This window comes from Ktedonospora formicarum, assembly GCF_016587355.1.
In the GTDB taxonomy this organism is placed as follows: Bacteria; Chloroflexota; Ktedonobacteria; order Ktedonobacterales; family Ktedonobacteraceae; genus Ktedonobacter; species Ktedonobacter formicarum.
Genome location: NZ_BNJF01000002.1, coordinates 461,370 through 576,712, shown reverse-complemented (window position 1 = coordinate 576,712; position 115,343 = coordinate 461,370). Strand labels below are relative to the sequence as shown.

Here is a 115,343-nt window from a genome sequence, read left to right as displayed (position 1 = left end):
TATGCTCTACGCCGACCGGCGTGTCTCATATCAACTGACTGATGCTGGTCCAGCCTGGACGCCTGCTGAACTGCTGGCGCGCTACAATCTTGAACTAGCACGTGGTGTCCTCTATTGGGCCTCACGTATCACTCTAGAGGCGTATAGCAACTTCAAAGACCTGTGGAAATATATAAAATTTTTTAAGCTCATGTTCGTTGCGGAGCCACAACCCGAGGGTGGTTACCGCGTCGAGTTGGACGGCCCAATCTCGCCTTTTGTCTCTTCAACGCAGCGCTATGGGCGGCAGATGGCAGCATTTTTACCTGCTCTCCTGCTTTGTGAGCACTGGCAAATGCGCGCGCATGTTCAGCCACCGCAAGCACGGGAAGCCCTGACTTATAGCCTTGACTATACTTCCGCCTTGCGTTCTCACTTCAAAGCTTCGGGGCCTTTTGATAGTACCCTGGAAGCGGATTTTGCTCAGGAGTTTGAGCGCAAGATCGGCGACAAACGCGGGCACTGGCGACTCAAGCGCGAGAGTGAGGTGTTACTGCTGGGCGATACGGTAATGATTCCGGACTTCACGTTCTTCGATGAGCATGATGAGCAGCGTTACGTTCTCGTCGAGCTTGTAGGTTTCTGGCATCCCCAATATCTTCGGCGCAAGCTTGAGAAGGTACGAGCCGCCCAATGTCGTCATATGCTCCTACTCGTCTACAAGGGTTTGAATGTCACTGAAGAAGACTTTCGAGAGGTTGCCAGCGAAGTACTCTTCTTCCAGCAGAAACCCGTCCTGAAGGATGTCATGGTGGCGGTTGACGCTATAGCGGAGCGTGTCTATGGTCCACGTCCACCTAAAGAGAAGAGCCCTCCGAAACCCAGGCGTTCAAAGGCCAAGTCCCCCAAGTCTTCTAACTCCTCTAAAAATATCCCTCCAATACCATAGCTGCTTGCATTCCTCTACACCATAAGGCGTGAGGGTCGCGGGGTGGCGATCCTCACGCGGAACAGCGAAAGACCAGGAACGTGTGGTTTCTACTGGACCTGGACTGTGATAGTTGCCTCTTTGTTGGTCTTAATGGTAAATGTTCCCGCTGTGTTAAAGGTTGTGGTTGCCTTCTCGTTTATGGGAATCTTGACATTTACACCCGCCTTACTGGCGTCCCCTCCAGTAATTTCCTGTACCTCATCGGTCTGGTTCTCGATAGTAACCTTATCACCCTTCTTCACAGTGAGCGTCGTTGGGTCAAAGGTGTATACATCGCCTGATGGTCCCCTGGATTCTTTGATTGTGATGGCGGTTGTCGAGTTATTAGAGGTGTTGGAAGTAGTGGATGTCGTCGAACCATTATCGCCACCGCATGCCGAGAGGATCAAGATAAGCAGTGTCAGGCAACAGCCAGCTATGAAGAACATGAAGCGGTTACCATGTCGTGTGGATGTGCGTTTCATATGTCTACATCTCCTTTGGACGAATGGCGTGGGAACAGCGGGCGTTCCCGCGTTAATGTATTAATTTGTGTCAATGGTACAATGCGAAATTCTTCGTAATGCGTGGAATGCTATAAATTGGCAGGAAAGTACTAGAAACTGGTTATGCTACCTTTACCGGGAAATAGTACTTTCACTCTAGAAAAATGCAGTTTATGCGAATATGCCAAAATCGCTCAGGTATCATCTCTCATAACATTTATTGTGTTCAATGTGCTCCATGGCACACCATTTGGTTTCCGTAATCCACCCATGAACACGATGAAGTAGAGCCTTTCTCATGTAGACATGATGAGCATTCATATCGAGATGAGAAGAGGATGTTGTATTGCAAAGGAGAATACCCATGACTCCAGCGAAGCTCCAAGTACGTAAGCGCTATTTATCCGCTTTCTCCCTCCTGGCATTGTTGGCGTTATTACTAACGCTGCTGGCTGCCTGTGGGCAGGAGAAGAAGGCAGAGGTTTCCAAGCCTGCCAGCGTGATGATTACTGTACGAGACAACTACTTTGATCCCGCCAGTGTCAGCGTTACACCTAATCAAAAAGTTACGGTCACCTTTGTCAATAAGGGGGCAAATATTCATATCGTAGAGATCCAGGGGCTCTCGCCTGAATCCACTCTTCAGCCTGGACAGAGCAAAACGGTCGTTCTGAATCCACGTGAGCGTTCATACAAGATGTATGATGAACTTTATGTGGACAAGGGGATGGTTGGCGCTTTTGTCGGTGGCAAGGATACGACAAGCAGTACAACCGCAGGCAACTCCGACATTACCGTTCGTCAGGCTATCACGACCTATCGCGGGTATGTTGCCGATCAGAGTGATATCCTGGTGCAACAAACAAAGCTCTTTACCGATGCGGTCATCAAGGGCGACATGGAGCAAGCGAAGTCGCTCTATGCCACAACGCGCCAGTACTACGAGCGTATCGAGCCTATCGCGGAACAGTTTGGTCAGCTCGACGCCTCGATAGACGCGCGCGAGAACGATGTCCCGCTCAACGAGTGGCGCGGTTTCCACCGCATTGAGAAGGCTTTGTGGCAGGAGAAGACCACGAAGGGTCAGGAACAGAATGCTCGCCAATTGATGACAGATGTCCTGGCGTTGCGCGAGAAAATCAAGGATGTTCCATTGACGGCGACTGATATCATAGATGGCGCTGTGGGCTTGCTGGATGAAGCTTCAAAGACCAAGATGACAGGTGAAGAGGATCGCTACTCACATACCGATATCACGGATCTCGCCGCGAATGTTGAAGGCTCTCAGGCTGCCTTTGAGGTTTTCAAGCCTTTCCTCACCAAAAAGAATCCAGCTCTGCTCACGGAGATTTCAAATCACTTCCAGCAAACCTCTGATATGTTAAATGGCTACCGTAAGGGTAACACATTTGTCTCCTTTAATACGTTGAAGACCAGCGATACTCATAAGCTCAGCCAGTCTATTGATGCCACTGCCGAGCCTCTTTCTAAGGTTGCCGTAGAGTTGCCAAAGGAGTGAACGCTATGAAGCGCTTTCATCTGAACCGCCGCGACTTGTTGCGCGGTGCGGGTGTTGCCGGAACTGGAGCTGTGCTAGCAACTGGTGGTTATACATTGCTTCAGCAGCGGGACGCGGCGTTATCAAGCTCAGTGCGTGACCATTCGCAGGAGACGGTGCCCTTTTATGGACCGCACCAGGCGGGTATCACTACCCCCGCGCAGGACCATTTGCATTTCGCCACCTTCGACCTGCTATCGCCTACTTTGAGCGAGATTCGCGGTCTCATGCGCATCTGGACCTCTGCGGCTGCTAGCATGTGCGCGGGTAAGTCGATTGGTGAGGGGGAATTTAATTTGCAGAGCCCGCCCCCCGATACAGGCGAAGCTATGGAGCATGGGCCATCGCGCCTGACGATCACTGTGGGGTTTGGCCCGACGTTCTTTGTCAAAGAGGGCCGCGACCGCTTCGGATTGGCTAAGAATCGCCCGCCTGCGTTGATAGATATTCCAGCTTTACCCGGCGATGCTCTCAAGCCGGAACAGTCTGGAGGAGACCTCTGTGTACAGGCATGCGCTGATAATCCCCAGGTTGCTTTCCATGCGGTTAGGAACTTGACGCGGCTGGCGCGTGGATTGGCAGTGCTACGCTGGTCACAGCTAGGCTTTAGCCGCACGGCGACGACCAGCAAAGGGCAGGCGACCCCACGCAATCTCATGGGCTTCAAAGATGGGACGGCGAACATCAAGGCGGAGGATGCGAACGTTGTTCGTCAGTTTGTGTGGGCTTCTGATGCGGATGGGCCTCATTGGATGGCTGGGGGAAGTTATCTGGTTGCGCGCCGGATTCGCATCCATATCGAGTCCTGGGACCGAGACTCGCTGCTTGACCAGGAGCAAACTATCGGACGGCATAAGCTGAATGGCGCGCCGATAGGTGGTCATGATGAGTTTGCTCCATTAGACCTGAATGCCAAAGACAAAGACGGTAATCCGCTTATTCCCCTACAGTCGCATGTGCGACTGGCGCGTGGTGATGACACTATCAAATTACTGCGGCGTGGATACTCCTTTACTGATGGCATGGATCGCGTGACGGGTGAACTTGACGCGGGTCTCTTTTTCATCAGCTACCAGCGCGATCCACGTACGCAGTTTGTTCCCTTACAGACGCGCCTGGGGCGCGAGGATGCACTCAACGAATACATCACACATACGGGAAGCGCTCTCTTCGCCTGTCCGCCAGGTATGAATGAGGGCGAATACTTCGGTCAGAGTCTCTTACAATGACGCCTGAGCAAGGGAATGTCCATTCCCTTGCTCAACACCAAGTCCTGTATCGCTATAGCAACAAAACCGTAATCGCTCACATTCGTGTGCGATAATGAGGGTAAAACACGCGGGAAGGAACAGCTTGTTATGGCAGAGCGAGAGCGGGACGAAGAGCGCCTCAAAGAGAATGAGGGCGAATTGAGTCAAAACCCTGCCGATGCAGGGAAGCATGTAGAGCAGGGGCGTATCCTGTACTGGCTGGGGCATTATGACGACGCTCTAGCACAGTACACGAAGGCGCTGGAACTTGACCCGGAACAGGATGTAGCCTTGCGAGAGCGGGGAGCACTCTATCGAGAGCGCGGAACCTGGGCACTGGCGCTCAAGGATTGGGAACGCCTGAAACAACTTCAGAAGGCCGATGAGGATGTCTACCTAGGCTTTATCGAGTTTCAGGCTATGCGCAAAAGTGGTAATCATCAGGCTCTTTTGCGCTGTCAGGAAGCAATTGAGCTTTACCCACGCCGCCCAGCGTGCTATATTCAACTGGCCCATCACTATACGCGCTCGTTTCCATATAGCGTCAATGGCCCTAAACGCTTTCTGGCATGCGAGCAGGCGTTATACCTCTCCGCTGACATCGAGAGCCACCCTTCAAGCTCTGGATATTGTGCTAGAGCCTGGGCTTTGACCTATCTCAATCGGTTCGAAGAGGCGGCACATGTCTGGGATCAGGCTATTGCCCTGGACTTAACCAATCCTGATGTCTATCGTGGGAAAGCACGGATGTGTCAGTTGGCAGGTCGTGAAACGGAGGCACTGGCCTTCTATGAACAAGCTCTTGCCATCTTTGAGCAGAAGCGGCGGGGTTATCCTTGCCAACTTATTGACCTTGTACATGAGGGTGATTTATTCTTATCCCTCGGACGCTATATCGAGGCGTTAGAGGCATACGAGCGGGCCTGTCGCATGGATAGCGCTTCTGCACGGGCCAGTTTTGGACGGGGTGAAGCTCTTTTCCACCTTCAGCGTTATGAAGAGGCTTATTCGGACTATAAACGTGCCATCGAGCTTGAGCCATTATATGAAGAAGCTCGCTGTGCCTTTGAAACTCCTCTTAAGACCTTCCTCCGCTATGAGGGCGATCTTGCGCGAACCGTGCTGGCGCTTCAGGAGAGCCCCGACGAAGCATCTTTGCTGGTAACTCGCTCCAATTGCTTATCAAAGCTCAAGCGCTATGACGAGGCATTACGGGCGGCAGAACATCTACTACGCCATGTCCCTGATTCGTCAGAAGGACATATGGCGCGTGGTGAAGCTCTGATCGGCCTCTCGCATTATGCGGAAGCGCATGCGGCGTTTGAGCGCGCTCACCATGCTCACTCCTTGACGGTGCGCTCTTTTAGTGAGCAGGAGAAACTACGATCCAGGCTTACTTTTGCTAGCGAGATTATGGAATATGATGAGCGTTTGCGCCAGCAGCCCACAGATTGGGAGTGTGCGCTCAAGAAGATTAGCAGTCTATGGGGGGCCTCGTGCTATGACGACGCGCGTGTGGCGTATCACATTGCCTGTTATGCTATTCAAGATGATGCCAAAGCGTACCTCGAACTCGCTAAGAATTCGCATTATGGCAAAATGGATGCGCTGTATTGCTGTGAGCAGATGATACATCTCGACAGCTTGAACGCTGAAGCTTACGCCAGGCGGGGGAGCGTTTTCTTCGATCTTCAGCGCTATGATGAGGCACTTTCAGACTGTGAGCAAGCACTGGAACTTGGCGCGCCATCCTGGCTGGTCGCCTTTACGAAGGATAAGCTGGATGCGCTTTTTAATGAGAGAAAGCGTGTCATCGGAAATCTAGCGAATGCCAGCATTGCGTTCCTGCGACGTGGTGGCGCAGCCTGGAATGCCTGGCGTGCTACTCAGGACGCCTCTACCTACGACCTTAGCTATCTGGCATTGAGCGAGCAGAATCTTTCGCAAGCCAACCTTTCAGGCGTCAATCTCGACCATAGCGATTTGAGCCGTTGTGACTTGAGTGGGGCAGTGGTGAGCAAGGCCAATCTTACAGCAGTGAATTTGCAAAGCGCAAGCTTAAATGCCGTCAACGCACGCGAAATAGTTGCACCTAACATCAACCTTTCATATGTGAATATGAGCGGGATCGACCTGCGGAAGGCTAACCTCTCACAAGCCAAATTGAACAAAGGCTTCTCTTTTCTTCCTGATTTGGAGCGCCATCGACGTGTCCTCTCTGAGGAGGAATACGCCTCGCCCGCAGTGTCTGATCTGCGCGAAGCCAGCCTGCATAAGGCTGATCTCGCGGAAGCTTCGCTCGATTACGCTTTGTTAGCGCGTGCCGACCTGCGAGAGGCCAATCTTGCTCGTACATTGCTCCGTTATGCCAATTTACGCGAAGCCAACCTCTCGCAAGCTAGTCTGATTGGAGCTGAACTTGCTGGCGCAGATCTCTCAGGTGCCTTGCTGCAGGAGGCTGATTTAGGTCATGCTGACCTGAGGGGCGCGAATCTGGTAGGAGCCAACCTGAGCGGAGCGAACCTCTATCAAACATTGCTCGACGATACTATCCGTCGTGGTGTGGATCTCTCGCAAACTATCTCACGCGATACCCATCCCCCTCGGCGCAAGGTTGCCCCTCCATCCGCAACGGACCCTATGAACCCGGCTAACGTCTCAACTGTCGAAATGCGGCCCGGCGTCCTCACTACCCTTATGCACTGTCAGGCGCCAGGATGTGCCGAAGTAATGAAGCTTGAACTGGTCGTCGCTGGCAGGCCGCACGAAGATGACCAGTACCAGATCACGCGTATGGGAAGCGAAAAACCTGCCAGCCTTATCTGTGACTATCTGCCCACCTATGCACAATCCTGGCATCCTTCGGGCCTTGCCTTCGAACGAGTGGCGCTCGCGCTACGGCATGGCGATATCGCCATGCTTCGCACCCTGGACGATGATTATGTACCCTTCTATTGCTGGTGTTGCCACGGTGTCTACTGCTTTGAGCATATGCGCTTCGAAGAGGTATGGGACGACTTTTATCCTCACCCTGATTACTGGCGAGGAACCTGTCCCTATGGGCATCCCACCTTTGTTGATCACTAACCTCACTGAATGCTCTGCTTGATATAAGAATGATCAATGTAAAGGATAAGGATACCAAAAAGGGGGAATGAAATGGCACACTTTATTGACAATGCTTGACTCAAGTGTTATAGTGCCAATATTAGTTAAGCAATAAACATGCTCAACAGAACTGAAGGAATCCAATTTTTTATGGCTAACGAACAAAGAAAGCCACCTACTCAAAATATACAAGAGCTTACGCTCCCTGGACTTACCCTCCTCCTTATGCGGGTCGTCCGGGGTCGTGCAATGTATCAGTTCTGAGTGATTCCTTCGCCAGCAACAAGCATACAAAGACCGTGGATGACCAGAAGTGCAAGTGTCCACGGCCTTTTTCTTTTTACCCAAGCAACGTATACATGCATATCTGAGGAAAGCAGCCGTGACCTTGCGTCGCGGCTGCTTTCTATTGCGGCCCTCCGACCTGACCACACACGGTTCTCAGCGCCAGAGGCGCGAGTGTAACGTACATCAGCGAGTGCCTTGCCCGGGCTAACTGGGGCAACGTCGGACATGACAACGGAGGTTTTACATGACGTCGCAGAATATTGATAACGCGCAAGTAGAGCAGGTAACCGTTAGGAGTCAGGGACAGACACGACTGGTTCCAGGGAACAAGTATCGCCCTTTTCCGTCCATCGAACTGCCCGAGAGGCAGTGGCCCTCACGCTCCATTACGACCGCTCCGACATGGTGTAGCGTTGATCTGCGCGATGGCAACCAGGCCCTTCCTACGCCTATGAGCGTCGAGGAGAAGCTCAGGATGTTTGACCTGTTGGTCAAAGTAGGCTTTAAAGAGATAGAGATTGGTTTTCCCTCCGCTTCACAGATTGAATACGATTTCATTCGTCGTCTCGTCGACGAGAACCGCGTTCCCGATGATGTTACTGTGCAGGTTATCACTCAGTCGCGCGAAGACCTGATCCGACGTACTTTTGAGTCGATTCGAGGGTTAAAGAAAGTTATTGTGCATCTGTATAACTCGACGTCGCCAGCCCAGCGCCGCCTGGTCTTTGGCCTGGACAAAGCGGGCATCGTTGATATCGCTACACGTGGTACAAAGCTGATCAAAGAGTTGGTGGCAACTGTTCCTGAGACTGAAATTACCTTGCAATATTCTCCTGAAAGCTTCGCGCTCACTGAAATTGATTTCTCTCTGGAAATCTGTGAAGCTGTCGTGGATATCTGGCAGCCTACACCTACGAACAAGATTATCCTCAATCTACCTGAGACCGTTCAGATTGCTACTCCCAACGTCTATGCAGATCAGATCGAATGGTTCTGCCGCCACATGCGCGACCGCAATTCCGCGATCATTAGCCTGCACACACATAATGACCGTGGTACGGGTGTTGCCACAACTGAATTGGGTCTGATGGCAGGAGCTACTCGCGTCGAAGGCACTCTCTTTGGCAACGGCGAGCGCACCGGTAACGTGGACATTGTTGTTGTCGCGCTCAATATGCATATGCAGGGACTCGATTCTCACCTCGATTTCAGCGACCTGGATAGCATTCGTGTTGTCTATGAAGAATGCACCCGTATGCAGGTTCCTATGCGCCAACCTTACGCAGGTGAGTTGGTCTTCACGGCCTTCTCGGGTTCGCACCAGGACGCGATTCAGAAGGGCATGGCGGCCTGGGAGGAGAGCGAAGGTGGAATCTGGGATGTACCCTATCTGCCAATTGATCCCAAGGATATCGGACGCTCCTATGAAGCTATCATCCGCATCAATTCGCAATCGGGCAAGGGTGGCGTTGCCTACATCATGGAGACCGAATATGGTTTCCATCTTCCAAAGCCTATGCGCGTGGAGTTCGGCAAGGTAATCAACGTCCTGGCTGATGCCAGTGGCGAGGAATTGCCACCCCAAAAGATCTATGAAGCCTTCATGCATGAGTACATTGATCGTAACGGCCCCTTTGTTTTGGAAGAGTTCCACACCGAGAAGGTAAGTGGCGAGGTGGAATGTAGAGCCCATGTCAGCGTGAATGGTGCCATGCATGAACTCCAGGCTCGTGGCAATGGACCAATTGACGCCTTTGTCCGCGCTTTAAATGAAGCCCAGCTAGCGAACTTCTCGCTGCTCTCCTATACTGAGCATTCGCTGAAGCATGGCTCAGACGCCCAGGCCATTGCGTATATCCAAATTGAGGCGACATCTAACGAAACCAATACGACCAGCGCCTTCTTTGGTGCTGCCATCGAGACCAACATCGAAATGGCCTCGATCAAGTCCGTCATTAGCGCACTTAACCGCTCTCAAGTAGCGGGCGCTTAAGCACCTATGGGAGAATGGTGGTAAACGCGCCGCCACTCTCCCATGTGCTCACCTGTGAGCTTGCGGGTAGCGTTACTTCTCTCCTCTCCGCAACCGAAGCCATTGAAGCGCGATCAGCGTTTTAGCATCCATGATCTCCCCGCGCTCTATAGTTTGCCATAGCTCGGGGAGACTGAGCTCTACCTGTTCAATATCTTCGTGCTCGGAGGCTAGCCCTCCACCGTTATTGATTCGATCAGCAACGCTGACCTCTGCATAGTAGAGCCAGATACGCTCTGAGCATCCCCCCGGTGATGTATAGAAGGTCGCAACGGAGGTCAGATTCTGTGCTTCGTAGCCCACTTCCTCACGGATTTCACGCTTGATGCTCTCCTCTGGTTGCTCCCCCTCTGAGATACTGCCCGCAACAACTTCACATAGCCATCCCGGTTGCTTCTGATAGGTAGGATAGCGAAACTGCTTGATAAGAATCACTTTTTGCGTGTCGCGGTTCAACAGGAGCGCGGCAGCAGAGTCACCACGCTCGAAGACAAGTCTTTGTACGGTATCACTCATCTCGCCATTGAATTTCTCGAAGCGTAATGCTGACTCTTCTATCTTAAAGTTATGTTTATTGAATACAGTATGAGTGCTCTGTAGCTCTACTTTATGCATAGGCGTTGTCCCTTTCTCTGTGTGTCTAAAAAGGTATGTTGTTATCATACACGAAATGCTGCCAGCTATAGATAATGTGCCGCTCCCAAATAGAAAGAGGGTGAGGGCATGGTTTTCAGGCTTCACCCAAAACCATGCCCTCACCCTCTTGTTCGAGATGCTGACCTTACCCAATTTTGACGAACTGAGTAACAGGCTCGCTTGTCTGGTAATAAGCGTCAGTAACGGTAAGCTTGACTGTGTATGTGCCGCTATGAGCATAGGTATGTGAATTGGATCTACAGTAATATGATTGGTCTTCGGTTTCTGTTTTACCGTCACCGAAGTCCCAGGTACAGCTAATGATATCAGTGCCGGAATACAGTTGCGATGTATCGACATCAAAGTAGGCCGTATTTGAGAAGGAGTAGGTATCGGCTGTGAAACTTACGACCGGTATGGGAGGGTAAACCGTCACATTTGTTGTGTCTTCAACTTTTTTTCCCGTAGAGTCGGTAGCAGTTACCATTACAAGATGCGAGCCTGGGGTGGAGAAGGTAAAGCTCACACTCTGCCCATTGCGATTGGCTGAGCCATCAGTGCCGGACTCGCTGTCACCGAATGCCCAGCTAAATTTTAGGTCGCGCCCTGTGCCCTTCGCAGTGAATTTGACCTCTTCATTCATATGTGGTTTTTTTGTCGCGAGCTCTTCGATGTGGACGGAGGGTTTAGGATAGCCCAATTCCAGCCCGCGTTGACCCGACCAGCCGAGCCAGGCAAAGCTGCCTACGACCAGGCCCAGAGTCAATACAACCGTAGCGATTAGGGCGATGCGATGACGCGGGCTAAGACCTGGTGGCAGCGTATGCGCGCTCGTAGCGTTCGGCGTTGAGTTGAACATAGGGGCATTGGGTTGTGATTGAATACCTGATTGCATTTTATGCTCCTCCTCCCTGGATAGTTGGCTCGTTTGAAGCGGGCATGGTTGGTGGTTGGGGTGCTGGTGTTTGTACTTCAGCAGGCATGAAAGGTTGTATTGGTTGTATGGGCTGCTGCGGCTGGTTGGCGGTAATGATTGCTAACACTGGATCGTGAGCCAGCGCGGAGGCCGCCGCGCTAAGAAGCAAGATACCCGGTAGACCAATCAACAAGAGTGCCATCAGGTCTCTGAACTGCTCACTCTGGTCGAGTGTTATAGTCTGATTCTGACCGATAAGCATCAAGCCAACGCCGACTGAGAGCACTGCCAGGACAAGAGCTGCGATAAAGGCTGTGTAGAGAAGGACACTACCTGTACTTCGCTTCTGCGTGCGAGGGCGGCCTAGCAAGATATCAAAAACAACATAGAGCGGGGTGAATATTAGCAAGATTGGTTTGACTATTGAGCCTAGAATTTTACTGACGCTGAGACGAAGCATACTATTCTGGTACGCGCCACCCAAGGCTCCCGTGATTGCGCCACTGACCAGCCCCCAGAGCAAGACATCGCCGAAGTTAGCGCCTCGCGAGATCGTGATTATGGCATTGGTGGTCTCGCTTGAGTAAGAGGAGCCATAACCTGACAGTGTCATGCTATTGGTATTGATGAGCGTGAACGCGATGAGTAGGACTGTAAAGGGAAGCGCGATAAGCGCACCCTGAATCGCGCCAGGACCGGAACCACGCACACGTGAGATTGAAGCACTGATTCTCCCACCAACGAAGAGGGCGATAATGGGAATTAGGAGCAGTACGAAGGCCCAGGGGTGAGTTATGAGCCCCCCGCCCAATTGCTGCCAGATTTGATTTGAATCGTTCTTGAGACTATAGAAGTTGTTCCGGTCGGCATGCGTGATAATGGGGGCACCGCAGGAATAGGCTAGCAGAGCGACAGCGCGCATTAAGCCGTTCACGAAATTGGTGAAGCCCTGAAATATGCCTTCATGGACTGGCGTCAGGTTTACATCAGGGATGTAGTTAAGGTTGCTGGCGTTGTGCATCTGGGAATGCAGGCCCAATGCGGCGATGAGAGCCATGAAGAGTCCAAGCAGCGTTGAGGCAATACCACCAGTAATGATGCCTGCGATCTGTGGATGGCGATGTGTGTAGAGATAGCGGTGAATCTTGTGGCGCAACTGTCCCTGACCAAGTTTGATTCCTGCTCCTATGAGGCCAAAGAGGGCGCCCCAGAGTAGGCCGAAGAGCAGCAACGTATTCGGATCCACAGTTAAGGTGCTTGTGCTGGAAGAGGTGTCGCTCAGATCAGTAAAAATGGGAGGGATGGTGCCATTGACCTGCGTGGAGAGCAGGAAGAGCAGGGCTGTATAGGGAATAGCAATGGATGCACCTCGTAACAGGCTATTCAAGCTTGTATTACGGAAGTCTGTGCTAGCGGCGAGATACCCTCCCAGGATCAGGAATAAACCCTGAAGTAGAAGCAGGATATGGAATGGAGAGGTAAAGGTATCAGATGCTGTGGAAGTAGAAGATGAGCCACTAGAAATTGTTTGATAGGTTGCGTGTGTGTTTTGAGCAGTTAGAAAGAGTTCGGAGGTGTCACGGAAAGAATTGCTCAGCGGGATATAGCCGAGCAATTCGCCCGTGACATATTCCCGCCCCTGCTGTGTTTTTTGATCTTTGAATCCCTGACTCTGGATAAAATCTGTAGGGATAGTGTAAGCCACTATCGTAATGATGAGGAAGAAGCTAAGCATGCCCAACAGAGTTGCGACTATCGCACCCCAGATTGAGCCAAAGATGGCATTGCTCGCGATCAAAGGTTGGAAAAGACGAATATTGAGGCGTTGCGCCCAATTGGGTTTTTCGGGTAGGACGATCACTACTGGCTGGCGTGGCTGCTGACCAGGAGGAGGTGGTAATGGCTGCTGCGGATAGGGCTGATAGCTAGCCCCTGAAGCGGGTTGTTGTGGATAGGGTTGATAGCCTGGATAACTCGCTCCCGAGACAGGTTGTATGGGTTGCAACGGATAACCTGGATAGTTAGCTCCCGGATACTGCGTTGGAGGAAGAGGGGGCTGTATACCAGATTGTGCATAATTTGGGTAAACGGGTTGTGGTGTTGCTGGTGGTGTAGGAGGGTAGACGCCAGAAATTCCAGGTTGTGGTGTTATGGGTGGATAGGTTGGATAAGCCCCACTGATGGCAGCAGGTGCCTGCTGTGGTATTGGATCAGCAGGGGAAGTGCTCCTGAAAGTTGTACCATCGGAGGGTGTCGGTATATTGGAGCTGCTGGCTGTTTTCTGCTCCTCAATAGGGGGCGAAGAGGCAGTTGATGGCTCTTCGCCTGATGTGGCGCTTTCTGAACCTATTGGCTCGACGCTCACGGTCTTCTCTTCCTCTAGTTGAGAAGGGGCATTGGTGGACGTGGGGAGTCTGGTGCCGCAATAACTACAGAATAAGCCATTCACGGGCACTGGTTTGCCACAATTAGGACAGTTCATAAAGCAGTTCCACCTTGTGTTTAGAGTATTATTCCACTTATAAATAAGCTCAATTCAGTGCTATGTATTCAAACGCTTCAATTATAACAGAGGTCTTTGGGATGGGCAAGCATGAGAAGTGAACGCTATATATTGAGCGATATGGCATCTTGATAGGGTCTGAGCGTTGAAGCAATCTAAAAAGTATTTATGAACAAAACTAGCTCATGATATTCTCAATATTTCGTCCCTATTTACATCTTAATTATAAAAGTACTTTTAGGTAAAATAATGCTAAGTTAGCATGTTTTTTCTAACCGTTCATAACCTGGATCGCACCTGGGAGGGGCCGCAGAACCGATTGTGATCACAAAGAGAAGATTTCCATGCACATTTGAGTCAGCTTTCCAAAGGCTTGTGTTCTCCATATGTAGGCGTAGCGCTTCAGATTGCACCGGGTTCACAGCTCAAACGATCTATCCTCCCTATAATGCTATAATGAAGCAGCCTATAGACTTAATTGGAAAAGGGAGACACGTAAGTTATGTTGCGTAAAGTAGAGCATGGAACCATCTTCCCGCGTGAGGATGGAAAGGTGATCGATGAGCATTTTGGGGTGTTACACACCCAGCATGATGCGTTCAGCCTCGCGCATATGTTCGCTCCTCCTGCCTGGCGGGAAGCGGCTCAGGTGGCGGAATTCGATGAGGTAGTGATTGTTGTGCGAGGATGGCTGGCGATAGAAGCGGACGGCGAGCAGCAGGAAGTGAGTCCAGGTGAGACATGTTTGGTTGAGCGTGGGACGCGCGTAACATATAGTAATGCCCGGCAGGACGAGGAGTGTGAGTACTGGTCACTTTGTATGCCAGCCTTCCGTCCAGAGCGCACGAGGGGGTAAGAATAAAGAGAGATATGGCTCTGTCCATCACGGATTAGAGTCATATCTCTTTTGCTTTGGTATATCTTAGGCTGGGATTTGTTTCTCGAAGTTCTTGAAGAACTGGTCGAGCATACCTTTGACGGCTGGCTTGATGGCAAATTCTGGGACGGCTGCGAGTTTCCCTGAGAGAGCGGCGTTAACGTTATAGCTCAGAAGGGTTCCAGCGGCATCGTCAGCCAGGTCAATGACACAACGCGTGGCGACTTTCCCCAGGGAGTTTTGTGGCTCGGCCTCTATAGCAAGGTGGGATGGCTCCTGAATTTCCGTGGCATGCAGGTAAATATCGTAGGTGCCATTGAGAATAGCGACGTTGACGTTGACGGTGATTTTGAGGAAACGACCCTCAGGCAGTTCGACATATTCCGCGCCCTGGCAGCTAGGGATGCTCTTTTTGAGTACCTCAGGATTGAGAAGCGCGTTAAAGACATTAGCGCGTTGGGCCTGTAGCTTTTGTTCACCCGCAAATTCCATGCTATGTTGTTCCTTCTAAAATATTGTATTCCCTATGAGAAGACCTGAACGCGCTGTCGCTCCCATGAAGAAACACGCTACCTGAAATATGGCAAGCGTTGGGGTTTTCTCATAGGAAGTTTGCGTTAGCGGCGTCAACGGCTCTGGCTTTCGCATAAGAATCTAGTAATGATTCAGAGAATCGGGTCTCATTATACGCCTGATGTATATTGATATCAATCTAATTGCCTCTATAGTACCAGACGAAAGGAGCGTCACCCGTAAGCAGGTGACGCTCCTTTTTGCTAGACGCTACTTGTACTGTGAGGTGTCGGCGCAGGGGTTGGCATTGGAGATGTAGATCTTTCCCCAGTCGTCGGGCGGGGTGAAGTTCTGAGCATTCTCCACGACACCAATGACGCAGGGCTTACGCACAATAGTGCGAGCATACTGGTAAATGGGTATCCAGACCACGTCGTTGAGGAGTTTCTGTTCCGCTTCATTATATTGTTGCAGGCGTTCCTGCGGATTAGTGTTAACGTCAGCCTCCTCCATGAGTTGTTGGACTGCCTGTTGATCCTTTGCCATAAGCGTCTGGTTCTGACCATAATTCATGGCGTTCTTGGGCGAACCTTTGTCGAACAGCAAGGTCAGCCAGTTCTGTGGGTCAGGATAGTCCGCTGTCCAGTCGAGAGCATACATCTGCATGCCTTTGGGGTTGTTGACTGAGTTGGTGCGGTCCGAGAGGAGCTTATTATAGTCCTCGTCTTCCAGCCTGACCGTCACGCCAAGCGTTCCTTGCCACATCTGCTGAAGGGCTGAGAACATATTACGTGAATCGCTGGTACCTCGGGAGGCGAAGGTAAGTGTGAGTTGTGGAAGCGTCGAGGCGGTAAAGCCCTCTTCCTTCATACCCTGCTCAAAGAGTTGTTTTGCCAGTGTGGGATCACCCTTTGTGCTGGTTACGCCCTGGGGCGCGGTGGCTTTCTCGTTATAGCCAGGCATGCCTTTGGGGATAATATGATTGGTGGGGACTACGCCATCTTTATAGACGCTATGCGCGATGGCGTCCTTATCGACCGCCAGAGCAAATGCCTGGCGAATCTTCAGATTATTGAAGGGTTTTGCCAGGTAGTTCATAGTAACGTATTCTACGTCAAGTTGTGGAACTGTCTGAAATTGATTGCTGGGTAATTGTTTGGCGGACTCAATCTGGATTGAGGGAACGTCAGCGGTACTGACCTGTCCAGCCTGATAGGCTCGATACGAGGTGTCGGCCTTTTGATAGAAAGGCATGACAATCTTCTTGATCTGGGGCTTCTCTCCATAGTAGTTGGGATTGGGAACGAACTCGATTTCTTTGTTAGGAAGGTACTTCGAGACTTTGAAAGGTCCACTCCCGCCGATGCCTTCGGAGAGATGACTGGCGAAGTCGTTTCCATACTTGTCGATCATGCTCTTTTCGACCACATACGAGGTCTGATAGGTCAGAATTTGGAGGAAATAGGCGGCCTTATTCTTTGCAATGAGCACGACGGTCTGATCGTCGGGGGTCAAAATACTGTCATTGATCAGGGATTTCACTTCACCAGTGAAGCGTTTATCTGAGTCTTTGATCAGGCCAAGATAGATTGGTGAGACGGCAGATTTGAGGGCGGGATCGAGCGCACGGTCTAAACTGTAGGCTACGTCAGCGGAGGTCAGGGGCTTGCCGTCACTGAATTTGAGGCCGGGCTTGAGCTTGAAGGTCCAGGTGACACCATCAGAGCCTAGAGAATGAGATTGCGCGAGTTGATCTCGCACCTGAAGATTGTCGTCAAGCTGTACCAGACCCGTGAAGACGAGATTGACTGCGCTGATGGATGCGCCTTCAGTTACCAGGGCTGGATCGAAGCTCTGTAGCTCCGAACGCCCCTCAATGGGCTTGATGAAGACCTGCTGGTCGTCGGAGGCTTTGCCCGTATTGGCGGTATTACTACTTCCGCCGCAGGCAGCGACAAAGAGTGCTAGGAGTGCCAGGAGAAAGGGCCAGAATCGGCGGCTCGCCGTAGTCAGCGAGTTATCTTGTCTGGCGCTGTCAACATGTAGTGTGTGTACGTGCATTGTGTCTCCTTGCTACCAGATAATGGGGATCTTATAGCCATTGCATAGCAATGGCACTTGTTCTGGGATCAGTGAGGAGGCTACGGCGTCCTCCGGGCGTACCTGCTACAGCGATGAAGAGGCACGTCACCCGGTGTAACTCCACAAAAGGATTCGTCATTGCGATACATTTACTACGTAAATTGCTAAAGAAAACTCACGTATAGAGAGAGGTGTATAAATCTCGAATTCAATTTATGCAGCAATTATCGCTTGTTAAATGCTGGTTCTATCCAGGTGAGATGATGATTGTAAATGAAGTATTTACTTTCTTTGCCTTATTAATGGAGGCTTTTGTGGGCGGTGACGGTAAAGAGCTTGGGAATGCCTCTATCATCGAGTTTGGGGTTGGGCTCCTCGGTGAGGGACGCGATAATTAGGCCAGAGGTGGCGATGGCTGTGATGATTTCACCAAGGGTCCACTGGCGCTGGTAGACAACAGGTGTGTGCTCCTGATAAGCAGGGTTGAGGTGCTTGCTGGTGGCGACAGTTTGAGTAATGATGGATTTGTCGAAGTAGTTACCACTCACCTTGTGGCGTGCTCCACGCGAGGTAATCAGCTTAGTCGAAATGGGATGGAAGTCCTGAAGTAGCAGGAGCCCTCCGGGTCGTAGCAGGCGTGTGATGGTGCTCATGAGCGGTTCCAGGTCCACAAAGTAATGCAGTACTCCAAGCTCTAAGAGAACGAGATCGTAGCTAGCATCCAGTTCGGACTCTGGAAGACTCAGGACGTCAGAGACAATATAGCGCAAGTCCACGCCAGCAGCACGGGCTACGTCGAGGGCGTAGGCCGCGTTCTCAGAGGAGATATCGACGACAGTGGCATTTGCCCCAAGCAGGGCTAGCGCGATAGCCTTTGCTCCATGTGAGCCGAGGAGATTGATGATCTTTCTGCCCTGAAGCTCTGGCAAATGTGGGACATGCGACCCCAGTCGAGCTCGTGGGTTCTTGTGTAGACGGCTCGCGGCCTCCTCTGGAGTGCCGAAGCGAGCCAGCCAGGCGTTATAGGTTTCCTGGTTCCAGGCCTGAGCATTGAGGTGGTTGTTCTGCTCCTGAAGTGTGTGCCAGTAGGCTTTGATGGCTTGAACATTTTTATTGCTGGCTGGGAGTGTGCGCACGTAAAAATCGAGAGCTTTGGCCCATAGATTCTGCCCATCGTGCTCAACGCGTAGGCGCTCAGGATCAGTCGCGACGACCGTATTATATTGGCAGGTGAACGCGATGGATAGGCCCTCACGTAAGAATGAAGCGCGCCCCACCTCCTCTGTTCGCTCCTCTGGCATGGTGGCAAAGAGTTCACATGCGCGCTGGAAGAGGTCCCATTGAACGGCGAGAGCGAGTTGCGTGGGGGGAGTGTTAAGCGCCCCCTGGACATAGAGTGAGGCGTTTTCAAGCAGGGTGTAATCGATATGAGCCTGCTCAAGTGCGGTAACAATTCCAATAAGTGTGCTCCACCAGCGTGTGGACATGTGCTTTTCCTACCTCATTTCATGTTGACGGTTGACCATCACTATAGCAGGCGTAGGGCGCGATGGCAATGGGATTATCATCAACTCATCCTATGATATAATTGGTCCAGTCGCTTGTATAACAACACCCATTATCTAATTTTGCCTTTCTCAAGCTCCAGTTATACTTGCGGTTTGAGTGTGAGTGGTTACGTCTCCGTGATTGGTACAAGCGTGAGCTATCCTGCCCCGGAAATTGCAAAAGCCTGGATGATTGCGTCTATGGAAGTAGGGGTTGTATTTCCAATGCGTTGTTGTAGGCTGTGCTTTTGCTAGCAAGCATCGGGAAGGAAACCAATGCGGCGTATGTTACCAGGCCCTTTCTTGTTGATTCTCCCTCATAAGCAAGTAGAGGTTGTCTATGATTCATATGGCAATCCCATTCATGCCTCTCAGAACTACAATATTCCTTGCGGTTGTAGCTCAGTTTTTATAGCGCTCCCTCTGGTTTTGCTGGTCAAGTGGCTTTGCCCCACTGTGATACCCTTCGATCTATTCGCCTTTTGGAACCTGCATGGTAACCCTTCGCAGCTAGTGGGTGACATCTGGCCTTTCCTCGTTGGTACGGTCCTGACGGCGCTGTACTGGATGTTTAGTCCGACATTAGAAGAGAATCGTTGGGATTTCAGTTACTATTGGTCGCAGACAGGTGATTTCTTCAAACGCACGCTCTGGTATTATTCGTTCTATGCACTTTATGAAGAGTTGGCCTTTCGCTGGCTGATTTTTTATAGCTATATTGTAGGTGTGACGGTTCTTAATTACCTCCTGCTGGGTTTCGCGGGCCATAATCTGGTGCAGTGGCTTTTTACACAAGCACTGATCCCGGCGGCGGACTTTGTAACATTCTACAAGCTACACGATATTCTTATCAGTAATCAGTATAGTTGGGTTGTTGGGGCCGCGATCCTGAGCGCGAATGGTAAGTTTCGCGATGGGCACTCATATCAAGGGTGGATGGGTTGGATCTGGTCCTGGTACAGTGGAATGTTCTTTTTTCTGATCATGTTCAGATATGGTCTGCTTGTAGCAGTCCTCGTCCACATTGCGCACAATCTTTTCAAGAGTTGGACCGCATACCTGCGCGTGCAGTTTGATTGACCTGGAATAGTGTTTAGACGGAACGAATTCTCGAATATAGAGACATAGAGCTGTAGCCAATGCTGATAAAAAAGGTGAAGAAGAAGCACTGCTCCTCTCCACCCTTTTTGTTTCTGCTTTTAGATCATGGGTTGATGGACGAAGAGTAGCACAACACTAAGCACGAATAGGATCGTGGGAGCTATGATGTTCGGGAGTGTATCCTTTATCCGAATGTGAGTAGCGATTGCGCCAATCATGGTACATATTACCAGGAGCACCCCAAGTGTTGCTAGCACAGGCGCCCAGATGCCTGCGATCAAAGCTAGCGCGGCAATAACCTCAATCACACCAGTGATTGTCATGAACCAGAGTGGGTAGTGATAGCGGTTCTCAAAATTGTCTACCATCTGCTTCTGTCGAGTCAACTTGGTAGCGCCGGACCCTAGAAAAGCGAGAGCCAACAAAATCTGTAGAACGACGGCAATCCAGAACATAGTAGTTCAAACCTCCCCTGTAAACGCATTTAAAATAAGGTTGAATGTAGCTCAACTTAAATGTCAACGCTTGTTGACTTAATATGAGTTATAAACCATAATGTAGGTATTTGTCAACAAGCGTTGACAACTGTGATGGGGCCTGTAGAGCGAGTCAGGTCTTGCGCGTAAAGTCGCTTCTAGAGCGGACATGCCTTGTTTGTGAGGTCAAGTAAATTGTGTTATGATTGGGAGGAAGAGGTAACGAGCATATATTCCTTATCTGAGAGCCTGAGCATATTAGGGCAGCCGCGCCAATGATATAGCTTTTTCGGATGAACTCTAAGATGACGGAGTGTGTGAGCCAGAGGCAAGCGAAGGCATAATGCTTTATGGGAGGTTTGCCAGGAGATTGTTGTGAGCATACGAGATAAGCTAAAGAATGCGCAGAGTTGTCCGCGACAGCGTCGTGAACGCGATGCAGCCGCGACCCGGAAGGCCATCCTACACGCGGCACGGACACTCTTTGCTCAGGATAGCTATGAACGAGTGACTGTACGGGATATCGCTTCCCAGGCACATATAGACCCTGCGCTGGTCATTCGCTATTTTGGCTCAAAAGAGGATCTTTTTCAGGCAAGCATCTCTATCGAAGGAAGCGATTGTGGCCCATCGCCATTTGAAGGTGATTTGTCCGAATTGGGGCAACGCCTCATTCATAGCTTTATCTCACATGCACAATTGAATACTCCTGATCCGCTGATGATTATGATACGCTCAGCCCATTGCGACGAGGTTTCTCATCTGTTGCGTCAGGCATTGGAAGAGCACTTCCTCGGACCCATGGCAACTTACATTGGTGGATCCGATGCCCATTTGCGTGCTGAACTAATCCTCTCGCAACTTATTGGGCTGAGTGTTATGCAATCGTTTATCCACAGCGAGTCGCTTGCTCAGTTTCCTGACGAACAGTTAACGAGGATTATCGGTGCCGCCCTTCAGCGCTCTATTGAAGATGATCTACCATGAATGCCCCAAAGGGATGCATGAGTAGCCCGCCCGATGTAAATGTCAAACCCTGCATCTTAAAGAGGGAATTATGTGTTCAGTGAATCAGCGATTGGACCAACAGGAGCCATGTGCTTCACTTCCCATGCAAGAGAGGATAATCCTTGTTACTGGCATTCAAGCTGCTGGGAAATCGACAGTATCACACTTGCTCGCTGAGCGATTTGAGCGAGGGGTACATGTTGAGGCGGATACCCTTCAGCATATGATCGTGTCTGGAAGTGAAGGTGCAAAAGAGCCCGGTGAACTCTCAGGAGAGACCGCGCGCCAGTATGAGTTACGTCAGCGGCATATGTGCCTTTTAGGTCGCTCCTTTCTGGAGGCTGGCTTTACTGTTGTGCTCGACGATATTATCACAGGCGAAGAATGGCCTACTGTGCAAGCTCATTTGTATAGTCTGCCTTACACATTGATTGTGCTAGCTCCCCGTGTTGAGGTTGTCGCCCAACAGCGTGACAGGAATCGAAGTAAACGCCCCCTTGGAGAAGACTGGGCTGTGTATCTCGATGATGTTTTGCGCACGACCATGAACGGAATTGGATATTGGATCGACTCCTCTGAACAAACGCCAGAGGAAACAGTTGATGAGATTCTTCGTTATCTTTTCCCCAGCAAGGAATGCTAGCCTGGACAAGCCTCTCATTAACCTGGAAATTATCTGCCTGGGATACTTAGATGTTGCGCAACACTAAAGTAGTTTGAAGAAGAAGCATATGGATGCCTTGGCGAACGCTTTATGAAGCAGGAGGTCGCGTAATAGGAACTTTATATATTAGAGCATAGTGACGAGTTTTCTAAGGGCTTGGAAAACTCGTCACTATGCTCTTGACTTAGAGTGCGCTCTAGATTATACACTGCTTCCATGGAGGTAGAGAACATGACACAACAGGTTGAAGAAGAACTGACCATTCAACAGGTTACTGAAGCGACAGGGGTGAATGCCTACACATTGCGCTACTATGAGCGTATTGGGCTGCTTGATGGTGTAGAGCGTGCAAGCAGTGGTCATCGTCGCTACACCAACCAGGATATGGCCTGGATATCAATGTTGAGGCGACTGCGCTCAACTGGTATGTCGATTCGCAAGATGCAAGAGTTCGCGAACCTGCGCCGCCAGGGAGAAAAGAGCCTGGAGCAGCGCCTGGCCTTTCTGGAACAGCATCAGCAAGAGGTGCTGGAGCGTCTGCATGAGACTGAAGCGCATCTTGCAGTCATCGATGCCAAGATCAAACTTCACCGGGCTCAAATCGCACGTAAGAAAGAGGTTGAGCTTGAATGTTTCAATATTGGTGAACTCACAGCAGCGGAACACCTCGCGATGCTTGAAGACAAGATCGCAAGGGTAGAAAGCCAGTAGTGAACATGCCTGGAAGCCTCTAGCTGAAAGAAAATAGCCATCTTGCATCCATAAAATGCTATGGTCATCTCTATTGTGTACCTTTTGTTGCCTGTCTCTACCATCACCCACGCGATAATAACATCAGCATTTATTAATACTATGACATCATGATGTCATAGTGAGGAGTTGTTTGTGGCAAAAACATCATCAATGTTACTTCCTGATTCTCAAGTAGCCCCACGCGCGGAAAGGTCCGGGCGCTGGAGGAAGTCCATTATATTAGCGGCTATCTCGCTAGGCTACTTTATGGTTCTTATGGATGGAACCATTGTGAATGTGTCGCTTCCGGCTATTAGTCATGATCTGGGTGGGGGTCTTGTGGGCTTGCAATGGGTGGTGAATGCTTATACCCTGGTCTTTGCCAGCCTGTTGCTGAGTGCGGGAGCCCTCGCCGATCAATTCGGGGCCAAACGCATCTTTATCAGTGGTCTGGTGCTTTTCATGCTGGCTTCTGGTATCTCCTCGTTCTCCCCTTCGCTTGAAGTGCTAATCATCATGCGTGCATTGCTTGGTGTAGGGGCAGCGGCTATCACATCAACCACACTGGTGATTATCACGCATGAGTTTAGTGATCCGGCTGAGCGGGCACGTGCAGTTGGACTTTACGCGGCTATCACAGGGATTGCCTTTGCCTCTGGCCCGGTCTTTGGCGGTATACTGGTCGATACCCTGGGATGGCACAGTATCTTCCTCGTCAATGTGCCTGTGGCTCTCATTTGTATCGCTCTCACTATGTTCCTGGTACGCGAAACGCGGCGCAATGAGCAGAAGCGACTCGACCCAGCAGGCCAGTTCTTTGCCATTCTTATGATTGCCACCCTGACGTATGTCTTAATTGAAAGCCAGAATCTTGGTTGGAGCTCGCCCCTCATTCTGATTGCGCTAGGATTAGCCATTGTTTCCACTGTGGCGTTCCTTATCATAGAGTCTCGTATTGATAGTCCTATGCTTCCGCTAAAGCTCTTCGCAAATCCCATCATTAGCGCTGGCATGGCTGCGGGTCTGCTCATCAATTTCGGTATGGCTGGTATCCTATTTGTCATGTCGCTTTTCTTTCAGCAGGGACTTGGGTATTCAGCTTTGATTGCTGGCCTGGCCTTTCTCCCACTCACATTGCCAATAACCTTTAATCCGATTCTGACCAGTCGCCTCGTCAATCGCTTTGGAGCTCGGCTTCCAATGATAACTGGTTTTGTTCTGGTGATGGGTGGTATGCTACTTCAGTCTGTGACTGATACCAATACCAGCTATATTGTTATTGCGATAGCCCTAATCCTGATTGGGTTTGGCATTTCTCAAGTGCTGCCCTCGTTGATTACTACTATCATGACCACTGCATCGAAGGAGCAAGCTGGTATTGCTTCTGGCGCGCTCAACGCTAGCCGTCAACTTGGGGCTGTACTCGGTGTCGCCATACTGGGTCTGATTCTGAATGCTAACAGTTCTTTTATCTCTGGCCTGCATCAATCCCTCCTGTTTACCGCTGGTGTGCAATTGCTTGGCCTGCTGGTCATTCTGTTCTTTGTCAGAATGAAGAGAAGTTGAGATTAACTCTGCGAATTAAGCTAAAGCCATAAAATACTGTATAAGAGTTTCCATCGGAATTCAGGTAGCTTGCAATTGGAAATTGGATCATGTATCCTTGCCACGGAAGAGATAGCATCCCTGGAAATTCTCAGGTTTATCGGGGGAATGGCCCAAATTCACCGTTCTATAAGCACAAAAGAAAGGTAAAATATTACGTGCCTCACCAACTTCCAACAAAGCCTGTTCTTACGCTTGCAGTAGCTAAATTGATCGCAGCGGCGGCAGAGGAAGTAGCAGTTGAAAATCAGTGGTCTGTCGTCATTGCGATTGTGGATGACAGTGGTAGCCTTTTGTATTTCCAGCGCATGGATCAGAACGCGAACTCTAGTGTCGATGTGGCGATTGCGAAGGCTACCCATGCTGTGCAGTATCGTCGACCAACAAAGTTCCATGAAGAGTTGCTAGACAAGGGAAATATGGTTGTGCTTGGTATGCCTGGCATGATTCCTCTGGAAGGTGGTATACCCTTGTACGTGGGTGAGCATGTCGTTGGAGCCATTGGTGTGAGCGGAGTGAGATCTCCTCAGGATACTATTATTGCCGAAGCCGGAGAAGCCGCTCTAAAGGTCTACCTTGCCGATTAACAGAAAATCGCTCACATCTTTCTGCTAGATGGAAGTGTGAGCGATTCATGTCATCGTTTTACCCAATAAATTCGCGAGCAAAGAGGCGGAGTAAGTCCAGTTGTAGGGGATCAATGAACCCGAGTATGATTTCCTCGACGCCTATCGCCTCCAACTCAGCGAAGCGCTGGCGCAAGGTATCCGGGCTACCAATCAGCGCTCCCGCCGAGACGGGGCGGTTCATGAGCGCGGGCGGAAATTTTGCTCTTGCCTCATCGTCGGTCTCACCAAGGGAGCAGGCTAGGGTTACTGTGCGACGGATGCTGTTATAGTCACGCCCGATAGCTTCACAATGCCCCTTGAGGATTGCGAACTTATGCTTGATTGTTTCCAGGTTACCATAGATGTTACAGGCATCACCATATTGCGCGACTAACTTGAGCGTCACCTGTTCGCCGCTGCCGCCGATGAGCATGGGAATGTGTGGTTTCTGTACCCCTTTCGGTTGGTTGATGGCTCCGTGTACGTGATAATATTTCCCCTCAAAGACCGCCTCTTCTTGCTCCCACATCGCGCGAATGACCTGTACTGCTTCGCGCAGGCGGCGTAGACGGTCGGGCGCGTCGGGGTAATCGTAACCGTAGGCCCGGTATTCATGCTCGAACCAGCCAGCCCCGATGCCAAAGTTAAGTCGCCCATGACTTAGTACATCGACGGTGCTTGCCATCTTCGCCAGGAGCGCGGGATTTCGGTAGCCGTTGCAGGTAACCATCTGACCAATCCGAATACGTTTGGTGTCGCGCGCGAGGGCGGCTGTGGTGGTCCAGCACTCAAAAGTGATCTCCTGAGCAGGCCTGGGAATGGTATGAAAGTGGTCGACGAGCCATGCCGACTCAAATCCCAACTCGTCGGCGAACTGCGCGACCCTGGTCATCGACTCGTAGGCTTCGATTGGATCTTTGATAGCCGCCAGTTCCATTGTCCAGCCTTGCGGCAAAGATAAACCAAATTTCAGAGACATGAGTAAGTCCTTCGTTTCTAAATGCAAACAAGATATCCGCTTTATTGGTGTGGATATGCGCCAACTTGACGCAAGCATCTGGCTTGACTATACTCTGTACCTGATATGCGAACCAGGGTTTTATGATCATAGGTCTCTGACCACCACGATATCGAGGAGCATTAAGGATGCAGCAGCGTGAGCGCCGTCAAACACTTGCCAATTTCTTGCGTGAGCGACGTGCCCGCATCTCTCCTGCCGATGTAGGCTTGCCAACCGGCATGCGTCGGAGGACGCCCGGACTACGGCGCGAGGAGGTTGCGCAACTCGCCAACATTGGCACCTCCTGGTATGTCTGGCTGGAGCAGGGGCGGGACGTACATCCTTCGGCGCAAGTCCTGGAGAGCCTCGCGCAAGCGCTCAAGCTAACCCCAAATGAGCGCCGCCACCTCTTTTTACTTGCCGAGCAGCCACTACCCTCCGCTTTTCCCGTTACGGATGAGATAGTCAGCCCCGCGCTCCAACAAATGCTCTCTGACCTTGATCCCTCGCCTGCATATGTTATGGGGCGGCGCTATGATTATCTGGCCTGGAACCGGGTCGCAGATGCCCTCTTCAGCCTTTCGGAAGCCACAACCCCCAATGAGCGTAACCTGGTATGGCGTTTCTTCACTAATCCAACCGCAAGGACGCGTCCCAATTGGGAGACAATCGCACGCGCGACTCTGGCTGAATTTCGGGCAGCGAGCACCCGTTATCCCGGTGATCATTGGTTCGAGACGCTGATCGAGGATTTGAAGCAAGTAAGCCCCGAGTTTCGCCAATGGTGGCCCCACCATTATGTGCGTAGCGCGCTCGATGGTCACAAACGTATCGAGCACCCTGAACTGGGTATGCTTGAGTTTGAGCAAATGACCTTGCAAGTTATGAATAACCCTGATCTCACTATTAACGTCTATTCCCCTGATGACGCATCCCGCAAGAAACTACGAGCCTTGCTGGAAACAACAATTAGCCGCTCCTCCACATGAATTAGCACCCGCCAGCCTCCGAGATCTGAAGACTGGCGGGTGCTAATAGATTGCAAACATAGCTAAAACTCAAAAGCATACGCCCATCTTTAAGACCAGAGGCGGGTGTATGCTATCTACTTTCCGAAAATGGTGCTAGAAGTGTGATCGATTCGCGCCACAAAGTTAGTACACGACTATCTCGCTCCCCTTTTGTGAGTGCTCAAAGAGCCATTGCGCATCATTTTGGGGCACCTCGATGCCAGCAGTGATGCTGCCATCAGCCGGTTTGCCATTCTCGGCGTGAGGCAGTTGCGAGTCCGGACCAAAGACGGTGCGCTGAGGGTTGCAGTAGATAAACCCCCTATAGGTGGCGAAGAAAGGCAAGGCCTGCTTGATCGTACCGTAATCTAGCTCATAGGAAGATTGAATCTGACCCTGTCCCGATGGCAAGGCGTCGGACGAGAGACCCCTTTGATCAAATTTCATGTCTACCTGGAAGTTGCCTGGTATGGTTGGCAATTTTGTAAAGCTTGAGGCAATTGGGAACGAACGCACAACCACTCCATTTGTGTATACGCGAGCGGTCTGATTCGCGAGTGAGAAGACGATCACTGTCTTGCCGTTCAGTTTGAGCGTGGATAACAACTTCAATTCGGTCACATGAGGTGCGTTGTTGCCCTGCGCGGCCTGCTCGAAGGAGTTATGAAATTCAAGCCCCTGTTGAGCTTTGTCCGCAATATAGGTATAGTCCTTGTCCGTTTTGGCGATCTGCTCAAGGGCTTGGAGCCGCTTGACTAGTTGCTGATAGCTATAATCGAGCTGATAGGTCTTCTGATCGTAGGGGTTCTTATATGGGTGTACCGTCCCCCATGTAGTTACTTCTTTATCAAGCTGTTGTACCAGCGCCTGAGCACGCTCCTTGGGTGGTAGCGCCTGAGTTGCTGTTGCTTGTGGAGTCACCTGATCGTGTCCGGCTGTTTGTTTTTTTTCCGCCAGGAACATGTTGCTCACCACGAGGCTACTGGCGATGAGTAAAACAATAACCGCCGCTATGGCTATGTAGCGCGCGATGCTGGTTCTCCGGCGGGCTCGCGGTGCGAAACCTGACGTTGTGTTCGATATTAGTCGTAAGCTCGATTTGGGTTGGTCAGCCTGTTTAAGACTTGCTTGAAAGCGATTGCGGATGTTCGCGATAGATTGCTCAATCTCGGCTTGCGAAAGTTCTTGTGTTTGTTGCTGTCGTCGGGCCGTCACAGCGTGAAGGGCGTGAATGACAGATTCATTACGTGGATCTTGTTCTGCCTTAGTCTGGTCTGGCTGCGGACGAATATCTTCTAACATGCTTCCCTGTTTCTCCTTGCTGCATTACTGACCATAATAAGTGCGTAAGCGCTTCAATGCTCGACTGAGGGTGGCTCGTACAAATGAATCTGACTTATTGATAATTTGAGCGATCTGTGTGCAGCGCATACCCTCGATATAGCGTAAATGAATGATGTCTTGTTGTGCTTGCGGTAGGCGGGCTATCGCCTGGTCGAGGCGCTGATAGTTTTCATTGCGCTCACTATACTGCTCAGGAGTCAGGTCATTGTCCGCAATCTCAACATCTGGCTCTAGCGGAAGAAACAAGGAGCGTGTCTGGCGTCGATAGCGGTCAACGATTTTGTTGTGCGCGACCCGCTGAAGCCAAGCCAGTTGTTGTTGCTCGGATTTATGTTGTAGCTTGTCCTGGTTATCCGTTGCCGCGAGAAAGACATCCAACGTCAGATCTTCAGCATCCTGTCTATGTCTAATCTGCTGATAGACGTAGCGAAAAATATGCGTGGCATACTGGTCAAATAGTGTGAGTGGAGCATCGTCCAGTCCTACTCCGGTGTTTGACCTTACATGTGATAATTGCATGAATCTCATCCTTGACAATAGAAGTGTGAGAGTGCTTCTCACTATTATCATCGTTGGGAGTGAGAAAGCGCAGCAACTTTTTTGATAATCTTGACAAAACTTCTCAATACTGGCTAGTATTGGCATAAATCGATGGTATGGCTGTTTCCTGATAGGAGCATCTTGCACATGAGTAGCTTGCGTCGGGGTGGCGCGCGTGAGCAGGCGACGTTCTGGCGCGATCCCAACCTCAACAACCTGGAACTGTTACACGCGACCTATGTGACACATAGCTTCGCCCCACATACGCATGAAGGCTATGCCATCGGCGTGATCGAGGATGGGGCGGAGCGCTTTAAGTATCGCGGTAGCACGCATGTAGCCCCTCAGGGGAGTATTGTGGTCATTAATCCCGGGGAGATGCATACAGGCGCGGCGGCGATTGAGGCTGGTTGGCGTTATCGGATGCTCTATCCTGATGTCTCACTTCTGCAGCGTGCGGCCTCCAAAGAGGCAGGACATGAAGCATCTATCCCCTTTTTTCCCTCGCCTGTCATCCATGACCCTCCGCTGGCGGCGATGCTCACCACACTTCATGCTACTTTGACTGCCTCGCCCTTTACGTTGGAGCGCGATTCTAAACTGACCTGGGCCTTTACTCACCTGATCCTGCGTCACGCGGACGCGCGCTTTATGCTGCCACCAACCACGAATGAGCGTGCTCATGTTCAACGTGTGCGCGCCTATCTTGAAGGACATTTCGCCGAAAATGTGTCACTAGAACAGCTAGCCACACTGGTGAACTGGAGTCCCTTCCATCTCTTGCGTGTCTTCCGCGATGCCATCGGTTTGCCGCCTCATAGTTACCTGACTCAATTGCGTGTGATGCAGGCCAAGCGCCTGCTTGCTCTAACAGTATCTCCTGCGGAAGTTGCCAGCATGGTTGGCTTTAGCGATCAGAGCCATCTCACCCGCCACTTTAAGGCGTTGGTTGGAGTCCCTCCGGGCGAGTATGCTCGGAGTTGTCGCCGATAGCAAGAACGTACAAGACATCTCGGTAAATGCTCCCTAAAATAAGGGCATGAAAACACCACGCTCTGAATTTCTCGCGGGTGCCAGGGGTACCCTACCGATCCTGATGGGCGCCGCGCCATTTGGGCTGATCTATGGCGTGTCGGCTCGTAGTGCTGGCCTGACCATTAGCCTGGGCCAGGCTATGTCCTCTATCGTCTTTGCTGGCTCGGCCCAATTTGTCACTGTGCAATTGTTGGGTGCTGGCATATCGGCAGGCGTCATTTTCGTAACCGCCTGTATTATTAATCTACGCCACGCGCTCTATAGCGCTTCGCTCGCGCCCTATATGCAGCGTTTGAGCGTGGGCTGGAAACTGCTGCTGTGTTACTTGCTTACGGATGAAGCCTATGCCGTTGCTATTACGCGCTACCAGCAGTCGGACGAGAGCCCTCATAAGCACTGGTTCTTTCTGGGCACAGGGCTGGCACTGTGGAGCGCCTGGCAGGCATGCACCGCTGTTGGTCTGATCCTTGGTGCTAATATACCTGCTAGCTGGTCCCTTGACTTCACTCTGCCGCTGACATTTATTGCCCTGGTGGTTCCAGTGCTCAAGCGCAGAGTTGATCTTGCTGTAGCTATAATAGCGGGTCTGGTGGCGGTGTTGGCGGCTCACCTGCCGCTCAACTCAGGCCTACTCGTCGCTACCTGTGCCAGCATTCTCGCAGGTTCCTTGATGGAGGTTATGTATGGCAAGCGTACCGAGTCCAATGTCGTTGGGGAGGAAATGGTGGTAGAAGGAAGGAAGGAGGCAGAGTCATGATGATCTGGCTTTTGATCGCGTGTATTGGTCTGGCGACCTTTGCTGTCCGTATCTCTTTTGTCCTGGGTCTAGGGAAGGTAGAGGTCTCCCCACTTGTGCTCAGGATATTGCGCCTGGTCCCTATCGCGGTACTTACCGCCATTATCCTGCCCCAATTGGTGCTGCCAACTGGTAGTATTGATTTCTCAACAGGTAATCCACGCTGGATCGCGGGCATTCTTGCCGCACTGATTGCCTGGTGGACGCGCAATGTCTTTCTGACAATAGCGGCAGGTATGGTTGCGCTCTGGCTGCTCCAATGGCTCCTATAAACCGTATTCATTAATTTTGAGCGCCTATATCTTAGGGAAGACTCTTGAGGTCTGGCAAGTGTTGTCAGTTTTGTGAGCTACGGGGCGTGATTTGAAGAAGTGCAGGCTGTTCCTCCTCACCCTGGTTGCGAAGGGCTTCGATGCACTCCTGAATCTCGTTGAGGGGATATCCCAGGCGTTCTAGCATGACTTCTACGATAGTCACGCAGCCCTCAAGCTCAGGATAGATGACTCTGGTGGCTCCAAGCTCTTTTAAGTGGTGGATGCTTGCGCTTGTCGTAGCTCGTACTACTAGCCTGACATCGCTGGTCAGACGCCGCACCGTCGCGGTAATGACGCTGGATTTGGTTTCATCTGGGACAGTAACGATAACTGTGCGGGCTCGTGAGACTCTGGCATGTGTGAGCACAGCCACGCTAGTCGCGTCACCGTAAAGTGCTTGCACTCCTTCTTCCTTAAGCTGTGTGACGAGCGCAAGATTGAAATCGACGACAACGTAAGGGATTGAGAGCGATTGAAAGACTGAGACGAGTTGTCTACCTATACGCCCGCAGCCTATCAGTACAATGTGATCCCCCAACGCTTGGGGCTGGCTATCCGATGTAGGGGCTGTCTCGCGTTCAAGTAACGACCAGAGAAATGGGATGCGTTGGAGATGTTTTTCCATCCATGGTAGGAGACGAAATAGAAAGGGATTCAGTGTAATGGAAATGAGTGCCCCTGCTAGAAGTAGCGCGTACTGGTCACGTGTGAGAAGTTTCAGATAGACGCCGGTCTGCCCAAGGATAAAGGAGAACTCGCCTATCTGGCACAATCCTATCGCGATTACCAGTGTTGTGCGTGCAGAACGCGAGAAGAGCGCTCCCAACACCAGTGTCAGTACAAACTTGCCGACGATAATGAGTAGTGCTAGAGAGAGTTCAGCCGCCCATTGTTGGAACAGATATATAGGATTGACCAGCATCCCAATCGAAATAAAGAACAGTACCGCGAAGGTCTCGCGAAAGGGCAGTATCTCAGCTTCTACCTGATGGCTCAATGTAGATTCATTGATGACCACGCCTGCCAGGAACGCACCCAGCGCCAGCGATACCCCGAAGAGCGAAGCAGCACCCAGCGCGATTCCAATGGTTATCCCGACAATCGCGACCGTGAAGAGTTCACGCGATTGTAGAAGAGCCAATCGCTTCAAGAGCCAGGGGAGAAATTTCGTCCCTACAAGAAGCATCAGGGCCGCGAAGATTGCGGTCTTTGCCAGCGCAATCAACCCTGTTTGCCAGATATTCGCGCCATTGTGACCAGCGAAAGCAGGCAATAATACCAGAATCAGCACTGTCGCAATGTCTTCCAGTACCAGCCAGCCAAGCGCGACTTTTCCCGATGGGGCGTGTAGTAAGCGTTGATCTATCAGGTTGCGTATCAGGACTACCGTGCTGGCAATGGAGATCGCCAGGCCCATAATCAGACCAGCCGTTAGCGACCAGCCCCAGAAGGTCGTCAGGAGTAGACCCGCAAGCGTTGTCAGCGCCATCTGGAGCAGTGCTCCAGGAATCGCGATAGAACGCACTGCCCAGAGATCGTTCAACGAGAAGTGCAGCCCAACACCAAAGAGCAGGAAGATAACACCGAGTTCAGCGAACTGTTGAATCGTATGTAGGTCACCAATGTAGCCAGGTGTAAAAGGGCCGATGACGACCCCTGCAAGTAGGTATCCCACAATGGTTGGTAGGCGTAAGCGACGCGCGAGTAGCCCACCTATCAGTGCAGCACCGATAGCCACCGCGAAATCAACTAAGATGGGCAATTCATGCATAGCACGCTCCTGTATGGTTGGCTCTCTCTCTTTAGTTTAAGTATAGGTGGGCACTGAAGCTTGATATGATTCTTGCCGCTTGCGATTCAGAAGCAAAACCAAGGGAGGCAGGTTGAATAGTCGCCAACTATTCAACCTGCCTCCCTTGGTTTTGCTTATTTACTGAGCATTTGGATTGGCGCTATGCTTGTTGCTTCGTAGAGCTAGCGCGGCGAAAAGGGCCATGCCAAACCCTAGAATGCTACCGATGGCGAAAGTGATCTGTGGTGTAATCACCAGGGATGCGGCGGCCTGGGCCAGAGGAGCGGTCAGAATGGCAAGCGAGATGGCTGAGCCACGCACACCCATGACCTGCGAGCGATTGTCCTCTGTGGTCTCCCGCAGATAGAGTGCGCCCAGCGCGGGTAGCATGAGCGCGCTGCCCGCGCCCGTGACGAATGCCGCCGCGATCAGCAATGGATACTGGTTTATAAAGAGCATTGCCACGTTCAAAAGGGGTAGGAGCAGGCTTCCAACGACGATGAGTACGCGCTTGGGTAGTAAGTCGCTCAGGCGTCCCAAGATCAAGGGGCAGACCGCGAGTGAGAGCCCATACACGCTGACAATCAGTCCATATTGTGCTGCGCTATAGTGGAGCACCTTCTCAAAGAAGAAGGGGTATTGTGGCAGTGTAAAAGGATAGATAAAAGTCGACCCCAGGTCCATAAGAATGAGAGGGGCGAAGAGCAGAGCCAGTTGGAGAGCATTCGTGGTGTTTCCACGTGTGGCACCCTCTTTGCGCTCTTTCTTTCCCAGACGTGCTCGTTTCCGTGCCTCCTCTGATAAAGTCTCCGGTAGCAAGAGAAGTGCTAACAGCGCGGCGATGAAAGCCAGACCTGCCGAGAGCAGGAATGGGCTCTGAAAGCCCCATGATTGATAGATAAAGCCGCCAATACCTGGCCCCAACGCGATACCCGCTGCCTGAGCCGTAGTCATAATGCCAATCCAGCGTCCCTGGCGTTCAATTGGAAGGCTATCGCCGACGATTGCCATAGATGCTGGCATCAGTCCGGCTGCGAGCGCGCCCTCTACGAAGCGTACGACAATAAACATAAATGGGATATTGACCAGAGCTAATATGACGTTCGTGAGGATGAAACCACCTAGCGCGAGCAGGATGATTGGCTTACGTCCGAAGCGTCCTGCCAGCGTGCCCATAGGTGTACTAAAGAGGAACATACCCAGCCCAAAGCCACCCTCCATTAGTGCCAGAGTCTCAGCCCCCAGCCCCAGCGATTCCAGGCGTTGGGGAAAGACCGGGATAATGATGCCAAAACCCGTCATGATAATACTGATGCAGGCTGATAGGAAAATCAGCGCCGAAGCCACGTTTTTTGGTGCTCGCGTAGACTGCCCATGCCCTTCCTGGGGTATCTCTGGTGGCTGGGATAATATTGCTTCAGTTGATATGTCGTGCATATAATCTTTCCCGCCACATGAGTGTGGCTATGGCTATGGGCATAAAGTACGCTGTGGGCGTCATGCTTTATGCTGGTTGTAATGTAGTATTCTCTTCCACCCCGCTTATTAGCCCCGATTCTTCATCATTGAGGAGATAAGGGTACGTACAAAAGACCAACATCATGAATGTATTGAGCGCTGTCGCGCTTGGTTTTTTGCTTCATGAGGAATAGGAAAAGATGTGTTTGTGAGAGCGCATTATCGCGCGGTTATTCTGTTGGTCCGCACGAGGCGCCGTCAACGTTTTACGATTTCACTTCAAAGAGCCAGAGTGGCGATTCCCATATGTAGAGGCACAGCATTTCAGTCTGCACCGTGTTCCTGAGTCAAAAATCAGGACTGCCCAATCCCTCTCCATGTAACCGCTACTAATGCGATGTAGCTACCTTAGTATAAAACAAGACAGATGAGTTATGCAATTGGAATAATGGAGCTATTATAACACGGGTAATTGGCTCTTGTTGCTGGACCAATAACGGGTTATAGTAGAGCATACGGGCGCGGATATGTAAAGCGTCCTGTTCTCAGACTTGTATATAAAGGAGCAGATAACCGCTTATGAATATATTGCCACAGAAGGAGCGCGCCGAGCTATTGCGCCGCTTTCACTATGATTCGTCTATGCTTGTTCTGCCTAATGTCTGGGATGCTGCCAGTGCACGTATTGTTGAGCAGGCTGGGGGACGCGCAGTCGCGACATCCAGTTCGGGGGTTGCAGCCGCGTTAGGGTATAACGATGGTCAGAAAATTAGCCGAGAGATGCTTATTGAGACTATTGAGCGTATTACGCGCGTAGTTGCGTGTCCCGTGACCGCGGATATTGAGGCGGGTTATGGTCGCTCATTGGAGGAGGTACTTGATACAGTACGGGCGGTGATAGCGGCGGGGGCGGTAGGTATCAACATCGAAGATTCATCACAGTGGGAGCAGGGAACACTTGTCGATGTTGCCTATCAGACGAAACTACTGCAATCTCTGCGTACCCTGGGGAATGAGCTAGATATGCCACTTGTCATCAATGCTCGTATTGATGTGTTCTTAAAACGAATTGGTGAGCCTGAAGAGCGCTTGGAGCATGCTGTGCGCCGGGCGAATGCCTATTTGCAAGCAGGTGCGGACTGCGTCTACCCTATAGGCTGGCTCGATCTCGATACCATTAGCAAGTTGGTAAAGGCTATCGAGGGACCAGTAAATATCCTGGCTGGCTTCCCAGATTTGGCTCTGGCAGACCTTGAGCGCACAAGCGTGGCGCGTGTCAGTTTTGGAGGTTTTCTAACAAGCTCGACATTGGGACATATGCGCGCGGTCGCGCGTGAGATCTTTGAGTTGGGCACTTTAACGAAGATGCATGCCGATTCCCTCTCAAATGCCGAGTTCAACGCGTTGTACAGTCGCGACTAGAGTGACCGTAGCGCTCGCGTTAACATGTGCACGCCAGTACGCAGGTCTTCGGGAGTTGCCGTCGCGAAGCCCAACATCAAGCCCTCTCGTCCTTGTGGCTGTATGTTGTACTGTGAGGTGAGTCGGATAGTGAGGCCGTGTGCTTCCAGGCAAGCTCCCACCTGCGCGCTTAATCTCTCTGGAAGCCACGCGACGAGATGGATACCCGCCTCCGGGGTGACGATATCTAATAGGTCACTCAGTTCCCGCGTGAGGGCGTCGATGAGGGCGTTGCGCCGCTCAAGATAGAGTTGGCGCATCCTACGTAAATGGCGTGCGAAGTTGCCTTCGGTAATGAAATCAGTAAGGGCCATCTGTTCGAGCATGGGTGGGTGTACATCCACGAAATAGCGAGCTACTAACAAGTTTTCGAGCAGCTCAGGTGGAGCGATAAGATATCCCAAACGTAGCGCGGGTAAGAGAACCTTACTGAACGTGCCAATATAGATTACGCGACTGCTATCGAGGTTCTGTAAGGCTTCCAGAGGTCGACCACTGAAGCGGTATTCGCTATCATAGTCATCTTCCGCGATCCAGGCCTCTGCCTCTCGTGCCCATCTCAGCAGCTCCAGTCGTCGATTCAGGCTCATCGGCACGCCGGTAGGGAATTGATGCGAGGGGGTCACCAGCGCCATTCGCGCGTCGGGGCGGAGTTGACGACCGGCGTCCACTACTAAGCCTTCTCGGTCAACCGGCACAGGGACAATTTGGGTCGAGGCTGCCAGCAGCGCGCCTCGCGATCCATTATAGCCGGGGTCCTCAACCCAGACCGGATCACCGGGCTTGAGCAAGACGCGTGCCAGTAGATCAAAAGCCCCCTGGGCTCCTGATGTCATGATAATTTGTTCAGGTGAGCACTGTACTCCACGTGTGATGCCGATATGGCTGGCGATAGCTTCGCGCAAAGGGGCATAGCCCTGAGCGTCATGGTAGAGTGCGATTTTCGGTAACGAATATCGGGCATGCTTCGCGATCAACTTGCCCCACGTTTTGTAGGGGAAGAGTGTCACATCGGGCTGACCAACACTGAAGATGCTCACATTCTCCGGGTTTGAGCGTGGACTGCTCAAATGTGCTAGCTCGCTATATAGCTGCCCTCGCCCTGTAAAGGGTGCCGAGGGGGCCTTGCCCTCTTTCCGCCTATGTTTATTCTGCGGGTGAACTGGTTCTTGCGGTCGCTGTGGTTGCAGGCAGGCAACACGCGTACCATCACCTACCCTGCTCTCAATATATCCTTCTAATAGCAGGAGTTCATATGCTAGGGCTGTTGTGTTGCGTGAAACCCCTAACTCACTGGCGAGCATGCGTGTTGAGGGTAAGCGTGTGCCAGCCTCCAATTGCCCCGTCAATATTCTGTTTTTCAGGCGCTCATAGAGCTGCCTATACAGTGGCGCGGACTCGTTCTGATTGAGAACGATCTTTGATTCGCCAATAGGTGTTGCATGTTTCGACATAGATAACTTTATTTTGCGTAATACATTTTGATACAACTGCCTTCAGCTTCGTTACCTTTACTGAACGCGTCAAGCCTCCCCCATAATACCATATGAGTATCCCGGCCTCTTACTGTGGCAAACAAAAAGTTTGAGCCCAGCATATGTAGGCACTCAGCTTTGGTGAGTGCCGGGGCTCACCGTATTAGCTGGGCGGAGGCAGTGTGACCAGGGTTGCGGCGAGCGAGAGGATGCCGAGAAGAGCAAGCAGTTCCAGCCACCACCAGCGCTTGTGCGCATGCTGATTCTTGCGGCTGATGGCGACGAAGAGCAAGGGAATGAACAGAGATGCCGCCTTTGCTGTGAGCACCAGTCCATAGACACTGCTGAAGATGTTCGTGGGCCGTACCTCATAGAGCCAGGCCATAACAATGCCAGTCAGGACCAGTTCGATCACTGCGATTGCTGCCAGCCCTCCAAAGCTGAGAATGACTGCCCGGCGTTGGATCTGGATTTCTTTCTCGCGCCAGAGCGTCAGCAGACTTAGAAGGCCACCCAACCAGACTCCCATGGCTGTCACATGTAGCATGTTCGCGAGCAAAGCTAGCCAGGCCAGCAGGGAGTTTATGGCATGACTGGCAGTCCCATCGAGCAGTCCCAGCGCTCCACCAAGGATGAGCATGGCGATTCCGCTTTTGAAATAATCCTGACGGGCGATGCCTAATAGTATCCAGAGCAAGAGAGCTGCCGCCAAACGGAGCGCCCAGACTCGCCCAAAGCTAGAGAGTAGTAGCCCTTCGGCGATGCTACTGTCGAATGCCCCGCCTGGATGCAAGCTGACAACCTGAGCTATTAGCGAAACCCCCTCGGCCATGATCAGCAGAAGTAGCCCATAGTTGCTGAGTTTTAGAATTCTGTCGCGAATTGTTTCACTTACCAGTGTGAGTGGGCGCAGGACGAGCAGAAGGAAAGCCAGAGAGCCAAAGCCCAACGCGAAGCCCAGATAGTGAAGCAGGTGAGCCAGTAATTGGAGCCAGAAGCCAGTCTGTGAGGTGTTACCGCTGGTTGTGCTTGCCCAGACTCCCGCCACGTAGCTAACATGGAAGACGAAGCTTCCACTCGCCGGATGAGTGTCGTCTGATACAACCTGCCATGTGATGAGGTAGGTCCCCTTCTGTTGTGCGAGAAGGGGAATACTCACTTCGAGTCCGTGAACGCTCGCGGCCCCGATTGCTAGCTCTGCTCCAGAAGGAGCATAGACTCTGATAGGCTTTCCTACAAGCTCCACAGGCTCCGTGAACCAGAGTCGTACAACCTTGGGTGGCTGTGAGAGTGTACTACCAGCCTGTGGGTCCGAACGAAGCAGCAAGGCGTGGAGTGTGCTTGCCTGAACAGGAAGTGGGAAGGCCAGTATGCTTGATAGCAATAAGACAAGCACAATGGAGCACTTATAAAGCGCCTCTCGTCCTTTTAGCATGACTGTCCTTCCCGTCATTATACGCGCATTATCAGATCAGGATTGAGCGGCGATCTGTGTTTGTGGCTGCTCCTGTGTGGGGCGTGCCACGCGACCAATGCGGATAACCATTCCCGCTGCCAACAGACAGAGCAGGCCGCAGGAGATAAAGATGGTCTGATAACTGCCTAGGAGCGTACGTGAAAGACCAGCCAGACCAGCAGCCGTGGCGGCTCCTAGCTGGTGCGCGGCTGAGATCCAGCCGAAGAGGATGCCAACGTTCTCCTTGCCAAAGATATCTGAAGCCAGACGCACAGTAGGCGGCACAGTTGCCACCCAATCCAGCCCATAGAAGACGATGAAGACGAGCAAGGCAAGATTCGCACTATTAAGCGCGTAGGGCAGGAAGATCAGCGAGAGCCCACGCAGGCCATAGTACCAGCACAGCAGCCAGCGACTATCCACGCGGTCAGAGAGCCACCCCGAGGCCGTTGTGCCGATCAGGTCGAAAATGCCAATGAGCGCGAGCATGCTTGCCGCCAGCACCTCTGACATGCCATGATCCATCTCCGCTGGGATCAGATGTGTCCCGATCAGACCATTAGTGGTCGCACCACAGACAAAGAAACTGCCCGCCAGTAGCCAGAAGTCACGTGAGCGCATACCCTGAAATAGAGCACTAAACGTTGCTGCAAAGGGATTGATCTTGCTTTGCGGTTCCTCCTGGGTCGCTCCTTTTTCCTCTGGAGCTCCATAGGGGCGAAGACCAATATCTCGCGGTCGGTCGCGGAAGAAGAGAAAGACCAGGGGGAGCAGGATAAGAGCCGCGATAGCCGTTCCCCAGGCTGCGGCGCGCCAGCCCGACGAGACCGCCAGCGACGCTAGCAGGGGTAAGAAGACCAGTTGACCTGTCGCGTTGCTAGCCGAGAGGATGCCCATAACCAGGCCCCGATTCTTTACAAACCAGCGTTCTGCGACAATCGCGCCAAGGATAGTTGCCAGCGCCCCCGTTGCCATGCCCAGCAAGAGACCCCACAGCAGATCAAGCTGCCAGACATCGTGAATGAATGTCGTCAGTGTGCAGGCTACCGCGACCAGCAGTAGCGCTCCCATAATTACGCGCCCAATTCCCAGGCGTTGCATCAAGGCTGCCGTGAATGGACCACTGAGTCCATAAATGACGAGGTTGATCGAGATTGAGAGCGAAATAGCGGCATTGCTCCAGCCAAACTCGCGCTGAAGCGGCACGATCAACACACTGGGCGTCGAGCGCATACCGGCGGCAAGTAGCATGGTCAGAAAGATAAGAGCCGCGATGACCCATCCATAGTGAAAGCGCAAGCGCATCATTTTTGCCAGCATAGAAGCATATCCTTTGGGTTAGTAATGTCTTTACTCTTCGAGCGTAGAGAGTACCATGGTGGTTAGTGTTTCCTGCACGCTTGGAATGGCACGAATAGCATCGATCAAGTCCTGAAGCGCGAGGGGCGTGGCTACATGTGCCTTGAGCAGTGTACACCATCCTCCTGTTGTCCGGTAACACTCCGTAATGATCGTGTCAGGACAACGAAGAGCCATGATTCTAGCCGTGGTTTCGTTGGCGGGTACCTCGACTGTGTGATAGCGCACTGAGATGAACGCGGATAGGGGCAGACCTAGCGCTCCCCAGTCGACTCGTGCCTGATAGCCACGCAAGACCCCTTGTTCCTCCAGACGCTTAATCCGCTCATGCACTGCCGGACGCGAGAGGTTGACCTGCTGCGCGATATGCTCTTGACTGAGTCGCCCGTTCCCTTGTAGTAGAGTAACTATCTTGTGATCTACCGCATCCATTATCACTGCTCCTCATCTCTACCTGTATATGTCGCTTCGTTTTTCATAGTACGTTACGGGATTACAGGTAGTCAATGGATAAGGAAAAATACAAACGCTTCGTCGGATCTCTAGGCCAGGATTGCTATAAATCATAGATCAGACAGACGTTTAGTCAGCAGGAGCATTCAGAGGATGTACGGCTCGTCCCATTGGGGAAGGAATTTGCGCTCCTTTTTGTTAAGCATAGTGAGTGATACAATTGGGCCACGCGTGGCAGTATCGCTTCGCAATATAAACAGAGAAGGATTTTATAGACCTTGAGGCCAATGAAGAGGAATGACATGTCAACGTTTATGAAGGCGCCATGCGATGAAGGTGTCATGCGTGCAGCGCCACAAACTGGAACGTGTACTCGCAACGTGGGAATATGGGTGCTTGTCGCAACCATCCTGGGGTCAAGTATGGCCTTTATCGATGGTTCAGTTATTAATGTTGCCCTGCCAGTCATTCAGAAGGAATTGAATGCAACTGCGACCGATGTCCAGTGGATTGTTGAGGCGTATTCGCTCTTTCTCTCCGCCTTGATCCTGGTTGGCGGCTCGCTAGGTGACCGTTTTGGGCGCAGGCGTGTCTTTGCCATTGGCGTCACGATCTTTATTCTCGCATCTCTCTGGTGTGGTTTCGCACCGAACGTTCTACAACTCATTCTCGCGCGTGCCATTCAGGGGATTGGAGCCGCGCTTCTGGTGCCGGGAAGCCTGGCGATTATCAGCGCATCATTTAGCGATGAGCAGCGTGGACGCGCCATCGGAACATGGTCCGGCTTTACGGCTATTACCTCGGTCGTCGGGCCCGTGCTTGGTGGAGTGTTCGTCCAGTATACCTCCTGGCGCTGGGTCTTCTTCGTCAATATACCTCTGGCTGTGATTGTGCTTATTGTCCTCTTCTGGCGTGTGCCGGAGAGCCGCGATGAGTCGGCCTCAAAGAAGCTCGATTGGTGGGGAACGCTGCTGGTGGTTGTTGGCCTGGGTGCGCTTGTCTATGGGTTGATTGAGGCTGGTGGTACCAGCCTGGGGAATCCGGTGGTGCTAGCTTCGCTGACGATAGGTGTGCTGGCTCTCTGTGGATTTTTGCTTGTGGAAGCGCGCAGTACCTCACCAATGGTCCCGTTGAACCTCTTCCGCTCGCCTACATTGAGCGGAACGAATATACTGACTTTCCTATTGTATGGTGCGCTGGGAGCATTCTCCTTCTTTCTGCCCTTCAATCTCATTCAAGTTCAGGGCTATCCGCCCGTCTTCGCAAGCCTGGCGATGGTTCCCTTCATTTTGCTGCTCTTCCTCTTCTCGCGCTGGGCTGGTGGATTGGTGAACCGCTATGGTGCGAAGCTTCCTTTAATAGTGGGACCAACTATCGTGGCGCTGGGCTTTGTACTCTTTTCGATCCAGGGGATCACCGCCGGAGTGGGTAGCTTTTGGTATACCTTCTTACCAGCTGTCATTCTGCTAGGCGTGGGTATGACAATTACTGTCGCCCCTTTGACCACGGCAGTCATGGGATCGGTCGAGGCGAGGCATTCCGGTATCGCCTCTGGCATCAACAATGCTGTCTCTCGTACGGCTGGCTTGCTCGCTATCGCGGTCCTGGGTATTGTAGCACTCTCCATTTTCAATAGCAGCCTCGACAGTCACCTTGCTTCCCTGCATCTCACTCCCACAGTCCAGCAAGCCATCGATTCTCAGCGAGTTAAGCTAGCGGGCATTACCATACCAGACAATGTGAGCGCTGGAACGCAGGCTGCGCTCAAGCAAGCTATAGATGAATCCTTTGTGAGTAGCTTCCGCTTGATCATGTTAGTCTGCGCGGGATTAGCCCTTGTCAGCGCCTTTAGTGCATGGTTGCTGGTCGAAGGGAAACGCCCAACTGAGCCAGGCTCAGTGGCAAATGAGGAAGTAGGTGCGGAGACTGAGAAGGCATTGTAAGCTCTGCCTGATTGACAGCGGTTTTCTTTGTAGTTGAGACCCTTAATGATGAGTAAGGTAATACATGAGAAATGATCAATCATTTCTCATGTATTACCTTACTCAAGAAGCTCACTTCGTAGGCCGAATACTATTAAATATCCCTGACTATTCTCTACCTAACTTGACTATTCATGCTGGAACAGTTACAATGCAAGGCGTTATGACGGTTTGCAAGGCATGGAACAGATCGCTAGCATTTCCTGTTCCCCAGTAAAGACGCTAAAGAGCTCTGAGCAATCCTCTATAGAATTAACTCTTCCTGCACACACGTTCGTATCTGATATCAGCAAGCAGCATTGCTCCCGTAATCCCAACGGCCTGCTCCTGGTATACCCTGCTGGCATTGTGCCTCCAGGTGAATTACCGTGCTCATTTCAGGGGCACATTGGCCGAAAGGACTTTTCATGCCTTCTTTTAATGATATCCCCCTTCAATCCTCCACGCGTGCAGTGCTGGCAAGTATGGAAATTAGCGAACCTACCCCTATTCAAGCTGAGTCTATTCCCGCCCTGTTGGCAGGTAAGGACCTCGTAGGACAGTCCGCGACCGGGTCGGGTAAGACCCTTGCCTATAGCCTTCCTATAATAGAGCGTCTGGCGAAGAACAGACGCGTCGTACAGGCCCTCGTACTTGTGCCAACACGCGAACTGGCGGTGCAGGTTAACAATGTTTTGAGCCGTTTCGCGAGCAGTCGTCGCCTTACAACAGCTCTGCTAGTGGGTGGACGCCCCTATGGCAGTCAGATCTCCGCGCTCCGCTTCGGCGCGCAGATCGTCGTTGGCACCCCTGGTCGTGTACAAGACCATCTTGAGCAGGGAACTCTGATGCTGGACGAGTTGCGCATGTGTGTGCTCGACGAGGCCGACCAGATGCTCGATAGCGGCTTCGGGCCAGTGATTGAGGGTATCCTGGCCGATACTCCCGACACACGTCAGATGGCTCTCTTCTCTGCGACCATGCCTGAATGGGTCGCCAAGATCGAGAAAAAGTTCCTCAAGGAGCCCGTCAGAGTCACCATTAAGCCTGCCAAAGGTGCGGAGAGCACGATTGAGCAGATTGCCTACCAAGTCTCACAAGATCAGAAGATGGCTGCTCTGTGCACCCTGCTTCAGTCCACCGAAGGCGAAAGTAGCCTGATTTTTGGGCGCACAAAGTACGGTGTCGAGAAGCTAGGCAAGCAATTGAGTAAGCTTGGATATATGGTAGGAACCCTGCATGGCAACAAGAGCCAGCGTGCTCGCGAAGATGTCCTGATGGCGTTCCGCCGTGGACATGTTCAAACTCTGCTGGCGACCGATGTGGCCGCGCGTGGACTGGATATCAAGGGTATTCACCAGGTTATCAACTACGAACTGCCAGAGTCGAGCGAACTATTCACACACCGCATTGGGCGTACTGGTCGCATGGGTCGCCAGGGTAAGGCTATTACCCTGCTGAGTTCCTCGGATATGCCCAAGTGGCGACGCATGGCGCGCAATCTGGGTCAGGTTGTCGCCCTCCAGCGCCTCGCCATTAGCGACGATGCCACTACGCCGAGAGTGATTGAGAAGCCTGTCGTTCCTACTGAGCCTGAGCGCGAACAGCACAGCGAGCCGAGACGCCCCGCACGTGGTGGACGCAGGCCTTTCGCTCGGGAGCGTGAGGGTTTTGCTTCCTCTCGCCAAGAACGAGACGATTTCGTTCCACCTGTTCGCGAAGATCGCCCAACTCCAACCGCAAACAGGCAACAGCGCCGCGAGCGTATGCAGCAAGAGATCGCCACATGGCAAGCTGAGACCTTCTCCCCTTCCACTGGCAAGCGCCGAGGCGGGAGAAGAGATGCGGAATCGCGGGTGGAAACTGTGAGCCTGGATGAGGCTCCTTACATAGGCAAGGGACGTAGAGCGGCGGCACGGCAGGCTGCCGCGTGGCAGGTCGAGGGCTATCCCCTGCCCGAACGTCCCTATGTAGAGAGGGGCAGGGAGAGCAAATCCGAGCGCCCCCGCTTTGAGAAACGTCGTGAAAGTAAGGCTGAGCTCCCGCGCTTCGAGAAGCGTCAGGAAAGCCAGTCCGAGCGCCCACACTTTGAGAAGCGTCGGGATAGTAGGAGAGATGCTGGGCATGAATTCATGCCTGACATGGTTCCAACTCGACGCAAAGCGCAGCCCTTTGAGGCGGCAGAGAAGCGCCAGTCAGCCACACGGAGTAAGCCCGGCACATTCGCCGCTGGTCGTGGCCCACGCAAGACCGCTCCCAAGCGTTCCGTTAGTCGCTAACATTATTCGATCCTTATAATATTCGGCCTCTCACAACCAGCGTCGTTACTTGTAGCACGCTGGTTGTGAGAGGCTTTTGCTTTTGTTCTCACATCGAATTCAAAGAGGAATAACCCTGCCCTCTTTAGGTGAGACAATGGACAGAAATAGTGAGTTAGCCTGTGTAAATATCCAGTCTGCTTTATTAGATGAACGGGAGAAATAGATGACTCAACAACACGTGATCGGGCAAACGAAAAGCGTGGGCTTTCAAATTGGCGTGCGGAGAACATTTGCCATTTCGGTCGAGCAGGCATGGAACTTCCTTATCTCGGAGGAGGGACAAAGGATCTGGTTAGGTGAAGTTTTCTCATTGACAGAAGGGCTATAGTTAGTTTTCTATTCTCTAGACAGGAAGTGACAAATAGGGACATGTATCTCCCACTCTTGCCAAAGCCGTGGTTTTCTGGTATCTTTGTTCTACTCTGAGCACCGAGGAGGAAGAGCAACCGATGGTCCGTGGGTATCGGGGAGAACTTGATCTCAATAATCGACAAAAGACACTCTGCCGCAAACATGCCGGGGCCGCTCGCTGGGCGTACAACTTTGGTCTTCGCCGCAAACAAGAGGCCTACAAGGTAGGAGCGAAATCACCCAGCGCCATCGATCTGCATCGCGAGATCAATGCCCTCAAACCCTCTCTCCCATGGACGTACGAGGTCAGCAAGTGCGCCTTTCAGGAAGGACTCCGCGATCTGGACCAGGCCTTCAAACACTTCTTCCGCAAATGTCGGCTCAAGAAAGAGGGGATGTGGAAAGGGAAATGTGGCTACCCACGCTTCAAAAGCCGGAAGAAAGCCATCGGTGGCGCCCGCTTCACCGGGAGCATTCGGGTGTTTCCTGATGCCATCCAGTTGCCCCGTTTGGGAATGCTCCGGCTCAAAGAGCATGGCTATTTCCCTCTGAACAGCAAGATCAGCAGTGCCACCATCCATGAGCAAGCAGGCAGATGGTTTGTTTCCATCTGTGTGCATGAGGAAAAGGAAGCACCCCAAGCAGCCACAGGTGACGTCATTGGCGTTGACCTGGGGATCAAGTGGCTGGCGACCCTCTCTGATGGACGCACCTTCGAGAACCCCAAGGCGTTGCGCAAGAAGATCACGGCACTCAAGCGAGCTTCACGACGTCATAGCCGCAAGGCCAAAGGATCACGCAATCGCCAGAAAGCCAGGCAACGCCTCTCACGAATGCATACCCGGATCGCCAACGTGCGCCAAGATGCCTTGCACCAAGCGACCGCTCAGATTGTGGCGAGAACCAAGCCCGATCAAGAGAGGCCGCGTGTGATCGTCCTCGAGGATTTGAACATTGCAGGCATGCTCAAGAACCGCAGGTTGGCTCGAGCGATCGCCGATGTGGGCATGTACGAGTTCAAGCGGCAGATCCTCTACAAAGCCGAGCAGGCAGGGGTGAAGGTGCTGCTGGCCTCGCGCTGGGAACCCTCCTCAAAAACCTGTTCGTGTTGTGGCTGGGTCAATGAGGCGCTCACCCTTTCGGATCGAGTCTTTGTCTGCCTGGAGTGTGGAAACGTGCAGGATCGAGATGACAATGCCGCCAACAATCTCGCAGCATTGGCACAATGAAAAGAGCGTACCGCAAGTTCTGCGGGAAGTGACGCCTGTGGAGCAGATGTAAGACAAGCGAAACGCTTGCTCTCTGCATTGAAGCAGGAATCGAACACTGTGTATGGCTTGTCCATATATGGGTAAGTTTCGGAGAACGGTCAACCTATACGACGCCCGATGGTACTCAAGGGGTCATTCGTGTCATTAATCCACTGGTTAATCTGCGTTTGAGTTGGAGGCCTCAAGGTTGGGCGAGGCCCTCTATCATTCAAATCCGTACTATTTCAAGTGGCGCGAATACAGTAATTAGTTTTCATCAAGAATGGCTACCCAATGTTCAAGAGCGAGCTCGTATTCGTCAGCGCTGGCAACAGGTCATCATGGAACTTGAAAAGCACTTTCCATCTTTAAAATGAATGAGAGGGCTGAGGTGTCGGGCTAGCTGCTTGGTAAAATGAAGGGTTGGTTGGGGGCGAGCTCCTGGATGTCGAGTACGAATTGCATGATATTGGGGATAGAGCTCGTTATGGTGAGTTCGACAGGCGCATGGGAGCGAGATCGGAGTGGAGTGCCGAGGCTGGCGGCTTCGCTGGCCCAGGAGGAAGCTTCCCATGACGCATAGGGGACGAAGGTTGCCGCGCCCCGCTTGGCTGGAAGGCGGCGCGCATTACCGGTATTAATTGGGGTCAGACTGATTCGCTCGGCATAGGCAGAGATTAGCCTGTTTGCATCCACTGTCAGAACTACCTGTGGGCGGGCTTTACAGGCTGCTCGGTGTCTGTTGAGTCGTTCTGGGTCGAGCCAGAAGAAGATGCGAGTATTAATGAGTGCGTACCATTCGTTCGGGGTGAGACCGATTAAGCATTTTTCCAGGGCGGCAGGAGGCATCGGCCTCTGGTCTCGAATTTGTACGCCATTTGGAAGCTCGGTGTGCGTCAAGCGCTGGCGTTTCTCTAAACGTTCCCGCTCCCATCCGCTGATGCCAGCGATATCTAACAGTGCGCTGGCGCTGTGCAAGCCGTCTCGCTGAATTGTGGGCCAGTTGATGGCCTCAGCCATATGATAGGCATGGATAAGCTGTTTCATAATGTGCATACTAACATGCCGAGCTCAAAAAGGCTAGCTTTTCGCTCATTATTGTTGCACCATACCACGAATATCGCATCAATTGCATCCCCTTGAGTGTTTCTCAGCTCACATACTCCTGTAACGACTATACCCTGCTATCTATTACTGCTCTGTTACCTTGCTCATTACATAATGAAAATACCTGCTTCTTTAAGCCTCCTGCTGTATCGACGTTCCTATGTCGTATCATGAGAGTATTAACTGATTGTGAGGTGTTGTTTATGGTAAGTGAATTTAGTAGCGAGGCCTTCATCGCAGTGCTAGCACTGGTTGGGATTGTCATTATTATCGCGGCCTTAATTTCAGGTGTGATAGAGCGTAGTGGCATTCCACAGGTGGCCGTTTTTCTTCTCATTGGCGCGATGTTGGGGCCAGCGGGTATGGGACTACTGCATATAACACTGGACTCGTCTATTTTGCGTATTGTGGCAACCCTGAGCCTGGCTCTGGTACTCTTTACGGATGCGATTTCGCTGGACCTACAGGCTGTACGTCGATCTGGTACCCTGGCATTGCTCGTACTGGGACCGGGGACTCTGCTCTCTGCCGGGTTCATTGCCTTGCTGGCGTGGTGGATACTTCGTGTCCCACCGCCAGCCGCCATATTGCTTGGGGCGGCTCTGGCTTCGACTGACCCTGTGCTATTGCGTGGTCTGCTCCGTCGTGATGATATTCCAGCACCAGTGCACCAGGTATTACGCCTTGAAAGTGGGCTAAATGATGCTGTCCTGTTGCCTATCGTGTTGGTTGCGATGGAGTTTCTGTCAAAAGGTGGGGGCTTGAGCGCTGGCGATTGGGGTCGTCTGGCTCTTGATTTGTGTGTGTTGGGGCCAGGAGCGGGGATGATCGTCGGAGTGTGTGGAGTATCCGCGATGGCGCTGATTCGGCAGCGTTTCGGTATCCGTCGCGATTATGAATCACTGTTCTCATTGGGTATTGCCTTTACAGCTTATGCTGCTGCAGAGGCTGTCCATGGTAGTGGTTTCCTGGCTGCGTTTGTTGCCGGCCTCACCATTTCAGTTCTGGATGTGGAACTGTGTGACTGCTTCCTAGAATATGGTGAAACCACATCAGAATTGATGCTTCTCTTTACATTCGTGCTCTTTGGTTCCTCTCTCATCTGGAGTGGGATAACAATTCTGAGCTGGCCTTTACTTCTCTTTGCGATCTGTTCTTTATTGGTACGGCCAGTTGCGTTTCTGCTCTCTCTCATTCGAACGCGCCTCAATTGGCAGGAGCGTCGTTTAATAGCCTGGTTTGGACCGCGAGGCTTGAGTTCACTTCTGCTCATTCTTCTGCCGGTCTTTAGTGGAGTCGCTGGCAGCGATTACCTGTTTACCGTCTGCACTGTGGTTGTGCTATTCTCGGTAATTGCCCATGGTGGCACGCCGTTGGTGCTAAAGGGCCGTGACGCCCGACGCCGGAGCCGGGATACGGTCATTGAAGATTTGTCGCCGGAAGTCTCCTCTGAAGAAATTGTGTATGATGAAGCACCGGAGGAGGAAAAAGAGGTAACGCCCTTACAGGTTCCAAAGGCTTCGCATATCGAAAAAGAGAAGACTAGAGTGCCTGTAGAGCAACAACCTGCTCCTTTGCGTATCACATTGGCTGATACACAAAGCCTGATACATAGCGGCGCGCAGGTACTCTTGCTGGATGTGCGCAAAGCGCGTGATTACTATCGCGACGAGGCACAAGCCAGGGGTTCTATTCGCCTTGACCCTGACAATGTTGAGTATCAGGCACGAAAATTAAATTTGCCTCGCTCTGCCTGGCTTATTGCCTACTGTGCTTGACCAAACGAAGAGACAAGCACCCGTGCGGTGCGAGACTTACAGCGAGCCGGTTGGCCGAATGCACGCGCTTTGCAGGGAGGATGGGAGGCATGGCAAATTGCCGGACTCCCGACCGAACCGCAGGGGAGCATTCATTCTGTCGATGAACCACTCACGTTATAAAACTATGCTATCCATGAGCAGGGAAGGCGCCTCCATCTGGAGATGTCTTCCTTCCTTGCTCATTAGCGTTTCCAGGATCGCTCACACTTCTAGGAAATCTACGATTGGAGAATGGTTGGCAATCCTGGAACCTGATGTGGTGAAGATTGGCGCGGGAGCGTAATTAGAGCGTCTGACCACTGTCTATAGTGATGATCTGGCCCGTCATGGCTTCCTGCTCTAGTGTCGCGCAGATAAGATGCGCGATGTCCTCGGGCGTAGCGATGTTTCCTAACAAGGTGCCATGGCTTACTTGTCGCATCTTTTCCTCTTGACCTGCCCACCAGCGGGTCGCGACGGCTCCGGGAGCAACGCTGCTGACACGAATTTCTGGTGCCAGGGCACGTGCAAGGGATTTTGTTAAGCCGTGGATGGCTGCTTTGGAGACGGCATATGGAAGGGATGAGCCAGAACCTATGAGCCCGGCGATACTGCCAACATTGACAATGGCTCCCTGTCCACTACCCTTCATCAAGGGAGCGACGGCGCGAGCGCAGAAGAACATGCCTTTGACGTTCACAGCGTAAAGTTCATCCCATATCTCTTCGGTCGCGGACTCTAGGTCGTTAAGTGGGATATGGCGCGTGATGCTGGCATTATTGACGAGCAGGTCGATGGTGCCGAAACGTTGCTGAATAGCCTTTACCATCTCGCGTACTTCCTGATCGTGAGCGACATTAGCCTGGATGGCGATGGCCTGTCCACCAGAGGCGCTAATCTGACGTACCGTTTCATCGGCGTCGCTCTGTGAGCGTGAGTAGTTGACAGCGATTATCGCGCCCCGCTCTGCCAGCGCGATTGACGTAGCTCGACCAATGCCAGTTCCACCACCTGTAACGAGGGCGACTTTTCTTTTGAGGTCCATATATTCTAGCTGCTTTCTAAAATGTAGGAAAACGTGTTTCCCAATTCTCGTACCTGCTTCATTGCAGAAAGTTTCACCTTCTCCGCAGAGAAAGCCAGAGCCTTCCACTCCACAAGCGAATTATCGTGCCGATGAAGCCACGACCGGCACGCTCGTTCTCAAACGAGAGGCTTCATTTCTGATGTTCAGTGAGGCGTTGTAGTCTCTGTCGGAAACATAGCCACAATCCTCACAGATAAACACTCGCTCACTCAGCAAAAGCTCAGGTTTGACGTAGCCACAGCTAGAGCAGGTTTTTGACGAGGGATACCAGCGACTCACCAGTTGTACATAGCCCCCATGCTGCTCTGCCTTGTAGAGCAATTGCCGCTTGACTTCAAAGAAACTCGCATCGTTTACAGCTTGTGCTAAGCAAGAATTGGCAAGCATGCCCTTGGCATTCAAGTCTTCTAGCCCGATCAGGGCATAGGTGAGGGCAATACGCGTTGTCATCTTGTGGAGCTTGTCAGAACGTTGGTTTGCCACGCGATAATGTGCCTTTGCCAACTTCTTCTTGTTCTTCCACCAGTTCTGACTGCCTTCTTTTTTGCGGGCTAGTCCTTTGCTCAAGCCCTTGATGCGCCCCAAGTTCTGACGATAGTGTTTTTGGTTCTCGAACACTTCTCCATCACTCAAGGTTACAAGCGTCTTGATGCCCAAATCTATGCCCACAGCATCGCCCTGATGGGTAGGTGCTTGGTGTTCCACTTCCACAGCAATGGAAACAAACCACCAACCCGCCCGCTCGGAGACGACTGCACTGAGAGTCTTGCCTGAAAAACGCAACTGCTCAGTCATATTGACCTTCCCCAACTTGGGTATGCGTATCCAGTTGCCCTCGACTGAAAACTTGTCGTTGTTGAGATAAAAGCTCAAACGATCCCGCTTCTTGTTCTTGAAATGCGGGAAACCCGCCTCTTCTCCATCCTTGCGAGGGTGCTTGAGCTTGGGTTGGGTCCCATCCTTTTTCATACGCCAATAGTTGTCAAAGGCTTGCCCAAGATGACGAAACTCTTGTTCTGGCGCACATTTTGTCACATCCGCACACCAGGGAAACTGCTCATGCTTGACGCGGTTGTATTCCGCTTTCAGTTCGCGCATTTTGACCCGTTTACCCTCTGAACGAGCTTGTTTCCAGTGGTCTAAGGCCCAATTGTAGGCATGACGGGCGACCCCGCATGCCTTGCGGAAGTAGACCTCTTGTTCTGGTGTTGGGTTCAGGCGAATGACGTGCGAACGATTCATGCGCTCTTCTTCCTTCTGTTGCGCCGCGTCTTTCAGGACTTTTTTGTAGGACCGTAGTCCGTGAAGTCTTGCCGAAAAAATGGTGACAATGGCGATCAAGTCCTGTACCAAATCTTGCTCAGGGGAGAGGCTATCGCCATTGATGACAAGAATTTGTGTATGATGCCGCTCACAAAACGCTTCAAAATACTCAAAACCAAAGCATACCAATCGATCACGATGAGCAATGATGAGTCGTCTGACTTGTCCTAACGCAACCATCTCCATGAGGCGATTGAAGTGCTTGCGTTTGTAGTTAAGTCTACTGCCAATATCAAACATCCACTCATCAACGGCAATGGAGTGCTGCTTACAATAGGCTTCAAGCGCGTTGACTTGGTTGCGCAAATCAGGCTTTTGAGCAGCACTCGATACCCGTGCATACACCATGGTTAGCCCTTGCTTTGCTGCTTTCAACCCACGATACTTAAGGTATTGATCGTGGGTGTAGTAGCGTCGATTGGTGGGAGAGCGATGGGCTTTGGGTAGGCCCTTGCGATCCCATTTCTGTAAAGTATTGGTCGTTCTGCCAATGAGTTGACCAAACTCTTTCGGTGTATATATATTCTCTATGCACACATTTTACTATTATTCACTCTATTTGCCAACACTGTTTACCCACTCCTTCATAGCTTTATGCAGAGCCTGGCGAGGAACAGAGAAGCATTGCCGGGCTCTGCTAAGCTTCCCTGCCCCATCCCAAGCCTGCCTATCCATTCCAACACCACAAGCATACCAGGGCCTAAAATATTGATCAATACAAAGTATTTGAATAGATGCTTCAGTTTTATTGATAGTAACTATCTTGTGGAGGGTAGATGGATCAAGTTGGATTTTCTGCTCAGGCTAAAGCACTGCGCCCGCTTATGGAGGGATCATACATGTAGGGTTGCTAGATAAAAGAGAGGGCATAATCCAGCTCAGATGTCATCTGGGCTGGATTATGCCCTCTCTTATATTACATTGGAGCGATGATACTAATTTACTGGAGTCTGTGCTGGCTCCTGGTGAAGCGCGGTGTTTGCTTCCTCGCTTATGGCCTCCTCTGTCGATGTAGTGATGGGTATATCTTTGAGGAAAAAGGTTGCTAGTAGCGCGATAACCGTGAAGATCAGGACGGCAATAAAGCCATGTTGAAGCGCGCCTGCGAATTGAAGTTTCTCTGCTAGAGTTGTTGGGAGGCGCTGGTCCAGGCCTCCGGTCATCGAACCGCTTACGACTGTACCAACAATCGCGATACCGAGAGTCGCGCCGAGCTGGCCCAGGTAGCGTGTCGCGGCAGTGCCAACGCCGAGCTGGCTCTGTGGAAGGGCATTCTGAGCCAGCGTTGGCAGGAAGAAGAAGGTTCCAGTACCGATACCCGCCAGAATCATAAAGACTATTGCCAGGAACAGGTTTGTCTCAATCGTCATCAGCGTGATGAGCAAACAGCCAGTGACCATAACTGCCGCGCCAATGATCGCGATAATCCGGGCTCGTTTGAGTGCGCTGACGAGGGGACCAGCTAGCATCGCGCCCAACACCATGCTAATTGAGAGAGGCGTCATTACCAGACCCGCCATAGTTGGAGAGACGGCAAGTACGCCCTGCAAAAAGAGCGGCAGGTAAAGTGAGAGACCCATGAGCACCATCATCTGCAACATCGAGAGCAGCGTCACCATACTAAAAGTCTGATTGTGGAAGAGGCTCAAAGGTAGGATAGGCTCCTCGGCTCGCTTCTCGACGAAGGTGAACAGGATAAAGAGGATCACACTTATGCCTATCAGCCCCATCACCTGAAAGGAATTCCAGGCATACATCCGGCTACTACCCCAGGTCAGCCCGAGCATTAGACAGATAGTTGCGACCGCCGAGATGAGTGAGCCAAGGAAGTCGACACGGCGCACCGAGCCCCAACCGTTCCACTCGCTTGTTCGCACCGAGAGCTGATTCGGAAGGAAGAAGAGCAATGCTGCGACCGCGATCAAACCCACGGGAAGGTTAATGTAGAAAACCCAGCGCCAGCGGCTATGCTCTGCGACTAAATTTGCGATTAGAGGACCGTGCTCGGTTAACCAGCCGCCGAGGGTTGGTCCAAAGAGATTGGAGATACCGTAGACAATGCCAAAGAGGCTTCCCCACTTGGCTCGCTCCTCTGGTGGGAAGAGGTCGCCCAGGACGGTCGCGATCAGTGCCATTCCGATGCCTGCACCGAGCCCTTGTAGCGCCCGAAAGATAATCAACTGGTTCATCGTCTGCGAAGCACCTGCAAGCAGAGACCCTACCAGGAAGAGAGAGGTACCACCCAGCAGGAACCATTTACGCCCAAATTGGTCGGAGAGTTTGCCCACGATGGGGATCATGGTCATTGAAGCCAGCACATAGGCGGTCACGACCCAGGTATAGCGATCTAACCCGTGCAGTTCTGCGATGATTCGTGGCATCGCGGTCCCCACAATGGTCTGGTCCAGTGCCTCCAAAAAGAGCGAGAGCATAAGTGCAACGATAACAGAAGCCAGCGCAAAGCCCTTCAGACGGGACCCTGGATGCGAATGAGTTTCGAGTGTATTTTTAGCCATTCTTCCCTTCTTCCTTCTACAAATTACATAATATCAGTCATAGTGAGAATGAATATTTGTATTGAAATGGAATATACTTACTATTTTAATGGCAATAATAACACGCTATCTTTGAAATTGTCAATTAAATTGGTAATTAAGCACAGTGAAAATGAAATATTTGCCATTAATTGTAATATTTTTGTTAAGAGGGATAATATCCCTTTTTCTATCCAATGATATAGGAAGTATATCATTGAAGAAGGGCAGAATCGACCCTCGTTTTTCTGCTTTTGGGAGGCAATCGCAAATCGTGCATATCTGCTTGGATGTTTTATTTGGCAGATAAATGGGTGAGCTATAGGTGTATTAGAAAATGGTGATTATGATGAGGGCGAAGGAGAGATAGATTGAGCTGTGAGCTCGTACGGGCAGAAGATCCGCGAGGTTGTAAATATGAAGGCGTAGGCGGTGTGAGGCAAATGAGTAGAAATAGAGAGATGACCTGAACTATTGAATTTGTCCCAGGTCACCTCTCGTCCTCATGCTACCACTCGGCGATTGTACCATCGGTCGTGCGCCACACGGGATTGCGCCAATTATGACCAATTTTGGCTGCCTCTCTGACGGCTTCCTCATTGATTTGAATTCCCAGTCCAGGCCCGCTTGGAACATTGACATGACCATCCTGGTAGGCGAAGACGTTAGGATCTTGCAGGTAGTCGAGCAGGTCGCCATTCTGATGATAGTGGATGTTTAAGCTCTGTTCCTGAATTAGCACATTGTGTGTGCAGGCATCGAGTTGGAGACAGGAAGCCAGCGCTATTGGTCCCAGTGGGCAGTGGAAGGCCACAGAGACATCGTATGCTTCAGCCATCGTAGCGATCTTGCGACATTCTGAGATGCCACCTGCGTGTGAGAGATCTGGCTGGATGATATCGACGACGCCATCATGAAGCAATTGTTTGAAGTCCCAGCGCGAATAGAGGCGCTCGCCAGTTGCGATGGGAATGGTGGTATAGTGAGCAATCTCTTTCAGAGCCTCATTGTTCTCGGGGAGCACGGGTTCCTCGATGAAGAGGGGATGGAATTGCTCTAGCTCACGTGCCAGCACCTTTGCCATACTTTTATGCACGCGCCCATGGAAATCGATAGCGATTCCGAAGGCTGACCCCAAGGCTGACCCCAACGCCTCGCGTATACTCCCAACTCTCGCCAACACCTCCTCGACCTTGTCGAATGAGTCGACATAGTGTGACTGACTGGTAGCATTCATCTTGATGGCGGTAAAGCCGCTCTCCATGCGCTGGCGCGCGGCAGAAGCAACCTCATTGGGGCTATCGCCCCCAACCCAGGAATAGACACGCACCTTCTCGCGAACGCGCCCACCAAAAAACTCATAAATGGGAAGATTGTGGGCCTTGCCTTTGATGTCCCATAGGGCCTGATCGATGCCAGCAATGGCACTCATCAAGACGGGGCCACCACGATAGAAGCGGGCGCGGTAGAGCGTCTGCCAGATATCCTCGATCCGCGTTGGATCCTGTCCAATCAGGTACTCGGCGGCCTCCTGTACCGCAACTTCAACGGCACCTGCATGCCCCTCGACGATTGGCTCACCCCAGCCACAGATGCCCTCATCAGTTGTGATCTTGAGAAATAGCCAGCGTGGTGGTACTTTAAAGCATTCAAAGGCAGTGATCTTCATAGTTAGTTTCTTTCTATTGTTAGTAGCTCTTTGGGAATTCTCGTCATCTGCGGTGGCTTGCAGGTCATGGAGTGTGGGTGGATTTGCCTCAGCAAATCCACCCACACTCCATGACCCTCTAGATAGCGGTGGTTATCGTAGTGGCGACAATCAAGCCTGCGATCAGCCCGACGCGAGCGGGTACGGGAGGAAGCAACGCATACTCATTAGAGGTGTGTGCTCCTCCACCAATCGCGCCTAAACCATCGATACTTGGGCAACCAGCCGCCGCCATATTGCAGCAGTCGGAGGCTCCTCCGCGAGTCTCCGGAGCATAGTTAGTCTGAAGAATCTGCTCGGAGATATAGCGCACATGTTCTGCTAGGGCCAGGCTCTCATCGGTTGCGACCATAGGCACCATTGAATCTGGTTCGGGAGTCAGAGTGAGTTTGACATCTCGGACAAGCTGGTTCTGCAAGAGTTCATGCCAGCGTTCAATGGCGTCAATGCGATCCTGGGGATAGAGAAAGCGAATATCGAAAACAATCTCGGCAAAGTCAGATACGACATTGGGACGGGAGCCGCCACGAATGGGACCAGCGTTAATAGTAAAGCCCTTACGCCAGTGCATAAAACTCTGAGCCTGCACAATCTGGTGTGCCAGTTCTAGCACAGCGTTGCGTCCCCTCTCGGGGCTGCTTCCCGCGTGTGCTGCCGCGCCCTCAGCTGTAAGCCTATAGTGAGCGCATCCCTTGCGCCGAATGACGACGGTGCCGACTTTGCTGGCTCCCTCCAGACCAAAGACATAGGGGCGTTCCTGGGCAATCTGCCTGATCAATCCCACATGGTAGCGTGAAGAGATTTCTTCGTCAGGCACAGAGAGAAAGAGGATTTTGTTAAAGTCGCGGTATCCCTGTTTCTTGAGCACCTCCAAGGCATATATTCCCTGCAACAGACCAGCCTTCATATCCACGGTACCAGGACTGTAGAAGCGCTCACCATCGAGGCGCGTGCGCTCCTGGGCCGCACCAAGGGGATGCACAGTGTCATGATGCCCAATCAGGAGACAGGTAGGGGCATGTGGATTGTCGCCCATAAGTGTGCCTACAACGGCATTGCCACGTGGATGCTCGACGATAGTTGTTTGCATATCAACGCGCTGGAGTAGCGTTGCCAGCATTTTCGCCGAGGCGTTGAGACCGGCGGGATCGTCAGAGGGCGATTCGAGTAGACAGAGCGCCTGTAGTTCTTCAAGATAGCGCGGCATAGCCTGCTCGGTCAATTTTACGCCGTCTAGTACGATATCGCGCACCATTGCAGTCTCTTTAGACGATTCCTGTAGCTCTTTCATGTACCTGCCTTTCAAAACACATGGTAAAACGTGTTACCACAGTTCTAATTGCTGCATGTGCATCGGACAGGAAGCCTCTTTGACTTCTACGCTGTTGTGATCCTCATGCAGCACACCGCACTCCGCAGAGAGAGTGTATGGCCCTAGCCGGGCGAGGAACCTCGTCAGAATGTTCCGAGCGCTATTGTCATCTCGGTTCATCACGAGTCCACATTCCACGCAATTATATGTTCTCTTCCACAGTGGCATAGCCTGCAGATGCCCACAGCCACTACACTGTTTTGAGGTATTGCGCTCATCTACGAATTGAAGCTCTTTCCCGTAAAATTTGCATTTGTAGGTGAGCATTTGAATGAAGAGATGCAAGCCCCAATCATTGAATGTCATGCGATTGAGTTGTTTGTTATGCTCAAGATGCTCTTTCATGACCATCTGTCGTTGGGAAAGGTCTCCGACCACCACAGTTCTTTCAACCAGTGTGTGGGCAATCAGGTGGGATGCCTTATGCAGGCTATCCCTCTGCTTGTTACGTTTTTTTTCACTTACGCGTTTGTACACCTGAGAAAGATGACGATAGCGACGTGACTTTTTCTGGCATTTGTCTCGCTTGGAGCGAATACGATCCAATTGGCGGTTATACCATTGCCCCCCTTTGTACCTACCAACATGGTACAACCTGCCTTGCTCATTGATCCCCGTTGCCAGTGTCTTGATTCCCAAGTCGAAGGCAACAACACCATCATATTCATGCTGCTCTTCTTCACGCTCGGCCACAAAGGATGCATAGTAGTTGCCTCTGGCATCCCGACTAATAGCAACCTCTTTGTAGTGGGTTGGCGGCGTTTCTGTAAGGTGAGCAACGATATTGGGATAGACTTTTGCCCCATGTTTGCCGCCGCCACCTGTCGGTAAAATAAGTTTGTTGTCCTCAACCTTGATGTAGAGAGCAGGATAGCAGAGTGTAAAAAAACAATGACGTGGGCGTACTCTTGGGAACCCAGGCGTCTCGCCTGCCTTCACTCTGCGGTAAAAGGCTTTCATGGCCCCATCAAGGCGAAAGTACACCTCTTGAAGCAACTTGCCATAGACATGAACTAATTCAGGATCATGCACTTTGCTCACTTGCAGGCTCTTCTTGGCTTCATAGATGTTCCACTTCTCTCCATTGCGAAGCCTCATCACCTGCCAGTTGTAGAGTAGGGTAGACTGGGAGCGAGGTTTCAATTGCTTGCTCCTTTTCTCTCAGTCTCCCTCAGAACCGGACTTGAACCTTTCGACTCATCCGGCTCGCCAGTGATGTTCAAGTTTCGGTGCCTTCGTTCTCCGTAGTGGATATTTTCGTGGCATCGACGACAGGTAATCAGCGTTTTTCTTCTTCTTGCTGCCATGATCTGTATCCAGCGAGGCTTTTCTTTCCTCCCCTTCACATTCAGGTCAGCCAGTTTACGGATATGATGAACCTCTACTTGTTCTTTGGAGCCGCATAGTTCGCATGTATCTGCGAGAAGCCGTTTAATCAGTTCATTGCGCTCAAATTTCTTGTAGATCGGTAGCTGATCGTTGAGGAGTGTCGCTTTTCTCCTACGGAGTGGTATTCCTCCAAATTGTGCTATCAATGGTTTCTTTCCCTGTCGTTCTACTTTAACTTCCAAGCATTTCATTTGCCCGTATGGAGTCTCTGTCTGCGTTTGATACTTGCGCACCATAGCAGTTACGCGGGCTTTATGCTTGTTTGCCAGTGTTTTCAGCAGCGACATACGCATAATCCAGTGGAGCTTGTTGAGCCGTCGAATATTGGTGGCAAGTATATAATATTGAACTATTCCCCGGTATTCTGACTGGTATCGACTGATGATACTGTAGTCATCATCTGAAAGCAGTTCTGCTCGATAGGTCGGCTTTTCTTCTTTCATGTATATGCGGCTTTTCTTTTCAATGACATCAGTCGGGATACGTAGACCAATGTTCCGATTGATCTTCCGCCGTCCGTTGCCATCAATTTGATCCGTCGCATGTTGACTCATCAGTTCATACCCCAGAAAACGGGCCGCTTCGGTAGCTGCATGGGTGATAAGCGTCTTCTCTTCTGAGAGATGGAGTTTGAGCGTTTCTTGGAGATACGCCCCAATTTGACGTTTAATCTCTTCCAGTTCCGATTGCGGGCCAATGAACCCGATCAGCCAGTCGTCCGCATAACGAACGTACCGAAGCCGCCGGTAAGAAGGGTCATCAGGATCGCTAGAGGCTTCCTGTCGGAGTTGTTGATACAGTACCTTCACTTCTCTGATGTGACCCTCTTGTTTGGCGTTCTCGATTTTCCTCTGGATGGCAGTGTATCTGGGATTTCTTCGTCTGATCTCACCTTTGGTGTAGGTTGGAAGGAGCCTCTCTTCAATGTACTTATCCAGTTTATCCAAATAGATATTTGAGAGGACCGGACTGATCACACCGCCCTGTGGGCTCCCGCTCCAGGTGGTATGGTAGGTCCAGTCTTCCAAATAGCCAGCTTGGAGAAGGTTTTGGATCAACCGTAGGAACCGATTGTCATGAATACGTTCTCCCAGAATGGAGAGCATGATTTCGTGGTCCAGGCTCCCAAAACAATCTGATATGTCGCCCTCAAGGAACCACTTGGTGCCTGACCAGACATTTGCCACCTCACGTAATGCGCTGTGACATCCCCGTTCAGGTCGGAAACCATGTGAATGCTGATTGAACTGAGGTTCATAGTACGCTTCTAAGATTTGCCGGAGCACCTCTTGCAGCAATTTGTCAGACCAAGAAGGCAGGCCAAGCGGGCGGAGTTTGCCATTCTTCTTTGCAATGTAAACTCGCTTTACTGGTGTCCATCGATACCGTTCCTCACGGAGTGCTTCGATGATCTTCTTGATCTTGGTGAGCGCCATCGCATCCACGGTCTCCGCTGTTGTTCCTGGTGTCATTGCTCCATCGTTGGCATACAATTTTGCATAGGCACGCAGGTACAAGTCTGGATTGTACAATTGCCGATAGACTTCTTCCAACGGCAGTCCTCGTTTGCCGCGTTCTTGAATGATACTCAGGACGGTTTCGGCTGTCCTCATCTCAAGTACCTCACTTTGCTGAGTATCTCATCACCTCATCCCCTTTGCCGTGTAGAGGGCTTTCCCCTCCTCTGACTACTATGGGATGTCCGTCATCATGGGGGTCTCCCCCTTTAGATGATCCTATGGTTCGTCATCGTAGTACGTCCGAGCGCGACGTAGGTAGCTCATTCATCTCTTTAGGTGGCGTCGTTCGCCATCGCTCATATGGAAGAAGTTGTAAAAGTCGAGGATTCAGACCTTTACACCATATGACACTGGTTTCAAGCACTCTACCAGTGGGGGAATGTGAACCCCGATGGAGATTGAGCTTCAAGCAGTTTAGCTTTTACCATATCGCACGGGTCTTGCGGGACATATCCTACAGTGCTTTGGGATATCCACCGCGTTAGCAGCATGCTACGGTCCCCTGGCACTTTTCAGTGTTAAGGTAAGCTGTTAACCCTAGAACTTACTTCTCAGTTCTACCTGGCTGAACCAGGGATACTACGATGCGCTCTCATAGCGCACGCGCCCGACACTTGCCCTGCATGAACTCAAGCGTGGCGGCGTCCTGCTTACTTACTTCAATCTTGATTTTTGTGCACAGCAGCATCTCGTATCGCTTTCTTGTAAGATCGAAGCCAATGAAGTCTCGCTGAGAAGACGGTCATGATGGTGATCAGGTCGCGCACAAGCTCTTGCTCAGAAGAAAGATTGTTGCCATTGATGATCACAAGTTCGGTATGGTGCCGCTCACACAAGGCTTCAAAGTAGTCGTACCCAAAACGTACTAGCCGATCCCGATGAGCAATGACAATGCGCCTTACCTGTCCTAGCTCCACCATCTCCATAAGACGGTTGAAGTGTTTGCGTTTGTAGTTGAGCCCACTGCCAATATCAGACATCCACTCATCGACTGTGATGGAGTGCTCTTTGCAGTAGGTTGCAAGTGCATTGATTTGAGTGACAAGATCAGGCTTTTGAGCAACGCCTGAGACTCTTGCGTACACAACCGTGAATCCCTGCTCTTCTGCTACCAATCCACGATACTGTAAGTATTGTTCATGAGTGTAGTAGCGCCGATTGGTAGGAGATCGATACGCGTGTAAGATGCCTTTTCGATCCCATGTTTGCAGAGTAATTACCGATCTGCCAATGAGTTGCCCAAACTCTTTCGGCGAATATGTATTCTTCATGATAACATTATATCACATTTAAATACATATTTTTAATTGTTCCCATTCTCCTCTTTCTCTGATGATAGAAGCGCGCCTTAAGGTATCCAGGTTTTCAGTGGATGAGTTATATTAGGAGACTCTCTTTTTGGGTGGCTGCTTTCGCGATCTGGTATATCTTCTCCGAGAGAATACATCTGTTTTCAGCAGTATACCATCTCAGAGATGAGCGTATGAAACCAGCATGAGTAAAGCTTGTGTGTCCTTCTACCCCTACTGAGATCGATGTTCATCAGCTTGCCGAGGCGCGCTACCAACCCGGTGAACTGAATTGCCGGGTAGCTGTCTAAGCGCCCCGAGTGGGTGGCGGTTCTATTTAACAGATGCCATAATAGTGGTAGCTGTCTATAGTTTTAGGATATGAGAGAATGTAAGGAAAGTTGAGAATTACCTATGCCCGTTCTCGTCCACCTGACACCAGCGAAGAACGTGAAGCGTATTCTGCGCTCAGGCATTCATCAGAGCAGGCAGGGCGTTTACTGCCTGCCTGTTTTACAGAGTTACTACGTCTCCCATCAATGGATGCGAGAGCTGAAGCGCTGGGGACAGCGAACCTTTATTGGCATCTATTTCCACGTACCAGATGACGAGATGGTCTGGTTTGGGCACTATAACCAGCCACACCAGTATGTCACGGTGTCTGAAGCTATTTCCCAGCTTATGCAGCAGGTGGACCCACAAGGGTACGAGATAATTATTCCTCGATCAATTAGTGCCAAGGAACTGCATAAGATCAGGACTGTCTCAAGGGTGGTTGGCTGGCGCTATCAGCCAGGAGTGCGTCAATGTGCCTGGTGCGCGTGCCCGATCTGTGTCTCACGCGGCGAGATTAAATCACGGAAGAAGCGCCTACAACATCGGCGTGCCATAGATCGGGCTTAGGCATCAAATTGAGAAGAAAGCGCCCCCAGATTGGGAGCGCTTCAGCGGTGATGGGAAAGATGGATGGTTCTATTTGCCCATGGCTGTCTTGAGAGCCTGGGTCAGGGTTGAGAGCTGATCCAGCATCCAGCCTTGATAGGTCTTGTTCTTTGGCATAGTCTCGGTGACTGGCACAATTGGGATATTGTGTGCCAGGGCGTCCTGCTGTAGCTTTGTAGTAATGGGAGTTACTGTCTGCTCGTTATAGATAAGCACCTTGATCTCCCCCTTCGTGACCTGATTATTGGCGGTCGCGACCGATGAGGCGGGAGGATCGTTGCCCTCGGCGACAGCCTTCTGGAATTCTTCGGGTGTCTTGACATCTAGCCCCATTGGCCCTGTTTGATAGAGGTAGATGGTCTCGGTTAGGCCAACAGGTGTGCCTGCATATTTCCCCTTAATTTCGTTGAGCTTCTGCGTGATTTGTTGAAGTGAGTTGTCAAATGTCTTCAGGTTATTGTCGTAGTCGGAGGCATGGGTTGCGTCCTGCTTCTTGAGCGCATCCGCGATAGCTTTCGCCACGGCGCGCATATTCTCAGGACTATACCAGATATGCTCGTTGTCGGGTAGCTTCGACGACGCGATGTCGAAGCCTGTGACCACACTGCGATCATCGTTTGGAGAAGCGCTTATGAGTTTATCCATCCACTCATCATAGCCCCCACCGTTTTTTATGATAAGCTGCGCTTTAGCAACAGCCATACCGTTGGCTACATTCGACTCATATTCATGGGGATCAACCTCAGGGTCGGAAAGGATGCTTGTGACATTGACATGCTCTCCCCCCACCTGTTTAGCGACGTCGCCATAGAAATTCTCAGCGGCCACGACATTGATTTTGCCTGCTATTGCGGTGCTATCATTGTTTGCGCAGGCACCGAGAAAACAGAGGAGCCATAAGGGGATCAATAATACCAACCCAACTCGCTTCAATTTAGCCATACATTCTTCCTTATAATGTTTCCTTGCTTTTATGAAATAATGAGACAATATCTCTCTAATCTCTCTACAAGGGAGAGTATAGAGTAATTATTGGCTTTTGTCAATGAGATAATGTCTCAATTAAGAGTGGTTAGCGTGAAGTTTGCCAGTAGGATTGGTAAGAAAGTGAGTATGCTGCCGATGAAATGTTATCACTTCTAGTAGTGATAGTTTTCACTGGAAGTGATGAATGTCAGACAATCAGTAGTACTTTCTTGTCTGTTTTCTCCCTTATCTCCTCATAATTTAGTATGCTATGAGCATATTAATAAATGGCTCTACGGCAGAGAGAGCGAGTGTATGGAGGGCCAGGCCGAGGATGACAGATGATCTTTCAAAGAGTGGGGATACGACACTAGGGAACTACCGCCTGATAGAGCTTATTGGTCGTGGTGGCTTCGCGGATGTCTACCTGGGAGAGCATATCTACCTTAAGACCCAGGCTGCTATCAAAGTGTTGTTGGTCCATCTTGACCGGGATGCTTTGGAGCAGTTCTTGACCGAGGCTCGTATTATCGCGCACCTAGCCCACCCACACATCGTCCCAGTACTGGAGTTCGGCATCGAGCAAACGACCCCTTATCTTGTTATGGCCTATGCACCACATGGATCGCTTCATCAGCGTTATCCCCCTGGTTGTATTCTCCCGCCAGTAGAAGTGGCCTCCTATGTACGTCAGGTCGCGTCAGCGTTACAATACGCACACGATCATAATATCATCCATCGTGATGTCAAGCCGGGCAATATGTTGTTGGGACAAGGAGAGACTGTGCTTCTCAGTGATTTTGGCATCGCTGTGAAGGCACAGACGCGATTGACCGAAGATCGCCAGGAGAATAGTGGCAAGGCGGCAGGTACAACGACCTATATGGCCCCGGAACAAATTGGAGCTAACCCCACGTATGCCAGTGATCAGTACGCGTTAGCAGTCGTGACATATGAGTGGCTTTGCGGTTCGCTTCCTTTTACCGGAGCGCCTATGGAGATTGCTTACAAGCACGTAAACGCGCCGATACCTTCTTTGCGCGAGAAACTTCCTTCGCTATCAGTGGAGATTGAGCAGGTTGTCATGCGTGCTCTGTCGAAGTCAGCACAGGAACGTTTCGCGCGTGTCCAGGACTTCGCGGATGCCCTTTTGAGTGCCTGCCAGCGCGCTCCTCAGCGTGCGTCTAGCCCTTCCCTCCTCTCACGTCAGACATCCAACCTTTATGATGAGCGCCTCTATGCCACCGGGACTGTATCAAACATAGCTCCATTCTTGCCCTCTGCTCCTACAAATCCATCAACACCTGGAAAGCAATTTCGCATGGGCGCGCCTGTATCGGGATCAGGCAATCAGTTCCGTATGGCCCCGCATACCTCTGGTTCACAGTTCAGAACGTCTTATCCAAATGTACCTCAGCCTCAACCTCAAAAACTCATCAATCGTCGCACGCTCATGCTGGGAGCTACCGGTGTGGTCTCGCTAGGAATTGTGTTGTTGGGCGCGGGTGCGCTCTGGCAAAACGCGCAACAACATACGCCTCCTCCTACTCAGGGCCAGAAGAAGCCAGCCGCGACCCCAACGAAAGCCAAGCCTACACCTGATCTGGCCGCGACCGCCCAGGCGAGCATTATGTCCTTGACCTCACGCCCTACAGCCGTCGTTTCCAGCCCCGGCCATAGTTATTTATTGGTACGTGGAGCAAATGATGCTCTCTGGCTACGCACTTTTGATGGAAGCTGGCATCCCTGGGAGCCTTTGAATGGTACTGTACCATCCGATCCTGCAATTACCGCCTGGGGTGAGGGCCATCTTGATATCCTGGGGAGAGCAGCAGATAACACGCTCCATTACACATGGTTTGATGGAAGCTGGCATCCCTGGCAAGCGTTGGATGGAGCAATTGTCTCTGATCCAGCGGCGGTCTCCTGGGGACCAAACCGATTAGATGTCTTTGTGCGAGGGCCAGCTGACGCCCTCTGGCATCGCGCTTATGACGGGACATGGTATCCCTGGGATCTGTTGGGAGGAACGATTACAACCGCGCCAGCGGCTTGCTCCTGGGGAGCCAACCGCCTCGATGTGGTCGCGCGTGGAACTGACAATGCTCTCTGGTATAAAGGCTATGATGGGACATGGCATGAATGGTTCCCTCTTGGCGGTGCCTTCAGCTCTGACCCCACTATTACCACCTGGGGAGTGGGTCGCCTGGATATCTTCGCGCGTGGCATGGATAATACTCTACAACATGCCTGGTATGATGGAAGTTGGCACCCCTGGGAATCGCTTGGGGGAGCGCTCGCAACTGCTCCGTCCGCCATTTCCTGGGGTGGAAATTATATTGAGGTCTTCGCACGTGCGACAGACAATACGCTTCAGCATACCTGGTTTGATGGGAGCTGGCACCCCTGGGAGCCCTTGCCGCGTTAGTAATACTAATCGCATAGATCACGCTAATAGCTGCAACATTTATTATTATCATATATATAGTTTCTTATCGTATGTACAATAAAAATAGATAGCACGCAAGTTAAAGTAGAATGAGCGATTGTATACATAATAGCGTTTTATCTTGATAGAATGAAGAATTCAATTAATAACGTGAATATTGTCAATTACTCATTCTTAAGCGAGTTATCGCAAATCGGGTTGAAAAAAAGAAAAAGGAAAAGTATAAAATGAAAGAGCTTGATATTGTCACAGAGCTGAGCGATTCTGAACTGGAGATGATCAATGGTCGCGGTGGCTACACCGGCGGCGGCGAGGGCGGCTACGGTGGCAAAGGAAAGGGTGGCTTTGAAAAGGTTCAGGGTTACAGGAACGACAATCAAATTATCAACAACTTCTCATTCCGTAACAACACCAACATTGGCGGCCTCGCCACTATCCCTGTCACTGTTAGCGACTTCACATGCAATGACTTCGGTAACACCTACATCGGTTACTAATTACGATGAGGTAGACACTTTCCAGCCTGAGTTGTAATTCAGTAGTGCACTCCCTGGCCGGATAAAACCACCCGCCCACAATAAAATTGGGGCGGGTGGTTTTTTGTTATGAAGGGTTTGGGTATCTTAAAATGCATTAATATCATACATATGATTTTGTGATATATATATAATAAAAAAAGATAGCCGTGTGTAAAATGAATCAGCAATTGAATTCTTCATAGCCGCTTTATTTAAAGACTGGAGAGTCTGTTGGCAGGAAAATTAAATTCAAAGGCTGAACAACATATGTGCTATCGGTAAGCAGGTTGAAAAAACAAAAGGAGTATAAGATGAAAGAACTAGAAAATATCGCAGGAATTGCAGAACTCAATGACGCCGAGCTGGAGCTTGTCAGCGGTCGCGGCGGCGAAGAAGGAGGCATCGGTGGTTACGGCGGCGGCGGCGGCGGTTACGGCGGCAAGGGCGGTTTCGTCAAAGGCTATCGTAACGAAAACAGGATCCTCAACAACTTCTCATTCCGCAACAACACCAACATCGGTGGCGTTGCTACTATCCCCATTACCCTAAGCGATTTCAACTGCAACAGCTTCAGCAACACTTACATTGGCTATTAAGCGTAAGTAATCTTCATATTGTACGGTCAGGAGATGCTAAAGAAGCATCTCCTGACAGGCACGAAAGCCATCTGTTCCAGATGCTTGGAGCTGGTGGCTTTCTATATTTTTATTATCGTAAAGACTTATTCGATGATGCATGTGTGATCAATAATGCCCTTTAATGATTTTAAGATTGATTTATCATACATGCAACTTCATATTATGTATATAATAGTAATAGATGGCTCGCAGATTAAAAATGGAACAAGCGATTCATTATATGCTAGCGTTCTTATTTTCGACTGACTAGAGAAAATGATGAATTATGCTTACAGGGCATGAACTTGTTCCGGGCGGGCTATCACAAATTAGGTTGAAAACAAAAAGGAGACCAATAAAATGAAGGAACTAGAAAATATCATTGCTGGAGCAGAACTCAATGATGCCGATCTGGAGATGATCAGCGGTCGTGGCGACGGTGGCTACGGTGGTGGCAAAGGTGGTTTTGTACAGGGTGGAAGAAGTGACCTGCGCGTGGTCAACAATTTCTCATTCCGCAACAACACTAACGTTAGTGGTGTGTTGACTATCCCGGTTACCGTAAGCGATTTCAACTGCAACAGCTTCAACAACATCGTCATCGGTGGTGGCGACGGTTACTAGGCCCTCAACAACTTCTTTGCCACTCAGGATGTGATCTCATATTCTGGGCAGGTGAAAAGAGAGGCACTTTCCATATTTTTATGGGAAAGTGCCTCTCTTTTATTTCTTCGACGAAATACCCTAAAAGTTGAGTGCTTAATGATGAAATATTGCTTTTCATTTATCCATTATCCCAACGAACAAATTATATCATATATTTAATATAGGCACAATAATATATATTGCTATTTTTATATATGGTTTCTTCTTTTGTGTAAAATAAAAACAAGAGGCTCGTTATATAGCGCGATGTTAAACGTTGGTTGTACTAGCGGTATTATTTAATACTGATACGCAATGTATAAAAAATGTTATTAACATGGGCTAGAGCTAGCTTACTGGCGAGTCATCTTATATTAGGTTGAAATAAGCAAAAAAGGAGATCAATAAAATGAAAGAACTGGAAAATATCATTGCTGGAGCAGAACTCAATGATGCCGAGCTGGAGCTTGTCAGCGGTCGCGGAGACGGTGGCTTCGGCGGTGGCAATGGTGGCTTCGGCGGTGGCTACGGTGGTGGCAAAGGTGGTTTTGTACAGGGTGGAAGAAGTGACCTGCGTGTGGTCAACAACTTCTCGTTCCGCAACAACACCAACATCGGTGGCATTGCCACTATCCCCATTACCCTAAGCGATTTCAACTGCAACAGTTTCGGCAACACCTTCATTGGTGGTGGCGACGGCTTCTAAGCCCTTACATACTCTTTTGCTGCTCAGGATGTAATCTCTTATCCTGGCCAGGTGAAATTGAGAGGTGCTTTTCCATGATTTATGGGAAAGCACCTCTTTTTATGTGATTAATGGATGAATATAGGTGAAATTATACGTACTATTATTTTATATACAGTTTCTTATTTGATATAAAATAATAATAGAGGCTCATTGAATAGCGGAAATTTAAACATTGGTTGTAATAAGCGCTTATTTCGTAATCTGGCGTGATGTACAATAAATGATATTAGCAGAGGCTAGAAATTATTCGCTGGCGGGCCATCTTGTATCAGGTTGAAATACAGAATGAAGGGAACAATAAAATGAAAGAACTGGAAAATATCATTGCTGGAGCAGAGCTCAATGATGCCGAGTTGGAGCTTGTCAGCGGTCGCGGTGGCGAAGAAGGAGGCTTCGGTGGTTACGGCGGCGGCGGCGGCGGTTACGGCGGCAAGGGCGGTTTCGTCAAAGGCTATCGTAACGACAATGAGATCGTCAACAACTTCTCATTCCGCAGGAACACCAACATTGGTCTGTTAACTGTCCCCATTACCGGAAGCGATTTCACCTGCAACAGCTTTAACAATATCGTTGTCGGTGGTGGCTACTAAGCCCCCAACCCCTCCTTTGCCGCCCTTGACATGATTTCATTTGTGGGCGTTTAAGGTTGAAAGGCACCTTCCCTTCGATGCGAGGGGAAGGTGCCTTTCTTTTTAGCCGTTATGAGAGATTGCTAGGACGCGTAGCGTCTGGCGGTGAGCCACAATGGTTAATTGCGCACTACTCTCCTGGTGCAAGATCTGGAATGCGATGGCGGGTTCGCCATTACGCTCGATCAATTGCCCTGGCAGGCTTTTGGCTCGGGGATAGTCTTGCAGAAATTGGCGCGTGCGTGGGTGTGACCAGTAGACAATCTGATCGACGGCAGGGATGCAGCCACTCTCGTCAATTTCCATTCCGCAATGGAGGCAATGGAGGTGTATCCAGAAGGGATAAGGGCTTGCGGGCTGGAGGTCTTCAGGTTCTCCCCCCTTACGCGTATTGTCGCGGGTTTGCCACAATGCAGGCAGGAATGCTGTCCTGGTACGAGTGCCTGCGTTATGCGTTCAGTGAGCCCTTGCATTGTACGCTTCCAGGCTGGTCTAAAGGTGTGGAGTCCTTCCAGTGTGACCAGACCCATACTGTGTACGGTATCTTGTCCGTAGCGCTGAGAGCAGCCAGGGCAGCGCAAATGAATGTTGGGCCCTCTTGATCTAGCTCCCTCCACAAGAAAACAGCCTTGAAGGCGACGCTGTCCGCAAAGTGGACACCACAGGCGCGTCTCCTGCCATCCCTGAGTTATCGCTTCATCCAGTCTTAACCCCAGATCTTCAGCTTCCCTTCGCAGTGGCCCACTCAATATCTGACGTAGTTGTTGGCGAACACGATGAAGGCGCGTCTCTAGCGTGCCGCGCGAAATGTTTAGTTGTGTTGCGACCTCTGAGCGAGGCAGTTCAAGCAAGAGACATGTCTCGACTATCTGCCGTGCCGCTGGTGATAAGAAGCCTAGCGCGCGATCTAGCAGCAATGCCTGATCCTGGCGGCTTAACGCTTCCAGAGGATCGGAGCTCTCAGGGGCCGTCAGTGCCTCGAACGGTTCTAGTAATTCTGTGTCTGTGTGAGGCTTTGCACTGGAAGGGGATGTTTGTCGAAGAAGGTTTATTTGATATCTCCTGGTGGTGCGGCGGCAGACGTTGCGGCAAATCTCGTCAATCCATACATGAAATCCGCCTGGTGTATGCAGGCGGTCGAGGTGGCTCCACGCTTCAAATAGAGTTTCCTGTACGACATCATCTACGTCTTGGAGCTCTATTCCCCGCGCGCGAGCCAAGCGGGCGAGTCGCAGGCGTGTCGCTGTCAGCACTCTCCCTTGATCGTTAAGTAGCGCGCTCCGAAGCCGTTGCCACTCTCCTGATTTACCCTGCTCCATAGAATTGATTGGGCTCTCCTGCCGCATCTTGTTCTCCCTTCGTTGTGCCTCTCTATTCTACCACTGAAACGAGGTAGGCCATATTTTGTGTAATAATTTGGGTGCTCAGGTGATAGGAGAGTGGTGTGTTTTTTGCCTGGCTTTGTCGCGAGGAGAGCACACTGCATCTCTATGCGAGCGCTGCGTTTTCAGGCGTGAGCACTGGATGGTGGTTATCCTGGCTGGAAAAAGCGCTCCCTTCCGATTGAGAGTACTCAGCAGGAAAAATAATTTCGTAGAATAGAAGGAAGATATATAGATGCAAATTGATGAGGAAATGATAGAAAAGGAGCCTGTAAAGGCAGGCCCACAGGGGACATTCTGGGAGGTGCTGACAGTTTTTACCCGGCTTGGCCTAACCTCCTTTGGTGGTCCCGTAGCGCACCTGGGGTATTTCCGTGAGGAGCTAGTTGTGCGTCGGAAGTGGCTTGACGAACAGAACTACGCGGACCTGCTGGCTTTATGTCAATTCCTGCCCGGTCCCTCAAGTAGCCAGATGGGTATCGCGCTTGGCATTACACGCGCTGGGCGCTGGGGCGGCCTGGCGGCGTGGCTGGGTTTTACTCTCCCCTCGGCTATCGCTTTGACTATCTTTGCGCTCCTCACCAACGGTATCCAGGGAATAGCACAGGCTGGATGGCTCCATGGACTATTGGTAGTCGCGGTAGCGGTTGTAGCTCAGGCTGTATGGGGCATGGCAAAGACACTCTGCCCAGACCGGTTGCGCGTCACGCTCGCGATAGGAGCTGCTATTGTGATCTTGCTCTGGCCGGTAGCTATTGCGCAGATAGCTATTCTGGTTGTGGGTGGCTTACTGGGCTGGCGCTTTCTCAGAGCGGTCGAGACCTCGCAGCCTGCTATACTTCCTCTAGCGATCCCGCGTCGACTCGCGATTGCTTGCTTGATTATATTTTTCACCCTATTAGTGGGGTTACCTGTTTTCCGACTGCTGTTCCCGGTACAGGCGCTAGCGCTCTTTGATACCTTCTTCCGTGCCGGTTCGCTGGTCTTTGGCGGTGGGCATGTTGTTCTACCTCTCTTACAACGCGAAGTAGTGCCCTCTGGCTGGGTGACGAATGACCAATTTCTCACGGGCTATGCAGCCGCACAGGCCGTACCTGGCCCGCTCTTTACCTTCTCTGCCTATCTTGGCGCGATGAGTAAGCCATTTCCTAATGGCTGGCTTGGCGCTTTGATTGCACTGGTTGCTATCTTCCTGCCATCCTTTCTCATGGTGGTTGGTATTCTCCCTTTCTGGAACCGTCTGCGCGCAATTGAGGCGTTTCAGGCTTCGCTTCGGGGTATCAATGCTGCCGTGGTTGGTATTCTGTTGGCTGCACTCTATCAGCCAATCTGGACTAGCGCCATTCGAGCTCCGATTGATGTGGCTTTGGGCCTTGCGGCCTTTGCGCTCCTGGTCATCTGGAAGGTGCCACCCTGGATCGTTGTTGTAATTTCTGCGCTCGCCGGGGCAGGTCTGAGCCTGTTATAGCGAGTGTATGGTCCCCACTGTCTTTCGCTCAGGATATGTTCTGCACAGAACATATCCTGAGCTTTTTTTGCGGGTAAGAAGGAGGGGAAACAAATGGAATATACTGATGTTATTGAATGTAAAGCAAGCTAGAAAGTTTATATACTGTGGGGAAAACAAAGCTTATTTTGCTAGAAGGAGTGCCGGGTTCGGGCAAGTCTACCCTGGCACAGTTTATTACCCATGCCTTTGCGCGCGAAGGGATCGTTTGCCAGTGGTGGTATGAAGAGGTGAAAGGGCACCCACTCTATGTATTTCACGACCTGACCTCTTTACAGGATACGCTAAATGCTCTTTCAAATGGTGGGTATCGCGCTGTCATTAGGGATGCATTAAAGCGCTGGCGGAAATTTGCCGAACTCGTGCAGACATCAGAGGACGTTGTGATTCTCGACGGATGTTTGTTTGGCTATCTCACCTGGACCCTCTTTCCGATGGATGTTTCACCTGATGAGATTCGACAGTATCTTATGCAAGTGGAGGAGATCATCAAGCCATTGCATCCCAAACTTATTTATCTGTATCAACGAGATCTGTCAGCGGCTATGGAGAAGATCTGTGCGCGCAGAGGTGAGGACGCTCGAAAGCGCTTCATCGATCAGGCTACCCAAAGTGCGTATGGAAAGCGACGAGGTTTCAAGGATTTTGGTGGGATGGTTGCATACTGGGAGGATTATTGCGCCTTCATTGATGCTGTTTCCTCCAGATTCCTGATCTCTCACCTCGCTCTGGAAAACTCTGCTGGAGATTGGTCAGCTTATGAGCAAAGAGCGCTTGAATTCCTCTCCTTTCCTGCTACCACATGGCCTGACATTGCATCTAATGCATTTAAACGCTTTGTTGGATTGTATACATATAAGGAGGATGGGAGCGAGCACATCTGCGAAGTCAAGCTTGAGGGCACTCACTGCGTCGTGGATGGAATGCCAGAGGTCTGGCAGCATACGCGTTTACGACCGCTATCAAGCGCCGAATTTGTAGTCGAGTCACTCCCAATTCGGGTTTCTTTTCAGGAAGACGAACATGGTAATGTTATACAGATGAAAACGGAGGGTCCAGATATGCTTTTCGGGAGTGTGAGTAGGCTCTTTACTCGCGTGCTAGATAATCCAATTGTCGCTCGTCTATCCCCAAGGCATTGACAATTTTGTAATAATAAATTATATTTTTTACATCACTAAAAAATTATTTTAAACAATGCTTAGAGATCTGAAGTCTTTCATCTTCTTCCTCTCATGCTGGAAAGGATATCGCATGGCCGAATTACAGGAGCAATTACGAGGTGAGCGTTTTAAAAAAGGGTGGAAACATTCGGCTTCTCTTCCCTCCCTGGCAGAAGTTCATCGCACGATTACAGTCCCATCAAAGGATAAGGGGTTTTGGCGTACCCTGCTCGCCTATCTTGGCCCAGGGTTGATGGTTGCGGTTGGTTATATGGACCCCGGAAACTGGGCTACCGATCTTGCAGGGGGGGCGCAGTTTGGGTATATGCTCATCTCGGTGATTCTCATCTCAAATTTCCTGGCAATCATTTTGCAACATCTGGCATTGAAGCTTGGCATTGTGACTGGCCGTGATCTGGCTCAGGCTTGTCGTGATCATTACTCGCGTCCTGTGGCTTTTGTCCTATGGGTTCTGTGTGAAATTGCTATTGCGGCTTGCGATCTTGCGGAAGTGATTGGTTCGGCGATAGCACTCAACTTGCTCTTTGGTCTCCCGCTAGTAGTGGGTGTATTCATTACTGCGTTGGATGTCTTTGTGGTCCTTTTCTTACAAGGTAAGGGTTTTCGTTTCATTGAAGCTCTGGTTGGCACACTGATTTTAACTATTGGTCTCTGCTTCCTCTATGAAATATTCATTTCTCAACCAGCAATGGCTCCGCTTCTGTCTGGCTTTATTCCACGGACAGAGATTGTAACGAATCCCCATGCCTTATATGTAGCGATTGGTATACTGGGGGCAACGGTGATGCCTCATAATCTCTACCTGCATTCCAGTATTGTGCAGACACGTGCCTTTGGCAAAGATGAAGCTGAAAAAGCGCGGGCTATCAAGTTTGCCACCATCGATTCAACATTCTCGTTGTTGCTTGCTTTTTTTATCAATGCCGCAATCCTGATCCTGGCAGCGGCAACATTCTATGGCACACAACACGCTGATGTCGCAGATATTGGGCAGGCGTATCAACTTCTCTCACCCGTGCTTGGTGCTCCACTCGCGAGTGTCATCTTCGCTGTAGCCTTGCTCGCGTCGGGACAAAACTCGACTCTGACAGGTACGCTCGCAGGTCAGATTGTGATGGAAGGGTTTCTCAACCTTCGCCTCAGGCCCTGGTTGCGCCGTCTTATTACGCGGAGCATCGCGATTATCCCCGCGATTATTGTGACTATCCTCTATGGTGAGCAAGGGACGGGGGAGTTGCTAGTGCTAAGTCAGGTAGTGCTTTCTTTTCAGCTCAGTTTCGCGGTGTTTCCCCTGGTACAATTTACCAGCGAAAAAACCAAGATGGGCCGCTTTGTCAATCCTGGCTGGCTCAAGGCGCTTGCATGGGTAATCGCGCTCGTTATTGCCGCACTCAATGCATACCTTCTGGCTGTGACATTCTTTCCCCAATTAGCCGTTGGAAATTAATCATTCTATCAACATACAATCAGAACAGAGAGGGTCTCGCATTATTGACAACGCGAGGCCCTCTCTGTTCTGATTGTATGTGAGCGGCTATTAGATGGTGTTGGTGTTTCCCAAAGCTCTAGCCTTCCGTGGTCCTTGCGATGGATGGGACCTGTTCACCGGCTTCAACCATGCGTTGAATTAAACGCTCTTTCAGGTCGCGAGCGATTTCAAGATGTGATGTTTTACCTGCCAGATTGTTGAGCTCGTAGGGGTCTGCCTCCAGGTCATAGAGATACATTTCGACATAATGGTCGGAGTTGGAATCGTGCCAGCCATGCTTATCGGGCGCGATTACCCCATACTTCCAGTTTTTGGTGCGGATCGCTCGCCCAACCTGTGACTCGCTGATCTGAACGAAGACCTCTTGAGGCCAAGCTGGAGTTTCATCTTTGATGACCCTCAAAAGAGAATTTCCCTGCATTTCCGATGGGACGGTAAGTCCAGCGGCATCGATGAGCGTCGGGGGAATGTCTATCAGGCTTACAAGCTCTTCAATTCTCTTTCCGCCTCGAAAGCCTGGACCCTGAAGTGCGGCAAGGACGCGAATAGAACTCTCATGGCAGGAGCGCTTATACTCGCTATTGCGGGTCTTGAAGTGGCAGCCATGATCCGAGGTGAATAATATGATGGTATCCTCTTCTAGTCCAAGGCTCTTGACTGCTTCCAGCAGGCGTCCGAATGCCTCGTCGACACGTTTGACCTGCCCGAAGTAGCCGGGCAGATGTTGATGCGCGGACCCACCCAGGGCCGCTAGATCTGGTGGCATCCAGGCTCCACGATAGCGCTCTTCATAGCCATCAGGCGCGGGAAAGTAATCTTGCTGATTCTGCTGGTGCGGTTCCAGTTGGGAGATAAAGAGAAAGAAGGGGCTTTGTTGATGCGCATCAATGTAACGAATGGCGGCATCTGTGATCGCGTCAACACGGTAGCCTGGGAGTTTGACCGCCTCGTTCTCATTGTTATATACCACAGTGTCATATGGGCGCGAAGTGAACTCAAGGATGTTTGAAGCGAGCCATTCCTCATAGCCTCCGCGCTCTTCCTCCACCACAGGGTCCGCCGTCCCTAAATGCCATTTGCCGATATAGCCGGTCGCGTATCCAGACTCTTTGAAGACATGGGCAAGTGTTGTTACATTCTGGGGTAATGGAATGTCATTGTGATAACAACCTGTGGTCGTAGGATAGAGTCCTGATTGCATGATAGAGCGCGCGGGCCCGCAGACAGGTTGGCAGGTAAACATCGACGTAAGGTGCGTTCCACGCTGAGCGAAACGATCAAAATTTGGCGTTAATTGCAGTGGATTGCCATGCAAGCTGGAAGTATCCCAGCGTTGCTGATCCGTAAAGAAGACGATAACATTTGGGCGCTTAGTGTGTTGTACCATTCTATTCAACCACTCCACTCTGTTCTCTATCCAGATTTGTGTGCAGATGCCACCATAGATGACATCTCTGTTTTAGTGAACTACGATATCGCTTTGCTGATGCGTTATTTCATGCCTGAGAGGCTAATCCCTTTGACGAAGTATTTTTGCGTGAAGAGGAATAGGATCAGGATCGGCACGAAGAGCACGACCGCGCCTGTTGCCGTATAGTTCCACTGCGTGAAGTATTCCTGATTAAAGAGTGTGAGCCCGATGGGCATAGTGCGCATTTCCGTACTATTCACAACAATCAACGGCCAGATAAAGTCATCCCATTGGAAGATGAACGTAAAGAGGCCAAGTGTGGCGAGTGCCGGTCTGACCTGGGGTAAGATAATGCGCCAGTAGATACCAAATTCTGAGCAGCCATCAAGACGAGCGGCATCAATAAGCTCGAATGGTAGTGGCTGGATAAACTGGCGCATCAGAAAGATGCCGAAGGCGCTCATCAAGAAAGGCGTAATCATCGCCTGGTAGGTATCGAGCCAATTGAGTTGGGCCATTAGAATATACAAAGGAATCATGCGCACAAAAAAGGGAATCATCATGGTGCCAAGAATGAGCAAGAAGAGCACATTCTTGAGCGGGAAGCGAAATTTCGCGAAGACATAACCTGCTAGTGGATCAAAGAACAGGTGTGAAAGGGTAATTGTGCCAGCCACAATCAAGCTGTTCAGGAAAAAGCGGGCGAAGGGAGCCTTCTGCCAGATGATGAGATAATTCTGGAACTGTGGTATCGCTGGAAGTAGTATGGGAACACCGGAAAAGGTTTCAGCATCACTTTGAAGCGAGAGCGATACCATATAGAGCAGAGGCAGAATCGCCAGGGCTGCCAGTAAGATCATGACGACATACACCGAGATACGACCCAGCACATGAGATATGGGCATAGTTTGTTTCTGCATAGTGCTCACCTCCTTCGCGTTAGTACTCAACTGCTTTATTGCCCAGACGCCACTGAATGAGTGTCAACACCAGAATGACGACAAACATGATGAAAGAGAGCGCGGAGGCGTAGCCAAGATTATTTTCATTAAAGGCGATGTTGTAAACATGGAAGACATAGAAGCGCGTCGCGTCTGCCGGTCCGCCCTGCGTAATAACAAAGGCTTGCGTAAAGGCCTGCAAGCTATTAATCACGCCAATGATAACGACAAAAAGCATTGTTGGAGCGAGCAGCGGTAATGTCACATGTCTGAAGCGCGTCCAGGCACCTGCGCCATCGACTTGCGCGGCCTCATAATAGTCCTTTGGGATGCCTTGTAAGCCAGCCAGGAAAAGGATCATTGTATATCCCACCCCCTGCCAGACCGTAATCCCAATTACGACTGGTAGAGCCAGATGGTAATCAGTCAGCCAACTCTGCTGAGGGATACCGAGCGAGAACAGAATGCGATTGAGAATACCGACTTGAGGATCGAGAATGTTGCGCCACATAAGGCCTACAATGACCAGTGAGGACATATAGGGAACCAGGAAAATAGCGCGAAACAAGACGCGACCCTTAAAGGGTAAATCCAACAGGAGAGCTAGGGCCAGACCGATGACGATATTGAGTAGCGTCACGCCCAAAGCGAAGAGCACAGTCACTTTGAAGGTCTCCCAGACACGTTGGTCCTGGAAGGCTTTAAGATAGTTCGCAAGGCCTACGAAGTCCGTGATGCTCTGCATGCTGGCCCATAGTTCTAGCAGAATGGGATAAAAGAAGAAAATGGTAAAGTAGAGAAGCGCGGGCGTGAGAAAGATATAGGCGATAAGAGCCTGGCGACTAGCCAGGCCCGTTCGCACGGCTCGTTTGGTTCCCACACTATCGCGCGCCACGATGATGCTCATAGTTTGGGCTCCTCTCCTTTAGATCGCAACACTTACTGGGACAATGCCTTGTTGCCAGCTTCGGTGAAGGTTTTTAGCGCCTCCGAAGCCGGGGTTTGTTTGTAGATGACATCCTGATATGCCTTATCATACAGACTTATGACGGAGCCAGATTTGCCAGTTTTCTCAAGATCAATGGTGGAAAACTGAGCATAGTTTAAGCCTTGGGCGAAGGGGCGATGAGATCTATCCCTTGTACATCTGCATGCTGTGACCAGGATTTACGGGGCATGGTCATACTGGCTTCTTTAGTGACCGCAATTTCAGTTTCAAGGGCGAGCAGGCGCTTCATGAATTCCCAGGCCATATCTGGATTTTTGGCCTTCTTGGGAATCATGAGACTTGTGCCAGCGGCGGAAGTTGCCTGACTGCTCTTTTTAAGAGCCTGTGCGATACCTAGCGGAAAGTTCGGGTTCGCGCCCAGAATGGGTTTGATATCCCACGGGCCCGTGACAATAAAGGCCGCGCGCCCAGCCGAGAGCAGTTTTTGTGGCCCATCATAGCTACCAGTTGCTACAGGTACCGGAGCGACCTTGTGTTTATAGATCAGGTCGGACTGGAACTGAAGCGCTTCATATGCCGCAGGATTGTCCATGGAGATAATTTTTTTGGCTGGATCATAGATGTGAACATTATTCTGGAAGAACCAGGGCCAGGCATAGGATGAATCCTGGTTAGCTGCGAATCCGTACACATTATTGCCGGTCAAGGCTTGGCATGCATCTACAAACTCTTCCCATGTCGTCGGAACAGTGGAATGTCCAGACTTACTGAGAAGATCCTTGTTATAGAAGAGCAACATACAAGTCAGATGGAGCTGTATGCCATAGACTTCACCATGAACGGTGTTGCGCGCTACCGTATATGGTTGCCAGTCATTGGGGAAGCCAATCTCATTTCCATCTTTTTCAATATATGGTTGTAATGAACGGAGATTGCCAGCAAGGCCGAATTCCTGTACCCACCCACCGGGCTCTTCGATCAAATCAGGCACGTCTCCTGCCGCAAAGTTCGCAAGTACTTTTGTGCGCATATCCGGCCATTGGTATAACTCTAATTTTACCTTCCAGCCTGCATGATCCTTTTCAAACTGGGAAATGACTTGCTGGTAGGCGGTATAGGAGTGTCCTGCGTTCCAATAGACACGCAAGGTTTTATCGGAAGAGGATGTTGAGGAAACAAGACCACCTGTGCCACCACAGGCGGAGAGCAACAAGGGAACACCAATGGCTGTGGATGTGAGGGTCCCACCCAATTTTAAGGCATCGCGCCGCGAGATACGTTTATTCTGATTCATCTTGGATGAAGAGAAAATAGGTTTATGGGTATTGTTCATATACTGTTTCCCTCCTATGGAGTGTGCTTCTTCGCAATAAATATATGTTAGTATCCACTGACCCAAGCTCAGGCGCCCCAAAAAAGGCTTCAAAAAACGATAAGTGACATGGGCGGTTGCTTCTAAGAATTGATACGAGAACTAACGCCGCTGAGCACGGCTAGTGCTGACCTCCATGCTGGGGCTGCGCGCTCCGGTTTCCGCATAAGGAGTGAGCTACTTTTTATCGGAAACTGTTCCCCTGATTATCAGCTCCCATTCGCGGAGCAGAATACGTTGGGGCTGGTCTGGATTGCGGAGGCGATCTATAAGCATCTCGGCGACATCGCCGAAGTCAAGCGAAGCCGGACCGACAGTCGTGAGTGGTGGACTGGTAATCTCGCCTTCTGGAATGTTGCCACTACCAATGACGGCAAGGTCATCGGGAACGTTTAAACCTGCATCCTGCGCTGCCCATAGTGCGGTGATAGCCACATTATCCGAGCCTGTAAAGATTGCATCGGGGCGCTCCTCTTGTCGTAACAATTGTGTGATGCGTTCGTACACGGCTTTGCGGCTCTCCGGGGTATGGATGACCAATGTCTCGTCGAGCGGCAGGTGAAATGTGTTCAATGCTCGCTTATAGGCTTCCAGGCGCCCATCTCGTCCGAATCTCTCAACATAAAAGCACGCGATTCTGCGATATCCCTGTTGTAGCAGGTAGCAGATAGCTTGATAGAATGCCTCTTCCTCCGTTGTTTGAACGATATCAATGCCTCTTCCTTGAGTCTCATTATGCATAAGCGTAACCGCAATTCCTGATGCGACCAGGCGCTCTAACTCTTCAGCCGTCCAATCTCCATGAACGGCAAGTACGCCGTCCGCCAGACGGCGTTGAAGTTGCTGTAACACCTCCTGTTCTTTTTCGCGCGTGCCAGTGAGTGAAATCACGACGTTGTAATGGTGCTGTTCCGCCACGGCTGCCACATGCTGACAAAGAATTTCGTAGTAAGGAACGCCAAGACGCGGTAAAACGATACAAAGCCGTTCTGTCTGTTGACGTCGTAAATGACGAGCAGATTGATTGGGCGTATAGCCCAGTTCAGAAACCGCTTGCAATACTCTCTGACGCGTGGCTTCACTGATTGTTTTCTTGCTCGAAGTTCGCCCATTCAAGACGTAGGAAACGGTTGCAATGGAGACACCAGCCTGTTTCGCAACCTCTCGAAGGGTGGGTTGTGTGCTTACCATGAGTGTACCATTCACAAGGTGAAACGTTTAACTAAATGAAAGAGTACCATAGAAAATCCAATAGTGTCAATGGTTGGAGGACAATGAGCCTTTTGAGTTTCTCTTGACGCATATGAGCCTTATGCCCTACAATTAGCTTTTGTAAAGAATGTAGAGACTGTAACTAACATTCCGAAGGGCTGGTAGAATGGGAGAACAAGTCAACCACGTAGGTCAGCGCCTTGGCAACTATCAACTTGTTCGCATGTTAGGCAAAGGTGGCTTTGCTCAGGTGTATCTTGGAGAACATATCCATCTGGGCACCCAGGCTGCTATTAAAGTGCTCCATACGCGTTTGTCGGACAGCGATATTGAGGCATTTCGTATGGAAGCGCGCACAATTGCGCGCCTGGTTCATCCTCATATCGTGCGCGTCCTTGAATTTGGCGTAGAAGGCAACACTCCTTTTCTTGTCATGGAGTATGCAGCGGAGGGCACTATAAGGAAGCAGCACTCAAAAGGGACTATTCTGCCGCTAGAGACGATTACATCCTATGTACAACAGATCTCAGAGGCTTTGCAGTATGCGCATGATCAGAAAGTGGTTCATCGTGATATTAAGCCTGAAAACATGTTGTTAGATAAGCAGCACCGGGTGCTCCTGAGTGATTTTGGCATCGCGGTCGCTGTACAGAGTTCGCAGGATCCGATGGCGCGAGGGATTGCCGGAACTGCCACCTATATGTCCCCTGAACAGATCAAGGGTAAATTCTCACCCGCAAGTGATCAATATGCATTGGGCATTGTTGTCTACGAGTGGCTTTGTGGAGAGCGCCCTTTTCAAGGCTCATTTACTGAATTATGTGTACAGCATTTGTTTGCCTCTCCCCCTTCACTACATGAGAAGGTTTCTGAGATCTCACCTGCGATCGAGAAGATCGTTATGAGGGCTCTCGCAAAAGAGCCTGCTCAGCGATTTCAGGATATTCACACTTTCGCAGTCGCTCTGCAAGAGGCTTACGAGACAAGAGAGAGCCGCACTGTTCCGACGTTGCAAACTGCTATCCCAGCGCCTGAACCACAAGAAGACCATTCATTGGCAGCAGTGGCGGACACACCACCAACGGAACTGAAAGCCGCGAAATCCTCGACCCAGCTCAAACAAGAGATCCCATCAGTGAGCACAAGCCATGAGATGGTACAACCTGCGAAGGGCATCTCGCGTCGCACGGTGATTTTGGCAAGCCTAGGGGGATTGGTTGGGGTCGGAGGTGGAGTTACCTGGCTTGTGGCTTCATATCATAAACAGCCGTCCACTCCAGTTTTTGCAACTCCTTTCGCCCCGACTACATCATCATCCTCATCTTCAACACTACCATCAATAGGGACCACTCTTTCTATTTATGAAGGGCATACTGATACAGTTGACGCAATTACCTGGTCGCCAGATGGGAAATATATTGCCTCTGGTGGAAATGATAGAACCGTGCAGATTTGGGATGCGGAGAAAGGCGTCCATATTTCCACTTATCGCGAACACAAGGATGGTGTGCATGGCGTGGCGTGGTCGCCAGATGGGAAACGGATCGCCTCTGGCGGTTATGACAAAACTGTGCGTATATGGGATGTCGCTAATGGTGGTAAAGCGTTTACCTATGTCTACACTGGTCATGGTAATTTGGTAGAAGAGGTGGGCTGGTCGCCGGACGGAAAGAAGATAGCTGTCACCGGAGTAAGAACGATGGAAACCTGGAACGCGGAAGATGGTGGACAGCGTACTATATATCAGCAGGGATTAGGAGCCGCGAAAACGGTGTCCTGGTTCCCAAAAGATGGTCACCAGATTGCTTCTGGCGGAGGAATCATGGTCTATATCTGGAATGTCGCCGATGGCAAGCAAGCCTTCGCCTATACCGGGCATACAGATCGAGTGGATACTGTCGCGTGGTCGCTAGATGGGAAGAGGATAGCTTCAAGTGGCAAAGATAAGACAGTGCAGGTATGGGATAGTGCCGACGGTAGTCATGTTGTGACCTATCGCGGGCACGCTGATTATATAAATTCGCTAGCGTGGTCTCCGGATGGGAAGAGAATCGCCTCTGGTGGCAATGATGAAGCTGTACATGTTTGGGATGCTACGGACGGCAGGCTTATCCTGAAGTATCGAGGCCATACCAGCGATGTGAATGCCGTGGCGTGGTCGCCAGATGGGAAGAGGATAGCTTCAGGTGATGATGGGAAAAGCGTGCGTGTATGGGTAGCCCCATGATTATGCCGCAAGCTTCAGGAAGATGAATATCTGAAGAACTATCCAGAGCAGATGAGAAGAGATGATCTGCTCTGGATGGTATGCTCGGATACGAATGGGTAAAGGGCTATTGGGCAGCCACTTGGTCCACAAACTTCCAGGTGTCTTTCCCATTTACATTCGCTATTTGCCAGACCGAGATAACCTTATTGGAGGTATCGCCGTCGGCACTAAAGGTATGGTGCCCGGTAACGCCGTTATAATCAGTCTTCTTCATTGCTTCGATTACCGCCTCGCGGAACGTTTTTCCCCCTTCCGCGTCATTGGAATCTTTGGCGGTTTGAGCCCCTCCATCAAGCGCGCGCTTGATGGCCTGGATGAGAATATTCATGCAATCGTACGCGGCGGCGCTATAAGAGCCATAATCGCTCTCGCCATACGTCTTGTTATAGCGTTCAATAAAGGATTTGGCCGAAGGGAGAACAGTCTCGTTTACCTTGGCAATTGTGGCATAGGTGGGTCCCGCCTTGGCACCGATAACCTGGGCAAAGGACGGGTTTTGAATGCCATCGCCACCAGCGAACGCCAGTTCAGCGGTGCCCGAATCATTGAGGAGTTGTTGTCGCAACTGTGTGCCACCCTGACTATCGGTGCCACCGAAGAAAACCAGATCAGGTTTCGTATTTTTGACGTTGGCGATGGTGCCACCGTAATCATTACTTCTCTGTTTGCTTTCGCGGCTCCCAACAATCGTGCCACCAAGCTTTTTCCATTCGTCGCTAAAGATGTTTGCCAGACCAACGCCATAGACGGTAGTATCGTCTATCACATAGACCTTTTTGTAGCCTGCCTTCTGATAAAGATAATCCGCCAGGACCGTTCCCTGGTGGTCATCGGTAGTGGCTATGCGGAAGTAGGTAACGTTTCCAGTTGGACGGAGGGTTGGTACTTTATCCTGAGCACCAGTGCAATTGACCTTTGCTCCTCGCTGTGTGAGGCATGTATTAGTATTTGAGGGGCTAATAAGCGCAATGGGGGCTTGATTGGCGACGGGCATTTCAGCCTGCGCAACAGAGCTATTGAAAGGGCCCACCACACCAGTCACCAGTGCGTCGCCAATCAACTCAGTTACGTTTTTTTTGCCAGTATCGGGATCGTACACACCTTGCGCACCAACGTCATCTTTCGGCACAAATTCCAACTGATACCCTGGAATTAAATGCTTCTCGTTTGCTTCTTTCACCGCCAGTTCCGCCCCGTCCTGAGCAGGTTTCCCGTTGGCGGTATCCTGTCCCGATACAGGGAGATCGCTCGCAACCTTGATGGTAGTCGAACCTTTGCCCCCGTTCTGAGACCCGGTGCCAGTCGTAGGACCGCAACTCGTCAGAAGGAAGAGTATCATCCCCAGGCTTAACATTGAGATGCTCAATCGTATGGGCATACGTCTATTGTGCATTCGCTCGCTGCCTTGCATTTGCTTGTTGACCTCCTCTTCATAAGTAATGGTCAAAAACTATTTTTAATCATTACTTATGAGTATAAGGAGCGCCAGTAGTCTTGTCAAGGCAAAGAGGTTTTTCCGTTGCATAACATTTCAGGGTAGCCAATAGTTAGTTATTGGCTACCCTGAAATGTCACAAGATGATGTATTGAGGACATGGTTGCTACCAAGACGTCCCATAAATGGCCTATGGCTTGAGGTCCAACCGTGCTTTGCCTGTCGCCATATCGACGGGCACTGAGACCTGATGGTGTACGATAAGCCATGTGCCGTTGATCTTGCGAAAGCAGGCGGTCCAGCGTACCCACTGATCGGTTTTCTGTCCGGTGCTCATGGTGCCGCTCATCCGATTGAGGCTGTGGGTGAAGGCAACGTCATCGCCCACCGTGATGGACAGGTCGTGAATTTCATAGTGAATCGGACCCTGGAAGACGAATAATATCTCTTCCCAAACTTTTCTGAAGGCGTCTGCCCCTATATATTGCAGCGGGGGGACGATGTCGAACGAGACTACCTCCGGCGCGTAGAGAGACATAATGCCTTCGATATCCCTGTCATGAAGCGATCTGATTCTGTCGTTCAGGAGTTCCTGGATTATTGCTGCATCTTTGTTCTTGTTTGCTTCGACTGACATAGTTTTCTCCTATTTTGTGCCATGATGATCGCAAGTTCGAGTGGGAATTGGCCCTGCGTATCAGTATCCCTGGTCCGTGACAATCTTGCGCATTTCATATGCTACCGATAAGGGTGGAAATCTCATTGGAGGTGCGCATATCTTGGCGTGAGTCAAGGAACTGCTATTACTATGACATGCATCACTGCAAGAATGTGACAGATCTATTACGATACAAGGCCAAGATGAAGCAAGCGGGATGGGGCGTTTATTTTTACGACATCAGTTTATCCTTTGCGCACCAGCGTGAATCGCGTATTTCAGGGATAACGCTCTGCCCGAGGCAGAGATTGAGTTGGGTAGAATACTTCTGCAAATGGTGCATGATATAGAGATGTAATTCCAGGTAACTGACTAACCTTATAGCAGATGGCAGATCGATTGAGCAGTGTGTCATACATAGGCTGAAGCTCTGCACCTACATATGGATGACCCAAGATTTCTAATGATGCTGTAGATTCTTTACTAAAAAATTTCTTGACTTCTTATACTTATTTATGCTAATATATATTTAGCTTAGTTGAAAAGTTAATATCATTAAGATTGAATTTGATGGATAAGTATAAAAAGTAAAAATAATACCTGTGATTAAGGGGAAATTCAAAGCCATGGGTCAAGTCAGTGATACAGTTCGCGCCTTCTTTGAGGATTTCAATCGAGCAAATAATTCATTTGAGCCGGAGCTTCGTGCTCCTCTGGTGGGTGACTCTCTAGTTGGTGCCGATCCCAATGGTGTTGTCCAGTTACTCACGAAAGAGGAATATCTAGCGGGTACCGCCCAAAGCCAGGAATATTTACAATCTCTGGGTTTTAAATTTGTCACAGTGGTTCCCACTGAAGAAGTTCCCTTGACTGACCGCTATACGATGGTAAAAACGAAGGGAACGATGCGTCTGGAAAAGGTTCCAGGTCAGCCTATTGATCTGGCCCATGATGCTACTTACATTTTGTATATCAAAGATGGCAAACCTCAAATAGTCTTTGCTCTCTCTCATGAGGATCCCATGAAGATGGCGCAAGATCAGCATGGCGTTGTCTTCGAAGATAAACGTTCGTGGGATGAGACGCTAGAGCAAGCGTAGTCGATCCTTTACATTCGAGGTCGAGCAGCATATATGTAGATGCTGAGCTTAAACTGGTCCAGCAAATACTTTCCGAAAGTATTTGCTGGACCAGTTTCATTGAGAAGCGACAATACCAGTATGGGTATTGGGCAGTGTATAGCTCAATAATCAGTAGGTGCGAAGGATATGAAGCATGTAATCTTTGCGGTTTAGGGGATTGAAGTCCGCACGCTTCCTGGTTGGGAAGGCACCTTCTATTTTTTTAAACCCGGAAGGGGTCGTCAAGAAGATACCCTCGCCTTCTGTAAATGAATGCAGGCTTCTTTGAAACTCCTCCGTTGTCGCTACGGGTAGTGTTCCCGTTAGAAGAAACGTATCGCCGCGTAGACTCGGCGTGTCAAAAGTGGCCTGTAATGCCGATAGCCTGAACATCGCCTGACTAAGGGCGGGGCCAGGAACATGCAACTCAAACTGATTTAATGGTTCATGGACTACTGTACCTGCCTGAGCAAGGGAGTCCATTAACACAAGCGGCACCAGTTTACGGAAGTCGCTCGCCGTCGTGATGGGGCTTGAATAGCCGGTATGGGTGAGGAATATAGCGAGGTCCGTGACCTCCCAACCATAGAGCCCTTGTTTTAAGGTTTCATAGACAGTCTCTTCAATCGCTCGATGAAAGGCAAGAGGGAGAGAGCCAAGTTTGACCTCCAGGGTATAGCTTATGCCACTGCCCGCGTTACGTGGTTCTACACGAAAGCCAACGGTCGCATAGAAGGGATTACCCTCTACCCCCATGACATCCAGCGCCTGACCCGTGGCGCCTAGCCGTTCGATGCAGACGACCCTTGTCTCAGAGAAGGAGACTGAGAGGCCATAGGTTTCCTCGAGAGTCGTTTCGACCACTTCTTTTTGGACCTCGCCAAAAAGTCGTAGATAGATTTCATGGTGGAAGTCATCCATCCTTACATTAATCAATGGGTCCTCTTGTGACAATTCCATCAGAGCTTGGTACAATTGATGGCTTTGTGCTGGTTGATTGGCTTCGATGCGGGCTTCCATCTGAGGGGCCACAAAATGAAGATCCCGTATATGTGTGGACCACTCGCCCACGACGTCACCAATTCTGATGTCGTTGAGGCCCCAGGCTTTACAGAATTCGCCAGCCTCTACTTTGAGAGCTTGAATGGTTTTTCCCTCCTCAAACGTGTGAAGCTTTTTTATTTTATCTATGTGGGTTTCGACCTCATGCTCCTGTGTTGCCCTGCTCACTGAAACATCTTCTCTGACACGCAGGCTGCCTGAGAAGATCCTGATGTAGGCGACTTTGTTACCTGAGGCTTCTTTTTCGAGTTTAAAGACGACTCCAGATAAAGGAGCCTCATTCAGGTTGGTATTGGCTGGAAAAAATGTCGCAACACCCGTGAGTAGTTCCGCAACGCCAATCCCAGTCATGGCTGAACCAAAGAAAAGCGGGTATAGTTTGGCCTCTCTGACCTGCGTTGTCATAGCGCTCAATATTTGCTCTTCGCTTACTTGTTCTTCATTAACGTAAGATGCAAGAAAACGTTCATCGTTGAGCGCGATAAGCTCAAGGCATTCATCTCGAAATGCCTGACCCTCATCTCCATTGAAGGTCTTTTTGACAAGAAAGGCTTCTTTCGTGCCGATATTTTCGGGCCTATAGAGGGGAATGACACGCTCTGTAAGCTTCCCTTTGATGTGCTGAACAAGCGTATGGAATTGGGCACCTCGGCGATCAATCTTGTTGACGAAGATTATCACTGGAATACCGAGTTTAGTGAGGATGGACATGAGGAGTTTGGTTTGAGCTTGAATACCCTCTACGGCCGATATCACTAGAATTGCTCCATCCAGCACACTGAATGAACGTTCAACTTCCGCGATAAAGTCCGCATGTCCAGGAGTATCAATGAGGTTGATTTTTAAGTCTTGTACAAAAAAGGAAACGACTGAGGCTTTTATAGTGATGCCTCGTCTCTTTTCCAGATCTAGCGAATCGGTCTGAGTATTTCCTTGATCTACTTTGCCAATTTCATCAATAACATGTGTTTCAAACAGTATGCGCTCCGTTAAGCTTGTCTTTCCAGCATCGACGTGCGCGACGATCCCGATGTTGATGGTTCTCATTCAGTATAATCCTCTGTAAGTTGTCTTGAAGCATGTTCATCTCCTTGTGTGTGATGTTGAATTGCCGCATGTAATAAGTCTCCTATCTTCTAAAGTAATATGCTATAGGGCTACAACCAGATTGTGTAGCTCTAGCGAATGTGGGTACCGTACACGATGAGAGCGGGATTTGTCAAGAGAACCTCTGCCTTCCACTACTCCCGATAACAGGGCTTAACAGCTCTGGCTGAAGAACACGCTTCCCTTGCTTTATCTTTATGCTTGATGCACAATGGGACAGATAGAAGATTGAATGCTCCATCTTCATTGGTGCTTTTCCTGAAGATTACAAACAAACCTCAATTTTTCAAGCTCTTTCGTATTCCTTTTCAGTGCATTGGAGGGAACCGAGTGCGATGAAAAACGCTAAAGCAACGCCTAACCATTCTTTACGACGAGAGAGAGAGCTAAGGGGCTGGTCACAATGTTATGTGGCAGATCAGATTAGCGCTCCCGCTTCGTCCTATATTCACCGCTGGGAAAAAGGATTGGCCTTCCCGAGCCCCTTCTATCGCGAGAAACTCTGCGCCTTATTTCAAAAGAATGCTGATGAGCTAGGCTTTCCTGTGACATCTACCCCCAGACATCTTTCATTGGTACCTCAAGACTCGAATAGAGTCACAAATGTCTCTTCTCATTTCTGGTATGTCCCCTATCAGCGAAATCCTTTCTTCACTGGTCGCGAAGAAGCGCTTAATGATCTCTATACGACTTTTTTTGCTGAAAAGGGGGGGCCTTTCTCACAGGTTCAGGCCCTCAGTGGTATTGGAGGCATTGGCAAGACACAGGCTGCTATAGAGTATATTTATCGCTACCGAAACGCTTATGCGAAGGTGCTGTGGATGCAAGCCGAGACCCGTGAAGATCTCAATGCTAGCTGTGTGGCCCTGAGAGCTCTTTTGAAACTGTCTTCTCATAGCGAGCAGAAGGAAGATTGTGCTATTGAGCTCATCAAGCTCTGGTTAACCAGCCATGAAAATTGGCTTCTCATTTTGGATAATATTGAAGACTTTTCCCTGCTGCAAACGATCCTTCCCATTGATCCTCAGGGTCATACATTACAAGAATCCGAGCGAGAAAGCCCTGCTCATTGATGGCAGGGATGAATCGCCGTTCCTTGAAAGGCGCAGGGGAGGGGCGAATCCTCACAACAGCGGATGGTGGGGTACTTGACGAGAGGTCAGCATGCTGCTATCATATGGAACATATGATCTAACCACAAAGTGTCATGCACAGGAGAGATGGGATGATGAAGCGCCAGGCTGCAAGCACCCACACACAAGCACCCAAGATCCGTACATCCACCTTCCTGCTGGAACTGCCTCTCGTGGTGAACGCCGGGCAGGCCAAGCGCTTGCGCGCCCATCTGGAAGCGGCCCGACAGCTCTACAATGCCATCCTCTCTCTCGGACAAAGACGCCTGCGCCGCATGCGAGCTGACCCCGCCTGGCAGGAGGCCCGTGCTCTTCCTCGCACCCGCAAAGCTGAGCGAGCGGTGGCCTTCTCTGCCTTGCGTCAAGCCCATGGTTTCACCGAAACCTCCCTGCATCAAGCGGTCAAGGGCTTGCGCGTGGGCTGGATTGCCGAGCACATCGATGCCGTGCTCGCCCAAACCCTGGCGAGCCGCGCCTACCGTGCTCTCAATCGTGTCTGCCTCGGCAAGGCCAAACGCGTGCGCTTCAAGAGCCGAGGGCGAGGCTTCTGCAGCATTGAGAACAAGCGCAATGACACTGGTCTGCGCTTTGTCCTGCAGCCTCCCGAAGCCGGAAATGCGGGGTTCCTCCTCTGGAACGGAGATCAGTTGCCAGCCCTCATTGATTGGCAGGATGAAGTGGTGGCTCATGGCCTGAGACATCGCATCAAGTACGCCCGTCTCCTCCAGCGTCCCGCTAGCAGCAAGAGAGCGGCTGGTGCCGATGCAGAAGGGGATCGCTACTGTGTGCAACTCGTCCTGGAGGGGACGCCTCACCACAAAGCGAAGCACACGGTTGAGCAAGGGATCGTTGGCGCTGATCTCGGTCCCTCCACCCTGGCACTCGTGCCCCAAGAGGGAGAAGCCAGCCTGCAGGTGTTCTGCGCCGAACTGGCTCCTGACGCCAAGGCCATACGTCGTCTGCAGCGGCAGATGGATCGACAAAGGCGAGCAGGCAACCCAGAACACTACGATGAGAAGGGACGCATCAAGAAGCAGGGCACGAAGAAGCGACAGTGGAAGCAGAGCAAGCGCTACCAGGCAACGAGGCGGCGCAAGGCGACCAAAGAGCGCAAGCTGGCGGCACACCGCAAGAGCCTGCATGGTCGCAAGGTCCATGAGGTGATGGCGCTGGGCAAGACCATCATCCTCGAAAAGATGTCCTATAAGGCATGGCAAAAAACCTATGGCAAGAGCGTGGGACTGCGAGCCCCAGGGATGTTTGTAGCACTGTTGAAACGCACCGTTGCAAGCACGGGCGGCACCCTGGTAGAAGTCCCCACACGCACCACAGCGCTGAGCCAATGGTGTCATGGCTGTGGCAAGAAGGTCAAGAAACCGCTCTCTCAGCGCTGGCATCAGTGCGAGTGTGGTGTGGGTCCCGTGCAACGCGACCTCTATTCGGCGTTTTTGGCTGCCTATCTTGATCCAGTAGATCCCATCCCCTCGTGTGCCCGATACCAGGCGTATTGGGAAGGTGCGGAGGCGCGCCTGCGGGCAGCACACGAGTGTCTGATCCAACGTGCGAAAGAGGGGCAGGATCTGCCCCGAAGCTTGGGTCTGACCCGAGCCAGAGTGCGTCTGCCCAAAAGTTCAGAGGAACCTCCATTAGAGCCAGTTCTTCTCCTTTGGCGAGAAGAACTGGAAGCGTGAGACGAACCTCTGGAACCCCCGCTGCTTGAGCACGGGGAGCACTCAGGACAGGGTTCGCAGTGAGTTGAAATAAAGAGAAACGCTGTTTGCTGCCCAGTAGTGGTATATGTTGCCAGATTCACCTCGTCTCCTTGGAGAGTCTCCGCATGAAAATCTGGAGCAGAGGTCATTTTATCCAGGCCCCCTTGCTCCAGATCGCTCATTTTAGGAGCGTTGGCGTTGACTCTGCGAATCAAGGCTAATGTCAGCACAATATTGCATAATACAACTAGCCAGAGCAGTACCGAACTTACGATCAAAACGGTTTCCAACCCCATTCTCCTTTTCTATTAAGCTGGGAGAGTTATGCCTCAACTCAGGCGAAAGAGTTGTACAATCTCTCCAAGCTGAATCCAGATCAGAACAAATATTAATGCCCCCAACGATGCCAGGAGCCACTCAATACTTCCCAGGTTCATCTGCTGATTTCGCGTCCAGAATATCGCCCCGCAGCCACCAGCGGCGCAGATAAGAAAGCCCAGATTGCGCCAGATATCGGTGGTGGAGACATTCTTCTCGCTTGCGCCAAAGCAATTACAGTTCGTTTGGAGCCTTCTTACCAGGACTGAAGCTAGAGCGCCACTGAACATGAGCAGTAGAAGTGCTGCGAGAAGAAACCCAGAGAGGAGGAGTGGTCCGCCGAGCGTAACAAATACAACTACTGTTAGCTCACCGCTCAGGAAAAAAAGAGCGATTGACCTGCTTAGACGCCGTGGGAGAAGGCGGAAGCCAAGAATAGCTCGTTGAAATTTGGGAATGTCACGTAGTTTGCCGAAACTCGAAATAGCGAAAACCAACCCGATAACGATTCGACAGAATGCCTGGATATACAATGCGGTCATATTCTATCCTACCGTCGCAAAGTTACTATTTCTAGCTAGAAGCATACCTGAGAAAGTAAGAGAACTACATGACATTTAGCATACATTTACTCTACATGTTGTATGCATGCACTTAGATGTTGATCGCACTTCTGGCATATAAAAACCGATGATAGTTGAAAAATGCTGAGAAATAAGTTTGAAACACTATATATTGAGAAAAACGAAATATAGCATACTGCCAAGTATATACTGCCAAAGGCTAATATAACCTTAAAATAGAATTAAAATTTAGATACACTTTTAACTATTTGCTTCCTTTTGTATCCTTAAAGTAGATACTAAATTAACTCCTTGTATAGAGAGGAACTTTAGCATGAAGAAAATTGTCTTATTTGTGGCGCTTTGTATGCTCGCGGGCTTCCTGGCCCTCCCGCATATGGCCCATGCCGCTTCTCATAGTTCTGACCCAGATACTTACGCCCTTGCTGCGGACGCTGGAAACTCTGATGAGGCCACAACAACCGACGAGATGAGCGCAACGGACGAAGCGACAGCGACGGACGAGATGAGCGCAACGGACGAAGCCACGGCGACGGACGAGATGAGCGCAACCGACAAAGCTGCTACGACGGACGAGAAGAGTGCGACCGACAAAGCGACAGCGACGGACGAGACAAACGCGACCGACGAAAGCAACACCACTGACACTGAGAGCCAGGGTTCTCAGGATGGCGATTTCTAGTAGAGCAAGCTAATAAAAAAGGAAAGAGGGTTGCCCATACGGCAAACCCTCTTTCCTTTTTTATCTTCAGATTGAGATTCTGGTAGTCTCCTCTGGTGCCTATTTGATAGAATAAACTGCATGGCAGCAAAAACAATGTTATCAGAGCATGACTTAAGAGCGATCCTTGCCAATTATCATCTGGGGGAATTGGTGAGTTTTAAACCATTGACGCTTGGAACTGTGCAGACCAATTGTCGAATTACAACTACGAAGGGCGTGTTTGTTTTCAGATATTATGAAAGCCGCTCTATAGGTTCAGTGCTATTTGAAAGCAATCTTATCCGGCATTTAAAGCGCAAGAATTACCCCTGCCCAGGACTATTGAAGAATAGGGGAGGGGGATATGTTGGTATCTTCAATGAAAAACCGTATGCGATTTTTGAATTCGTTGAGGGGCAGCATTTAGAGAGACCTACTGAGATTCAGCAAAAGCAGCTGATACAAAAAGTCGCGGAACTACAAATCATCACCAAAGGCTATAAGCCGCGCAAAACGGAGTATAGATGGAACTACAGTGTTGATCTTGCTCGCGAGTTGGCCCATGAGGCGGTCAGTCGAATAGGCTCAGTTAATGCGGAAGAGAAGCTGAAGTGGTTTGAGGATGAGCTAGCAATACTTCAGCTTCCTAGAACGCTCCCCAAAGGGGTTTGTCATTGTGACTTTCACTTCTCTAACATCCTCTTCAAAAACGGCGAATTTCAGGCTTTACTTGATTTCGACGACGCGAATTATACCTTTCTTACCTATGACCTTGCCACGCTCATAAATCCGTTTATCCCATCCTTTGAATGGAATACCTGGCATCAATTCAAACCAGATGATAATGTAATCGATCTCTATAGTGCCCACAGTGTAGCATCGGAATACGCACACTATAGAGCGCTAAGTAATAGCGAAAAGAGGCATCTGTTTGATGTCTATAAACTCAGCATCTTGTTTGACTGTATCTGGTATTTTGAGCGAGGGGACGTGAGAGATTTCTATGAGAGGCGAAAAATCGGACACCTGAATCGCCTGGGGCGAGATGCATTTTATGATGGATTGTTTGGAGAATAAGATAACGAGAGCAGAAAGCAGGACAATTGAGTGGTGAGCTTTGCGTAGGCTAAAGCTCTACGTCTACAAATAGGCGCTCAAGTCTTTCGAGTGCTGCAAGTGCGATCTTGTGGTGAATATAAGGGTACAAGCCCTCTTGCTACCAACAGCAAGAGGGCTTGCACTCTGATGATCAGGACACTTTCGATATGCGAAGAATTGTGCTTTCGAAATTATCCAGGGTCAGTTGTAGACCAACGTTCATCCAGGCTTGCCCGGAACGTATCTCCTCGAAACCCTCTACGCGGTAGCGAGCCTCAGGGTCAAGCCCGCGTAAGTATAGAAGTGGCAGTTCTGTGGGATTGGGAATCTGAGTCCGGAAGGCAAAAAGCGCTCCTTCTGAGCGATCCTTGGTCATATACTCAAGCGCTGAGAAGGCGTGAAGCTGAGGCGAACGAAGCCGGTAGAGATCACCAAACTGCACGATGGGGCGAATCTCTTTGTATTGCGCGATGAGGTGCTTGGCTTGTTCCCGCTCGCCCTCGTTCCAGTGCAGGATATTGGCTCCAATGCCAAGGACACCACACATGCTAGCATGGAAACGGAAGGCCAGAGAGGCGACTTTGGGGTTCGCATCTGTTACCCAGGCTTCCATCGTAGAGGCGGGGAAAACCTGCGAGAAACCTTCTTGAATGCCAAGGCGGGCGGTTGCCTCTGTGTTATCACTCACCCAGATTTGATCGGCGAGACCTAAGATGCCCAGATCCGCGCGTCCACCGCCGCCGGAGCAACTTTGCCAGCGAACCTCAGGATGTCGCGCGCGTAAGGTCCCCCAGACATAATAGAGCCCTTGTACATAGCGCACCCAGAGTTCTCGTTGATCACCAGGGGCATCAGGCCAGCCCGGTTCGCTTACGTTGCGGTTCATATCCCACTTGATAAAGCGAATATTGTGCTGTGTGAGCAGGTGATCCAGCTTTTCGATGAGATACTCCTGGACATCGGGGCGTGCCATGTTTAAGATGAGTTGATTGCGTGCCTCGGATCGCGTGCGTGTTGGAAAGTGAATGACCCAGTCAGGATGGTTGCGATAGAGATCGCTATCCGGGTTCACCATTTCGGGCTCAACCCAGAGCCCAAAATCCATGCCCAGCGCGTTAACCCCCTGGATAAGAGGCTCTAAGCCATGAGGGAACTTCTCTTCATCAGGCCACCAGTCACCCAGACCCGCATTATCAAGGTTGCGTTTATGGAACCAGCCATCGTCCATCACAAAGAGCTCTATCCCCAAAGCCGCCGCCTGGCGTGCCAGAGCCAACTGGGATTGCTCATCGACGTCGAACATGGTGGCCTCCCATGAGTTGTAGAGGACCTGGCGAGGAAGCTCCGCGTGAGGCACCAGGGTTTCACGAACAAAATCATGGAGGTGTCGGCTTGCGCCACCAAAGCCTTCACGCGTATAGCCAGCATAGCTGCTTGGAGTAGTAAATGACTCACCCGCGTTCAGTTTCCAGGCAAAGTCCCAATCATTGATGCCAAGCGAGAGGCGTGTTGAGGCAAACTCAGTGACTTCGGCCACCAGTTTCCAGTTGCCACTCCAGGCAAGAAGGCCGAACCAAACCTCGCCCGCATCCTCATCAGCTTGACCACGGTCGATAGCAAACCAGGGATTGTGGTGATGACTTGTCGTGAGACGTCGGCTTTCCAGAACCTTTAAGCCTGCTTGTAATGGCTCCTGCACCAGATGCGTTTCGTCTAACCAGCGGCCATTGAGGTGAGAGAAACGGTAATCGTTGCCTTGTGGAAGATGCCATTGGGCGGAGAAAATACGCTCAAGCGCGATAGGTGTCTGGTCTTCGTTCGTGATGGTTGCCCAACGTTCGATTAAGTCCTGATCCGCGTGGATACGGTAGTGGAGCGTCACCAGGAATGGATAGTGAGTATCACGTAGGTGAATGGTTAATTCTTCCGCTTCCTGATCCACGTAGTCCAGGCGCAGAACCACGTCACGTACTCCGTCGTTGAAAGTCACTTTAAGGCAGGGGTCAATATAGCTTGGGCCAGCATATCCTGGATATTCTTGTTTCGTAAGCTGGGCAGGACCATTAAACGATGCCCAGCCTTGTGAATCCGTAGGCGTGGGATAATCTTCCGCGAATGGCAGAATAGGCCCCCAGTAGCAATGGGTCAGAAGTCCGGCCTCGTTGAACCCCAAGGCATAGCCAGTCCTCTTTGTCTCAAGCACCCAACCTTTGTCAGTGGTGTGAATCGGCATAAACTCTCCTCCACCATGTATATCAATATAGAAATGCGCATATTTAATATGTGGGTTTGTATAGCGATATGAAAGAGCTGTTGGGGACTTGGAATTCCCCTGGGGTAGTCACTCCCGTAGCTTGACAAGCCCTGAAGCGCAACTTATGCTAGGATAGCATGAAGTGCTTCAAGTGGCAACCAAGTTGTAATTCATCGTTTGTCAAAGGAAGGGTAGCATGGATTTACTCGATCTTACAGACCAGCATATTCTAATAACAGGGGGCTGTGGCGCCATTGGGCGGGTGGTCATACGTGAACTTGCGGAACATGGGGCAACAGTTTCGGTAAATGACGTCTTGCCCAAGACCCAGGCTCAACAGATTCTAGCTGACGCAGAGATTTCAAGTTCTCATGTCTTCTATTATCAAGCCGATGTAACCCAGCCAGAAGAGGTTGCTCGCTTATGGCAGCAGGTGGAGAAGCAGAGTGGAGCGCCAACCATTGTGTGTTGTCATGCTGGCATTACTGATGCCTACCCTATCCAGAATTACCCTTTGGAGAGCTTCGATGCTCTCTTCAAAGTGAATGTGCGCTCTGCGTTCCTGGTAGCCCAGTATGCTTCGCAACGCTGGATTGAGGGTAAGGCAGCGGGGCATCTGCTCTTTACCTCTTCCTGGGTCCAGGATGTTCCATGGCCTGAGATTACGCCCTATACAGCTACAAAGGCTGGCCTCAAAGCCTTGATGCGCGGCTTCGCGCGTGAACTGGCACCCTATGGTATCCGCGCTAACGCTATCGCGCCAGGCATTGTCGCAGTTGGACTCGCCAAACAGCAATGGGATACAGATCCTGGCTACCGCCAGCGAGCGGAGAAGGCAATCCCGCTGGCCTATTTACAGCCACCGGAGACCATCGCTCACACCTTTTTATTTCTCTGCTCGCGTATGGCAAGCTATATGACCGGATCGGTCATGCTTGTAGATGGAGGTTGTAGTCTGTATCCCATGGATGATTCTCAAGAGAGTTGATACACGGCTAGAGCGAAATTAAGGGGACAGCGACCAGTGCTAGAGCGATTCCAAACCCTTGTATCCGCGTGACGCGCTCATGAAGGATAAATGTTGCGAGTATAACAGTAGCCGCTGGATAGAGCGAGGAGAGAACCGAGGCTACATCCAGGCGACCTGAATGAGCGGCCAGAACGAAGAAGGCATTCCCGATGGCATCTAATGATCCCGCGAGTAGGAGAAGTGGGGTGACGGCTTTCTTCGGTAGTAGCGGTTGGCGTCGGATGAGGAGAACTGCGACCAGAAGCAGTACTGAGGTCAGGCGCGCCATTGCCAGCGGCCAGAAGGTTGCGGTTGGGCTCACTCTACTGATGAGGATGAAAAAACAACCAAAGCCACATCCAGCTATCAGGGCCAGCCCAAGGCCTACTGGACGCCCCTGTGAGCGTTCTGGGCGCGAGATGAGGACAATGGCGATGATCGCGAGCAGGAAGCCTCCCAGTTGTAGGAGGTTGGGTGCTCCTTCTGTGATAGCTCCAAAGAGCACAGGCAGCGCAGCGGTGATGACCGCTGAAAGTGGAGCAACGATACCCATGCGCCCAAGCGAGAGCGCGGAATAAAACGCGATTAATCCGATAGCTCCAGCCAGACCAGAGAGACCTCCCCACAAGAGATCTTGTGTCGATGGGAATGCTTCTCTCCATAGTAAAGCGAGAACTAATAGTAGTACAAAACCAATGGCATATGCGCCCATAACAACAGTGGATGCATTGGCGCGGCGGGAAGCCAATCCACCGGTAAAATCACCGCTTCCCCAACAAAGAGAAGCCGCGAGACCAAAGAGAAGCGTTTGCAAAGCACTATTCATCAAAACCTCTGCTTCTGGATACCCCTGCTCTTCTAGGCCTGTCTTTTCTACACATTTAACGTTGGCAAAGAAGAGACCACATCAGATGGGGTCTGATAAACCTGAGATGCGCAAGAGCTGACAAAGAAGCTCTACTTTTCCGGATAGCTTCTACAGCCAAGTGGCGCATTCGCTTTGTAAAATGTGTAGAAAAGACAGCCCTTCTAGGCATGGGGAGGAAAGAAGCGTTCCTTATTGGGGCAAAGGGGTGGATGTCCTATGCCAATAACTATAGCCATCACTCCTATGGACTGCCTGACAAAAGCGATGGCTAATCCCTTGGACCGTGCCTTGTTCTGTCGTGATATTAAAACTGCCAGTGGTTCGTACCGCTACGCGACCACTATAGATGCCAACTTTTTTGCCTGATGTGACCACCGCTTTCACAAGATCGCCTGTTTGGAATCCATAGACATGCTTTGCTTGTTTGGCGCTGGTACGTGGAAATCCATAACGATCTACACGACACATTTGACGAGAACCATGCCCATTCGCGGTAATCACCAAAGGGACTACGCCTTTCTGTGTGAGAACCATAGGCGTACTTTTGCCAACACAAGCAGCATCAAGCCAGTGGGATTTCGGCAAGCCACGTACTGTTCGGTTGTATTTGGTCAAGCCTGCGCTCCCACACTCCACAGGGCAACCAGTGGCTTTGAGCCGTTCAAGCAAGGCGTAGCGCGTGGCGTTGACCGCAGCCGCATCCTTCAATGGCTTCTTGGCTTGGGTCAGAACCCGCTTGAGCACATCCGGTTTCTTGCCAAGAAACACCTCAATGGATTGGGTACCCTTGGCCTTGTTACACAGTTCACATGCCAACGTCAGGTTACTTATTCGATTGGTGCCACCATGAGCACGTGGATGGATGTGCTCAACCTGTAATGGGACATCCATTTTTCCACAATAGGCACAGGCGCGTTGCCATTTCTCAAGGAGATATTCTCTCACCTCATAGCCTTGCAACGTTCCTTGTTGGTATTGCATGCCTGTCATGTTAGGATTCTCCATCAATTGCATATCAAACTTCACCAACTCTTGGCTTAATCCCCTTACAGGAGCATAGCGACACACCCGCCTCACCCATGTAAGAATATTGGCAAGCCGACTTTCCAGGGATGGCGGCAACCACCCTTGCTTTCGCCTTCGATTCTGCCAGCGCTGTTTTCTGTACCGTGTTTTGCGCTGTCTTCGACCACGACGAAGCGCACGACGGCGATCCAGGCTGGCTTTGATGGTCTGCCCTCGGTGTGAGAGTTCAGCCGCAAAGATAATCTGTCCAGTGGTATCATTCACCAAAGCGATCCCAGTCGTTTTACTCCCTGGATCAAGCTTGAGACGTAAAGGACGCACCTCTGGTTCATCTGCTACTTGCTGAAGCACAATGGTAAAGGGGTAACGTCGATACACAGCTGCTTTCCCCTGTGTGAGGAGTTGCCGTGCTCGCGCTGGATGCACTGGGTTCAATGGTTGATACTCACTATCAATGACAAAAACATTGCTCAAATTGAGCCTCTACTTTCGTAGGTCATGTGTGCCTCGTCGATGTTATGGAACGGTTTCTTGCAGACAGTACTTCTCTTACCTCGTAGAGATGTTTAACCATCTGCCGTAGTGGTTGGGGCTGGCAAGCACCTCAACGTACCTATGCATTCGTTCCTAACGTAGCTAGCTCGCTAGCTGGGACTGGTCAGGTTCAGGCTTGCTTTCACAAGCCTCTGCCCTTTAGGCATGAGGTCCCTGACTGTGGTGTCCTTGATTCCATAGTCTTTTGAATGTATGTATTGAGGCTATTCTATCTTGGCAAAAAGTTAGCCAAAACACAAGTGTAAAACACATACAAAGAGGAGGTAGAGACCGCACATATTCACCATGTGCAGGTCCCTACCTCCTCTTTGTAGAGCTTATTGGGATGGGGCTGTTATTGGCAGCAGTGTGAGTCACTGGCATTGGCACTGGTGCCCAGATCGTCGGAGTACCCGGCTGAGAGTCGGGACCATTGGGCGCTTGGACGCCCGTTTGTGCGGAACTGCTCGCCATTGTTTTGCCAGCGTTGGGGCCAGCCGGTGGGCGAATCTTCCCAGATTTCTTGTCGTCCATATACGGTCAGATCCAACAGGCCGTAGCTGGGAGCCATTAATTCTGCGCCGCGACCAGTGGTCCAGTAGGTCTCAAACACGCGATCGTCGTCCCTCAGGTAGCATACCTGCATGCCGAACCAACGCCCGGCAAGCAGAGCGTCGGTGGAGTCTTGCGCTGAATACCACGGGACATCCCATCCCATGAAGTCGCGGTAACGGCTGCTCTCCTCGTACGGCCCCTGGCAGAAGGTTGCATAGGTAACATCGCGGGAATGCAGATAGGACAGTTCGCGAACCTGCCCATTGAAGAAGGTACAGCCCTCGCACTGAGATTCCGCGGGTTGATTGAGATGCCACATATGAAAATAGGCGATTAGTTGTCGGCGTCCCTCGAAGACCTCTAACAGCGTGATCGGTCCGTTCGCACCAATCAGTGTTATGTTAGGATCAACCTCCACCATTGGTAACCTTCGGCGAGCCGCAGCGAGTGCATCGCCCTGACGAGTATGTTTCTTTTCCCGAATGCGCAACTTGTCGATTTCCGCCTGCCATGTGGCCCGGTCGGCTACCGCTGGTTGAGCAGATGAGTTGCTACCGTTAGCGAATGTGTATTGATCTAGATTCTTCATCTGTGTTTCCTTCCTCTCCAGCTTGCATTTGAGGTGATGCTTGAGGTGGATGCTATACTTGCAATTTACAAGTATCCTCATTTTACTTGCTAAGCAAGAAAAAAACTTCTTCCATCTTGCTTTAATTTTTGCCGAACAGTTGCCATAGATTCGATATTTTTCGCTTCATGCTACATCTCTGGCTTCGTAACCTCTGTGATATTTATGTTGGTATTGCTACCAATTCAATGATCCATAGTAGCTCTATGAGATCATTACTAACAAAATAGCTAAGGGAAAATAGGCCAGATTGCTGGAGCTTGAGGAATTGTTCATACTTTTCACACACAGCCTTTAAATTTAGCGGTTATCTTAAAAATAGATGAAATTATAGGGACCCTGGAATGTTCATAAAAAATAAGTGATGAGTAGAGAATGCGTGTAACAAAAGGGAGTTATCACCATGCCTGTCGCTGTACAGAGTTCTCAGAATATTGCCGCGCGGATTGATCGTTTGCCATTGAGCCGAGAAATCTGGCGCATATTGTTTCTAGCAGGCATAGCCTGGCTTCTGGAATCGTACGATATTGGTGTGATTGGTACGGTATTACCAACGATAGAGCGCCAGTTTCAATTGGATACCTTCGCAGTTGGTTGGCTAGCCACGATTTCTACACTGGGTATTGTCGTCGCTATTATTCCCGCAGGCTGGCTGGTAGACCGTGTGGGGCGCAAAAATATGCTGGCCTTGGGAACCGCCTGGTATGCATTTTTCTCTTTACTATGCGCATTCGCGCCTAACGCTTTTCTCATTATGGTCTTGCGCTTTGTCGCGGGCTTTGGCATGGGCGCGATATTCCCAATCCCGTACGCTATGGCTGCTGAGTTTACTCCCAGTCATGCGCGTGGCCTGATGACTGGTGTACTGGACTCTTTTCTCTCCGTTGGCTATTTTATCGCGCCGCTGCTTGGTTTTGCCGCGACTTCATGGTTTGATCCCACGCAAGGATGGCGTTTTCTTTTCTTGTTAGGAGGGCTGCCGCTACTTTTTGTGCCAGTACTTCTCAAATGGATGCCAGAATCGCCGCGCTGGTTACAAATTCGGGGTAGAGGCACGGAGGCAGATACTATCGTGAGCAGTTTAGAGGATGCAATTGAGCAGCGTCAACATGAGCCATTGCCAGGACCAAAAATCACTAGTTTACTTACGTCAGATGCGGAGAGTAGCTCTCCCTTCGCCCTCTTGCGCGCGCCCTACCTCAAGCGCACCATTATGATGTGGATTTCCTTTGCTTGCATATTGTTTATTTTTTATGCGATTCAGACCTATACACCAACTGTTCTGGTGCAGCAGGGATATGGTCTGGGCAATGCTTTCCTCTTTACGAGCATCATTGTGATTGCCTCCATTCCAGGTAAGTACCTGGCGGCTTACGCGTTAGAACGCTGGGGACGTAAACCAACCCTGATTGCCTTTACGAGTATTGCGGCGGTTAGTGGTATCTGCTTTGGTTTTTCGCATACTGTAGCTACCTCACTCTTCTTTGGTGTGCTGATGTCATTCTTCGGTATTGGCGTTGATCCTGGAATCAAGATCTATGGTGCGGAGCAATATCCAACCAGTATTCGTGGCCTCGGCATCAGTAGTTTTGAATGCATAGGGCGTCTCTTTGGTGGGGCGCTGGCGCCCTTTATTATGGCCTTTATCCTGGCGAATGGTGGTGTCTCTGGTTCGTACGTATTCATGGCCGCGCTGGCAATTATTGGCGTCATTGCGGTTGCGCTCCTTGGTCGGGAGACCAGAGGAAAGACATTGGAAAGGGCAGCCACGGAAGATACGAGGCAGGCTGCGTGAGCCAGAACAGGCGGGATGTGTTACGTTAGATCGAGAGGTATGAGATAGCCATATGCATTCGTTATATGATCACTTACAATATTGGACGCGCCGTATGCCCAATGAAACCTATCTAATTGAGGTTGAGACGGAACATCAACTGACATATCAACAATGCCTACAAGCTGTACATTGTATGCAACATCATCTAGGGGATGAGCCAAAAATAGTTTTCCTCCAACTTCCTAATGGCTTGCCTAACGCGGTAGTGTGGCTGAGTGCGCTTATGGGGGGCCATGTTCTGGTTCCCCTGGCTCAGGATGCCTCGAAGGCTGATAAGCAGAGAGCGATGAGAATGTTTCAGCCCGATATTGTGTTTGTTGAGAGCGAGGACGAAGGGAAGGAGTATCAGGCCAGTGGGGCTCGAATTGTCATGCCGCAAGAGTACGAAGCCTGGATTCTTCAGCCAGAAGCAACCTTCAATACAAGGCTGTCTCGCGCCTGTGAAGGTCGCGTCTGTATTATGACGTCTGGTACCACAGGAGAGCCAAAAGGGGTTGTGCTGGAGGAGCGTCAGATAGTCTGGTCGGCGGAGCAGGTGCGCGCGGTCCATCAATTGGAGGTTGGAGATAGGGGCCTGACGCCTCTGCCATTTTTCCACGTGAACGCCCCCGTTGTAAGTCTATGTGCCTCCCTGTTAGCGGGAGCCAGCGTTGCCATTGCCAGGCGCTTCAGTCGTCGCCGTTTCTGGTCATGGATTACCCAGTATCAGGTGACCTGGGCCAGCCTGGTACCAGCCATCATTGCCATTCTCTTAGAAGAAGTCGAAGGGGAGACGGTCATACAGGTGCCACCATCCCTGCGTTTTGTGCGTACTGGTTCAGCGCCTCTGCCAGCTATGGATCTCAAGCGCTTCGAGGGCCGCTTTGGTGTCCCAGTGATTGAGACCTATGGTCTCTCCGAGGCCGCCAGCATGATCGTCGCCAATCCTCTCCCGCCAGAGCCTCATAAGCCGGGTTCGGCAGGCCGTCCCGTAGGCGTATCGCTCTGTGTATGCCAACCACGAGGCGAGGATGAGGTCCTACGCAAGGTCGCGCAAGGCGAAGTTGGTGAGGTCTGCGTGCGTGGGCCTAACGTTATCAATGCTTATTATGGAGACGTAGGAGAGGAGGCTTTTCAACAGGGCTGGTTCCGCACAGGTGATCTGGGATACCTGGACAAGGATGGCTATCTGTTTCTGGTTGGACGTTTGCGTGAGGTGATTAACCGTGGAGGTGAAAATATTGCTCCCCGTGAAATTGAAGAGGTATTGCAAGAGTATCCGATGGTACGGGAACTTGTTGCCATAGGACGCCCTGATCCTGTCTATGGCGAAGTCGTTGTGGCCTACTTGACTGTACAAAGCGAGTGGAATAAGCAAGTAGAGCAGGGCCTAAAGGAGTTTAGTCGGCAGCATCTGCGCCTGCTAAAGGTTCCTGTAGACTTTATTGTTTTGGATGCATTGCCTAAGAACCGTATGGGGAAGGTGGATCGTCAACAACTTAAAGCGCGCGAGAAGGAGATGGCCTGTGATACCTGTAATGTTGCCGATTAGGCGAGATCAGAAATCCTCGGAAGTCCAGCCTCGCGCATCTCGCCCTCACATCTACGAACTAGATCCCCTGCGTGCTGTCACGGCCCTGATCGTTGTTGCTGTCCATACCCTGTACTTTACGCTGCAACTGAATACGAATGAAGTAGGTATGGAGGTTCAGAGTGAGACCCTGATAACCGTTCATTTTACACGCTCTCTGTTTATGTTTGTCACCGCGTTTGCGATGGTATATGTCTACTATGACCGCTTTGTCGAGGGTAAGGGCTTCTCATATGGTCAATTCTTAAAGAAACGTGGTATAGGCGTGCTCCTACCATATTGTATCTGGAGCATTATCTATGTTTTGGTGAATACGCCACCAACGTCAGTGAGCCAGTTCGCGCAAACGAGTGTGGTTGCTATCCTGACTGGCAATGCCTCATTCCAGCTGTATTATATTCTGTTGACCTTGCAGTTTTACCTGCTTTTACCAGTCTTTCTCTGGTTTCTCTCCAAGGTCAAGCGCCATCCACTCCCAACCCTGCTTATTAGTTTTGCTATACAGGTCCTTGTTTTTTACCTGGATTATCACTATATTCAGGCTGGACCGCTGGCACAGGTGGAACCCTGGCACACGTTTAGCATTTACCGTGAAAAAATAGTCCTGATGTACCAGTTCTATTTTGTTTTGGGGGGCTTTACTGCGCTCTATTTCCAGCCTGTGCGTGCCTTCCTGTTGCGTCACGGAGTATGGATACTCTATGGTATGCTTGTAGCGTTGGCTATCCTATGGGTAGACTTTCTTGTGCAGATCCATGTCATACATGAAGTCATGGCGCATGCTATCTCAGTTATCCAGCCCATTATGGTTATATATAGTACCGTGATTACTCTGGGTTTCTTCTGGCTCGCATGTCGCTGGACCAGATGTACTGAGCAGCAAAGAGCGCGTCCACGCGGATATCATATCTGGCATCTGCTATCAAACGCTTCATTTGGTGTGTACCTTGTGCATGCATTATTCCTGGTAGCGGCCTTACGCTGGCTGATACCTGTTATGCCACAGGGCTGGCCGGTCGCTTTGCGCGTCTTCTTGACATGGTTTTTTACGGCGGGCTGCTCGATGCTGGTAAGCATCATATTGAACAAGACGCCCGTATTAAGTCGACTCGTGGGGAGAGCAGCGCGCTCTTGAGCGCTTAAAACCTTCAATTAATCCAGGTATCTTGTATGTCGCTAGAACCAGAATTGAGAAATACGTCTGTGCGTGCCCTTCGCTTCTTCGTTTGCTTGTTTAAGAGCAGTATATTTCTATTGTTGATTCTGGTGTGTGTGCTTACAGGATGCGGGACTCTGATAAAAGTACCCAATGTGAGAACAGTCGCCCAGGCTATCGTACCCACAAAAGGGGGCTGTGAAGACAATTTGCCAGGTGTGCCGGGAACGAGCACCAATGCTATGCTGTTTTCGGGCGGCCTTCAGCGCTTCTACCGCTTGCATCTTCCACTAGGCTATCGCAATACTGTTCGACATGCGCTCATCATGAATTTTCATGGGCATGGTGCGAGTGCTCAAATACAGGAGCACCTGAGCGGCATGTCGAATCTGGCGGATAAAGAGGGATTTGTGGTGGTGTATCCCCAGGGAACCATTGGGCCAGATCACCGTACAGGTTGGAATACTGGCCCCCATACCTATCCTCATGTCAATGATGTTCACTTTGTGAGCGATCTCATTACGCATCTGGAAGAAACGCTCTGTATTGAACCACATCGAATTTATGCCGCAGGCTTTTCCAATGGTGGCTCGCTGGCTAATGTGCTCGCATGTAAGCTCTCGGACCGCATCGCGGCCTTTGCTATCGCTTCGGGGGGTATGCATCCAATCGAGGGAGGATGTACTCCCCAAAGGGCAGCCTCGATTCTGGAGTTTCATGGAACAGCCGACCAGATTGTGCCCTATACGGGAAATAGTGCCAATGACAATGAGCCTCCCATTGAGAAATGGCTAGCTGATTGGGTTCAGCGTTCTGGCTGTAATCCTGGCGCGAGCATATTCTTTCATCGTGACGGGGTATTGGGTGAGCAATGGACGAACTGTCGGAAGCAGGCCGTGATTGTGCATTATCGTATTACGGAAGGCCCGCATGTATGGCCCCGTGGAAGCTTTACTGACGCGAATGGAAAAGAGTATCCCAACGCCACCAATCTGATTTACCAGTTCTTTCAAGAGCATCCCTTATAGCGGAGAGGAAATGAGCGCTAGAGGCGCGGAAACAAGTCAAAGCATGGATGGATGCTGAGATGGATGTGGAAAACCCAGTGAAAAGCTGGACAATACTTGCCTTTTAGGGGCGCGATGGCGTACCCTTTTAGAAGAATGCGAGTTGGTTGCTTGCGTTCTTATTTTTTATGGGAAAGTTCTATCCATGTCCAACAAACTGGCTCTGTCAGGGAACCGATTCTCCAATATGTTCTCTGGACCCTGGAGCATGAAACTCTTCTATCTTGGTTACTTTTCTGCGATGGGCGTGTATCTACCCTATCTTAGCCTCTACCTGGGCGCTGTTGGTCTCTCCGGCACACAGATAGGATTAATCGCCTCAATATTTCCCCTGGCAGGCGTAGTGATGCCGCCAGTATGGGGGTGGCTTAGTGATCACTATGGCTGGCGTAAGCGTTTGTTATCGGCGGCGCTATTGGGTGCTGTCATCACTTCACTTTTTATCTGGTTGCTGGGTCATTCCTTTGTCGCGCTCTTGATCTTTATTTGCCTGCTGGCAATTTCGCTGAGTCCGGTTATACCGTTAGCGGACGCTATTTCACTCCATTGGATCGAACAGTGGGGAGGGAGCTATGGGGCAATTCGGGTCTATGGCTCAGCGGGATTTCTTATCGTGGCTATTATCGCGGGTAGCATACTAAACGCGGTTGGTATTGCCTCTCTATTCTTGCTCCTGGGAGGTGTATTTTGTGCTCCACTCCTCGCCAGTTTTTTTGTTCCTAGTCAAAGCAAAACCAGTGTGGCAAAACTGAAAGGACGCGAATTAGTGGTACTCCTGCGCGATCGCAAGTTGCTTCTGTTCTTGCTGCTCTGTATGATTGGTTATGGCACCTTTGCGGCCTACAATACCTTTTTTGGCCTCTACTTACGTAGCCTGGGTGTAAGCACTGCCCAAATTGGCCTGGCATCGGGCATGGCAAGCCTGAGCGAGTTACCACTGATGGTGTTTTCTGGCTTCTTGATGAAGCGCCTGGGGGTGCAATGGCTGCTCCTGATCGGCCTGAGTGTGGCGGTGGTACGTTGGTTGGGCTACGCGTTCTTTACAGACTATAAGGTGCTGTTCGTCTTTACATTGCTCCATGGTATTTCATTTGCTAGCTTTTATGTCGCAGCCGTCACATATATCGATAGGCGAGTACCTATGCATATGCGCACAACTGGACAAACGTTGTTATATGGCACAAGTTTTGGATTTGGTACCTGGATCAGCAATAATGTATTTGGCATACTCTATGAGCGGCTGCATGGCAGCGGCATGTTTCTGGTTGCGGCGGCAATTTGCGCAGCCTCTGTTGTCGGTCTACTTTTTCTGATATCGCGTGAATCTCCCCAGGTACGTGAATAAGGGGAGGCGCACTCCTCTGTGCATGCGGTCCGCGTGTTGACGGGTGGCATGCACAGAGGTATCGCCTCAGGCTGAGAGGTCGTAGCTTTGCCACCAGGGGACGGCGCTTGTGCTCAGCACGCGATTGATGCTCTGAATGTTGTTGGTCCCGTGGACGGTGAGCCAGTCCTCTAGCGCTTGAACGCCCTGGCGAGCGTATATCTGGATGCCTTGCTGCCAGGTCGCGCGCCCACACAGCACTCCCGCGAATTGCGCTCCCGCTTCTGCTGCCAGTTCCAGCATTTCACAGAATACCTCGTTGCTGGCACCCGCGCTCAAGTAGATGAAGGGGAGCGAGGTGACTCTGGCTGTTTCGCGTAGTAGCGTGAGCGCTTCCTGACGCGTATAGGCTGCCTGTGTCCCATTAAAGGCCCGCGTATCCGCGACAAAGGCGGGGTTGATAGGTAATTCAACTTTAAGTATGTCCACACCATACCGGGGTCGCGAAAACTCGTCCATCGTCCGAGCCACATAGTCTGGCTTCCTTCGCGCGAAGGCTAGCCCTTGTGCGTCTCCTATCGTTTTATCGTAGACCAGTGGCTCAAGGAAGAATGGCACCTCTAGCGCAGCGCATTCGGCTCCTATACGCTCAACATAGACTTGTTTGATGACATTGACGCGCCCTGCGTCAAAAGGATTATAGTAGAGGAGGATCTTGATAGCCTGGGCTCCTGCTTCAACCAGACGACGTACGCTCCACTCTGGAAGAAGATCGGGCAACCTGTCTCCGGCTCCGTGATCATAGCTTGATTGTTCATAGGCAAGCATGATCGATGGGCTGTATTCGTGTTCGCTCTTAAATCTCAGATTATGGTCGGGATCTAATAGCAGGGCGCTTGCATATGGTGCTAAGACATTTGCCACGGTTGTCTTAAAGGTCGATAGATCATCGGATGTGGCCTCGGACCCGCGTGCTGACGCAATTGCGTGTAGGAGATTCTGACGATGATCGACCGCCAGCGCAGCGATAATGCCGCGCTCATCGGCGCACGTTTTGAGCCGTTCATATTTGCCTTTGCTTATTTTGAGCTTCATCTATTTTCCTCTACCTCATTTCGCCTGGACGGATCGGGCGTCGTTCGTCTAGCGAGCGGCGTGCTGCCAGTGCCATAACTACCGGGGCGCGTCCATCCTGCTCATCCACAGGTACAGGCTGGTCAAGCAATACGGCCTCGATAAAAACTTCCATCTCGCGTAAGAAGCTTTCATTATAGCGTTCAAGGAAGAAATGTAGTGGCAGGTCGCGTCGGACACTATGCGCATCGCTGATAACGGCGGCGTTCGGATAATTGTTGTCGATGCTAATTGCTCCCGAGCTTCCCAGGAGTTCGACGCGCTGATCATAGCCATATGCGGCATAACGACTATTATTGATGGTCGCGATGACGCCATTGGCGAAGCGCAACATGACCACTGCCGTATCCACATCTCCAAGCTCTTCAAGGGCAGGATCGTGCATAATGCCGGCCATCGTGAAGACCTCCTCGACCTCGCTATCAATCAGAAAGCGAGCCATATCGAAGTCGTGGATCATCATGTCGAGGAACAGCCCGCCCGAGGTACGAAGATAGTCAAGTGGCGGTAATCCTGGATCGCGGCTAGTAATGTTGAGTATGTGAGGGATGCCAATTTCTTGCTGCTCAATGGCCTGGCGCACGCGGCGAAAATTGGAGTCAAAGCGCCGGTTAAAGCCGATTTGTAATTTAACGTCGTTCTCTTTTACCGTCGCTATGGCTTCGTCTATAGAGTGAAGGTTGAGGGCGATAGGCTTCTCGCAAAAAATATGTTTGCCTGCCTTGGCTGCCTCTTGAATAATGTGAGAATGCGTGGCAGTTGGTGAGCAGATAACCACGGCCTGGATCTCAGGGTTCTCCAGAATGGCGTGATAATCCTGCGTCGCCTGTGAGATTGCCAGGCGTTGAGCGCATTCCCTGGCTGAGTTTTCGTTAGCATCGGCTACCATGAGCAGGTTGGCCTTGGGTATGCGCCTACTCAGGTGTTCAGCATGTATAGACCCGATGCGTCCGGTGCCGATTAAGCCAATATTTAAAGTATCTAGTGGCATATGATTTCCTTTTCTCTATTACAGTCCAATAGCCTCTAGATACGTACGATTGCGCTGCGCGCTCTCCGCCGGGCTACCCATACCGGGCAGAACGTCCTGCTCTACGACTATCCAGCCGTCATAGCCGCGCTTGCCTAGCCAGTCCTTCACGCTCGGGAAGGGGACACTGCCCTTTCCTAGTTCACAAAATATGCCTTTACGAACCGCCGTAAAGTAATCCCAACCTTCGGCGCGTGCCTGAAGGGCTGTTGAGGGATGAAAGTCTTTGAAGTGTACGTGCAAGATGCGCTCTTTAAAATGTTCAAGTCCTTCAAGTACGTGCTGACCATCAAGTTCTCCGGTTCCATAGAGATAATGGCCCGTATCGAAGACCAGCCCCAGGAGGCTTGGATCGGTCAAATCCAGCAGGCGCTCAATCTCTTGTGGCGTCTCGACGAAGCCCGCGCAGTGATGATGGAAAGCCGTTTGCAGGCCAGTTTCTTCATGGACCCTACGCGCGATGCGCTCGGCTCCGCGAGCGAACGTGCTCCACTCCGTCGCGCTCAGCTCCATGCTATCGGTGATGCGCCCGGCGTTGAGCGTACGCTCTGGTACTGTGCCATTGGCGTCGGCGAGGATAAGATAGGGCAACTGTTCGGTCGACTTCGCGACAGCGGTCAGCAGGCGTGCTACTCGGAGGGCTTCGGCTTCGCCGGTAGCATGGTTGTTCTCGTCTTTCAGCCCTACAGGAACGAAGGCACCGAGCATGCTCAAGCCGCGTTGTTGTAACTCAGTCTTCAGTTGTACCGCATCGGTAGGCATATAGCCCCAATCGCCAAGCTCGGTTCCGGCATAGCCGGTAGCGCGCAATTCGTTGAGCATCTGTGTATAGCCGATGGTCTCGCCTGGCAAACCATCAAATTCCAGCGCTCCCCATGAGCAAGGAGCATTCGCGATTCGTATGTTGTTCATGCTGTTTTCTCTACCTTGCTTACTTCTTATGCGAAAATCTGAGTTCGTCCGCGACATTGGCTTTCGCATAAGATTTCATTAATGCCCCATTCGATTGTCGAATGGGGCATTAACGCTAGAATGTGCGTGACCACTCACGGGGCCAGCGCTCGACGACAACCTTCTTCTCGGTATAGAACTCGATGGCATCGCGTCCCTGGGCGTGCATATCACCGAAGAAGCTATCCTTCCAGCCTGTGAAGGGGAAGAATGCCATAGGAGCGGCGACGCCTACGTTGATGCCAATATTGCCAGCGCGTACCTCATAGCGGAACTTGCGGGCCGCAGCGCCGCTACTGGTAAACAGGCAGGCCATGTTGCCATAGGGAGAGGCGTTGAGCATCTCGATGGCGGCGTCAAGATCCTGGACATGTCCCAGACTGAGCACGGGACCGAAGATCTCGGTTCGTGCCAGATCGCTCTGGGGGGCGAGATTGTCGAGCAGGGTTGGACGCACGAAATAGCCGTGCTCATAGCCCTTGATCGATGTATCGCGTCCATCCACAAGCAAGTCCGCACCCTCGCTAACACCTTGCTGGATAAGTGATTCGATACGTTGCTTGCTTTCAGGGGTAATGACGGCTCCCATTTCGACTTCTGGGTCCAGACCATAGCCTACGTTCCGCTTTAGCGCGGCCTCTGACATGCGCTCGCGGAACTCCTTTTTCGCTTCCCCTACCGTAATCGCGACCGAAGTAGCCAGGCAGCGTTGACCAGCGCAACCGAAGGAGGAATCGGTAATAATGCGCGTAGTCATTTCCATGTCTGCATCGGGAAGCACAATCACAGTATTCTTCGCGCCGCCCTGGCATTGGGCGCGTTTCCCGTTGGCCGCCGCCCGACCATAAATATATCTGGCTACAGGTGTGGAGCCAACAAATGAGATAGCGCGAATCAACGGATGGTCGAGCAAGGCGTCAACAGTCTCTTTGCCACCATTGACCATGCTGACGACACCGGGCGGCAGGCCCAACTGGTCAATCAGTTCAAAGACGCGCATCATCGTGAGAGGAACCTTCTCCGATGGCTTGAGGATAAAGCAGTTGCCACAGGCGATAGCGTAGGGTAAGAACCAGAGCGGAATCATACCAGGAAAGTTGAAGGGGGTGATGGCGGCTACTACGCCGACAGGCTGGCGCAACATATGCTCATCGATGCCAGAGGCGATATCCTCAAGGTTGTAACCCTGCATAAGCGAAGGGATGCCTGTGGCTACCTCCACATTTTCGATACCGCGCAATAGCTCGCCTCGCGCCTCCGCGAGTGTTTTGCCGCACTCCTGCGTTGTCAGGCGCGCAATCTCGTCGGCATGCTCTTCTAGTAGATGTTTGAATTTGAAAAGGTATTGAATGCGCGTAGTTGCTGGTGTACGTCGCCAGCCATCGAAAGCCTTCTGGGCTGCCTGCGCGGCGGCATCAACGTCATTGGTTGTCGAGAGTGGCACATGGGCCATGATCTCATTCGTGGCGGGATTATGTACAGGGATATATTCGGTACCTTGCGAGCCGGTCCATTGACCAGCAATATAGTTCATGAGTTGATGAGGCTGTGTCATAGCTCTCCTTCATTACGTTGCGTCATAAATAAAAAGCGTATTACAGGAAATAGCGTTCCTGCTGGCGCTTGGCTTCCCAGTGTGTACGGGCTGTCACCACTTCCTCTTTGGTACTGACTTCCGCGATTGGTACATCCCACCAGCTTTCATAGCCTGGAACTTCCTCATAGCGGTCGTTCTGAGTATAGATGACAGTTGTACGATCAGTCGTTTTTGCACTTTCGAGTGCAGCGGTGAACTCGGCATGGCTGGTACAGGAGATAACATGTGCTCCCAGACTGCGTGCGTTGGATGCTAGATCGACCGGCAGGGTATGGACATCATTCCCTTGCTCATCTCCAGGTAAGAGGTTGTTGGTGGGATACACATAGCGTGTGCCGAAGCCGTCCTGACCCAGCGACCTGCTCAGGCTACCAATGCTCTTGAAACCGTTGTTGTCGAGTAGCACAATGATGAGCTTGTAGTTCTCCTGAATCGAGGTGACGATCTCGCTATTCATCATGAGGTAGGAGCCATCCCCTACCATGACATAGACATCACGTTCAGGTTCTGCCATTTTGATGCCCAGCCCACCTGCAATCTCGTAGCCCATGCAGCTATTGCCATATTCGAGATGATAGTTTTTAGGATGGCGCGTGCGCCAGAGTTTATGCAGGTCTCCAGGCAGGCTACCTGCCGCGCAGACCATGATGGCATCGGGCGAACTCAATTCGTTGACGGCCCCAATAAGCTCACCCTGCGAGGGGAGCGGCTCATGGCAGATTTCATATATCCTGGAAACCTCACTATTCCAGGCCGTATGCAGTGCTTCAGCCTGCTCGCGATATTCGGCGGCAACGGTGTAGTCACTCAGGAGCGTCTGAAGCTCTTCTAGTGTCTCGCGTGCGTCTCCAACCAAGGGGCACGCATGATGTTTGAAGGCGTCGAAGCTAGCGACATTGATATTAATGAAGCGTACATCTTCGTGCTGAAAGGCCGTCTTGGAGGCGGTTGTGAAGTCGCTATAGCGCGTACCGATGCCAATCACAAGATCGGCTTCGCGGGCGATGCGGTTAGCCGCGAATGTACCGGTAGCACCTATCGCGCCAAGATTCAGGGGATGATCGTAGCGCAGGCTTCCCTTGCCAGCCATGGTTTCGCCTACCGGTATGCCGGTCTGCTCGACGAAAGCGCGCAGAAGCTCGGTTGCTTCTGCATAAATTACTCCTCCACCTGCGATAATCAGAGGGCGTTTGCTGGCTCGAATCCAGGCGGCGGCCTGTTCTAGCGCGCGGCGGTCTGGACGGTTGCGTGCAATATGCCATACGCGGTGCTGAAAGAACTCGGATGGATAGGCATACGCTTCTGTCTGTACATCTTGTGGGAGTGCCAGCGTGACCGCTCCGGTCTCTACTGGACTGCTTAATACACGTAGTGTTTCTGGCAGCGCTGTCAGAAGTTGCTCTGGTCGACTAATGCGATCCCAGTAGCGACTCACAGGCTTAAAGCAATCGTTGACCGATATATCCTGCGAGTGTTCGGACTCAAGCTGCTGTAGTACAGGAGCAACATTGCGGCGCGCGAAGATATCGCCGGGTAATAGTAACACGGGCAGTCGATTTATGGTCGCGGTCGCGGCTCCCGTGAGCATATTGGTGGCACCAGGGCCAATAGATGAAGTGCAGGCAAACGTTTGCAACCGATTCTTTGTCTTGGCATAGGCCGTAGCGGCATGCACCATGGCCTGCTCATTGCGTGACTGATAGTAACGAAAATCGGGCATTTGCTGTAAAGCCTGACCCATTCCGGCGATGTTGCCATGACCGAAAATGCCGAAACAGCCAGCGAAGAAGGGCCTCTCAATGCCATCGCGCTCAACATACTGATTTTTGAGAAAGGCAACAAGGGCCTGGGCCATCGTCATCGTTGTCAGCTTACTCATGATATCCTTTCTACTTCTCCTAGAATCCGCCATGTTCCTCAATGAAAGCCATCACTTCATCGTGGGTAGGCATAAAATTCGCGCACCCATGCCGGGTAACAAGGATCGCGCCACAGGCGTTCGCGAGGCGTACTGTCTTATACCAATCCCAGCCATTCACCAGACCATAGAGGATACCTGAAGCAAAGGCATCCCCCGCGCCCAAGATATTTTGCACCTCTACCGGAAACCCCGGTACTTCCAGTGGCTCGGCTGGCTGACCATTGGAGACCGAGTGAATGAGCGTGCTTGCGCTCCCGCGCTTTTGGATGACCTGCTGTGGCCCAAGTTCCAGCATGGCCTGGATGGCAAGGCTCGTATTACCACTCACACGCGCATCAGAGATCTGGGAGTGGGTAAGCTGTACCTGATTCGTGTCCGTGAGCATAAGCGCGTTAATCTCGTCTTCGGTACCTAGGACGATGTCTACCAGACGTAGCGCAGAGCGTAATGTTACGCCAAAGGCACGCTGATCGTGCCACTGGTCAGCGCGGAAGTCGATATCGAGCAGAACCGTGACACCAGCCTGCCGCGCGACTTCCGCCGCGAAGAGGGTCGCGCTTCGGCTCGGCTCCTGGCTCAGTCCTGTACCGCTTATCAGGAGCGCACGACTGCTGGCAATGGGGGTTGCCAGGACATCATCGATGGTCAGCGCGATATCGGCACAGTTGTCGCGATAGTACGTCAGGGGGAAGCGGTCAGGTGGCTCTATACCAAGTACTACCGCGCTAGAGCGACGCTCTTTCTTATGTGGGATAAAGCGAGTTTCGACCCCTTCGCGTTCAAGAAAGCGCAGAATGAAATCACCTACCTGATCCTCACCTACTGCCGTAAGTAGTGCCACATTGAGCCCCAGGCGGCGCGTGCCCACGCTGATATTTGTTGGGCAGCCACCAACATAGGCAGCGAAATTCGTAATATCGACAAATGGTGATCCAACGTCGTTGGAGTAAAGGTCAATTGAGGATCGCCCCATCGCGATGATGTCATACGTTGAGTTTACCTGCATGCCTGACTCCTGTCTTATATAATGCGCGTGATTTCGTAAAGAGGTACACGTGGATCATGGCCCTGATAATGGTCTTTTACCCACACATAGTTTGGATCTTCGCTGTTGGCTAGAGACTGGGCGCTGCCTGCCAGGGCGTTGAGATAGTATGTCGTATAGCCTGGAGGGCTGGCAACCGGGTGATAGCCCTCTGGAACCATTACAGCGTCGTTGTCGCGTGCCATGATGAGAGCATCAATGGGGTTTCCCGCT

At 51.0% G+C, this 115,343-nt stretch carries 92 protein-coding genes and 2 pseudogenes (2 of these 94 cut by a window edge); 45 read left to right on the top strand and 49 right to left on the bottom strand.

Going from position 1 to position 115,343, the window contains the following annotated elements:
• Window positions 1–928 carry the 3' portion of a DUF790 family protein gene (locus K3T82_RS21475; protein ID WP_220195596.1) on the top strand. 407 nt of this gene lie to the left of the window's left edge, so the window shows 928 of its 1,335 coding nt (coding positions 408–1,335); its start codon lies beyond the left edge, outside the window; the stop codon is at window positions 926–928.
• Between the two features lie 89 nt (window positions 929–1,017).
• On the opposite strand, the gene K3T82_RS21470 is transcribed toward K3T82_RS21475, so the two are convergent.
• Window positions 1,018–1,434 carry a cupredoxin domain-containing protein gene (locus K3T82_RS21470; protein WP_220195595.1) on the bottom strand — a complete coding sequence of 139 codons (417 nt, stop codon included), beginning with the start codon at window positions 1,432–1,434 and terminating at the stop codon, window positions 1,018–1,020.
• A gap of 385 nt (window positions 1,435–1,819) precedes the next feature.
• On the opposite strand from K3T82_RS21470, the gene efeO reads away from it, so the two are divergent.
• From efeO to leuA, 4 genes are all read left to right on the top strand, one after another.
• On the top strand, window positions 1,820–2,974 hold the full coding sequence (efeO, locus tag K3T82_RS21465) for an iron uptake system protein EfeO (RefSeq protein WP_220195594.1): 1,155 nt from the start codon (window positions 1,820–1,822) through the stop codon (window positions 2,972–2,974).
• Between the two features lie 5 nt (window positions 2,975–2,979).
• Entirely contained in the window at window positions 2,980–4,242 is a 1,263-nt protein-coding gene (gene efeB / locus K3T82_RS21460) for an iron uptake transporter deferrochelatase/peroxidase subunit (protein WP_220195593.1), read from the top strand.
• Between the two features lie 129 nt (window positions 4,243–4,371).
• Window positions 4,372–7,350: a tetratricopeptide repeat protein gene (locus K3T82_RS21455; protein WP_220195592.1), complete on the top strand. Its 2,979-nt coding sequence runs from the start codon at window positions 4,372–4,374 to the stop codon at window positions 7,348–7,350.
• A gap of 553 nt (window positions 7,351–7,903) precedes the next feature.
• Window positions 7,904–9,652, top strand: coding sequence for a 2-isopropylmalate synthase (gene leuA / locus K3T82_RS21450; protein WP_220195591.1), 1,749 nt, complete (start codon window positions 7,904–7,906; stop codon window positions 9,650–9,652).
• A gap of 72 nt (window positions 9,653–9,724) precedes the next feature.
• Here leuA and K3T82_RS21445 read toward each other — a convergent pair whose 3' ends face one another.
• The 3 genes from K3T82_RS21445 to K3T82_RS21435 all read right to left on the bottom strand — a co-directional run bounded on the left by K3T82_RS21445 (window position 9,725) and on the right by K3T82_RS21435 (window position 13,725).
• Complete coding sequence (locus tag K3T82_RS21445) at window positions 9,725–10,306, bottom strand: NUDIX domain-containing protein (RefSeq protein ID WP_220195590.1); 582 nt, start codon at window positions 10,304–10,306, stop codon at window positions 9,725–9,727.
• Window positions 10,307–10,472: 166 nt separating this feature from the next.
• The gene (locus K3T82_RS21440; RefSeq protein WP_220195589.1) at window positions 10,473–11,222 is read right to left on the bottom strand and encodes a PKD domain-containing protein; all 750 of its coding nucleotides are present in this window, start codon (window positions 11,220–11,222) and stop codon (window positions 10,473–10,475) included.
• Window position 11,223: 1 nt separating this feature from the next.
• Window positions 11,224–13,725 carry a zinc ribbon domain-containing protein gene (locus K3T82_RS21435; protein ID WP_220195588.1) on the bottom strand — a complete coding sequence of 834 codons (2,502 nt, stop codon included), beginning with the start codon at window positions 13,723–13,725 and terminating at the stop codon, window positions 11,224–11,226.
• 523 nt (window positions 13,726–14,248) lie between these two features.
• On the opposite strand from K3T82_RS21435, the gene K3T82_RS21430 reads away from it, so the two are divergent.
• Window positions 14,249–14,602, top strand: a complete 354-nt coding sequence (locus K3T82_RS21430) for a cupin domain-containing protein (protein ID WP_220195587.1) — start codon at window positions 14,249–14,251, stop codon at window positions 14,600–14,602.
• A gap of 66 nt (window positions 14,603–14,668) precedes the next feature.
• On the opposite strand, the gene K3T82_RS21425 is transcribed toward K3T82_RS21430, so the two are convergent.
• The 3 genes from K3T82_RS21425 to K3T82_RS21415 form a co-directional block, all read right to left on the bottom strand.
• Window positions 14,669–15,115: an SRPBCC family protein gene (locus K3T82_RS21425; RefSeq protein WP_220195586.1), complete on the bottom strand. Its 447-nt coding sequence runs from the start codon at window positions 15,113–15,115 to the stop codon at window positions 14,669–14,671.
• Between the two features lie 291 nt (window positions 15,116–15,406).
• The gene (locus K3T82_RS21420) at window positions 15,407–17,197 is read right to left on the bottom strand and encodes a peptide ABC transporter substrate-binding protein (protein ID WP_220195585.1); all 1,791 of its coding nucleotides are present in this window, start codon (window positions 17,195–17,197) and stop codon (window positions 15,407–15,409) included.
• Between the two features lie 320 nt (window positions 17,198–17,517).
• On the bottom strand, window positions 17,518–18,315 hold the full coding sequence (locus tag K3T82_RS21415) for a class I SAM-dependent methyltransferase (protein WP_420799333.1): 798 nt from the start codon (window positions 18,313–18,315) through the stop codon (window positions 17,518–17,520).
• Window positions 18,316–19,041: 726 nt separating this feature from the next.
• Between K3T82_RS21415 and K3T82_RS21410 the strand changes: the two genes are divergently transcribed.
• Complete coding sequence (locus K3T82_RS21410) at window positions 19,042–19,845, top strand: CPBP family glutamic-type intramembrane protease (protein ID WP_220195583.1); 804 nt, start codon at window positions 19,042–19,044, stop codon at window positions 19,843–19,845.
• A 119-nt stretch (window positions 19,846–19,964) separates the two neighbouring features.
• On the opposite strand, the gene K3T82_RS21405 is transcribed toward K3T82_RS21410, so the two are convergent.
• Window positions 19,965–20,321, bottom strand: coding sequence for a DoxX family protein (locus K3T82_RS21405; RefSeq protein WP_220195582.1), 357 nt, complete (start codon window positions 20,319–20,321; stop codon window positions 19,965–19,967).
• Window positions 20,322–20,717: 396 nt separating this feature from the next.
• Here K3T82_RS21405 and K3T82_RS21400 point away from each other — a divergent pair, with 396 nt between their 5' ends.
• From K3T82_RS21400 to K3T82_RS21380, 5 genes are all read left to right on the top strand, one after another.
• The gene (locus K3T82_RS21400) at window positions 20,718–21,329 is read left to right on the top strand and encodes a TetR/AcrR family transcriptional regulator (protein ID WP_220195581.1); all 612 of its coding nucleotides are present in this window, start codon (window positions 20,718–20,720) and stop codon (window positions 21,327–21,329) included.
• Between the two features lie 70 nt (window positions 21,330–21,399).
• The gene (locus tag K3T82_RS21395) at window positions 21,400–21,993 is read left to right on the top strand and encodes a phosphotransferase-like protein (protein ID WP_220195580.1); all 594 of its coding nucleotides are present in this window, start codon (window positions 21,400–21,402) and stop codon (window positions 21,991–21,993) included.
• A 252-nt stretch (window positions 21,994–22,245) separates the two neighbouring features.
• Entirely contained in the window at window positions 22,246–22,725 is a 480-nt protein-coding gene (locus K3T82_RS21390) for a MerR family transcriptional regulator (RefSeq protein WP_220195579.1), read from the top strand.
• 174 nt (window positions 22,726–22,899) lie between these two features.
• A complete protein-coding gene (locus K3T82_RS21385) occupies window positions 22,900–24,312 on the top strand; it encodes an MFS transporter (protein ID WP_220195578.1) in 1,413 nt (470 codons plus the stop codon).
• 197 nt (window positions 24,313–24,509) lie between these two features.
• Window positions 24,510–24,938 (top strand): GlcG/HbpS family heme-binding protein, encoded by a 429-nt coding sequence (locus K3T82_RS21380; RefSeq protein ID WP_220195577.1) that lies wholly within the window; start codon window positions 24,510–24,512, stop codon window positions 24,936–24,938.
• A 58-nt stretch (window positions 24,939–24,996) separates the two neighbouring features.
• On the opposite strand, the gene K3T82_RS21375 is transcribed toward K3T82_RS21380, so the two are convergent.
• Complete coding sequence (locus K3T82_RS21375) at window positions 24,997–25,938, bottom strand: LLM class F420-dependent oxidoreductase (protein WP_220195576.1); 942 nt, start codon at window positions 25,936–25,938, stop codon at window positions 24,997–24,999.
• Between the two features lie 167 nt (window positions 25,939–26,105).
• Here K3T82_RS21375 and K3T82_RS21370 point away from each other — a divergent pair, with 167 nt between their 5' ends.
• Complete coding sequence (locus tag K3T82_RS21370) at window positions 26,106–26,948, top strand: helix-turn-helix transcriptional regulator (protein WP_220195575.1); 843 nt, start codon at window positions 26,106–26,108, stop codon at window positions 26,946–26,948.
• Window positions 26,949–27,113: 165 nt separating this feature from the next.
• Here the strand turns inward: K3T82_RS21370 and K3T82_RS21365 are convergent, their stop codons facing one another.
• Both K3T82_RS21365 and K3T82_RS21360 read right to left on the bottom strand, forming a co-directional pair.
• Entirely contained in the window at window positions 27,114–28,271 is a 1,158-nt protein-coding gene (locus tag K3T82_RS21365) for a L,D-transpeptidase (protein WP_220195574.1), read from the bottom strand.
• A gap of 24 nt (window positions 28,272–28,295) precedes the next feature.
• Complete coding sequence (locus K3T82_RS21360; RefSeq protein WP_220195573.1) at window positions 28,296–28,832, bottom strand: RNA polymerase sigma factor; 537 nt, start codon at window positions 28,830–28,832, stop codon at window positions 28,296–28,298.
• A 168-nt stretch (window positions 28,833–29,000) separates the two neighbouring features.
• Between K3T82_RS21360 and K3T82_RS21355 the strand changes: the two genes are divergently transcribed.
• From K3T82_RS21355 to K3T82_RS21345, 3 genes are read left to right on the top strand one after another with little or no spacing between them, the layout of a single operon-like run.
• Window positions 29,001–29,846, top strand: a complete 846-nt coding sequence (locus K3T82_RS21355) for an AraC family transcriptional regulator (protein WP_220195572.1) — start codon at window positions 29,001–29,003, stop codon at window positions 29,844–29,846.
• Window positions 29,847–29,892: 46 nt separating this feature from the next.
• A complete protein-coding gene (locus K3T82_RS21350) occupies window positions 29,893–30,645 on the top strand; it encodes an AzlC family ABC transporter permease (protein WP_220195571.1) in 753 nt (250 codons plus the stop codon).
• Window positions 30,642–30,956: an AzlD domain-containing protein gene (locus tag K3T82_RS21345; protein ID WP_220195570.1), complete on the top strand. Its 315-nt coding sequence runs from the start codon at window positions 30,642–30,644 to the stop codon at window positions 30,954–30,956. The genes K3T82_RS21350 and K3T82_RS21345 overlap by 4 nt, the downstream gene beginning before the upstream one ends.
• Before the next feature lie 64 nt (window positions 30,957–31,020).
• Here the strand turns inward: K3T82_RS21345 and K3T82_RS21340 are convergent, their stop codons facing one another.
• A complete protein-coding gene (locus tag K3T82_RS21340) occupies window positions 31,021–32,769 on the bottom strand; it encodes a cation:proton antiporter (RefSeq protein WP_220195569.1) in 1,749 nt (582 codons plus the stop codon).
• 159 nt (window positions 32,770–32,928) lie between these two features.
• Window positions 32,929–34,227, bottom strand: a complete 1,299-nt coding sequence (locus tag K3T82_RS21335) for an MFS transporter (RefSeq protein WP_220195568.1) — start codon at window positions 34,225–34,227, stop codon at window positions 32,929–32,931.
• A gap of 600 nt (window positions 34,228–34,827) precedes the next feature.
• Here K3T82_RS21335 and K3T82_RS21330 point away from each other — a divergent pair.
• A complete protein-coding gene (locus K3T82_RS21330; protein WP_220195567.1) occupies window positions 34,828–35,670 on the top strand; it encodes an isocitrate lyase/PEP mutase family protein in 843 nt (280 codons plus the stop codon).
• On the opposite strand, the gene pdxR is transcribed toward K3T82_RS21330, so the two are convergent.
• The 4 genes from pdxR to K3T82_RS21310 all read right to left on the bottom strand — a co-directional run bounded on the left by pdxR (window position 35,667) and on the right by K3T82_RS21310 (window position 40,431).
• Entirely contained in the window at window positions 35,667–37,163 is a 1,497-nt protein-coding gene (pdxR, locus tag K3T82_RS21325; RefSeq protein ID WP_220195566.1) for a MocR-like pyridoxine biosynthesis transcription factor PdxR, read from the bottom strand. The two genes, K3T82_RS21330 and pdxR, sit on opposite strands and share 4 nt — an antisense overlap.
• A gap of 184 nt (window positions 37,164–37,347) precedes the next feature.
• Window positions 37,348–38,619 (bottom strand): copper resistance CopC/CopD family protein, encoded by a 1,272-nt coding sequence (locus K3T82_RS21320; RefSeq protein WP_220195565.1) that lies wholly within the window; start codon window positions 38,617–38,619, stop codon window positions 37,348–37,350.
• 36 nt (window positions 38,620–38,655) lie between these two features.
• Window positions 38,656–39,960 carry an MFS transporter gene (locus K3T82_RS21315; protein ID WP_220195564.1) on the bottom strand — a complete coding sequence of 435 codons (1,305 nt, stop codon included), beginning with the start codon at window positions 39,958–39,960 and terminating at the stop codon, window positions 38,656–38,658.
• Window positions 39,961–39,990: 30 nt separating this feature from the next.
• Window positions 39,991–40,431, bottom strand: coding sequence for an Lrp/AsnC family transcriptional regulator (locus K3T82_RS21310; RefSeq protein ID WP_220195563.1), 441 nt, complete (start codon window positions 40,429–40,431; stop codon window positions 39,991–39,993).
• Between the two features lie 323 nt (window positions 40,432–40,754).
• Between K3T82_RS21310 and K3T82_RS21305 the strand changes: the two genes are divergently transcribed.
• The 4 genes from K3T82_RS21305 (at window position 40,755) to K3T82_RS21290 (ending at window position 46,314) form a co-directional block, all read left to right on the top strand.
• Complete coding sequence (locus K3T82_RS21305) at window positions 40,755–42,395, top strand: MFS transporter (protein WP_220195562.1); 1,641 nt, start codon at window positions 40,755–40,757, stop codon at window positions 42,393–42,395.
• A 446-nt stretch (window positions 42,396–42,841) separates the two neighbouring features.
• Window positions 42,842–44,692: a DEAD/DEAH box helicase gene (locus K3T82_RS21300; protein WP_220195561.1), complete on the top strand. Its 1,851-nt coding sequence runs from the start codon at window positions 42,842–42,844 to the stop codon at window positions 44,690–44,692.
• A gap of 205 nt (window positions 44,693–44,897) precedes the next feature.
• Window positions 44,898–45,062: a hypothetical protein gene (locus tag K3T82_RS21295; RefSeq protein ID WP_220195560.1), complete on the top strand. Its 165-nt coding sequence runs from the start codon at window positions 44,898–44,900 to the stop codon at window positions 45,060–45,062.
• A 121-nt stretch (window positions 45,063–45,183) separates the two neighbouring features.
• Window positions 45,184–46,314, top strand: coding sequence for an RNA-guided endonuclease InsQ/TnpB family protein (locus tag K3T82_RS21290; RefSeq protein ID WP_236031441.1), 1,131 nt, complete (start codon window positions 45,184–45,186; stop codon window positions 46,312–46,314).
• 420 nt (window positions 46,315–46,734) lie between these two features.
• Here K3T82_RS21290 and K3T82_RS21285 read toward each other — a convergent pair whose 3' ends face one another.
• Window positions 46,735–47,382 (bottom strand): DUF7002 family protein, encoded by a 648-nt coding sequence (locus K3T82_RS21285; RefSeq protein WP_220195559.1) that lies wholly within the window; start codon window positions 47,380–47,382, stop codon window positions 46,735–46,737.
• 263 nt (window positions 47,383–47,645) lie between these two features.
• Between K3T82_RS21285 and K3T82_RS21280 the strand changes: the two genes are divergently transcribed.
• Together K3T82_RS21280 and K3T82_RS49175 are read left to right on the top strand one after the other, a co-directional pair.
• The gene (locus K3T82_RS21280; protein ID WP_220195558.1) at window positions 47,646–49,220 is read left to right on the top strand and encodes a cation:proton antiporter; all 1,575 of its coding nucleotides are present in this window, start codon (window positions 47,646–47,648) and stop codon (window positions 49,218–49,220) included.
• 27 nt (window positions 49,221–49,247) lie between these two features.
• Window positions 49,248–49,382 (top strand): hypothetical protein, encoded by a 135-nt coding sequence (locus tag K3T82_RS49175; RefSeq protein WP_268886671.1) that lies wholly within the window; start codon window positions 49,248–49,250, stop codon window positions 49,380–49,382.
• 163 nt (window positions 49,383–49,545) lie between these two features.
• Here the strand turns inward: K3T82_RS49175 and K3T82_RS21275 are convergent, their stop codons facing one another.
• From K3T82_RS21275 to K3T82_RS21240, 9 genes and pseudogenes are all read right to left on the bottom strand, one after another.
• The gene (locus tag K3T82_RS21275; RefSeq protein ID WP_220195557.1) at window positions 49,546–50,286 is read right to left on the bottom strand and encodes an SDR family NAD(P)-dependent oxidoreductase; all 741 of its coding nucleotides are present in this window, start codon (window positions 50,284–50,286) and stop codon (window positions 49,546–49,548) included.
• 120 nt (window positions 50,287–50,406) lie between these two features.
• Window positions 50,407–51,558 (bottom strand): annotated as a pseudogene (locus K3T82_RS21270) (RNA-guided endonuclease InsQ/TnpB family protein); the annotation flags it as partial.
• Between the two features lie 15 nt (window positions 51,559–51,573).
• A pseudogene (locus K3T82_RS47800) lies at window positions 51,574–52,182 on the bottom strand (IS607 family transposase); the annotation flags it as partial.
• Between the two features lie 404 nt (window positions 52,183–52,586).
• Window positions 52,587–54,167, bottom strand: coding sequence for an MDR family MFS transporter (locus tag K3T82_RS21265; RefSeq protein WP_220195555.1), 1,581 nt, complete (start codon window positions 54,165–54,167; stop codon window positions 52,587–52,589).
• A 526-nt stretch (window positions 54,168–54,693) separates the two neighbouring features.
• Window positions 54,694–55,854: a galactonate dehydratase gene (dgoD, locus tag K3T82_RS21260; RefSeq protein WP_220195554.1), complete on the bottom strand. Its 1,161-nt coding sequence runs from the start codon at window positions 55,852–55,854 to the stop codon at window positions 54,694–54,696.
• 118 nt (window positions 55,855–55,972) lie between these two features.
• Window positions 55,973–57,184, bottom strand: coding sequence for a M20/M25/M40 family metallo-hydrolase (locus K3T82_RS21255; RefSeq protein WP_220195553.1), 1,212 nt, complete (start codon window positions 57,182–57,184; stop codon window positions 55,973–55,975).
• Between the two features lie 33 nt (window positions 57,185–57,217).
• A complete protein-coding gene (locus tag K3T82_RS21250; protein ID WP_268886670.1) occupies window positions 57,218–58,408 on the bottom strand; it encodes an RNA-guided endonuclease InsQ/TnpB family protein in 1,191 nt (396 codons plus the stop codon).
• Window positions 58,405–60,267 carry a reverse transcriptase/maturase family protein gene (locus K3T82_RS21245; RefSeq protein WP_220195552.1) on the bottom strand — a complete coding sequence of 621 codons (1,863 nt, stop codon included), beginning with the start codon at window positions 60,265–60,267 and terminating at the stop codon, window positions 58,405–58,407. Before K3T82_RS21245 ends, K3T82_RS21250 begins: the two co-directional genes overlap by 4 nt.
• A 566-nt stretch (window positions 60,268–60,833) precedes the next feature.
• Complete coding sequence (locus tag K3T82_RS21240; RefSeq protein ID WP_220195551.1) at window positions 60,834–61,445, bottom strand: IS607 family transposase; 612 nt, start codon at window positions 61,443–61,445, stop codon at window positions 60,834–60,836.
• A gap of 432 nt (window positions 61,446–61,877) precedes the next feature.
• On the opposite strand from K3T82_RS21240, the gene K3T82_RS21235 reads away from it, so the two are divergent.
• Window positions 61,878–62,366, top strand: a complete 489-nt coding sequence (locus K3T82_RS21235) for a hypothetical protein (protein WP_220195550.1) — start codon at window positions 61,878–61,880, stop codon at window positions 62,364–62,366.
• Window positions 62,367–62,435: 69 nt separating this feature from the next.
• Here the strand turns inward: K3T82_RS21235 and K3T82_RS21230 are convergent, their stop codons facing one another.
• Window positions 62,436–63,347, bottom strand: coding sequence for a metal ABC transporter solute-binding protein, Zn/Mn family (locus K3T82_RS21230; protein ID WP_220195549.1), 912 nt, complete (start codon window positions 63,345–63,347; stop codon window positions 62,436–62,438).
• A gap of 358 nt (window positions 63,348–63,705) precedes the next feature.
• Here K3T82_RS21230 and K3T82_RS21225 point away from each other — a divergent pair, with 358 nt between their 5' ends.
• The 6 genes from K3T82_RS21225 (at window position 63,706) to K3T82_RS21200 (ending at window position 68,938) form a co-directional block, all read left to right on the top strand.
• On the top strand, window positions 63,706–65,799 hold the full coding sequence (locus tag K3T82_RS21225) for a DUF8189 domain-containing protein (protein WP_236031439.1): 2,094 nt from the start codon (window positions 63,706–63,708) through the stop codon (window positions 65,797–65,799).
• Between the two features lie 248 nt (window positions 65,800–66,047).
• Complete coding sequence (locus tag K3T82_RS21220) at window positions 66,048–66,317, top strand: hypothetical protein (protein ID WP_220195547.1); 270 nt, start codon at window positions 66,048–66,050, stop codon at window positions 66,315–66,317.
• Between the two features lie 332 nt (window positions 66,318–66,649).
• The gene (locus K3T82_RS21215; protein WP_220195546.1) at window positions 66,650–66,934 is read left to right on the top strand and encodes a hypothetical protein; all 285 of its coding nucleotides are present in this window, start codon (window positions 66,650–66,652) and stop codon (window positions 66,932–66,934) included.
• 381 nt (window positions 66,935–67,315) lie between these two features.
• On the top strand, window positions 67,316–67,579 hold the full coding sequence (locus K3T82_RS21210) for a hypothetical protein (protein ID WP_220195545.1): 264 nt from the start codon (window positions 67,316–67,318) through the stop codon (window positions 67,577–67,579).
• A gap of 430 nt (window positions 67,580–68,009) precedes the next feature.
• Window positions 68,010–68,306: a hypothetical protein gene (locus K3T82_RS21205; RefSeq protein ID WP_220195544.1), complete on the top strand. Its 297-nt coding sequence runs from the start codon at window positions 68,010–68,012 to the stop codon at window positions 68,304–68,306.
• A 344-nt stretch (window positions 68,307–68,650) separates the two neighbouring features.
• Window positions 68,651–68,938 carry a hypothetical protein gene (locus tag K3T82_RS21200; RefSeq protein WP_220195543.1) on the top strand — a complete coding sequence of 96 codons (288 nt, stop codon included), beginning with the start codon at window positions 68,651–68,653 and terminating at the stop codon, window positions 68,936–68,938.
• Window positions 68,939–69,162: 224 nt separating this feature from the next.
• Here K3T82_RS21200 and K3T82_RS21195 read toward each other — a convergent pair whose 3' ends face one another.
• Window positions 69,163–70,323 (bottom strand): RNA polymerase sigma factor, encoded by a 1,161-nt coding sequence (locus K3T82_RS21195; RefSeq protein WP_220195542.1) that lies wholly within the window; start codon window positions 70,321–70,323, stop codon window positions 69,163–69,165.
• A 289-nt stretch (window positions 70,324–70,612) separates the two neighbouring features.
• On the opposite strand from K3T82_RS21195, the gene chrA reads away from it, so the two are divergent.
• The 3 genes from chrA (at window position 70,613) to K3T82_RS21180 (ending at window position 74,497) form a co-directional block, all read left to right on the top strand.
• Window positions 70,613–71,827: a chromate efflux transporter gene (gene chrA / locus K3T82_RS21190; protein WP_420799332.1), complete on the top strand. Its 1,215-nt coding sequence runs from the start codon at window positions 70,613–70,615 to the stop codon at window positions 71,825–71,827.
• Window positions 71,828–71,973: 146 nt separating this feature from the next.
• Window positions 71,974–73,008, top strand: a complete 1,035-nt coding sequence (locus K3T82_RS21185) for a P-loop NTPase family protein (protein ID WP_220195540.1) — start codon at window positions 71,974–71,976, stop codon at window positions 73,006–73,008.
• 112 nt (window positions 73,009–73,120) lie between these two features.
• Window positions 73,121–74,497 carry an Nramp family divalent metal transporter gene (locus K3T82_RS21180; RefSeq protein ID WP_220195539.1) on the top strand — a complete coding sequence of 459 codons (1,377 nt, stop codon included), beginning with the start codon at window positions 73,121–73,123 and terminating at the stop codon, window positions 74,495–74,497.
• 118 nt (window positions 74,498–74,615) lie between these two features.
• On the opposite strand, the gene K3T82_RS21175 is transcribed toward K3T82_RS21180, so the two are convergent.
• The 5 genes from K3T82_RS21175 to K3T82_RS21155 all read right to left on the bottom strand — a co-directional run bounded on the left by K3T82_RS21175 (window position 74,616) and on the right by K3T82_RS21155 (window position 80,403).
• Window positions 74,616–75,926: a sulfatase family protein gene (locus K3T82_RS21175; protein WP_220195538.1), complete on the bottom strand. Its 1,311-nt coding sequence runs from the start codon at window positions 75,924–75,926 to the stop codon at window positions 74,616–74,618.
• Between the two features lie 104 nt (window positions 75,927–76,030).
• Window positions 76,031–76,870, bottom strand: coding sequence for a carbohydrate ABC transporter permease (locus tag K3T82_RS21170; protein ID WP_220195537.1), 840 nt, complete (start codon window positions 76,868–76,870; stop codon window positions 76,031–76,033).
• 19 nt (window positions 76,871–76,889) lie between these two features.
• Complete coding sequence (locus K3T82_RS21165) at window positions 76,890–77,798, bottom strand: carbohydrate ABC transporter permease (RefSeq protein WP_220195536.1); 909 nt, start codon at window positions 77,796–77,798, stop codon at window positions 76,890–76,892.
• Window positions 77,799–77,994: 196 nt separating this feature from the next.
• On the bottom strand, window positions 77,995–79,173 hold the full coding sequence (locus K3T82_RS21160) for an ABC transporter substrate-binding protein (protein WP_220195535.1): 1,179 nt from the start codon (window positions 79,171–79,173) through the stop codon (window positions 77,995–77,997).
• A gap of 216 nt (window positions 79,174–79,389) precedes the next feature.
• Complete coding sequence (locus K3T82_RS21155; protein WP_220195534.1) at window positions 79,390–80,403, bottom strand: LacI family DNA-binding transcriptional regulator; 1,014 nt, start codon at window positions 80,401–80,403, stop codon at window positions 79,390–79,392.
• A gap of 187 nt (window positions 80,404–80,590) precedes the next feature.
• On the opposite strand from K3T82_RS21155, the gene K3T82_RS21150 reads away from it, so the two are divergent.
• A complete protein-coding gene (locus tag K3T82_RS21150) occupies window positions 80,591–82,651 on the top strand; it encodes a serine/threonine-protein kinase (protein ID WP_220195533.1) in 2,061 nt (686 codons plus the stop codon).
• 106 nt (window positions 82,652–82,757) lie between these two features.
• On the opposite strand, the gene K3T82_RS21145 is transcribed toward K3T82_RS21150, so the two are convergent.
• Both K3T82_RS21145 and K3T82_RS21140 read right to left on the bottom strand, forming a co-directional pair.
• Window positions 82,758–84,104, bottom strand: coding sequence for a branched-chain amino acid ABC transporter substrate-binding protein (locus K3T82_RS21145; protein ID WP_236031437.1), 1,347 nt, complete (start codon window positions 84,102–84,104; stop codon window positions 82,758–82,760).
• A gap of 214 nt (window positions 84,105–84,318) precedes the next feature.
• Entirely contained in the window at window positions 84,319–84,765 is a 447-nt protein-coding gene (locus K3T82_RS21140) for a YybH family protein (protein WP_220195532.1), read from the bottom strand.
• Between the two features lie 647 nt (window positions 84,766–85,412).
• On the opposite strand from K3T82_RS21140, the gene K3T82_RS21135 reads away from it, so the two are divergent.
• On the top strand, window positions 85,413–85,886 hold the full coding sequence (locus tag K3T82_RS21135) for a hypothetical protein (protein ID WP_220195531.1): 474 nt from the start codon (window positions 85,413–85,415) through the stop codon (window positions 85,884–85,886).
• Between the two features lie 150 nt (window positions 85,887–86,036).
• Here the strand turns inward: K3T82_RS21135 and K3T82_RS21130 are convergent, their stop codons facing one another.
• A complete protein-coding gene (locus K3T82_RS21130) occupies window positions 86,037–88,016 on the bottom strand; it encodes an elongation factor G (RefSeq protein ID WP_220195530.1) in 1,980 nt (659 codons plus the stop codon).
• 395 nt (window positions 88,017–88,411) lie between these two features.
• On the opposite strand from K3T82_RS21130, the gene K3T82_RS21125 reads away from it, so the two are divergent.
• Together K3T82_RS21125 and K3T82_RS21120 are read left to right on the top strand one after the other, a co-directional pair.
• Window positions 88,412–89,149 carry a helix-turn-helix domain-containing protein gene (locus K3T82_RS21125; protein WP_220195529.1) on the top strand — a complete coding sequence of 246 codons (738 nt, stop codon included), beginning with the start codon at window positions 88,412–88,414 and terminating at the stop codon, window positions 89,147–89,149.
• A gap of 152 nt (window positions 89,150–89,301) precedes the next feature.
• The gene (locus K3T82_RS21120; protein WP_220195528.1) at window positions 89,302–90,900 is read left to right on the top strand and encodes a zinc ribbon domain-containing protein; all 1,599 of its coding nucleotides are present in this window, start codon (window positions 89,302–89,304) and stop codon (window positions 90,898–90,900) included.
• Between the two features lie 350 nt (window positions 90,901–91,250).
• On the opposite strand, the gene K3T82_RS21115 is transcribed toward K3T82_RS21120, so the two are convergent.
• Entirely contained in the window at window positions 91,251–91,781 is a 531-nt protein-coding gene (locus K3T82_RS21115; protein ID WP_220195527.1) for a MauE/DoxX family redox-associated membrane protein, read from the bottom strand.
• Between the two features lie 355 nt (window positions 91,782–92,136).
• Between K3T82_RS21115 and K3T82_RS21110 the strand changes: the two genes are divergently transcribed.
• Together K3T82_RS21110 and K3T82_RS21105 are read left to right on the top strand one after the other, a co-directional pair.
• Entirely contained in the window at window positions 92,137–92,505 is a 369-nt protein-coding gene (locus K3T82_RS21110) for a hypothetical protein (protein WP_220195526.1), read from the top strand.
• Between the two features lie 120 nt (window positions 92,506–92,625).
• Window positions 92,626–93,603, top strand: a complete 978-nt coding sequence (locus K3T82_RS21105; RefSeq protein ID WP_220195525.1) for a homoserine kinase — start codon at window positions 92,626–92,628, stop codon at window positions 93,601–93,603.
• Between the two features lie 172 nt (window positions 93,604–93,775).
• On the opposite strand, the gene K3T82_RS21100 is transcribed toward K3T82_RS21105, so the two are convergent.
• The gene (locus tag K3T82_RS21100; RefSeq protein WP_220195524.1) at window positions 93,776–95,857 is read right to left on the bottom strand and encodes an alpha-galactosidase; all 2,082 of its coding nucleotides are present in this window, start codon (window positions 95,855–95,857) and stop codon (window positions 93,776–93,778) included.
• 217 nt (window positions 95,858–96,074) lie between these two features.
• Between K3T82_RS21100 and K3T82_RS21095 the strand changes: the two genes are divergently transcribed.
• A complete protein-coding gene (locus tag K3T82_RS21095; RefSeq protein WP_220195523.1) occupies window positions 96,075–96,866 on the top strand; it encodes an SDR family NAD(P)-dependent oxidoreductase in 792 nt (263 codons plus the stop codon).
• Between the two features lie 7 nt (window positions 96,867–96,873).
• Here K3T82_RS21095 and K3T82_RS21090 read toward each other — a convergent pair whose 3' ends face one another.
• The 3 genes from K3T82_RS21090 to K3T82_RS21080 all read right to left on the bottom strand — a co-directional run bounded on the left by K3T82_RS21090 (window position 96,874) and on the right by K3T82_RS21080 (window position 100,459).
• Entirely contained in the window at window positions 96,874–97,713 is an 840-nt protein-coding gene (locus tag K3T82_RS21090) for an EamA family transporter (protein ID WP_220195522.1), read from the bottom strand.
• Window positions 97,714–97,944: 231 nt separating this feature from the next.
• Window positions 97,945–99,255 carry an RNA-guided endonuclease IscB gene (gene iscB, locus K3T82_RS21085; RefSeq protein ID WP_220195521.1) on the bottom strand — a complete coding sequence of 437 codons (1,311 nt, stop codon included), beginning with the start codon at window positions 99,253–99,255 and terminating at the stop codon, window positions 97,945–97,947.
• Window positions 99,256–99,670: 415 nt separating this feature from the next.
• On the bottom strand, window positions 99,671–100,459 hold the full coding sequence (locus tag K3T82_RS21080; RefSeq protein WP_220195520.1) for a DUF899 family protein: 789 nt from the start codon (window positions 100,457–100,459) through the stop codon (window positions 99,671–99,673).
• Window positions 100,460–100,901: 442 nt separating this feature from the next.
• Here K3T82_RS21080 and K3T82_RS21075 point away from each other — a divergent pair, with 442 nt between their 5' ends.
• From K3T82_RS21075 to K3T82_RS21055, 5 genes are all read left to right on the top strand, one after another.
• The gene (locus K3T82_RS21075; protein WP_220195519.1) at window positions 100,902–102,293 is read left to right on the top strand and encodes an MFS transporter; all 1,392 of its coding nucleotides are present in this window, start codon (window positions 100,902–100,904) and stop codon (window positions 102,291–102,293) included.
• 52 nt (window positions 102,294–102,345) lie between these two features.
• Window positions 102,346–103,866, top strand: a complete 1,521-nt coding sequence (locus tag K3T82_RS21070; RefSeq protein ID WP_220195518.1) for an AMP-binding protein — start codon at window positions 102,346–102,348, stop codon at window positions 103,864–103,866.
• On the top strand, window positions 103,841–105,040 hold the full coding sequence (locus K3T82_RS21065) for an acyltransferase (RefSeq protein WP_220195517.1): 1,200 nt from the start codon (window positions 103,841–103,843) through the stop codon (window positions 105,038–105,040). Before K3T82_RS21070 ends, K3T82_RS21065 begins: the two co-directional genes overlap by 26 nt.
• 176 nt (window positions 105,041–105,216) lie before the next feature.
• Window positions 105,217–106,089 carry a CE1 family esterase gene (locus K3T82_RS21060; protein WP_220195516.1) on the top strand — a complete coding sequence of 291 codons (873 nt, stop codon included), beginning with the start codon at window positions 105,217–105,219 and terminating at the stop codon, window positions 106,087–106,089.
• A gap of 226 nt (window positions 106,090–106,315) precedes the next feature.
• Complete coding sequence (locus tag K3T82_RS21055; RefSeq protein ID WP_220195515.1) at window positions 106,316–107,473, top strand: MFS transporter; 1,158 nt, start codon at window positions 106,316–106,318, stop codon at window positions 107,471–107,473.
• 66 nt (window positions 107,474–107,539) lie between these two features.
• On the opposite strand, the gene K3T82_RS21050 is transcribed toward K3T82_RS21055, so the two are convergent.
• The 7 genes from K3T82_RS21050 to iolB all read right to left on the bottom strand — a co-directional run.
• Window positions 107,540–108,547 (bottom strand): tagatose 1,6-diphosphate aldolase, encoded by a 1,008-nt coding sequence (locus tag K3T82_RS21050; protein WP_220195514.1) that lies wholly within the window; start codon window positions 108,545–108,547, stop codon window positions 107,540–107,542.
• Window positions 108,548–108,557: 10 nt separating this feature from the next.
• Complete coding sequence (iolG, locus tag K3T82_RS21045; RefSeq protein WP_220195513.1) at window positions 108,558–109,577, bottom strand: inositol 2-dehydrogenase; 1,020 nt, start codon at window positions 109,575–109,577, stop codon at window positions 108,558–108,560.
• An 18-nt stretch (window positions 109,578–109,595) separates the two neighbouring features.
• The gene (locus K3T82_RS21040) at window positions 109,596–110,528 is read right to left on the bottom strand and encodes a TIM barrel protein (RefSeq protein WP_236031435.1); all 933 of its coding nucleotides are present in this window, start codon (window positions 110,526–110,528) and stop codon (window positions 109,596–109,598) included.
• Window positions 110,529–110,643: 115 nt separating this feature from the next.
• Window positions 110,644–112,122: a CoA-acylating methylmalonate-semialdehyde dehydrogenase gene (locus K3T82_RS21035; protein WP_220195512.1), complete on the bottom strand. Its 1,479-nt coding sequence runs from the start codon at window positions 112,120–112,122 to the stop codon at window positions 110,644–110,646.
• A 40-nt stretch (window positions 112,123–112,162) separates the two neighbouring features.
• Complete coding sequence (gene iolD, locus K3T82_RS21030) at window positions 112,163–114,043, bottom strand: 3D-(3,5/4)-trihydroxycyclohexane-1,2-dione acylhydrolase (decyclizing) (protein ID WP_220195511.1); 1,881 nt, start codon at window positions 114,041–114,043, stop codon at window positions 112,163–112,165.
• A gap of 19 nt (window positions 114,044–114,062) precedes the next feature.
• Window positions 114,063–115,091 (bottom strand): 5-dehydro-2-deoxygluconokinase, encoded by a 1,029-nt coding sequence (gene iolC, locus K3T82_RS21025; protein WP_220195510.1) that lies wholly within the window; start codon window positions 115,089–115,091, stop codon window positions 114,063–114,065.
• Window positions 115,092–115,105: 14 nt separating this feature from the next.
• Window positions 115,106–115,343: the final stretch of a 5-deoxy-glucuronate isomerase gene (gene iolB / locus K3T82_RS21020; protein WP_220195509.1), read on the bottom strand. It continues 668 nt past the right edge of the window; the window shows 238 of its 906 coding nt (coding positions 669–906); its start codon lies beyond the right edge, outside the window; it ends in the stop codon at window positions 115,106–115,108.

Excerpts from the sequence above, each read along its gene's own strand:
- K3T82_RS21035 (WP_220195512.1), bottom strand. The coding sequence starts at position 112,122 with ATGACACAGCCTCATCAACTCATGAACTATATTGCTGGTCAATGGACC.
- K3T82_RS21105 (WP_220195525.1), top strand. The coding sequence starts at position 92,626 with ATGGCAGCAAAAACAATGTTATCAGAGCATGACTTAAGAGCGATCCTT.
- K3T82_RS21440 (WP_220195589.1), bottom strand. The coding sequence starts at position 11,222 with ATGCAATCAGGTATTCAATCACAACCCAATGCCCCTATGTTCAACTCA.
- chrA (WP_420799332.1), top strand. The coding sequence starts at position 70,613 with ATGATAGAAAAGGAGCCTGTAAAGGCAGGCCCACAGGGGACATTCTGG.
- K3T82_RS21215 (WP_220195546.1), top strand. The coding sequence starts at position 66,650 with ATGAAAGAACTAGAAAATATCGCAGGAATTGCAGAACTCAATGACGCC.
- K3T82_RS21285 (WP_220195559.1), bottom strand. The coding sequence starts at position 47,382 with ATGAAACAGCTTATCCATGCCTATCATATGGCTGAGGCCATCAACTGG.
- K3T82_RS21050 (WP_220195514.1), bottom strand. The coding sequence starts at position 108,547 with ATGAAGCTCAAAATAAGCAAAGGCAAATATGAACGGCTCAAAACGTGC.
- K3T82_RS21395 (WP_220195580.1), top strand. The coding sequence starts at position 21,400 with ATGTGTTCAGTGAATCAGCGATTGGACCAACAGGAGCCATGTGCTTCA.
- K3T82_RS21145 (WP_236031437.1), bottom strand. The coding sequence starts at position 84,104 with ATGCAAGGCAGCGAGCGAATGCACAATAGACGTATGCCCATACGATTG.
- iolC (WP_220195510.1), bottom strand. The coding sequence starts at position 115,091 with ATGCAGGTAAACTCAACGTATGACATCATCGCGATGGGGCGATCCTCA.
- K3T82_RS21410 (WP_220195583.1), top strand. The coding sequence starts at position 19,042 with ATGCGGCGTATGTTACCAGGCCCTTTCTTGTTGATTCTCCCTCATAAG.
- K3T82_RS21265 (WP_220195555.1), bottom strand. The coding sequence starts at position 54,167 with ATGGCTAAAAATACACTCGAAACTCATTCGCATCCAGGGTCCCGTCTG.
- K3T82_RS21345 (WP_220195570.1), top strand. The coding sequence starts at position 30,642 with ATGATGATCTGGCTTTTGATCGCGTGTATTGGTCTGGCGACCTTTGCT.
- efeO (WP_220195594.1), top strand. The coding sequence starts at position 1,820 with ATGACTCCAGCGAAGCTCCAAGTACGTAAGCGCTATTTATCCGCTTTC.
- K3T82_RS21370 (WP_220195575.1), top strand. The coding sequence starts at position 26,106 with ATGCAGCAGCGTGAGCGCCGTCAAACACTTGCCAATTTCTTGCGTGAG.
- K3T82_RS21435 (WP_220195588.1), bottom strand. The coding sequence starts at position 13,725 with ATGAACTGTCCTAATTGTGGCAAACCAGTGCCCGTGAATGGCTTATTC.
- K3T82_RS21100 (WP_220195524.1), bottom strand. The coding sequence starts at position 95,857 with ATGCCGATTCACACCACTGACAAAGGTTGGGTGCTTGAGACAAAGAGG.
- K3T82_RS21180 (WP_220195539.1), top strand. The coding sequence starts at position 73,121 with ATGGCCGAATTACAGGAGCAATTACGAGGTGAGCGTTTTAAAAAAGGG.
- K3T82_RS21445 (WP_220195590.1), bottom strand. The coding sequence starts at position 10,306 with ATGCATAAAGTAGAGCTACAGAGCACTCATACTGTATTCAATAAACAT.
- iolG (WP_220195513.1), bottom strand. The coding sequence starts at position 109,577 with ATGCCACTAGATACTTTAAATATTGGCTTAATCGGCACCGGACGCATC.
- K3T82_RS21335 (WP_220195568.1), bottom strand. The coding sequence starts at position 34,227 with ATGCACGACATATCAACTGAAGCAATATTATCCCAGCCACCAGAGATA.
- pdxR (WP_220195566.1), bottom strand. The coding sequence starts at position 37,163 with ATGTCGAAACATGCAACACCTATTGGCGAATCAAAGATCGTTCTCAAT.
- K3T82_RS21405 (WP_220195582.1), bottom strand. The coding sequence starts at position 20,321 with ATGTTCTGGATTGCCGTCGTTCTACAGATTTTGTTGGCTCTCGCTTTT.
- K3T82_RS21195 (WP_220195542.1), bottom strand. The coding sequence starts at position 70,323 with ATGCGGCAGGAGAGCCCAATCAATTCTATGGAGCAGGGTAAATCAGGA.
- K3T82_RS21150 (WP_220195533.1), top strand. The coding sequence starts at position 80,591 with ATGGGAGAACAAGTCAACCACGTAGGTCAGCGCCTTGGCAACTATCAA.
- K3T82_RS21240 (WP_220195551.1), bottom strand. The coding sequence starts at position 61,445 with ATGAAGAATACATATTCGCCGAAAGAGTTTGGGCAACTCATTGGCAGA.
- K3T82_RS21165 (WP_220195536.1), bottom strand. The coding sequence starts at position 77,798 with ATGAGCATCATCGTGGCGCGCGATAGTGTGGGAACCAAACGAGCCGTG.
- K3T82_RS21420 (WP_220195585.1), bottom strand. The coding sequence starts at position 17,197 with ATGCACGTACACACACTACATGTTGACAGCGCCAGACAAGATAACTCG.
- K3T82_RS21310 (WP_220195563.1), bottom strand. The coding sequence starts at position 40,431 with ATGGATGCGGTAGATCACAAGATAGTTACTCTACTACAAGGGAACGGG.
- K3T82_RS21430 (WP_220195587.1), top strand. The coding sequence starts at position 14,249 with ATGTTGCGTAAAGTAGAGCATGGAACCATCTTCCCGCGTGAGGATGGA.
- K3T82_RS21230 (WP_220195549.1), bottom strand. The coding sequence starts at position 63,347 with ATGGCTAAATTGAAGCGAGTTGGGTTGGTATTATTGATCCCCTTATGG.
- K3T82_RS21080 (WP_220195520.1), bottom strand. The coding sequence starts at position 100,459 with ATGAAGAATCTAGATCAATACACATTCGCTAACGGTAGCAACTCATCT.
- iolD (WP_220195511.1), bottom strand. The coding sequence starts at position 114,043 with ATGAGTAAGCTGACAACGATGACGATGGCCCAGGCCCTTGTTGCCTTT.
- K3T82_RS21090 (WP_220195522.1), bottom strand. The coding sequence starts at position 97,713 with ATGAATAGTGCTTTGCAAACGCTTCTCTTTGGTCTCGCGGCTTCTCTT.
- K3T82_RS21360 (WP_220195573.1), bottom strand. The coding sequence starts at position 28,832 with ATGCAATTATCACATGTAAGGTCAAACACCGGAGTAGGACTGGACGAT.
- K3T82_RS21300 (WP_220195561.1), top strand. The coding sequence starts at position 42,842 with ATGCCTTCTTTTAATGATATCCCCCTTCAATCCTCCACGCGTGCAGTG.
- K3T82_RS21115 (WP_220195527.1), bottom strand. The coding sequence starts at position 91,781 with ATGACCGCATTGTATATCCAGGCATTCTGTCGAATCGTTATCGGGTTG.
- K3T82_RS21340 (WP_220195569.1), bottom strand. The coding sequence starts at position 32,769 with ATGCATGAATTGCCCATCTTAGTTGATTTCGCGGTGGCTATCGGTGCT.
- K3T82_RS21235 (WP_220195550.1), top strand. The coding sequence starts at position 61,878 with ATGCCCGTTCTCGTCCACCTGACACCAGCGAAGAACGTGAAGCGTATT.
- K3T82_RS21110 (WP_220195526.1), top strand. The coding sequence starts at position 92,137 with ATGAAGAAAATTGTCTTATTTGTGGCGCTTTGTATGCTCGCGGGCTTC.
- K3T82_RS21375 (WP_220195576.1), bottom strand. The coding sequence starts at position 25,938 with ATGTCTCTGAAATTTGGTTTATCTTTGCCGCAAGGCTGGACAATGGAA.
- K3T82_RS21170 (WP_220195537.1), bottom strand. The coding sequence starts at position 76,870 with ATGCAGAAACAAACTATGCCCATATCTCATGTGCTGGGTCGTATCTCG.
- dgoD (WP_220195554.1), bottom strand. The coding sequence starts at position 55,854 with ATGAAGATCACTGCCTTTGAATGCTTTAAAGTACCACCACGCTGGCTA.
- K3T82_RS21330 (WP_220195567.1), top strand. The coding sequence starts at position 34,828 with ATGAATATATTGCCACAGAAGGAGCGCGCCGAGCTATTGCGCCGCTTT.
- K3T82_RS21075 (WP_220195519.1), top strand. The coding sequence starts at position 100,902 with ATGCCTGTCGCTGTACAGAGTTCTCAGAATATTGCCGCGCGGATTGAT.
- K3T82_RS21255 (WP_220195553.1), bottom strand. The coding sequence starts at position 57,184 with ATGAAAGAGCTACAGGAATCGTCTAAAGAGACTGCAATGGTGCGCGAT.
- K3T82_RS21130 (WP_220195530.1), bottom strand. The coding sequence starts at position 88,016 with ATGAGAACCATCAACATCGGGATCGTCGCGCACGTCGATGCTGGAAAG.
- K3T82_RS21040 (WP_236031435.1), bottom strand. The coding sequence starts at position 110,528 with ATGAACAACATACGAATCGCGAATGCTCCTTGCTCATGGGGAGCGCTG.
- K3T82_RS21390 (WP_220195579.1), top strand. The coding sequence starts at position 22,246 with ATGACACAACAGGTTGAAGAAGAACTGACCATTCAACAGGTTACTGAA.
- K3T82_RS21140 (WP_220195532.1), bottom strand. The coding sequence starts at position 84,765 with ATGTCAGTCGAAGCAAACAAGAACAAAGATGCAGCAATAATCCAGGAA.
- K3T82_RS21125 (WP_220195529.1), top strand. The coding sequence starts at position 88,412 with ATGAAAAACGCTAAAGCAACGCCTAACCATTCTTTACGACGAGAGAGA.
- K3T82_RS21455 (WP_220195592.1), top strand. The coding sequence starts at position 4,372 with ATGGCAGAGCGAGAGCGGGACGAAGAGCGCCTCAAAGAGAATGAGGGC.
- K3T82_RS21425 (WP_220195586.1), bottom strand. The coding sequence starts at position 15,115 with ATGGAATTTGCGGGTGAACAAAAGCTACAGGCCCAACGCGCTAATGTC.
- K3T82_RS21470 (WP_220195595.1), bottom strand. The coding sequence starts at position 1,434 with ATGAAACGCACATCCACACGACATGGTAACCGCTTCATGTTCTTCATA.
- K3T82_RS21135 (WP_220195531.1), top strand. The coding sequence starts at position 85,413 with ATGGGTCAAGTCAGTGATACAGTTCGCGCCTTCTTTGAGGATTTCAAT.
- K3T82_RS21160 (WP_220195535.1), bottom strand. The coding sequence starts at position 79,173 with ATGAACAATACCCATAAACCTATTTTCTCTTCATCCAAGATGAATCAG.
- K3T82_RS21070 (WP_220195518.1), top strand. The coding sequence starts at position 102,346 with ATGCATTCGTTATATGATCACTTACAATATTGGACGCGCCGTATGCCC.
- K3T82_RS21350 (WP_220195571.1), top strand. The coding sequence starts at position 29,893 with ATGAAAACACCACGCTCTGAATTTCTCGCGGGTGCCAGGGGTACCCTA.
- K3T82_RS21295 (WP_220195560.1), top strand. The coding sequence starts at position 44,898 with ATGACTCAACAACACGTGATCGGGCAAACGAAAAGCGTGGGCTTTCAA.
- K3T82_RS21155 (WP_220195534.1), bottom strand. The coding sequence starts at position 80,403 with ATGGTAAGCACACAACCCACCCTTCGAGAGGTTGCGAAACAGGCTGGT.
- K3T82_RS21290 (WP_236031441.1), top strand. The coding sequence starts at position 45,184 with ATGGTCCGTGGGTATCGGGGAGAACTTGATCTCAATAATCGACAAAAG.
- K3T82_RS21305 (WP_220195562.1), top strand. The coding sequence starts at position 40,755 with ATGTCAACGTTTATGAAGGCGCCATGCGATGAAGGTGTCATGCGTGCA.
- K3T82_RS21200 (WP_220195543.1), top strand. The coding sequence starts at position 68,651 with ATGAAAGAACTGGAAAATATCATTGCTGGAGCAGAGCTCAATGATGCC.
- K3T82_RS21225 (WP_236031439.1), top strand. The coding sequence starts at position 63,706 with ATGACAGATGATCTTTCAAAGAGTGGGGATACGACACTAGGGAACTAC.
- K3T82_RS21055 (WP_220195515.1), top strand. The coding sequence starts at position 106,316 with ATGTTCTCTGGACCCTGGAGCATGAAACTCTTCTATCTTGGTTACTTT.
- K3T82_RS21210 (WP_220195545.1), top strand. The coding sequence starts at position 67,316 with ATGAAGGAACTAGAAAATATCATTGCTGGAGCAGAACTCAATGATGCC.
- K3T82_RS21245 (WP_220195552.1), bottom strand. The coding sequence starts at position 60,267 with ATGAGGACAGCCGAAACCGTCCTGAGTATCATTCAAGAACGCGGCAAA.
- K3T82_RS21220 (WP_220195547.1), top strand. The coding sequence starts at position 66,048 with ATGAAAGAGCTTGATATTGTCACAGAGCTGAGCGATTCTGAACTGGAG.
- K3T82_RS21315 (WP_220195564.1), bottom strand. The coding sequence starts at position 39,960 with ATGCTGGCAAAAATGATGCGCTTGCGCTTTCACTATGGATGGGTCATC.
- K3T82_RS21205 (WP_220195544.1), top strand. The coding sequence starts at position 68,010 with ATGAAAGAACTGGAAAATATCATTGCTGGAGCAGAACTCAATGATGCC.
- leuA (WP_220195591.1), top strand. The coding sequence starts at position 7,904 with ATGACGTCGCAGAATATTGATAACGCGCAAGTAGAGCAGGTAACCGTT.
- K3T82_RS21275 (WP_220195557.1), bottom strand. The coding sequence starts at position 50,286 with ATGGACCTCAAAAGAAAAGTCGCCCTCGTTACAGGTGGTGGAACTGGC.
- K3T82_RS21320 (WP_220195565.1), bottom strand. The coding sequence starts at position 38,619 with ATGCTAAAAGGACGAGAGGCGCTTTATAAGTGCTCCATTGTGCTTGTC.
- K3T82_RS21280 (WP_220195558.1), top strand. The coding sequence starts at position 47,646 with ATGGTAAGTGAATTTAGTAGCGAGGCCTTCATCGCAGTGCTAGCACTG.
- efeB (WP_220195593.1), top strand. The coding sequence starts at position 2,980 with ATGAAGCGCTTTCATCTGAACCGCCGCGACTTGTTGCGCGGTGCGGGT.
- K3T82_RS21175 (WP_220195538.1), bottom strand. The coding sequence starts at position 75,926 with ATGGTACAACACACTAAGCGCCCAAATGTTATCGTCTTCTTTACGGAT.
- K3T82_RS21365 (WP_220195574.1), bottom strand. The coding sequence starts at position 28,271 with ATGTTAGAAGATATTCGTCCGCAGCCAGACCAGACTAAGGCAGAACAA.
- K3T82_RS21095 (WP_220195523.1), top strand. The coding sequence starts at position 96,075 with ATGGATTTACTCGATCTTACAGACCAGCATATTCTAATAACAGGGGGC.
- K3T82_RS21120 (WP_220195528.1), top strand. The coding sequence starts at position 89,302 with ATGATGAAGCGCCAGGCTGCAAGCACCCACACACAAGCACCCAAGATC.
- K3T82_RS21355 (WP_220195572.1), top strand. The coding sequence starts at position 29,001 with ATGAGTAGCTTGCGTCGGGGTGGCGCGCGTGAGCAGGCGACGTTCTGG.